We start from the raw sequence: 115,343 nt of genomic DNA on the forward strand, positions 1-115,343 counted from the left end.
TGTCAGCAGGGCGATCGGACGATCGAAGTCCAGCAGGCCCGCGACCTCGTGCGCGGCGCAGACTTCATCGACGTTGCGCAGGTCGGCTTGGAGGATCGTGGTCGTCGCGTTCTCGCGCAGCAGGTTGCGGCTGTGGGCGACGGCGACCGGTTCGCTGTCGACGTAAGCCACGCGTGCGTACGGATTGCCTCCCTGAGCCACTTCGTGGACGTTGCCGACGGTGGGAATGCCGGAGCCGAGGTCGAGGAACTGGTCGATCCCATTGGCCAGGCACCACTGCACCGAGCGGCGCAGGAAGGAGCGGTTGGCGAGGGCGGCGGCGGGCACTCCGGGAACGGCGGCGACGATCTTGTCGCCGACCTCGCGGTCCACCGCGAAGTTGTTCGCTCCGCCCAGCCAGTAGTCGTAGACCCTCGCCGCGCTGGCCTTCGACAGGTCCAGCTCCGCGAGGTCCGCGGGGTCGATCGTCGAGTCGTCCAGCGTCACAGCTCTCTCCTTCGTCCGAGCGGGTGTCGCGGCTGATCATGCGCGAGACCCCCGGCGCTGCACAACGCCCTCGCGCCGAACGTCGGAACTGGTACGGGAGCCCTCCGGTACCACCCGCGTTCGCGGGAGCGGGCTCGATGAAATCCGGGGTCCGGGGCCCTCACCGGGTGCGGCGGCGAGCTCGGTCTCCCGCGCGCAGTGGCTTCGGGGAGCACCTTCGCACCCGTCTGGAATCCCAGACGCCGAGGTCACCTCGGGCATTGCTCCGGGGTTCGTCGCGGCGACTAATGGAACGCACTGAAATCGACGGGGTGAGGAGTGGCGCATGGCCGGTGGCTTGCAGGTCGAGCGGAGATCGATCGACCCGATCCCCGAGAGCGAACGGCACGGCAGCCCGCGCAGCCTCTTCACCTTGTGGTTCGCCGGCAACATGCAGATCACCTCGGCGGTGACCGGTGCGCTGACCGTGCTCGTAGGGCTGCATCCGCTGTGGGCGCTGGTGGCCATCGCGATGGGCAACGCCGTCGGCGGGGTACCGATGGCGTTGCACGCGGCTCAGGGGCCCAAGCTGGGCATCCCGCAGATGATCCAGAGCCGCGCCCAGTTCGGCGTGTACGGCGCCGTGTTACCGCTGGTGCTCGTGGTGCTGATGTACCTCGGGTACTTCGCCAGCGGAAACGTGCTGGGCGGGCAGGCGCTCTCGGCGATCACCGACCTGCCGGTGGACCTGAGCATCGTGCTCTACGCGGCGCTGTCGGCGACGATCGCCATCGTCGGGTACCAGCTGATCCACCGCTTCGGCTGGTTGGCGTCGACGGTGTCGGTCGTGATGTTCGTGTACCTGACCTTCCGCCTGGTCACCACGCAGGACCTCGGGCCGGTGCTGGCCAACGCGGAGCTGGACGTGCCCGCGTTCCTGCTCGCGCTGTCGCTGACGGCCTCGTGGCAGCTCACGTTCGGTCCCTACGTCGCCGACACCTCGCGGTACCTGCCCTCGAACACCTCCGTGCGCGCGACGTTCTGGTGGACCTACGGCGGCACGGTGCTCGGTGCCAGCTGGGCGATGTCGTTCGGTGCGCTCGCGTACGCGGTGGCGGGCAAGGCGTTCAAGGGCCACGAGGTCGCCTACGTGGTGGGCCTCGGGGGTGAGGCGCTGGTGCTGCCGCTGCTGCTGGCCATCTCGCTGGGCAAGCTCACCATCAACGTGCTCAACATCTACGGCGGCTACATGACGGTGGCCACCACGATGAGCGCCTTCACCCGCAAGGTCGGGCTGTCCCCGGCGACACGGATCGGCTACATCGCGCTGGTCGGTGTGCTCGGCGGGGTGATCGCGGTGCTGGGGCGCGGTGACTTCCTGTCGAACTTCGTGCTGTTCCTGCACTTCCTGCTCTACTTCCTGACCCCGTGGAGCGCGATCAACCTGGTCGACTTCTACCTGCTGCGCAAGGAGAAGTACGACCTGGAGGCGATGTACGACCCCGACGGCGCCTACGGACGCTGGTGCGCGCCCGCGCTGATCGCCTACTTCCTCGGCATCGCGGTGCAGATCCCCTTCTCCCACGTGGACGGTGTTTTCACCGGTCCCCTGGTGGAGTTCATGGGCGGCGCCGACATCGCGTGGCTGCTCGGCCTGCTGATCCCGGGCGTCATCTACTGGGCCGCGATGCGCAAGCGCATCCGGGAAGCGCTCCCGACGGCTTGACGAGCACGGGGAGGCGCTGGTGCCGAAGGCCCGAGCTCTGCGCGGCGTCCCCACGTCGGAGCTGCCGGTTGTTCTGCAAGAACATCGCGGTGCCCAGGTCGGCCGTTCTGCCGCCCAGGCTTGGTCCCGGCCGTGGAGCATCCGTGGCACTGCGCAGTTCGCCAGGGGGCGCTTGCCGAGATCGGCCGCGACCTACGTAGGAATCTCGGTAGTTCTGCCGTGGTCGAGCGAAAGGCCGTAAGGGAGGTTGGAGCGCATCAGAACCGCACTCGACATCACGTCAGAAAGTTCGACCATGTCCTCGTCCCGAATCACCGGCCACGCACCGCAACAGACATCACACGTGTATCGCAACCCGTGCACCGGCACCTGGATCTGCGACTCCGTGGGCACCCGCGCCCGGCCTGGCCCCGACAGCGCTCGCACTGTCTGCCGGACCCACCTCGAGGCGGTCCGCGTGGCGGTGACCACGGCTCCCGCGCCCCGGGAAGGAACAGCGGCTCACCGGGATTGAGCCGGACGGGAATCAGGGCTGTGGTCCGCGCGGACGTAGGCGGCGATCTGAGCCCGCGACGTGTAGCCCAGCTTGGTCAGGATGTTCTCGACGTGCGCTTCGGCGGTGCGCGGCGAGATGACCAGGTGCTCGGCGATCTCCCGGTTCGTCAGTCCCTCCGCCACGAGTCGTGCGACCTGCCGCTCCCTGCGGGTCAGCGGCGATGAAGGGGCAGTGCGGGTCTGCCGAGGTGTCCCGAGCGCGTGGTCGACGGTGGCGTCCGGTGAGAGGTGGCCGCCCGCGGTGTGCTCCGCTTCGAACCGCGCATCGCCCAGCGCCTCCCGCAGGGTCGCGGTGTAGTTCTCGTGGGCCTGCAGGTAAGTGGCGAATCCGAACATGGGCTGGCCGATCGGCACCCAGAGCTCCCGGTTCGCGCCCATGAGCCGCGCTGCGCGCCGGTGCTGGCCGGATTCCGCCAGCATCCAGACCAGCACCTCCACGCAGCAGGGGATGCCGAGCCAGTCGCCGAGGTCCCGCTTGATCTCGATGGCCTCGCGCAGCGCCGCCGTGGCGAGGATGTCGTCGGACCGGGTCCAGCCGATGAGTCCCAGCACCCACAGCGCCCAGGTCGCCGCCCAGCATTCGCCGATGCCCCGGCTGAGCCGGCGGCATTCCTCAGCGATCTTCTCGGCCTCCCGGTCGTCGCCCTCGATCAGGCGCAGCCATCCGTGGGCGGCCAACCCGATCAGCGACTCCGAGTCCTCAGCTCCGAGCGACCGATACGTCGCTCGGGCACCGGACAGCAGCGCCTCCGCCTCGTCGAGTTCGTCGCCGAGCAGCTTGTTGACGCCGAGGAACAGCTCGGCTCGGGCGAGCGTCACCTGATCGCCATGTCGCCGGGCGGCGTCGATGCACTCGGTCAAGATCGCCGAGGAACCGGTCGGTTCGCCCTGGACCTGGCGAACCCACCCCGCCACCCAGAGCGCCTCGGCCCGCAGCGGCGTGTCGGCGTGGAGCGCGGCGACGGCCTTGTCGATCCATTCCCTGCCCTCGCGCCCGGCGCCCATGACCCAGAGGTGGCGCAGGTCGACCGCCGTCCGCACGGCGGCGGACGGGTCCGCGTCGTCGTCGAAGCCGAAGCGGAGCGCTTCCCGGAAGTTGACCTGCTCGCGCCGCAACATCGAGGACCACTCCCGCTGCCGCGGTCCCGACCAGTCGTGGCAGGCGTGGGCCGCCAGCTCGGCGAAGTGGTGCGCGTGCCGGCGGCTCACGTCGAGCTCGGCGTCGCTGCCGCGGAGGAGCTCCCGGCCGAACTGCCTGATGGTCTCCAGCATGTGGTACCGGGCTCCGGCGCTGTGGACCTGTCGGAGCACGACCGATTTGCTCACCAGGCCCGTCACCGCGTCGGTGGACTCCTGCGCGGTCAGGGAGTCGTACCCGATGACGGCGAGGGCCGCGTCGAGGTCGAACCCACCGGGGAAGACCGACAGCCGCGCCCACGCGGTCTGCTCGGCGGGCGAGCACAGCGCGTAGCTCCACTCCACTGCGGCGCGCAGCGTTTGGTGGCGGGCCGGTGCGCCCCGGACCACGGTGGACAGCGCCTGGAACCGGTCTTCGAGGCGATCCAGCATCTCGTTGACGCCCATCGACTGCAGCTGCACCGCGGCGAGCTCGATGGCCAGCGGCATCCCCTCGAGCCGGGCGCACAACCTGGCGATGGCCTCGTGGTTCTCGGCATCGAGGGTGAACCCGCGTACCGCGGCTGCCGCCCGTTGGACGAACAGCTCGACGGCTTCGTACTCGAGCGGGTTCCCGTCCCCTCCACCTTCGTCGGAGCTGGTGAAGCTGAGCGGTGGAACGGGGACGACGTGCTCCCCGGGGACGTGCAGCGCTTCGCGGCTGGTCGCGATGATGCGCACCCCGGGCGCCGCGCGCAGCACGGCGGCGATCACGTTCCCGCACGCGTCGAGCAGGTGCTCGCAGTTGTCGATGATCAGGAGCAGCGACTTGTCCTGCAGGTGCTCGATCAGCACCTCCTCGGAGGACTCCGCCGATCGGTCCGGGACGCCGAGGGCGTCGATGATGGCGTGATCGGTCAGCGCCGGATCGCGGAGCTCGGCGAGCTCGACGAGCCAGACGCCGTCGGCGAAAGCCCGGTGCGCGGTTTCGCCGACGCGAATTGCCAACCGGGTCTTGCCCATTCCGCCGGGGCCGAGCAGCGTCACCAGCCGGGCGGAACCGAGCAGCGCGCGGATCTCGCCGACCATCGCCCGCCGACCGACGAAGCTGGTGACGGTCTCCGAGCCGGGGAGATTGCCCAGACGCCGGGTCATGCCACCACCAGCTCACGATCAGCTCGCAGTGACGCACGTCACTGCAGCCTCAAGTGTAGTCCCCGGCCAACCGGCCACCGCGATCCGCTCCGTCCCCAGCAGCGGCCTCCATGTGTTCTTCACGCACACCCGTCGACGGTGGGCATGGGCGTTCGCGGGTGCACCGGCTGGTTCCATCGATCGAAGTTGAACTGGACCTAGCCAGCCGACGCGGTCGCAAACAATGTTGGTTACCCAGGTCACCCAACCCGTCCAAAGGAGTACCGGGCATGGTGAACAAGCGCAGCGCGGGCGATGCCTCGTACCGCAGACGCATGTCGAGGGTCGCGATGGCGAGCTTCGTCGGCACGACCATCGAGTGGTACGACTTCTTCCTGTACGGAACTATGGCTGCTCTCGTGTTCAGCCAGCTGTTCTTCACGAAGCTGGACCCAGCGACCGGAACCATCGCCTCGTTCGCCACCTTCGCCGCCGGATTCCTGGCCCGCCCGCTCGGTGGAATCGCGTTCGGTTACTTCGGAGACCGAGCGGGGAGGAAGGCATCCTTGATCGCCTCCCTCAGCCTGATGGGCATCTCGACGTTCCTCATCGGGATCCTCCCCACCTACAGCTCGATTGGCATCCTCGCGCCGATTCTTCTTTCGATCTTCCGGTTGGTGCAGGGTTTCGCGCTCGGCGGGGAATGGGCCGGAGCTGCGGCTCTCGCGACCGAACACGCCGATGAGGGCAAGCGCGGGTTCTACGGCGGATGGGTGCAGCTCGGATCTTCGGCGGGCAGTGTTCTGGCCACTGCGACGGTGCTGCTCCTGAGCGCGCTGCTGGACGAGGACTCGTTCCTCTCCTGGGGGTGGCGAGTGCCCTTCCTGCTCAGCGCGGTGCTCGTCGTCGTCGGCATGTTCATCCGGCTGAAGGTGGAGGAAACCCCGGTCTTCCAGCAGATGAAACGGGAAGGCCGTCGCGGTCGGATGCCGCTGGCGGCGGTTGTGCAGCGGCAGTGGAGAACTGTGCTGCTCGTCGTCGGAATGCATCTGGCGAACACCACGATCGCCTACCTCACCGGCGTGTTCCTGCTGTCCTACGGAACGAAGCAGATCGGTATGGAGTCCAACACCGTCCTGCTGGCGAAGCTGACCACGGGTCTGATCCTCGTGACCTTGGTGTCCATGCCGGCGGCCGCGCTCGGCGACCGCATCGGGCGGCGGCCGGTGTACCTGGCCGGAACGATCGGGTTGGTCGTCGTCGCCTTCCCGGCGCTCTGGCTGTTCGACACCGGAAACTTCGCGCTGGTGTTCATCGCGGTCCTTCTGCTCGGTCTGGCGAACGTGCTGATGTACCAGACCCAAGGCGCGTTCTTCACCGAGATCTTCGCACCAGATATCCGCTGCACCGGCGCGGCGCTCGGCGTCCAGGTCGCCACCGTGATCGGCGGGGGTACCGCCCCGATCATCGCCACCTCGTTGATCCTGTTCAGCGCCGGGAATTCCTGGCCTGTCTCCGTCTACCTGATCGTCATCGGGCTCATCTCCACCGCGTGCACCTTGTTGGTCAAGGAGAGCCGTCCCGCGCGGACGGGCACTCAGGTCGCTGCGGAGGGCGCGCTCTCCCGGTGAGGAGGTGCCGACGCATGACCGGTGGAACACCGTGCACACCGACGAAGAAGTGGAAGGGAAGTACCGTGGTTGACCAACGCACCGTCATCTATCCCGCCAAGAACGTGCGGACCATGGACCCCGCGCGGCCGGAGGCCGAAGCCGTGGCGGTGCGCGGCGAGCGCATCCGCGCGGTGGGCACCGCCGCCGAACTGCGCGAGTACTCGGGGGCGGTGGTCGACGACCGCTACGCCGACGCGGTGCTGCTGCCCGGATTCGTTGAGGCTCACAGCCATGCGGGTTCAGGCGGGATGTGGGACAAGGTCTACGTCGGTCGATTCGATCGGACCTCCCCGGACGGCCGGTTGTGGCCCGGTTGCCCCACCGTGGCCGATGTTCTCGAACGGTTGCGCGAGGCCGAACAGCGGCTCCCCGCAGATCAGTCGGTACCGCTACTGGCATGGGGTCTGGACCCGATCTACTACCCGCACGAGACCTTGACCGCGCGTGAGCTGGATGCGGTTTCCACTGGTCGGCCGGTCCACCTCTTGCACGCCAACGGCCACCTCGCGACGGTCAACTCGGCCGCGCTCGAGGTGGGCGGCATCGGCCGGGACACCCAGGTGGAGGGCGTGGTCAAGCACGCCGATGGCACGCCGACCGGGGAGCTTCAGGAGTGGGCGGCGATGTCGCTGGTGCAGCACGAGATCGGCGGCGGCATCACCGGAGGGATCACCGCTGAGGCGATCCGCTGCTTCGGCCAGGACGCGGTCAACACCGGTACCACCACGCTGACCGACCTCGGCTCGACGATGTTGATGTCGGACGAGACGATGGCGCCGTACCTGGAGGCGGTGACCGAGGAGTTCCCAGCTCGGCTCTCGGTGTTCCTCTTCGGAGCGGGAAAAGGTGGGGTGCCACCCGGAGAGGCCGCCGCGCGGTTGCGGGACCTGCGCGAGCGCAGTACCGGCAAGCTGCGCATGGGTCACGTGAAGCTGATGCTCGACGGGTCCATTCAAGGGTTCACGGCACGACTGCAGGAGCCCGGCTACCTCGGTGACCAGCCCAACGGGATCTGGGTCGTCTCACCCGTCGAGTTCGAGGCCGCGCTGAGCGCGTACCACGAGGCCGGGCTGCTGGTGCACGTGCACTGCAATGGCGATCAGGCCACCGAACTGTTCCTGAGAATCATGGAGAAGGTTCTGGTCGCACACCCGCGCCCGGATCACCGCCACACCGTCACCCACTCGCAGATGACCACGCCCGCGCAGTACAAGCGGATGGCGGCCCTCGGGATGTGCGCGAACATCTTCGCCAATCACATCTGGGCGTGGGGGGACCAGCACATCGACATCACCGTCGGCCCTGACCGCGCCGCCCGGATGAACGCCACGGCTACTGCGCTGTGCTGCGGGGTGCCGGTGTCACTGCACTGCGACACACCGGTCACGCCTTTGTCGCCGCTGAAAACGGTGCAGCACGCGGTGACACGACGCACGGTGTCAGGCCGGGTCATGGGTGAGCACGAGCAGATCACCGTCGACGAGGGCTTGCGCGCGGTGACCCTCGGCGGTGCGTACCTGCTCAAGATGGATCACGAGGTCGGATCGCTGGAACCCGGCAAGTTCGCCGACATGGCGGTGGTGGGCGCCGATCCGCTGGCGATTCCGGCCGACGAGGTCGGTGACATCGACGTGCTGGGCACCGTCGTCGGCGGCGCGCACCACGCATCGACCGTCCACCGGGCCTGACATGACCGCGCGCCTGACCGTCCTCGGCGGCTACCTCGGAGCGGGCAAGACGACCCTGCTGAACGGCCTGCTGGCCACCGCCGATGGGTCGCGGATCGCGGTGGTGGTGAACGACTTCGGGTCGGTCAACATCGACCGAAGGTTGATCACCTCGGCCACCCGAGACACCGTCGAGCTGGCCAACGGCTGCATGTGCTGCAGTCTGCAGGACGACACCAGTGCCGTGATGACGCGTTTGGCGGCGCGCGACGACCTGCGTCACGTCGTGGTGGAGACCAGTGGTGTCGGTGACCCAGCAGCGTTGCGGTCCTGGGGAAACTACCCGGGTTTTGCGCCCGGGAGCACGGTGGTCTGCCTGGACAGCACCTCGGCCGCTCCGCTGCTGCGCGACGAGTTCGTCGGTGACACCGCGACCCGGCAGCTCGCCCGCGCGGACGTCGTGGTGTTGACCAAGGTTGATTTGGCTCGGTCGGGGCAGCTCGCGGACGCCTGGCGATGCTGCCGCGAGCACGCGCCCGATGCCCAGGTGTTGGAGTCCGAGCGCGGTGACCTGCGCCTCGAGGACTTGATGCTGGGTTCCGCCGGGCCGATGAACGCGGCCGCGGGCGAACCGGATTCGCACCGGTCGGTGCACCGCAGCGCCGTCGTGACCGGTGCGCGTCCGGTGGACCGCGACGCGTTGCTGCGGGCGCTGCACGAGCTTCCGGCTTCGGTGGTCCGGGTCAAGGGTCTGGTCCGCTGCAGCGACAGCCCGTTGAGCCGGACCGTCGTCCAGTGTTCTGGTGGGCGGGTGTCGGTCACCGTCGAAGGCGCCTGGCTGGAGGCGGACTCCAGCGAATTGGTGATCATCGCCGCCGGCGAGGCGGCCGATGCCGATCTGCGGTCGGTGGCGAACCGACTCGCCGAGGTGCTGACCGTGCAAGGTTCGGCCTAGGCGCTGTTGAGGAATTGCGTTGCTTGGCGGTGACGGCAGCAGACCCTGAGCGGCTCCGCTGCGTTGTTCACGCGGCACTTGGTCGGGGCGCCGGGGCAGCAGGTACGAGTGAGAGGTTCCGAAGCGATCCGTGGAAGATCTCCTTGGCGGCATCGCGCAGGTGGGCGACGTCCGAGCGGACGCGCCCACCTGCGTCGGCGGTCAGGCGGGTACGTCCGCCTCGACGTCGGCGAGCATGCCGTCGATGCCGGAGAGCAGTTCGCCGATGACCTCATCTCCGGAGATCAGCGGTGGCGAGACCATCAGCATGGTGGCGCCGCGGTCGTCTCCTCGCAGGATCACGCCTGTGCGGGCGAAGGCCTTCGGCAAGACCTCCTGGAGCACGCGCGTGGACTGCTCGTCGGTGAGTTCGCGGCCGGTGCTGCGGTCGGCCATCAGCTCGATCGCGTAGAAGAACCCGGTTCCGCGGACGTCCTTGACGCACCGGTGCGCGCGCTGGAGCGAGTCGAGTCCGGCGCGGAGCTGCGGGCCGCGGTGCTCGACGTTGGACAGCACCGATTCCTCGCGCATCGCGTTGATCGTGGCGGCGGCGACAGCGGTGGCCACCGGGTGGCCACCCCACGTGGCGCCGTGGGTGAAGCCCGTCCGTTCGCCGTGGTCGAACAGTTGCTCGATCACCGGTTCGCGGACGATGACACCGCCGAGCGGGGCGTAGCCGGCCGTGGATCCCTTCGCGAAGGTGATCAAGTCCGGGGTGACGCCGTAGCGGGCGCTGCCGAACCAGGATCCCAGTCGTCCGAAGGAGCAGATGACCTCGTCGGAAACAAGGAGAATGCCGTTCTGGTCGCAGATGCGTCGCAGCTCGGGCCAGTAGCCATCGGGCGGGACGAGCGCGCCTCGCCCGTTCTGCACGGGTTCGGCGAAGATCGCCGCGATGGTCTCCGCACCCTCCTCGGCGATGACGCGCTCGATGCTGCGCACGCAATCCAACTCGGCGGCCGGGCCGCAGTCTCCGGTCAGCCCCAGGGTGTTCGGCACGTGCCGAACACCCTCGAGCAGCGGCTCGAACGGTGCTCGGATCTTGGGGATGCCGGTGACCGACAGGGCGCCCATGGTGGTGCCGTGGTAGGCCATGTTCCGGCTGATGATCTTCGTTCGCTGGGGTTCGCCCTTGCTGGCGTGGTACTGACGGGCGAGCTTCAGGGCGCTCTCGACCGCCTCCGAACCGGAGTTGACGAAGAACGTCGTGGTGAGATCGCCGGGGGCGAGCTCGGCGATGAGGGAGGCTGCCTCCACCGCGGGTGGATGAGCCGAGCCCCAGTTGGTCGAGTAGGGCAGCAGGTCCATCTGCTTGCTGGCTGCCGAGACGATGTCACCGCGGCTGTGGCCGAGGTTGGCGCAGAACAGCCCGGACAGCCCGTCGAGGAAGCGGCGGCCCTCGCTGTCGAAAAGGTGGCAGCCTTCGCCGCGCACGAACACGGGCATCTCCGCGGCACGCCACCGTTGTCCGCGGGTGAAGTGCGGCCCGAGATGACGGCGGGCCTTGTCCCTGAGCTCTGCGGTGTCCACGCTTCCTCCTTCGTTGGCTGCGGACGGTCACGGCGGGTCTGGTGCCTGGTGATCGGGGCGACCGCTGCCGCTACCTCCACGATGGTCAGCGCGCACTGCGCAGGGCAGGGCCAGAAAGAGGGCGTTTCGGGGGGTCCAGCCGGTCCCGTGACTGGACCTGTCGGCGTGACGCGTTCTGGTGCTTCTCGCGGGTCCAGCTCGTTCGTCAGCCTTGTCGCACCCCCAAGCACGGCGGGGCCGCTTTTCCAGCGGGGGAGCCGACGACAGGGCAAGAGGGAGTGGCAGATGAAGATCGGTGTGCCGCGAGAGCTCAAGAACCACGAGTACCGGGTGGCAGCGACACCTGCCGGTGTGTACGAGCTGGTGTCGCACGGTCACGAGGTCGTCGTCGAACGCGGGGCCGGTGTCGGCTCCTCGATCGCCGACGACGACTACTCGGCAGCCGGGGCGAAGTTGCTGGAGTCCGCCGACGACGTGTGGGCCCAGGCCGAGCTCGTGCTCAAGGTCAAGGAGCCGATCGCCGAGGAGTACGGCCGGATGCGGCGGGGTCAGGTGCTGTTCACCTACTTGCACCTGGCGGCGAGCGAGCCGTGCACGCGTGCGTTGCTGGACTCCGGAGTCACCGGCGTCGCCTACGAAACGGTGCAGCTACCGGACGGTTCGCTACCGCTGTTGTTCCCGATGAGCGAGGTCGCCGGGCGGCTGGCGCCATTCGTCGGAGCGCAGTCGCTGATGCGCGTCAACGGCGGGCGCGGAACTCTGATGGGCGGTGTGTCAGGAGTGGCTCCCGCACGCGTCGCCGTGCTGGGCGCCGGGGTCGCGGGGATGAACGCGGTCGCCGGTGCCGCCGGGGTGTGGGCCGACGTTGAGCTGCTGGACAAGAACGTCGACAAGCTGCGCGCCGCGGACCGGATGTACCAGGGCCGCATCCGCACGACGACCTCGAACAGCTACGAGATCCAGCGCGCTGTGACCGAGGCGGACCTGGTCATCGGCGCAGTGCTCGTGCCGGGGGCGAAGGCACCGAAGCTGATCTCCAACGAACTCGTGTCGCGGATGAAGTCGGGCAGCGTGCTGGTGGACATCTCGGTCGACCAAGGCGGCTGCATGGAGGACTCGCGGCCCACCACTCATGACGATCCGACCTTCCAGGTGCACGACTCGGTGTTCTACTGCGTGGCCAACATGCCCGGTTCGGTGCCCAACACCTCGACCTACGCGCTGACCAACGTCACGCTCCCGTACGTCGTGGAGATCGCGAACCGCGGCTTGAGCGATGCGGCGAGTACCAGGCCGGAGCTGTGGGGCGGGATCAACACGGTCCGCGGCCACCTCACCAACGCGAGCGTCGCCGAGGCGTTCGGGATGGGTTGCACTCCCGCTGACCAGCTGCTGATCTGAGTGTGGCGCGGCACCGAGCGGTGGCCGCGTGACCGCGACGCGGTCTGCGTCCGCCGCTCGGTACGTGCCCGGGAACGCCGGGAGGGACCGCAATGCCGCGAACGCTGATCGAAATCGACAGAACGTCCGACGAACCGCTCTACCAGCAAGTGCGCAGGGCGATCGAGCACGGAATCGCGGTGGGCACGTTCGATCCCGTGCACCGACTGCCGAGCTCCCGGGAGCTCTCCGAACAGCTGCACGTCTCGCGCAACACGATCAACTTGGCTTACCAGGAGCTGATCGCCGAAGGATTCGTGGACAGCCAGGAACGGCGCGGCCTGTTCGTCAACGCCGAGATGCGGCAGCACTGCACCGCCCAGGCGCACGACACCGTGCCGCGGATCGACTGGTCGAGTCGCATCCGGCGGCCCTTGGACTCGGGTGTGCCGCACATCCGCAAGCGCACCAATTGGCACGAGTACGACTACCCGTTCGTGGCCGGACAGGTGGACGTCAGCGCGTTCCCGTCCCGCTCCTGGTCGCGGTGCCTGCGCGACGCGCTCTTCCACCCGCACGTTTACCACAGCCTGCAGGACGGTGTCGACGCGGACGATCCGATGCTGGTGGAGATGATCCGCCGACACCTGCTGCCGTCTCGGGGAATCGAGGCGGAGCCCGAGGAAATCCTGGTCACGGTCGGTTCGCAGCAGGGATTGGACCTGCTCAGCAGGGTGCTGCTGGGGCCGGGCCAGACGGTGACCACCGAGGACCCCGGGTACCTGGACGCCCGGCACATCTTCCTGCGCAGCGGGGCGACCGTGCGCGGTGCGCCCGTGGACGGATCCGGGATGCGGCCGCCGAAGTCGTTGCGGGACACCGATCTGCTGTACGTGACGCCGAGCCATCATCATCCGACCAACGTGACGCTGGGCATCGGTCGCCGGCACGAGCTGCTGCAACGGGCTGCGGAGAGCGGGACCGTGGTCGTCGAGGACGACTACGACAGCGAGTTCCGCTACCAGGGACGTCCCACCCCTGCGCTCAAGGCGCTGGACAGCAGTGGCGACGCGGTGTACCTGGGGACGTTCTCGAAGTTCCTGTCTCCTGGTTTGCGGCTGGGGTACCTCGTCGGGCCGCCTCCGCTGGTCCGGGAATTGCGGGAGGTTCGCAGGTACGTGTGCCGGCACCCGTCCGGACACCTGCAGCGAGCTCTCGCGCTGCTGATCGATTCGGGTGAGTACCTGCGGTCGCTGCGCCGGTACCGGTCGCGGCTGATGCACAAGTGGGAAGCGGCGTGCGCGGGAGTGGCCGAGCACCTGCCGTGGCAGCAGCTGACGTTCCCCCCGGGCGGTGTGAGCCTCTGGATGACCGGGCCGACCGAACTGGACTGCCAGCGGTTGGTCGATCGCGCTGAGAAGCACGGGATCCTCATCGAACCCGGCGACCTGTTCTTCATGGATCCCGGACGCGGCCGCAACCACTTCCGGATCGGGTTCGCCGCCATCTCGCGGCGACGCATCGACGAGGGCCTGCGGCTTCTCGGCGAGGTCGTGGACAAGGAGCTCGCCGCGGCTCGGGAGCCCGACGCCGGGTAGCTGGACCCTGCTGGTCGCCGTCGTCTGGACCTACCGGTGGCGAGCGATCCGCGATTGCATCGTGTTCCGGGACGTGGCCTCCCGTGCGCTTCCGGCCTGCTGCCGATCTCAACCGGCGGTGCAAACCCGGTGCAGCACGGGCGCTTCGCGCCGCCCCGCGGGCTGACGTTCGCGCTCAATTCGGGGCCATTCGGAGAACTCATGCGGACGCAGTGGAGGCGATGTGGGAGAGGGAATCGAGCTCGTGGTGCTGGACATGGCCGGTACGACGGTGCGCGACGACGGCCTGGTCGAGCAGTCTTTCGACAGCGCGCTCAACGCGGTCGGAGTGCGGGCGGGCACCGCTGAGCACCAGCGCGCCCAGCGGTACGTCTGGGAGACCATGGGGCAGTCCAAGATCGAGGTGTTCGACGCGTTGTTCCCCGGCGAACCGGATCGTGCGCGTAGTGCCAACACGGCCTTCGAGCACCGTTACGACGAACTGATGGCGCACAGCTGCGAGCCGATCGACGGGGCGGAGAAGGCCATGAGCTCGCTGCGTGATGCGGGCGTTCGGGTCTGCTTGACGACCGGTTTCGCGCGCGAGACCCGTGATCGGTTGCTCGAACGGTTGGGGTGGCGTGACCTGGTGGATCTTGTGGTGGGGGTCGAGGACGCGGGTCGGGGACGCCCGCACCCGGACATGATCCAGACCGCCGCCCGCCACTTCGGGGTGGTCGATCCGAGGCGAGTGGCGGTCGCCGGCGACACCGGTTACGACGTGCTCGCCGGGATTCGGGCCGGTGCGGGCGTGGTCGCAGGGGTGCTCACCGGGGCGCACGACGCGCGGACCCTGGCCGAGCACGGTGCCACGCACGTTCTCGAGTCCGTCGCTGATCTCCCCGCCGTCGTTCAGGACTAGGTGTTGGTCAGGAAGCTTGTGGTGAGGCGGTAGCGGGTTTCAGCGTTCCTCCGGATCCGGGAGCCACGGCCGGCGCACGTCCAATGCGCGGGTTCGAACCCGTCTTCACCAGAGGAACGCCGAACCCTGCGGAGGTGCGGACTGGGTCTGACACCGCCTCACCCGCTCCTAGCTTCCTTTCTCGCTCGTGGAAGGAAGGTTCGTGATGGTGGAGGGCGTGTTGCGGCCCGGAGTGGCCGGTGCCGTGGACGGCAGCAGCGACCACGCGCTGTTCGAGCAGTGGCAGCGGGTCGTGCGTGGAAGTGGTGCGCGCGTCGCGCTCGCGGACGGGGAGGACCCGCGTGCGGTCGAGGCGGCGCTGGAACTGCATGCGCAGGGCCTGCTCGCGCCCCGGCTGGTGGGCCAACGCGACCTGATCGCCGCCGCGACCCGCGAGGACGTTCCCGAAGACCTGGTGCTGGACGTCCACGAGCTGGGAGCCGAGCCTTCGGTCGGCGCGGCGCTGGAGGAGGCATTCGCCGGTAAACCCGCCGAGCAGCGATTCCTCGCGGAGCGCGACCCCGTGTACCTGACCGCGGCGGCCCTGCGCGCTGGGCTGGTGGAGTGCGGTGTGGCCGGCGCCGGTCGGCCCACGGCCGATGTGCTTCGGGCCGGGATCCGGGTGGTGGGACTGCAACCCGGCGTACGCACGTTGAGCAGCAGCTTCGTCATGGTGCTCCCGGACGGGCGCGCGTTGACCTTCGCCGACTGCGCCGTGGTTCCGGACCCGGACGCGCACCAGCTCGCCGACATAGCGGTCGCCGCCGCCGAAACCCACCGGTCCTTGGTCGCCGATGAACCCGTGGTCGCGATGCTGTCGTTCAGCACGCGTGGAAGCGCCGAGCACGACGTGGTCACGACGGTGCGTTCGGCGACAGAATTGGTTCGGGACCGCCTCCCGGACCTGCTCGTGGACGGGGAGCTGCAGTTCGACGCGGCCGTCGTCGAGGCGGTCAGCGCTCACAAGGCTCCCGGCTCGCTGGTCGCGGGACGTGCGAACGTCCTCGTCTTCCCCAACCTCGGGGCGGGCAACATCGGGTACAAGATCACCGAGCGGCTCGGCGGCGCCCAGGCGCTCGGCCCCATCTTGCAGGGCCTGCGTGCGCCTCTCAACGATCTTTCCCGCGGGTGCACCGCGTCCGACATCGAAACCATGGCCCTCGTCAGCGCCGTTCAGTCGATGCGCTGAGCGATCACCGCACCCCTCGCGTGTCGGCGCGAGGGGTTTGTGCGTTCACGGTCCGCTCCTCGGTGGAGAGCGCTTGACGCTCGCCAACCCCTGATCGCCCGCTCCGCCGTGTCCGCAGGAGCATCCCCGCGCATCTGCGCAACCGCGCCGCGGCACTCGACACCCCCGGCTCGCGTCGGGAAAACCGCGGTGATGGTTGAGCGCACATCGCAGCACGCCGACGTTTCGGGACTCCGGTTGCGTTTTGCGGCACCCGGATCAGCGCCACCGTGCTGTTGTCCGGGTCGTTCCGGGGCTTTTCGCGAAACCGCGGACCGCGCACCACCCGGCAGCGGACTGGGTGATGCGCGGTCCTGGAGGGGAGCGAGATCCGGTCAGTCGGTGCGGTGCACTTCAGCGCGAGGTGTGTCGACCGCGTGGGTCCGGCGCGCGGTCTCGGACGGTGTCGTGTCACCGGCGGCCAGCGGCTGACGCGTGGAGGGCACGTCGGTGCGCGCGGACATGTCCGGGTGCGCGCGGCGCCGGATCTCGTAGCCGATGAGGATGACGGCGAGCGTGCCGAGGCTGACCCAGAACTGGGTGCGGCTGTCGGGAAGGATCGCCATGGCCGCGATGATCACGCCCATCAGGGCGATCGTGGTGTAGCTCAGCCACGGGAACAGCCACATGCGCAGCGTCAGCGCTTCCGGGTCCTCACGTTCGAGCTTGCGGCGCATGCGGACCTGGGCGACCGCGATGAGCAGGTAGACGAACAGGGCGACGGCTCCGTAGGAGTTGACGAGGAACGCGAAGACCACGTCTGGAGAGAGGTAGGCGGCGAGCACGGAGACGTACCCGACGACCGTGCCGGCGAGGATCGCCCGGCGCGGCACGCCGCCGCGACCGATCTTGGTGAGGCTGCGGGGAGCGTCGTTGTTGCGAGTCAGGGCGAACAGCATGCGCGAGGAGGTGTACAGCGCGGAGTTCAGGCACGACAGCACCGCGGTGAGCACGATCGCGTTCATCACCGTGGTCACGGCCGGAACGTCGAGCGCTGACAGGACGGCGGCGTACGGGCTGATCTCGGTGTCCGGGGAGTTCCAAGGGACCACGGCCACGACCACGAACACGGAGCCGACGTAGAAGCCGACAACGCGCAGGATGATCGACTTCATCGCCCGTGCCACGGCGCGGCGCGGTTCGGCGGACTCGGCGGCGGCGATGGTGACGATCTCGGCGCCGGTGTAGAACGCCACGCAGGGCACGACTGCGGCGAGAACCGCGCCGATGCCCATCGGAGCGAAGCCGCCGTGGGCGGTGAGGTTGGACAGCCCTCCGTTCGCGCCGGGCCAGAAGCCGAGGAGGTACAGACCGCCGACGAGCAGGAAGCAGACGATGGCGAGGACCTTGATGGAGGAGAACCAGTACTCGAACTCGCCGTAGGAGCGCGCGGAGACGAGGTTGGTCCCCGCCAGCAGCGTCAGCAGCCCGCCGCTGAGGACCCACAGGGGCACCTCGGGCAGCCACAGCTGCAGGATCTGCCCTCCGGCGACCGCCTCGACGGCGACGACGATGACGAAGAAGTACCAGTACATCCACCCGACGGAAAAGCCCGCACGGTTGCCCAGCACCTCCCGTGCGTACACGTAGAACGATCCCAACGCCGGCCGCGCGACCGTCATCTCGGCGAGCATCCGCATGATCAAGACGGTCAGCACACCGGCGAGCAGGAAGGACACCACGGCTGCCGGCCCGGTCTGGTGGATGACCACACCGCTTCCGACGAACAGCCCTGCACCGATCACGCCGCCGAGAGCGATGAGATTCATGTGACGACGTTTCAGGGTTTGTCGCAATCCCGCGTTGTTCGCATCTGTCGAGTCAGAAGCCACGCTTTCCTCCTCTTGTCGCCGCACGTTGCATTCGTGCTGAATACAAGCGTGGTCTTGCGAATTTGTGGTTGCGGTCACGTTAGGTATTGCGCTGGCCCGTGCGCAGAGCCAGATGGCGATGGTCCGCAGGAACCAGAGGGCTTCTCTGACGCGCGTGCTGTGCACATCGGACCTCGGTCGCGAATCCGGCTCGGCGGCGGTGAGCGCCAGCCGCGCTGGTCTGCGAACTCCACGCGGAGTTGATGATTCGGCCGCCGGTCGTGGCTCGGTGCTGTTGCGGTTGGGATCTCCGCAACCGCTGGTGCTCTGACGATCCCGCTGGGCCGTCCAACCGGTCGGGGCGAGCTCCCGGTGTTCCGGGCGACCCGCGCGGTGGTTATCGGTGTCGTGTCCCGGAGAGCATCCCGACGACCTCGGCGAGCACGCCGTTGCTGACCCCGCCGGACAAGTCCAACGCGTGGGAACGGCCGTAGTGGGCGCTCAGGTCGAGGCCGACTCCGAGCCCGTGGATGCGCATCGACCCCGCTCGTTCCTCGCGTCGCACCACCGCGGCGAGGTGCTGGTCGAGGTAGTGCTCGTCGTTGGTCAGGTTCGTCGCGCTGTCCATCGGGCTGCCGTCGGAGACCACCACCAGGATTCGGTTGCGCTCGCGGTGCTTCCGCGCGCGGTCGCAGGCCCACACGACGGCCTCACCGTCGGCGCCTTCCCGGTACAGATCGGTCTTGAGCAGCGCCGCGATGGTGGGGCGTGCCCGGCGCCAGGAGGTCTCCGCGTCCTTGAAGATGAGGTGGCGGCGTTCGTTGAGGCGCCCCGGATGCGGGGGACGACCAGCACGCCGCCAGTCCTGCATGGCTCGGCCCCCGTTCCACGCGCCCGTGGTGAAACCGAGGATCTCGCTGGTGGCTCCGATCCGTTCGAGCGCCCGGGAGAAGACATCGACGAGGACTGCCACGGATTCGGCGTGTTGCTTCATCGATCCGGAGCAGTCGACGAGGAAGGTCATCAGGCAGTCGGTGACCGGTTCGACTCGTTCGGTGCGGAAGAGGCGTCGCTCGGCCGGGGCGGCGACGAGCTGGGCCAGCCGACGTCCGTCCAGACGGCCTTCCTCCTGGCCGCCGTCCCAACCGTTGACGGCGGGTTCGGCGAACAGTGCCCGGAGTTCGCGAGCCAGTCGGGCGAGGTTCAACCCCTGACCGGCGATGCTGCGGTCGAGCTGTCGCCGGTACTGCGCGAGCAGCTCGGGGCGCACGAGCGAGGACGCCGCCTGCTCGCGGTCATGGGCCGTGGTGAACACCCGATACCCGGCCCCCGCGTCGAGAGTGCGGCTCGGCCCGGTCTCGGCGGTGGGCGCAGGCGCGTCGTTGTCCTCCTCGTCGTTGACGAGCGGCATCCCCGCAAGAGATCCGTTGCGGCGCCGGACGGCTGCGCCGTCTTCGTCGACCGCACCCAGCATCTCCCCGACCAGGTCGGCGATGGCGCGCGCGTGATCGGCGTAACGGGCCTGCTCTCGGCGGTGCCGGCGAAGCCCAGCCAGGCTCCCGCCGATCCTCGTGGCCAGGCCCGCCCTGGTGTGCTCGATGACGTCGCGCGATTCCGGAACGATGGGTTGCCCGGTGACGCGAGCTCGGCAGACCTGAGCCACGGTGTAGAGGAGCAGTCCGCGAGCGGTCTCGGTCAGTCCGCTGTGGTGGAACTCCAGGGACCACGAGACGTGCCGGTGTCGCAGGTTGGTGACGACGCCGGGCAGGTGTTCCGGGGCCAGCGCCTCGACCCGGAACTGCTCGAGCATGTCGAATACCAGCCGAGGGACGGGGTCGGCGGACCGGAGAGCCCGGTGCAGCTCGGCGTCGGAGTGCCGCACGCGCAACGCCAAACCGTCGGCCGCGCCCCGAAACGATCCGAGATCGTCCCCGGCGTCCGGGTGCAGGTGCGGGGCGCCGATCGGCAGGCGTGTGTGGCCGCGGTGCAACCGCCCACCGCGGAACCGAAGTTCCGGTTCGCCGGTGAGGGCGCGGATGGCTGCGGCGCAGAGTTCCTCGACGCGCTGCTGTTCTCGGGCGCCGTTCGTCGTGCTGTCCACGAAATTCCTCACCAGGTCGGAGTTCGGCGACTGAGCGGCTCGGCTTCACGCCGCAGTGCCCAGATCCGCGGAGGACGTGTCGAGCTCGAGATCGAGGCAGCGCTGGAAGTACTCGGCGATCAGCGGGCGTTCGGCCTCGTCGCACTTGTTGAGGAACGACAACCGGAACGCCAGGGCGGTGTCGCCGAAGACCTCGAGGTTCTCCGCCCAGCTGATCACGGTGCGCGGTGACATGAGGGTCGACAGGTCCCCGACTCGGAAGGCCTGGCGGGTCAGGTTGGCGACGGCCACCATCGAGGCGACGAGGTCGTGTCCGGCGCGGCCGCGCAGGTGTGGCACGCGTGCCTGCACGATGGCGATCTCGTCGTCGGCGGGGAGGTGGTCGAGCGCGGCGACGATGTCCCAGCGGTCGATCTGTGCGTGGTTGAGGCGCTGCGCCCCGTGGTAGAGACCGTTGAGGTTGCCGAGGCCGACGGTGTTGGCGGTGGCGAACATCCGGAAGCTGGGATGTGGGGTCAGAACCCGGTTCTGGTCGGTCAGGGTGAGCTTGCCGTCGCGCTCGAGCAGGCGCTGCAACACGAACATCACGTCCGGGCGACCGGCGTCGTACTCGTCGAAGATCAGCGCCACGGGTCGTTGCAGGGCCCAGGGAACGATCCCTTCCTGGAACTCGGTGACCTGCTTGCCGTCGCGCACCACGACGGCGTCGCGGCCGACGAGGTCGAGGCGGCTGATGTGGCCGTCGAGGTTGACGCGCACGCAGGGCCAGTTCAGGCGCGCGGCGACTTGTTCGACGTGGGTGGACTTCCCCGTGCCGTGCAGTCCCTGGACGAGCACCCGCCGGTTGCGGGTGAACCCGGCCAGCAGCGCCCTGGTGACGTCGGGGTTGAACCGGTAGTCGGTGTCGATGTCGGGCACGTGTTCGTCGGGTTCCCCGAATGCGGGGACCACGAGATCGGTGTCGAGACCGAAGGCTTCCCTGGCGGCGACTGTGGTGTCGGGGTGGGCGAGCGTCATGCTGGCTCCTCATCCTGTACCGGGTGGGTCAGTCTGCGGGCGAGCCCGATCCCTCGGACTCGATGCGGCCGATGGCCTCGGCGGCCTCGCGCAAGGCGGGGACGAGGTCCGGAGCTCGTTCCGCGGTCAGACGCATGACCGGTGCCTGCGCGGCCACGCACAGGTTGGACCGGCTGCTGCCGGTCGGTACGAGCACCGCCGCGCACACCAGGCCGGGGAGGAACTCCTCGTTGTCGATGGCGAAGCCGTCGTCGTGGACGCGCTCGAGCTCGTCCTCCAGGGCGTCGAGCTCGGTGATGGTCGTGCGGGTGTACTGCGTGAGCGGTGCGTGGGCGAGCAGCTTGCGGCGCTGCGCGGCGCTGAGCTGGGAGAGGATCATCTTGCCGCTGGCGGAGCAGTGGATGGGTACCCGGGATCCCGGCCTCAGGTAGAAGCGCAGCGGCTCTGGTGTTTCGACGCGATCGAGGTAGACCACCTCGCCTCCGCTCAGCGCCGTGATGTTGCAGCTCTCACCGAGCCGTTCGACGAGGTCGCGCAGCACCGCATGCCGGGCACCGTGCTGGGTGGCGTTGAGGAGCAGGTTCTCGGCCAACCGGCGCAGGCGGCTCCCCGTCCCGTAGTGGCGGCCGTCGGCTTGGCGGATCAGCAGACCTCCGCTCTCGAGCTGCTGCAGCATGCGGTGCACGGTCGGCTTGGGCATGCCGGTCTCGTCGACGAGTCCTTGCAGGGAGACGAACTCGTCCTTGGCGGCGATGAGCTCCAGCAGTGCGAACAGCCGCATGGCGGGGGTCTCGCCGCGGAGCTCGGCGGCCACCTCGATCTCACGAATCGGTTCCATCGAGCCATCATCCTACAAGGTACCGGAAATCAGTACATGGGGTTCTAATTAACGGTACATCCATTGACTCCGACAGGGCGGGACCCTACCGTCGTGTCTTGATTTAAGGGACGTGGCGTACCGAATATTCAAACTCGATCGCCAGTTCCCGATCCCGGCACGAGAGGAGTCCCAATGACCGACAACACCGACGGGGCAAGCCGGACGGTCGTCTCCGGGCAGCAGCGGATGACCCCGTCCGAGGCGTTCGTGGAGACGATGGTCGCCAATGACGTCACCGACGTCTTCGGCATCATGGGCTCGGCCTTCATGGATGCCATGGACATCTTCGCGCCTGCCGGTATCCGGCTGGTTCCGGTGGTCCACGAGCAGGGTGCTGGGCACATGGCTGACGGCTACGCCCGGGTCAGCGGTCGTCACGGCGTCGTGATCGGGCAGAACGGCCCGGGTATCAGCAACTGCGTGACGGCGATCGCGGCGGCGTACTGGGCGCACAGCCCGGTGGTGATCGTGACGCCCGAGGCGGGAACCATGGGCACCGGTCTGGGCGGTTTCCAGGAAGCCAATCAGCTGCCGATGTTCCAGGAGTTCACCAAGTACCAGGGGCACGTGAACAACCCGGCCCGGATGGCCGAGTACACCGGCCGGTGCTTCGACCGGGCCTTCTCGGAGATCGGACCGACCCAGCTCAACATCCCGCGGGACCACTTCTACGGCGAGATCACCACTGAAGTCCCGCAGCCGAGCCGGCTCGACCGCGGACCGGGTGGCGAGCGGAGCCTGTCCGAGGCCGTCGAGCTCTTGGCCGAGGCGGAGTTCCCGGTGGTGATCTCCGGCGGCGGCGTCGTCATGGCCGATGCCGTCGACGAGTGCCGGCAGCTCGCCGAACGGCTCGGTGCACCCGTGGTCAACAGCTACCTGCACAACGACTCGTTCCCCGCGAGTCACCCGCAGTGGTGCGGGCCGCTGGGGTACCAGGGGTCGAAGGCGGCCATGAAGCTGCTCTCCCAGGCCGACGTCGTCGTCGCCCTCGGGACTCGGCTCGGGCCGTTCGGCACGCTCCCGCAGCACGGGCTCGATTACTGGCCGACCAACGCGAAGATCATCCAGATTGATGCCGACCACAAGATGCTCGGCCTGGTCAAGAAGATCGCCGTCGGCATCTGCGGCGATGCGGGAGCCGCCGCGGGAGTCCTGGCCGAGCGCCTCGCCGACCGCGAGCTGGCGTGTGACGCGACGCGCGAGCAGCGCGCCGCCACGATGCGGGCGGAGAAGGACGCGTGGGAGGCCGAGCTGGACGAGTGGACCCACGAGACCGACCCCTACAGCCTCGACATGATCGCCGAGCAGGAGCAGGAGGAAGGCAACTGGCTCCACCCGCGCCAGGTGCTGCGCGAGCTGGAGAAGGCGATGCCGGAGGACGGCATGGTCTCCACCGACATCGGCAACATCAACTCGGTGGCGAACAGCTACCTGAGGTTCGAGCGGCCGCGCAGCTTCTTCGCGCCGATGAGCTTCGGCAACTGCGGATACGCGCTGCCGACGATCATCGGGGCCAAGGCAGCTGCCCCGGATCGCCCCGCGATCGCCTACGCCGGTGACGGCGCTTGGGCCATGAGCATGGGCGAGATCCTCACGGCCGTCCGCCACGACATCCCGGTCACGGCGGTGGTGTTCCACAACCGCCAGTGGGGTGCGGAGAAGAAGAACCAGGTGGACTTCTACAACCGGCGGTTCGTCGCCGAGGAGCTGGAGACCGACAGCTTCGCCAAGATCGGCCAGGCCATGGGTGCCGAGGGCGTCGTGGTGGACAAGCTCGACGAAGTGGGTCCCGCGCTGCAGAAGGCCGTGGAACGGCAGATGAACGAGGGAGTCACGACCGTCGTGGAGATCATGTGCACCCGCGAGCTGGGCGATCCGTTCCGCCGCGATGCCCTGCGCAAGCCGGTGCGTTACCTGGACAAGTACCAGGACTACGTCTGATCGGCGACGTGGACGCCGCGGTTGAGCCGGTCCCGGCATACGTGATCGAAGACGGGACCGGCTCACCCGCAGCCGGGCTTCCGGAGCGTCCGCTGCTCGCTTCTGCGCTCGTCGTGCAGTGATCTCACCACAGCGTTGCCGGCCGGTCTCGGTCCGCGTCGAGCGCACATCGCAGCTTCCGGCAACGCGTTCGAATGGACAAGTATCTGAGGGAAGAGGAGTCAGGCGTGACCGAGCGATCCGGCACCGCATGGGGCAAGAGCCACGACGTGATCGTGCATCAGAGCGAACCGTTCAACGCCGAGTCCTCGTTGGCCGTGCTGGTTCAGCAGCCGGTGACCAGCACCGAGGACTTCTACGTCCGCAACCACGGTCCGGTGCCCGAGCTGGACCCCCGGCTGTGGCGGCTGTCGGTCGACGGGATGGTGGACCGACCTCTTGAGCTGTCCTTGGAAGACCTCCAGAATCGGTTCGAGCACCACGAAGTCGTGGCGACCTTGCAGTGCGCGGGCAACCGTCGTTCCGGACTCGCCAAGGTTCACGACATCCCCGGACACCCTTGGGGCCCAGGGGCGACTTCCACCGCGACCTGGACCGGAGCGCGACTCACCGACGTGCTCGCGGCCGCCGGTGCGCAGAACTCCGCCCAGCACGTCGCCTTCGAGGCCCCTGACGTAGCTCCGGAAGCCACGCCCCCGCAGCGCTTCGGGGCCTCCATCCCGATCGCCAAAGCCATTGGAGACGAGGTGTTGCTGGCGTGGGGGATGAACGGGCGTCCCCTGCCAGCCGTCCACGGGGCTCCCGTCCGCGCGATCGTCCCCGGCTTCATCGGGGCGCGCAGCGTGAAGTGGATCGACCGCGTGAGCGTGCAGGCAGATCCATCGCAGAACTTCTTCCAGAGCATCGCCTACCGGCTTCTCCCGCCCGGTATCGATCCCTACAGCGCACCGCCCGGCGAGGGGCTCGCGCTCGGACCTCTGACGGTGAACTCCGCGATCCTGACACCGGATGACGGAGCTGTCGTCCCCGCCGGCCGCACCGCGGTCACCGGGTATGCGCTGTCCGGCGACGATCGCGGCATCGCCCGAGTGGACGTCTCGGTCGACGGAGGGCGGAGCTGGCTCCAAGCGGAGCTCGACGAGCCTCCGAGTCCGTGGGCCTGGACTCCCTGGCGGATCACACTCGAGTTGCCGCCCGGAGATGTGGAGATCACCGCTCGAGCTTGGGACACTTCGGCTGCAGTGCAGCCCGAACACGAAGCTCACCTCTGGAATCCCAAGGGGTACTTCAACAACGCGTGGTCCCGCATCCACCTGACCGCGACCGACCTGCAGGGGACGGGTGCCTGAACGTGTCCAAGAGCGGAGATCGGTGACGTGATCGAGGACGAGGAAGCGCCGCGTTGACCGCCGTGATCCTCGGTGGCCTCGGAATCGTGACCGTGGCGGCGCTCCTCGGCGGCATGACCGGCTTCGGCTTCAACATCGTGGCCACGCCGCTGTTGTTGGTGCTCGGTGTCGCGCCGTCGACGGCGGTCGCCGTCACCCTGACGATCGCGCTGGTCACCCGGATCCAGGTGGTCTACCGGCTGCGGCAGTTCATCCGGTGGCCCAGGGCGTTGCCGTTGAGCGCCGCGAGTCTGCCCGGCCTGGTGGTCGGCGCGAGCGTTGGTGCGGTGCTCGATCCGCAACACCTGCGCATCGGTACCGGCGTGCTGGCCATGATCGCGGCACCGATCATGCTGCTGTCGCGGCCTCGTGCCCGGCGCGGTTCCCTCGCGCGGTACGCGGTGTCGGGATTCGCAGGCGGAGCGCTGGCCACCACGACCTCGCTGAACGGGATTCCGCCCGCTCTGGGTCTGTCCGCGGACGCCGCCGATCAGCGCGGCTTCATCGCGGATCTTGCGGTGTACTTCGTCCTCAGCAACGTCGTGGGGCTGTCGATCCTGCTGGCCCGCGACGGCGTGGACCCGGCCACCCTGGAGTTGCTCGGGTGGTGGTTGCCGTGTGCGCTGGCGGCGAACTGGGCTGGAACGGCCCTGGCGCCGCGGATCGACCCGGCGCGGTTCCGCCTGATCACCTGCGGCTTGGTGGTCGCGGCAGGAGTCGTGACCCTCACCTCCGCATGAGCATCACGAAACCGACGCCCGCCGGCGGTGGGAGTCCCGAACCCGGCCACGGCTGGTGGGGTGCGCGCACCCCACCAGCCGTGGCCGGTGCGCAACCTGACGCGGGCTAAGAGCTCTCGGTCGGGCTGGCGTGGACGTCCCCACATGCCGCAGCAGCGCATGCAGATGATCCGCTCCGGCGATCCTGCTCGACGTCGTCATCCTCGTCCTCGGCACCGTGCTCGATGAGGTTGAGCGTTGCGGTGGTGATCGTCGTGCTCCCGCCTGGAGCCCGGGGCTCGATCCAGGATCAGACGCGACGGCGCCTCACCTCGGGGGTGGTCAATCTTGGACCAGGCCCACGCTCGTGAGTGGCTTCCGCCTGATCGACGGAAACCACTCACGAGCAGCGAACTTCATTGGCCGATCATTGAGCTGCTTCGCGCAGGGTTTGTGCTCCGGTGGCCCTCTCCTCATCTGACCAGAGGTCGCGTCGCCGGATGGCCAATGCGCACGCGGCGCTCACCGCGGTGGCGGCGACCAGGTACAGCACCACCAGCTGGTATCCGCCTCCTGCGGCGCCGACCAGCGATGACAGCACCAGGGGCGTGAACCCCGACGCGAAGATCCCGGAGAACTGGTAGACGAACGAAATTCCCGTGCAGCGCACGTGCGTGGGGAACAGTTCCGAGTAGAACGCGGCCTGTGGTCCGTACATGGCGGGATAGGCGATCCCGAGCACGGCTACGAGGGCCACGGTGATGAGCAAGGGGTCTCCCATGCCCAGGGCGGCGAAGGTGGGGAGTGCCAGCGTACCTGTTGCGACCGCACCCGAGACGAACGTCCGCCTGCGTCCGAACCGATCGGACAACCGGCCGAACAGCGGGATGAACACGATCATCACCGCGGCAGCGGCCATCACCGCGATCAGCAAGGGTTGCTCGGGCATGCCCAGAGTGCCGGTGCCGTAGGCGATGGCGAACACCGCCCACGCGTTGAAGGCGATGCCCTCGGTCAGCCTGCTGCCCATGCCCAGCAGCACGTGGCGGCGGGAGGTGCGATCACGGGCCAGCGCGACGACCGGCACGCTCGACTCCCGCTCGTGCTCCTGGAGCTTGCGGAACGCTGGAGTCTCCATGACCTTGAGCCGGATGACCATGCCGACCAGCACCAGGACGGCCGAAAGCAGGAAGGCGATGCGCCAGCCCCACGCGAGGAACGCGCTGTCGCTCATCGCCGCGCTCAGAGCGGCGAAGACGCCCGTGCCGAGCATCAGTCCCAGCGCCAGCCCGACCTGCGGGAAGCTGCCGTAGAGCCCGCGTCGACCGGGCGGTGCGTACTCCACGGCCATCAGCACCGCGCCACCCCACTCGCCGCCGATCGCGACGCCCTGGGCGAGGCGCAGCAGCACGAGCAGGACGGGCGCGAACACGCCGATGTCGGCGTAGGTCGGGACGAGTCCGATGGCGCAGGTGGCCAGGCCCATGATGAGCATCGTGGCCACGAGCGTCTTCTTCCGCCCGACCCGGTCCCCGATGTGCCCGAAGACCAGACCACCGACGGGCCGGGCGATGAATCCGAGGGCGAAAGTCGCGAACGACAGCAGGGTGCCCACGAGCGGATCACCGCTGGGGAAGTAGAGCTTGTTGAACACCAGGCCGGCGGCGGTTCCGTACAGGAAGAAGTCGTACCACTCCACGGTGGTACCGAGAACGCTGGACGCGACCACCAGTCGGACGTCTCGCTTGTCGACCGGGCCGCGGGAAGCGGTGGGTGGGGCCATGAGGCGCTCCTGACGGGCCGGGGTCAGAGGGACTGTCGGAAGATCTCTTCCGCTGCGGCGCGATCGAGCGAACGCGGTACGACGGCCAGCTGTCGTGTCTGCTTGAGCGTGCCGTCGACGAGAGTGTCCACATCGGACTCGTCGTAGCCGAAGCTCCGCAGTCCGGAGGGCATGTCGATGTCGGCCATCAGTTCCGAGAGCACGTGGGGCAGTGCCTCCCTGCCGTCGGTCGCCGTGAAAGTCCGGCCGGTGAGCAGCTCGGCGGCGCGGAGGTGCCGGGCAGGGTCAGCGGGGTAGGTCCAGCGGAAGACGGCCGCTGCGGTGGCGGAGACGGCCTGGCCGTGGGGCACCATCGGCATCTCCGGGTATCCCTCGGCCTGGTAGCTCTTCACCGCGCCCGCGACCGGGTAGGCGTTGGCATGCGGTAGGTGCGTGCCCGCGTTGCCGAATCCCGTGCCCGCGTAGGTGGACGCCAACGCCATCTGCGTCCGCGCGTGCATGTCGCGGCCGTTGTGCACCGCGCGCCGCAGGTTCTTGCCGACCAGCGACAGCGCCGTTTCGCACCAGACGTCACTGATCGGGTTGGATCCGCAGAACGCGGGGCGGCGCATCGGGTCGTCGGGGGCGGGTTTGGCGTCGTAGGGCACGCTGGTGTAGCTCTCCAGCGCGTGCGAGAGCACGTCCATCCCGCTGGCGGCCGTCACCTGCGGAGGGAGGCTGAGCGTCGTCCGCGGGTCGATCACCGCCAGCGCGGGGCGCAGCCGAGGGTGGCTCACGCCCGCTTTGAGGTGGAGCCCGAGCAGGTCGACCACGCAGATCGTGGTGGACTCCGACCCGGTGCCCGCCGTGGTCGGCACGGCGATCAGCGGTTTGAGCGGCAGCCACGGCGCTTGGCCCGCGCCGATCGGCGGCGCGACGAAGTCGAGAAGCTCTCCGGGGTGGGTGGTCAAGAGGTTGACCGCCTTGGCGGTGTCGAGGGCGGAGCCGCCCCCGACCGCGACGAAGCAGTCCCAATCTCGTTGCCTCGCGAAGGTGACCGCTTCCTCGATGCTGAGGTCGGTGGGTTCGACGCCGACGCCGTCGAAGATCTCGGTCGTGATGCCGGCGTTTCGCAGGCTCTCCGCGATGCGAGAGGGAAACCCGGTGGCCAGCACGCCAGTGTCGGTGATGACCAGGCACGAGGAGGAACCTCGTGCGGCGACCTCGGCGCCGATCTCGTCGATGGCGCCCGCGCCGAACTTCAGCGGAGGGGCCGCCCAGGTGAAGACGCTCTCGTTCTCAGGTGTGTCCGGCAGCATCATCGCTCCTCTTGTTGACACTATGTGGGTGACCTGATCACTATGTGGGGAGAAACTGTAAGTGCCGTCACACCTTTTGTGAAGCCCCAGCCACAGGAGAGGCGATGACAACGACCGAGAATTCCCTGTGGGAGGCGTTGAAAGCGGTGGTGGTGGGTGAAGTCGCCGCCGATGCCGCCACGCTGGCGACCCATTCCACCGACGCTTCCAACTACCGGCACATCCCGTTGGCCGTGGTCCGGCCGCGTTCGGCCGACGACGTTCTCGCAGCGTTGCGCGTCTGCGCCGAGAGGGGAGTGGCCGTGCTGCCGCGCGGGGCCGCGACCAGCATCGGAGGGCAGGCCACGAACGAGGCCGTCATCCTGGATTTCACCCGCCACCTCAACCGGGTCGTGCACATCGACCCCACGTCGCGCACTGCCCGCGTCGAACCCGGCGTGGTGCTCGACGCGCTGCGGGCCGAGGCCGCGCGGTACGGGCTGACCTTCGGCCCGGACCCGTCCACGCACAGCCGGTGCACCCTCGGCGGGATGATCGGCAACAACGCGTGCGGCTCACATTCGATCGCCTGGGGCAAGACGGTCGACAACGTGCGGTCGCTGGAGATCGCGTTGCACGACGGCACCCGGCTCGAGGTCGGCCGCACCTCGCCTGCGGAGCTGGAACGGTTGTGCGCGCGCACCGACGCCGTGGGAGAGCTCTACCGCGCACTGCGGTCGTTGCGCGACCGGTACTTGGCCGACATCCGGACGGGGTTTCCGGTGCTGCCCCGCCGGGTGTCCGGTTACAACCTGGAATTCCTGTTGCCGGAGAACGGGTTCGACGTCGCGAAAGCACTGGTCGGTAGCGAAGGAACCTGCGCCGTGGTGCTGAGCGCGACTGTGGATCTCGTCGCTGCCCCGGCAGCCAGAGCGCTGGCGGTGCTCGGCTTCGCAGACTGCGTCGCGGCGGCGGAAGCGGTGCCCGCACTGCTCGACCTGCCCGCCATCACCATGGAGGGCATCGACGTGCGCCTGGTCGACGCGCTGGACGCCCGACGGCCGGGACGGCGCGCTGAGCTTCCAGAAGGCACGGCATGGCTCTACCTCGAAACGGGTGGCGGCACTCCGGCTGAGGCCGAGAACGCCGCGCGTCAAGTGGTCGACCGCGCCCCCGAGCTCGGTGCCAGTGCTCGCCTGGTCGCCGAACCCGCCGACCAGCGCGCGCTGTGGCGCATCCGCGAAGAGGGGGCGGGTCTCGCCACGAGACTGGCCGATGGATCCGAAGCGTGGTCGGGGTGGGAGGACGCCGCCGTGCCGCCCGAGCAGCTCGGTTCCTACCTCCGCGAGTTCGAAACCCTGCTGGACGAGCACGGCAGGACCGGAGTCGTCTACGGGCATTTCGGTGATGGCTGCCTGCACGTGCGCATCGACTTCCCGTTCACCGCAACCGAAGCGCGCGAGAGGTACCGCGCTTTCCTCACCGAAGCTGCGGAACTCGTGGTGGCCCACGGCGGTTCGCTGTCCGGGGAGCACGGTGACGGACAGGCAAGAGCCGAGCTGCTGCCGCTGATGTTCTCCACCCGGATGATGGCGGCGTTCCGGGATTTCAAGGCCGCGTTCGACCCGGATGGGCGCATGAACCCCTCACGTCTGGTGAATCCAGCCCCGTTGGACGCTGACCTGCGGGTGGTAGTTGCACCGCCCACGCTGCCCACCCGCGCTGAACTGGCCCTCCACGCCGACAACGGCGACCTCGCAGCAGCTTCGAGGCGCTGCGTCGGCGTGGGCCAGTGCCTGTCGTCCTCGGGTGGGGTCATGTGCCCCAGCTATCGCGCCACGGGGCAGGAACAGCACTCCACGCGCGGACGTGCCAGGCTGCTGTTCGAGATGCTGGCCGGCCAGGTCGTGACCGGTGGCTGGCGGTCGCCGGAGGTCCGCGAAGCGCTCGACCTGTGCCTGGGCTGCAAGGGGTGCAAGACCGACTGCCCTGTGGGGGTCGACATGGCCAGCTACAAAGCCGAGTTCCTCAGCCGTTTCCACCGGCGCCGACTGCGCCCGGCTGCGCATTACGCGATGGGGGCGCTGCCGCGGTGGCTCAGCATCGGTTCGGCCGCTCCGCGGCTGGTCAACGCGCTCATCCGGTCCCGGGTGTCCGGCGTGCTGAAGCGCGTTGGAGGAATCGCTCCAGAGCGGGAGATCCCGGAGCTGGCCGATACCACCTTCCGGCAGTGGTTCGTCACGCGGCAGCGACGAGTCGCGAACGGCGCCCCGGTGGTCTTGTGGCCGGACACGTTCACCAACCACTTCGACCCGAAAACCGGCCGTGACGCGGTAGCCGTGCTGGAATCGTTGGGGTATTCGGTGCACCTGCCGGAAACAGGTGTCTGCTGTGGTCTGACCTGGTACAGCACCGGGCAGCTCGGCACCGCACGGCGAGTCCTGCGTCGCTCGTTGGACGTGCTGCACCCCTGGCTCCAGCAGGGCGTACCGGTGATCGGGCTCGAACCGAGCTGCACGGCGCTGCTGCGCGCGGACGCCGCCGAACTGCTGCCCGACGATGCTCGCGTCCCGCTCCTGTCCGATTCCGTGCGCACCTTCGCCGAGCAGGTGGGCCGGGTGTCGGAACTGCCCGTCATCTCCCGGGAGCGGCGGGTGCTCACCCAGGTGCACTGCCACCAGCACGCGGATCTGGGCTTCGACCCTGACCACGCCTTGCTGGCCAGGGTCGTCGAGGACATCGACGTGGTGGACGGGGGTTGTTGCGGGCTCGCGGGCAACTTCGGGTTCGAGCGGGGTCATTACGACGTGTCGGTGGCCTGTGCTGAACAGCAGCTCCTGCCCGCCGTGAGAGCGGCCCAGGACGGGACCGCTGTGAACGCCGACGGCTTCAGCTGCCGCACGCAGATCCGCCAGCTCTCCGCCAGCGAACCCGTGCACCTGGCGACGCTGACCGCCCGAGCCCTCGGCGTCAGCGGGACATGATGCGGTCGATGGGAACGAACTGGGCGATCTCCTTGGCTGCGGTCACCACGCGCTCGCCGAGCTCACGAATCCGCTTGGTGGGCATGCGCACGGTGGGCACCTGGATCACCAGGGCGGCCTGCGCACGGCCATCGGCGTCGAGGATCGGTGCGCCGACGCAGCGCACGCCTGCGACGTTCTCCTCCTCGTCGATGCTGTAACCGCGGCGCCGGATCTTGTCGAGCTGCGCGGAGAGCTCGACCGGGTCGGTCAGTGTGCGTTCGGTGAGCTGCGTCAACCGCGGAGGCAGGCCGGACACGTAGGCGTCGGCGTCCGAGGAGAACGCCAGGATCGCCTTTCCCGAAGCGGTGGTGTAAAGCGGGAATCGGGCACCGGTGTGCTGCTCGAAACGCAGTGGCAAGGTCGACTGCACTCGCAGCATCACCACCGACTCGGCGCCCTCTCGGACCGCGAGGTTGACCGACTCCTGCGTCTCGGCGTTGATCTGCTCGAGGACCGGCAGTGCTTTGTCCAGGCCGAACCCGCGCTGCGCGGCCTGTCCGAGCAGGATCGTTCCGGTGCCGAGGTAGTAGCTGTCGGTGCGCGGGTTGTGCGCGACGAGCCCCTCGGCGCTCAGCGCCCGCACGATGCGATGCGCCGTACCGGACGAGAGGTTGAGCTCACCGGCGATGGCTGAGAGGCCGAGTTCGGTTCCCTCCGCCGCCAGCAGTTTCAGCACCGCCAGCGCCCTGCCGATCGCCTGCGTTCCCGCAGGCGGCTGAACCTCTGTGCCGCGCACGCCGAACTCCTCCTCATCCACCGGAAGCCCTCCCTCGCGGGAAGTGCCCCAGCTTACCGCTGGCGGTCGCGAGCCGGTCACCTGCTCGTCAAGACCGACTCACTGGCTCGATGCGTCGTCACCCGGGGAAGAACATGCATCTGCGGTTGCCGCTGACCTCATTTGAGGGTCGTGTCGAGGAGCGGAGGACAGCCGCGGGTGCGGCACTCCCGGGTTGGGGCTCGGGAGTGCCGCGTCCGGGGTGGGCTCAGGCGAGGGCCGGGGTGTGGTCGGCGACGGGGCCGAAGACGGCTTCCGAGCGCAGTGCCGCGTAGCCGGGCTTGATGACCTCGTTGATCAGCGCCAGGCGCTGGTCGAAGGGGATGAACGCCGACTTCATCGCGTTGACGGTGAACCACTGCAGATCGTCGAGCGAGTAGCCGAAGGCGTCGACGAGGTCGCCGAACTCGTCCGACATCGAGGTCTGGCTCATCAGCCGGTTGTCGGTGTTCACGGTGACCCGGAAGTTCAGCCGCCGCAGCAGCGCGATCGGGTGCTCGGCCACCGACGGCACCGTGCCGGTGTGCACGTTCGAGCGCGGGCACATCTCCAGCGGGATGCGCCGGTCCCGGACGAACGAGGCCAGCCGGCCCAGCTGCGCGCTGCCGTCCTCGGCGAACTCGATGTCGTCGACGATGCGCACGCCGTGGCCCAGCCGGGCCGCGCCGCACCACTGGATGGACTCCCAGATCGACGGCAGCCCGAAGCCCTCACCTGCGTGGATGGTGAAGTGGCAGTTCTCCCTGCGCAGGTACTCGAACGCTTCGAGCGAGCGGGTGGGCGGGAATCCTGCTTCCGGGCCGGCGATGTCGAATCCCACGACGCCCGCGTCCCGGTACTTCACGGTGAGCTCGGCGATCTCCCTGGCCCTCAGCTCCTGGCGCATCGCGCACAGCAGGACGCCGATGCGGATGCGGTTGCCCGCCGCGCGCGCCTTCGCCGCGCCGCGGCGGAAGCCGTCGAGGACCGCCTCGACGACCTCGTCCAGCGAGAGACCTTGCAGCGTGCTCAGTTCCGGGGCGTAGCGGACCTCGGCGTAGACGACGCCGTCCGCGGCCAGGTCCTCGGCGCACTCGGCGGCGACCCTGCTGATGGCGTGCGCGGTCTGCATGACGCCCACCGTGTGGGTGAAGCGCTCCAGGTACTCCTCCAGCGAACCGGCTTCGGTCGCCGCGGCGAACCACCTGCGGATGTCGTCCGAACCCGTGGCCGGCAGCGCGTCGTAGCCCTGCTGCTCGGCCAGTTCCGCGACCGTCTCGGGCCGCAACCCTCCGTCGAGGTGGTCGTGCAGCAGCACCTTCGGGGCGCGGCGGATCTGGTCGGCGGTCGGTACGTCGGTCACGTGCTCCTCCTAGTTCTTCTCTGATTGCGGGGTCGTGATCAGCAGTGCTGTGACCAGTGCGAGGGCGACGAACCCGCCCCCGGTCCACAGCGCGGCGTGGAAGGCGTCGAAGGTGGGGGCGCCGTCGCCGCTGGTCGAGGTGACGGCGCTGGCGGCGACGGCGATGCCCAGCGAGGCGCCGATGCCGAAGCAGGCGCCGTTCAGACCGGGCAGCGAGCCGGGCTTGTCCTCCGGTGCGAGCGCCACGGCGAGGCCGTTGAGCGCGGTCAGCATGTACCCGGTGTAGGTGATGCCGAGCGCCGCGAGCGCGGCGAAGGCGACCACTCGTGACTGCGGCACCAGCACCAGCGGCACCAGTGCCGCTGCCGTGCCGACGGCACCGATCAGCACCGAGCGCCGCCAGCCGATGCGGGGACCGAAGTGTCCGACCAGCGGGGCCGCGATGACACCGAGCGCCGAAGCGGGGGTGAGGTAGAGCAGGGCCGACATGGTCGCCGAGAGCCCGTAGCCCTCTCCCGCGGTCTGGGTCAGCAGCGGGACGGTGAAGTTCAGCATCCCGAACACCCCGGCCAGGGTGAAGATCGTGGTCAGCAGCAGTGGCCAGCCGGCTCGGGAGGCCAGGACCGAGGTGTCGATGATCGCGTTCCGGTTGCCGCGTTCGGTGACGGTGAACAGCGCGAGGGTCAGCACGCCTCCGATGAGCAGCGTCAGCGTGGGCACCGATGACCAGCCCCAGCTGCTGCCTTCGTTCAGCGCGAGCAGGATGCCGGTGAGCCCGACGCCGAGCAGGGCCGCGCCGGTCCAGTCCATCCGTCCGGTGGCGGTCCCGCTGGCGGGTACCCAGAGGTGGACGGCGACCAGGGCGATCACCGTGATCAGACCGGTGATGAGGAAGATCCCGCGGAATCCGACGGAGTCGGCGACGGAACCGCCGATGACGGTGTCGATCCCGGCGATGCCGCCGTTGACCGCGGTGATGATGCCCAGGGATCGGCCGAACTTCCGCGGCGGGAGGTATTCGTGCAGCGTCAGGTAGGCCAGCGTGAACGTCGCCGCGGACACGCCCTGCAGGCTCCGGCCGATGATGAACAGCTCGATGTTCGGCGCGAGGACGCAGATCAGCTCCCCGGCCAGTGCGAGCAGCAGGGTCACCAGGAGCATCCGCCGGCGGCCGACGTAGTCGCTGAGCCGCGCCAGCGTCACCTGGCCGATCGCCGAGAACAGGAAGAACAGCGTCTGGGAGAGCCCACCGGCGCTGCTGGTGGTGTCCAGGCTGTCGATCACGTTCGGCAGCGCGGGCGAGAGCATGGTGGCGTTGATCTGGTAGCCCGCGACGGCGAGGACCAGGGCGGTGAGCAGGGCGGGGGAGCGCACCGGGGGTGCGTTGGTGGGCGATGGGGCGCCAACCGTGGTCATGGGAACCTCCGCGTTGAGGCGATTCGAGAGGGGTGGGCAGCGGCGTGGTGGACGTTCTGGTGCTGCGCACCGACATGTCGACGAGCTTGTCTGACATGTTCGAGGTGTTGGCGGAAGGGTTTACCGGCTTTGTCCCTGCGCCGTCAAGAGTTGTTTCCGCAGTTTGATCTGATCAACTGGGCCGCTCGTCGGGTTTGACGAGCGGGCCTTGCTCTTCTAACTTGTCTGACATCAACCCAACAGGGGGTGCGACGTGGCGGCCAGACGACCGCAGCGGCGACCGGTCGTGGAGCTCTACGAGCGGATCGTCGAAGCAATCCGGCAGGGGACCTACCCACCCGGCTCGACGCTGCCGTCCGAGCCCGACCTCGCCGCTGATCTCGGAGTGAGCCGACCGGCGCTGCGCGAAGCGCTCCTGCTGCTGCAGGAGGACGGCGTGATCACCGTGCGGCGCGGGGTGGGGCGGACCGTCAACGACCGCCCGGCCAGGCGCGGTTTCGAGCGGCTGCAACCGATCGAGAGCCTGTTCGGCGCGGACGCGGCCAAGATCCGGCCGCTGGCGCGCGTGCTGGAGGGACCGACCGATCTGGTCATGCAGCACCTGCCGGTCCCGGCCAGCTGCGAGGTCTGGTTCTGGGAGAGCGTCGTCGACATCGACGCCGTGCCCAGCGGTCTGGTCGAGGAGTGGAGCGTGCACGACGAAGCGCTGGCCGCCGTCGACCCGGGTCTTCCGGCGGCGCTGGCCGAAGCCGAGGCGCAGCCCAGCACGATGCTGCACGTGGTCTCGGCGCTCGACCCCTACCTGCCGTTGAGCGGGTCGAGCGCGGTCAGCGCGACGGTCCTCGGCCGGCGACGGGCCGAGGTCCTGGATCGCTCCCCGGACACCCCGGTCGTGCTGATCACCCAGGTCGTCTCCGTCGAACGCACGCCGCTGATCGCGGCGAAGTACGTGTTGCCCAGCGGTGCACCGAGCATCCCGGTGCGCCAATCCCGATGAGCGAGTCCCGGTTCCACCGCGATCGCGCGCGGAACGCGATGCAGGACCCCGAAAGCAGAAAGGCACGCAACCGATGGCGCCCAAGCGAACACTGATCGTCGACTGCGACACCGGCATCGACGACGCCCTCGCGCTGCTCTACCTGCTCGGGGACCCGGGAGTGGAGATCAGCGCGATCACCACGGTCTTCGGCAACACCGACGCCGGTACGGCGGCGCTCAACACGCTGCGGGTGCTCGAACTGGCGGGCCGCCCGGACATCCCGGTCGCCGTGGGAGCGCTGAGCAACTGGTGCGGCGAAGCGCATCTCGCGCCGTACGTCCACGGCGACGACGGTCTGGGCAACACGAACCTGCCCGCCCCGACCACGGCGCCGAGCGACGAACCCGCCGCGGAGCTCATCGTGCGGCTCGCCCGCGAGAACCCCGGCGCCACGCACCTGCTCGCCCTCGGCCCGCTGACGAACCTCGCCACCGCTCTGCTGCTCGAACCGGAACTGCCCGACCTGGTCGAGCACGTGACGATCATGGGCGGCGCGGTGCGGCACCCGGGCAATGCCACCCCGGCGTCGGAGGCCAACATCCACAACGATCCCGAAGCGGCTCGGATCGTGCTGCGGGCGGGATGGCCGGTGACCATGGTCCCGCTGGACGCCACCATGGGCGAGGTCCTCACCGAGCAGCACCAGCGGCGGCTCGACGAATGCGGTTCGCCGGTGGCGTCTTTCACCTCGTCCATCCTGGACCAGTACTTCGACTTCTACGAGCGCGACATCTTCGGCGAGCGGCGAGCGGCCTGCCACGACCCGTTGGCGGCGGCGATCGCGGCCGGTGACGTCGTGCCGGTGCTGGCTCCGGTGGTGCCCACCGACGTGGACACCGGGGACGGTCCCGGGCGCGGCGCGACCGTCGCCGACGTCCGCGGTCAGTACCGGAACTTCCCGACGCAGGAGGGCGCGAACGTGCGCGTGGTCCTCGAAACCGACCGCACGTTCCCGGAAGTGCTGATCGACCGGCTCTGCGGCGCGCCCGAACCCACGCGGCGGGTCGCGTGAGCGCGCGCAGGGGAGAGGCGGGAGGAAGAACGATGTCGCGCGAACTGGACGTCGTCGTGGTCGGGTCCCTGAACGTCGACCTCACCGCGGGAGTGCGGCGTCACCCGCAGCCCGGGGAAACGGTGCGGGCGAACGCGTTGACCACCAGCGCCGGGGGCAAGGGGGCGAACCAGGCCGTGGCCGCCGCGCGGCTGGGCGCCCGGACCGCCCTGGTGGGCCGGGTCGGCGCCGACGCGCACGGGGAGGACCTGCTGTCCGCCCTGCGCGCCGACGGCGTCGAGACGGCGCACACCCTCCGCGACGAGTCGGCGGCCACCGGCACCGCGCTGATCACCGTGGCCGCCACCGGGGAGAACAGCATCGTCGTGGCCGCGGCGGCCAACGACCGGTTGTCCCCGGGCGACATCGCCGCGGCCCGGTCGCTGATCGCCTCCGCCCGCGTCGTCTCGGTGGTTCTGGAGGTCCCGGTGGAAACCGTGTGCGCGGCGGCGCGCGCGGCGCGAGAAGCCGGGGCGCGCCTGTCGCTGAACCTGTCGCCGGTGGTCGACCTGCCCGGGGACGTGCTCGCCGCCGCCGACCCGCTGATCGTCAACGAGCACGAGGCGCGAGAAGTCCTGCGAAGCCACGGCTCCCACGTCCCCGACGACGAAGTCGCCTACGCGGAAGCGCTCCGGCAGGTCGGCGCGCGATCGGCCGTGGTCACCTTGGGCGCGCGCGGTGCGGCGGTCGCCGAACCCGGTCACGCCGAGCACGTCCCGTCAATCCCGGCCGACGCGGTCGACACCACCGGAGCCGGCGACGCCTTCGCCGCGACCGTGGCCTGGCGCATCGGGCGAGGCGATTCGCTGCCCGCAGCGGTCCGTTGGGCCACCCGCGTCGGCGCTCGCAGCGTGCAGCACCCGGGTGCGCAGCCGTCCTACCCCAAGCTCGAGCAGATGCTCAGCTGACCGGGACGTCGCGCTGGATCTCGCTGGTGCCGCCGTAGGCGGCCGAGACCACGGTGCAGTCCGAGCGCCGACATCATGGTGGGTGACGTCTGCTGCAGGCACGACCTTCATCGCGAACGGTGGTCTGCGGGTTCCAGCATGGGGACGAGGAATCGGCGCGCGAGGGCGCGCACCTGCAGGTCGTCGTCGAGGTCGATGTGACTGCTCGGGGTGACCAGGAACGATGTCGAGATGCGGACCATCATCTCGGCGACGACCTCGACGTCGACTTCCACGGCGATGGTTCCCGCGCGTTGTTCTCTGCCGAGTCGTCCGGCGACGAACCGGCTGACGGTGGTCATGGTCCTGCCGCCGTCGCTGATCATCGACGGCACGACGATCTCGGGTTCGGTGTCCATGAGGCCGCCGATGAGGGGGTTGTTCCGGATGGCTCGCAGCGAGCCGGCGAAGCCGATCTCGACTCGCTCGGCGACGGTCTCGGCGCCTCGGATGTCGAGCAGGAATCGGTCGAAGTAGCGGCGGAACTCGCGGCGGATCACCTGTTGGACCAGGGAGTCCTTGGTGCTGAACCGGCGGTAGACGGTGATCCGGGAGACCCCGGCTCGTTTGGCGACGTCCTCCATCGTCGATCGTCGGATGCCGATCCGGCGGAACTGCTCGTGCGCGGCTTCCAGCACGCGCTCGGTGGTCTCGTCGGTGGTCTCCGAACGGTCGATGGCCTCGGCGAACGCGCGCTCCAGCAACGACTCCCCGTCGTCGGTCCCAGGAGTGATCAGGCTGGACAGGATGGGGTCCACGAAGTCCTTCTTTCGACCGAGGTCTGGTGTTTCGGATCACGCTGTGTTCTCCTCTGATACAGAGAAGCACGATGCGTATCAGCATGCCAACCACGGTTCGGGAACTCGAGGAGGAGTTCGGCCATGGAAGAGCACAACAGGCGAAACGCGTTGAAGATCGGCGGAGTTCTGGGCGCGCTAGGGGCGCTGAGCGCAGCGGGTTCCGCGCATGCGCGTCCTCTGTGGACGTGGTCGCCGGGCGGGTCGGTCGCAGGTACCGGTGCGGGTGTCGACCCGAGGTGGGTGTGGGATCCCGAGGCGGACGACCTGGTCGCCTCGCTGCTCGACCGAGGTGAGGTGCCGCGGGTCAACGAACTGCTGCGGACGTGGACAACCAACAGCCAGCCACTGCCGGACGGATTGCCCTCCGACCTGCGGGATTTCCTGGAACAGGCACGCGCGCTGCCGTCATGGGCGGACCAGGCCAAGCTCGATCAAGCCTACGACTTCACCGAGCGGAGGGGTTTGTACCTCGGGCTCCTGTACGGGATGGCCAGCGGCATGATGAGCACCGTCATCCCGAAGGAGGCGCGCGCGGTCTACCACTCCTACGGCGGCGCGAACATGAAGGACCGCATCTCCAAGACCGCCAAGCTCGGCTACGACATCGGCACCCGCAACGCCTACCGCCCCGACGGCGAGATGATCGTGACCTGCGTGAAAACCCGCCTGGTGCACGCAGGCGTGCGCCACCTGCTGCCGCAGTCGCCGCACTGGAACCGGGTCGCGCCCGAGGACGTTCCGATCAGCCAGGCCGACATCATGGTCACCTGGCACAGCCTCGCCACCACCGTGCGGCAGAACCTCGTCGAGTGGCAGGTGCCGATCCCGCCGGTGGACTCCGAGGCCTACCTGCACTCCTGGCAGGTCACGGCGCACATGCTCGGAGTCGACGACGAGTACATCCCGGCCTCGTGGGACGAGGCCGACGCCCAGGCGAAGCAGGTGCTGGACCCCGTTCTGGAACCGACGCCAGAGGGCAACAACCTCGCCCAGATCCTCATGAACATCGGGCCGGACAACGGCGCGTTCAGCGAACCGCTGATCGGTGCGTTCACCCGCTACGTCCTCGGGGACCGCATCGCGGACTGGCTGCTGATCCCGCGTGAGCCCGTCTACGACCCGATGCTGCGGACGTTCTGGCCGCCGTTCATCGCCGCCCGCGAACTGGGCGTCCACTTCCCCGGAGCCCCCGAGACGTACTGGATGTTCGACGAGTTCCTTCGTCAGGCGGTCCTGCTCTACCTCTCCGAAGGCGAGCGGATCAGCATCGAGATCCCCCAGGGCAACCGACCGTCCTGAACGAGGACGACGGTTCGAGGAGGAGCGTGCAGCATGGCGGAGTTGAGCAGACGCGCGGCGTTGCTGACCGGCGGTGCGGCGGCGCTGGGAGCGCTGGTGGCGGCGTCCCCGGCGCAGGCGCGGGCGCTGGTCGGGTGGAACTGGTCGCCGAGCGATTCGGTGGCGGGGTCGGGAGCCGGGGTGGATCCGCACTGGGTGTGGGACGCCGACGGCGATCCGCTGCTGGCGTCGCTGTTCGAGCGCGGCCTGATCCCGAGGATCAACGAGCTGCTGTGGAACTGGGAGCGCAACGACCAGGCGCTGCCCGACGGCTTGCCCGCGGATCTGCGCGGCTTCCTGGAACACGCCCGTCAGCTGCCGGCGTGGGCCGATCGCGAGAAGCTCGAAGCCGCAGCCGAGTTCAACAAGGCGCGCGGGATCTACCTCAACCTGTGCAACGGGCCCGGCGGCGGCATCCTCGCGACCGCCATCCCCAAGGAAGCGCGCGCCGTCTACCACTCGGCCGGCGGTGCCGACATGGAGGACCGGGTCGCCAAGACGAGCCGGTTCGGGTTCTCCGTCGGGGCGCTCGACGCCTACCGACCTGAGGGCACGTGCGTCGTCGAGTGCGTCAAGACGCGGCTGGTGCACGCGGCCGTGCGGCATCTGCTGCCGCAGTCGCCGCACTGGCGGAACGGCGCCGCTGAGGACATCCCCATCAGCCAGGAGGACATGCTGGTCACCTGGCACACGCTGCCGACCTTCGCGATGCGCACGATGCGCGAGTGGGAGGTCGCGATCACCGATGACGAGGCCGAGGCCTACCTGCACGTCTGGCAGGTGACCGCGCACGTGCTCGGCATCTCCGACGAGTACATCCCCGCCACCTGGGCCGCGGCCCACGCCCAGTCCGACCAGGTCCTGGCCCGCAACATGGGGCCGACACCGGAAGGCGTCACGCTCACCGACATCCTGCTCGGCCAGCTGGCCGAGCAGACCAGCCCGGGCAGCGTGAGCCGCCCGATGTGCAACGCCCTCGCCCGCTACCTGGTCGGCGACCGGGCCGCCGACTGGAACGGCCTCCCGCGCGAACCCGTGTGGGACCGGGTGATTCCGGAAGCCTGGCCCGCCGTGGTCGAGTTCCGCGAGGGACTCATCACCGCGCCCCTGGTGCCCGAAGCCGCTTGGGCGCTCGACGAAGCCGCCCGCCAGTACCTCTACCTCTACCTCACCAAGTGGCAGGAGACGAAGATCGTCATCCCCACCGGGAACCGACCTGAGTGACTCAGGAGCCACGTGAGCGGGGTGGTGGGGCGATCTCTACGGGAACGAGTTGATCTCCGCGCAGCCGCGCGCGGTCGCGACGAACTCATCCACGAACATCTGGTGGACTTGGCGCGCTCGTTGCTGCGTGAGGCAGCGCCGGGCCGGCTCGGGGACTTCGGTGCACGGCGCGGCGATGGTCGTCTCGTACTCCTCTTCGCCGGTCACCGGGTCGACCCCGATCCGCGCTGTGGTGAACACCCAGGTCTGATCGCCGATGGTGACCTCGGTCCGCTGCAACATGACCACGGACCCTACGACCCGGGGCCCCGGCTACGCAGGGTCCAAATCCCCCCGAGTGCTGCCCTCCGGTCGGGGGAGAATTTCCCTTGCCGATCGCGGGACTTTTGGCACATGCGGACATCGCATCCAGCCGGTTCACTACGGAGGACACCCCGGCCACTGCGGTTGGGGCCTCACCGACGACTGAGGAGTAAGGGGGACGCTGCAATGACCACATCCCGGCACGGCGCAGAAGCCAGGACCGCGATCGACTGGACCACGCTCAGCATCGGGCTCGTCATGCTGCTGGTCCTCGGCACGGTCGCGCTGTCCTCGTTGGTCGGCGGCGTCTAGCCGCCCGCGTTCGATCCTGCGGGCGCGGACGGCTACGGGTCGTGGATCTGGGGCGTCAAGTCGATCCAGTCGTCGTCGTACACAGGGCACCGCGTCTTCAACCAGACCACGTTGCGGCGTGCTTCCTCTTCGGTGTCGAACCCGATGAACGCCTGCCGCTCGCCGAAGACCAGGTAGGTCAGGAGCCACTTCGGCGGAATCAGTTCGAGGATGATCTCGTACGGTGGGATGGGAAGCCAGTCGGAGTGCCCAGCTTGCCACCGCCCGATGATCTCGGTCATCCATTCCCCTTAGCCGCGGGTTGCCCCATGCAGTATCCGTCGCGCGGCCCGAGTTCGATCGGGCATTTCGGCCCGTGGGAACCCGGAAAATCCACAGCAGCCGGGATTCGATCATGGACAGGGCGCAGTGGGAGGCCTAGGGAGATTCGGGCGACTCGGCCGATGCGCGCAGCTTCGGGGTCAATCGCTGGTGGTCGAGGGCGGCCAGACCGGCCTGGTCGATGGTCTCGGCGGTCTCGGCGGCGAAGTCGACCAGCTCCGCCACTGCGATGGAGTGCGGAGGCCCCTGGCTGTAGGGCCTGATGTGCTCGGCCGCCCGGCGCAGCAGAGCGGTGGCTCCGGTGGCGTTGCCGCGGTGCAGGTGGGTCAGGCCGACGGCGAGTTGGGCCAGTCCCTTCCACAGGGCGCGCTGCGCTTCGGGCGCTGTTTTCCACGCCCCTTCGAGGACTTCGTGGGCGTGGAACGGGCGTCCGTCGTCGAGGAGCTGTTGGGCCTGCTCCAGGCTCTCCTGCGGGGTGAGCACGAGATCTTCATCGATGCGCTCGACGCCCGGAGCGCCGTGCGGTAGCGGGCAGCCGAGCCCATCGCGCGGACGGGCGTTGCGGGCCCGCCCCTGTTCATCCCGGTCGCGTTGAGTCATACCCCGAGTGTCCCCGGTCTCCGGGTCTCATCTCAGGGGCCGGGACGAGACTGCCGGACACCTGCTAGACATGGTGTCCATGCGCAACCCGTGGACCGTGCACATCTCGGACGCGTTGCAGGTCCGGCTGGACCGCTACCGCGACGACCGTCCTGGCCGAACCACGACGACGGTGGTGTTCGAGGCCATCGGGCACCTGCGCGCGGATCTCCCGGAGCTGGTGCGCGCAGCGCGCGCCCGTCCGGCGTCGCCGTGGGCCAAACCGCGGTGGCAGCAGCGCTACCTCGGTTCCGGGCCGGTGCAGATCCGCCTCCGCCCCGGGGTCGCCGAAGCCGACGTGCTGGCCCAGGTCTCCGCCGAACTGGGCGGTCTGCCACCCGCGACATGGATCCCACCGCTGCTCAACGCCTACCTGCCCGGCCGCAAGGAACCCGACAACATGCCCTGGCTGATCCGGGAAACCGGCCCCTAGCAGGTCCTGGGATGGGTGACAGCCGTGCGATTGCGCAGGTGAGTGCACAGGTCGAGTGCGCGGCGGTGAGTGGCGAAAAAGGCCGGTTGCTCCTCATGTGAATTGCTCGAGACTGTCGGTAATTATCCCCTGTTCGAGGCTGGGGTTGTGGAGGACGTTGGGTGGTGTCAGCCTCGCGCATCGCGCCACCCAGAACGGTCCGATCATGCACTCGTCTCAGATCGCACAGCAGCCCGCGCGTCTTTCGGCGCCTCACGTGTACCGCAACGCGTGCACCGGGACCTGGATATGCGACGTGGAAGGCACTCGCGCTCGGCCTGGGCCGGACAGCGCTCGGACCGTGTGCCGGAGTCACGCAGAGGCGGTGCTCGTGGCGTTGAGCATCGGTTCCACGCGGTGACCCGTCTGGCGGTTCGCGCAGGGATGCGCTCGACGTGGACTTCGGCCCTGCGGGTGGAGATGACGAAGCCTTCTGGTTCGGTGAATCCCGTGACGTCGACGTAGTTGTGGTCGCTTCGGCTGAGGACGTGATAAAACGGCAACCCGGTTCACGTTTCCGCGACAGCGGTGAGGAGGCGTTGGATGGCTTCGTCGACCGTCGAGCGGGGACAGCCGAGGTTCACCCGCATGTAGCCGTGTCCGTCGATCCCGAACTTCTGGCCCTTGTCGAGCCAGAGGCGGGCCGTGGTGAGCATGAAGTCGTTGAGGGTTTCGGCGTCCATTCCCATGTGCCGGCAGTCCATCCACGCCAGGTACAGGGAGTCGGCGGGGAGCACGCGCACTTTCGCGGTGGCGTCGTTGACGGAGTTGGCGAAATGCCGGTGGTTGCCGCGCAGGTAGGTGAGCAGTTCTTCCAGCCAGGGCTCACCGTGTGCGTAGGCGGCCTCGGCTGCGACCATTCCGAGGATGTTGACGATCGGGAACATGTTGCGGTCGTACTGACGCAGCAGTTCCTCGCGAAGTCCCCGGTGGGGAACGAAGACGTTCGCGCTTTGCAATCCGGGCAGGTTGAAGGTTTTGCTCGGGGCTGTGCAGGTGATGCTGTTGCGCGCGAATTCGTCTGAGAGCGAGGCGAACGGAACGTGCTTCTTCGACGGGTTCATGATCAGGTCTTGGTGGATCTCGTCGGAGACGACGAGGATTCCGCGTCGGATGCAGATCTCACCCATCGTCGTGAGCTCGTCCTCGGTCCAGACGTTCCCGGTCGGGTTGTGGGGGTGACTGAGGATGAACAGCTTGGTGTTGGGCCGGATCGCGGATTCGAAGGTGCGTGCGTCGAACCGATAGCCGTTCTCGGTGCGTTGCAGCGGGGCGAGGGCGAGGTGGCGGCCGTTGAGCAGGATGTCGTCGTGGAAGTGCCCGTAGACCGGTGGTTGGATGAGGATTGAATCGCCCGGCGCGGAGAACGCCTGCACTGCGGTCTTCAACGTGGTGATGATGCCCGGGGTCTGCAGGATCCATTCCTTGGGCACGTCCCAGCCGAATCGCCTGTGCTGCCAGTTGCTCACGGCCTCGACGTAGCTGTCGGTCGCGCCTCCCGGGTAGCCGAAGACGCCGTGATCCACGGCTTCGTGGAGTGCGTCGATCACGACCTGCGGGGCTTTGAAATCGGTGTCGGCGACCCACATCGGGAGCGGGTCGGCGGCGGCCTGCTCGGGCGTCAGCAGATCGTTCGCGCAGGCCCACTTCATGGAGTTGGATCTCTTGCGATCGACGGCTTGATCGAAGATCGAGTTCGGAACTCCACCCGAGGAGTTCGATGCCGCCTCGACCTGGTGATCAATCTCGATTGCCATGCGCCCAGCATAGGACGTTCGCCCGGCAAGTTGTTCGCTTCTCTTGCTGCGAATACGCGCTAGGTGGCAACATTTCCAGCTATGGATGCCGTCGATCGCGAAATTCTTGCCCTCCTGCAGCGGGACGGGCGCATCACGCTGACCGAGCTCGCCGAGCAGGTCCGGCTCAGCGTCTCGCGCTGCCAGCGGCGCGTCCGTGAGTTGGAGCGCACTGGTGTCATCGCCGGTTACCACGCCTCGGTCGACGCGGCATCGCTGGGATACGGGTTCGAGGTCTTGGCGTTCGCGACGCTCAGCCGACCGGATGCGGTCGCCGAATTCGACGCCGCGCTCGCCGAAGTTCCTCAGGTCATCGAAGCGCAGCGGCTCTTCGGCGAACCGGACTACCTGATCCGGCTGGTCGCTCCGGATCTCGACTACTACCAGCGGCTGTACGAGAACGTGCTCGTCCGGCTCCCCGGGTTGCAGGGCCTGAGCTCCACGATCGTGATGAAGCACGCGGTCCGGGCCCGGCCTTTGCCGGATCGGCCTCCGCACGCACTGCCGACGGAGCTCGGTGCGGAGAGCTGACCGGCCGCGATCTGGTGGCCGTTGTGCCGGGCTGGCCCATCGTCTCGCGCAGGCGAGGGCCGTAGGGCGCAACCGGGTCCCAGCGGCCGCGTGCTGAACAGGTCCGACTAGTGGACCTGGCGGGTGTGGCCCTCCCAGAAGGGTTCGCGCAGCTTGAACTTCTGCAGCTTGCCGGTGGCGGTGCGGGGGAGTTCGGTGCGGAACGCCACCGAGGTGGGTGCCTTGTAGCGGGCGATCCGGTCCTTGCACCACCTGATCAGCTCGGCTTCCATCTCGGGCGTGCCCTCGGACTCGGGAGCGAGCACCACGAGCGCCTTGATCGTCTCGCCCCACTTCTCGCTGGGCACGCCGATCACGCACACCTCCGCGACTGCGGGATGGGAGAACAGGGTGTCCTCGACCTCGATCGAGGAGACGTTCTCGCCGCCGGTGATGATGACGTCCTTCTTGCGGTCCGCGATCGTGAGGTAGCCGTCATCGGTGAGGTAACCGCCGTCGCCGGTGTGGAACCAGCCACCGTCGAGCGTCTTCTCGGTCTCCTCCGGCTGCTCCCAGTAGCCTTCCAGCACCACGTTGGAGCGTGCCAGCACCTCGCCGGCCCCCTCCTCGGACCGGTCGATGCTCAGCCGGACGCCGAGCGCCGGTGCGCCGGCTCGGGTGAGCTTCTGCGCGCGCTCCTCCGGGTCGAGGTCGTCCCACTCGGCCCGCGTGCGGTTGACCGTCAGCAGCGGTGAGGTCTCGGTGAGGCCGTAGATCTGGATGAACTCCCAGCCGAGCTCCTCCTGCACGCGCACGACCGTCCTCGTCGGCGGGGGTGCCCCGGCCATGATGATCCGCACCCGGTCCCGGCCGGGAATCTCGCCCTCCCAGTCCTGGGCGGCGTCCAGCACCGCTGCCGCGACCGCGGGAGCAGCGCACATCACCGTGACGCCGTGGTCGCGGACCCGGCGCAGGATCTCGGCTCCGTCGATCTTGCGCAGGATGATGTGCTGCCCACCGACCCCGGTCATGGCGAACGGCATGCCCCAGCCGTTGGCGTGGAACTGCGGGAGCGTGTGGAGGTAGACGTCGCGGTCGCTGATCTGGGTGTGCAGCCCGAAGGTGAGCGCGTTGACCCAGATGTTCCGGTGGGTGATCTGCACGCCCTTGGGTCGCGCCGTCGTGCCGGAGGTGTAGTTGATCGTGGCGGTCGCCGACTCGTCCGGCTCCCACGGCTGGGGTTCGGATCCCGGCGGCGCGTAGAGCGCTTCGTCGTCGCCGAGCACGAACTTGTGCTCGCAGCTGACCTCCGCCAGCGCCTCCTCGAGCTCCGGATCGATGTAGAGCACCCGTGCGCCGGAGTGCTCGACGATGTACTGCACTTCGTCCGGCTGCAGCCGGAAGTTCACCGGGACGAGCACCCGCCCCCATCCGCTGACCCCGAAGAACGAGGTGAGCAGCCGCGCACTGTTGTGGCTCACGATCGCCACCCGGTCGCCGACACCGATGCCGAGCTGGTCGAGTTTCGCGGCCTGACGACGCGCCAGCTCCCCCAACTGCGCGTACGTCAGCTCACCCTGGCTCACCGCCGGCTGCGCCGGCTCGTCGACGACGCCTACCCGGTCGCCGTAGACCTGCACCGCACGGTCGATGAAGTCGCTGACGCTGAACGGGACGAACATCGCTGGATCATCTCCTCGGGGACGTGGGCTCGGCGCAGCGGCTAGCGGAGTGGGTCGGTGCTCGAGCTCTCGGTCACGAGGACAACTACCACGGCGTGCGGCCTGATGCCCAGAGCGCAGCGACGGTTCTGCGATGCGAGCCCGTCCTGCCGGCAGTCGGCTCTGGCTCTGTTCGGCGGAGTGATCGACCGCGGCGGACGTCATCGGCAGCCGGTACCCAGGCAGTTGACGTGCAGGAACATCCTGCCGTCGAGCCGGAGGGCGTAGTCCTCGCGTTGGGCCGGGGTGCCCGCTGCGGTGACCACGCCGTGCACGGTCACCGCGGCGTCGTCCGGCGTCGAAGCCGTGCACTCGACGGTGAAGTCGGAGCCGAGGTGGGCGTTCTCGGCGCCGGTGCTGCGGCACGCCGGGCGATCTCGCAGCAGAACGCCGTGCTTCGCCAGCTCGACCCGAGCGCCCAGGGAGACGGCGTTGCGGTACCCGGCGGCCGAGATCGCCTTCGCCGGGTCTGCGCAGCCGCTGACCACCAGGGCGACCACTGCCAGTGCCAGCGCCAGTCCCGTCCTCATCTCCTGCTTTCCGTCGCGGCCTCGATGGTCTTGACGACCACGTCCGGACATTCCCACGCGACCTGGTGCCGGCTGTGGGGCAGCAGGCGGTGGCGACCTCCCAGGAGCCGTGCCAGGCGGGTGTGGCACCTCGTCCACCGCACGGCCGCGTTCGCGCGCATCCCCCCGACGGCGGTGAGGATCCAGACGGGTACGGGGGGAAACGTCGTGCGCTGCCGGAGCACGGCCAGGTCTCGCAGCATCGGCTCGAAGGCGAGGTACTCCTGCCACGCCGCGGTGATCGCGGCCGGTGAGCGGAAGCGGGCACGTCCGGCCGCTCGCACCGCCGGTGGCAGCGGTCGGGACGTCTGCGCACGCGCACCGGCCGTCCAGATGGCTGGTCCGAAGGGTGCGATGCAGGGGGCCGCGCGGCGGCCCAGCACCTCTGCGGCCTGCAGCGACCACTCCGGCTGCGGCGAAGCGCTGCCGCAACTGGGGTCCAGCAGCACGAGCGCGCGCAGCGAGCTCGGATGCCGCCGACCCATCGCCTCGGCGTGCAGCGCCGAGACCGAATGCGCGACCACCACCGCACCGCCGTGCCGGTCCGCGGCGGCGCCCAGCCGGTCGGCCTCGTCATCCAGGGTGGGCAACCCCGGTCGCGGAGCGCACCCGTCGAGGCCGGGGCGTTCCAGCCGATGCACGCGAAGCGCCGACAACGGGGTCAGGACCGGTTCCCAGTCGTAGGCGGCACCGGCCATTCCGGAGGTCAGCAGCACCGAGGGCGATTCAGGCATCGACACCACCCGCGGATGGAGTTCGACGGGCGTGGCCGACGGCCAACGCGATCAGCCACGTCGCGATGAGGCCGAGCTGCGCTCGTTGGGTCACCCCGGCTCCCACGCCCAACCACAGCGCTCCCAGCGTTGCCACCGTCGCCAGCCCGGTCAGCGAGCACCACGCCCAGCCCCAGCGTGCGCGCGGCCCGATACCGGCCGTGGCCAGCCCGCCCATGGCCACGAGCACGCCCAGCGCCGCAACGGAGCTGGTCATCTCGTGCACCGCGTGGGTGGCGGGGAGCGCTCCCACGAGCTCTCGCACCGCGCATCCCGAGTCGACGTAGCTCGCGCACGTCATCGGGGTCAGCGCTCCGTCCAGCCCGGTGGCGACGCCGAAGACCAGCAGACCGCTCCACCCCACGACCCCGCCGCCGTGGGACCGGATCCCGGCCAGGGCGGCTGCGGCGGCCAGCAACCCGGCGAGCCCGTCACCGATGCGGAAGAGCCCGCTACCAGGTTGGTCGCGGGCGGCGAATTCGCTGACGTAGCCGTTGAGCGCGTCCAGATCCGGATTGATCCACGGCCCCAGCAGCCACAGGCTGTAGAGGACAGCGGCGCCCGCGCAGCATCCTGCAACCGCACGTACCTCCCACCGGGCCGCAACCCGGGCATCGGAGTCGGCCGGCATGAACTGTCCTAGGGTCGTGAGGTCAGCAGCGATCGTCCACTGCATGCCAGCTTAAGCGGAGGAGGTACGGATGGGTCGGGCAGCATCGGTGGGCCGGTCGACGAGCGAGTGGGGGCCTGCGACCGAGCCGGACTGGACGGCTCGAGTCCCGCGGATCGTTGCCGGAACGCTCGTGTGCATCGCCGTCCTGTGCGCCCTGGCCGCCGTCGGAGCGGCGTTCCGGAGCGGGATGCAGCCGGTGCGGGAGTTCATCGACCTGGTGCTGTTCCCGGCTCCTGCCAACCTCGGCTACGCGGCCTTCCTGCTGGTGCTCGCAGGGGCGTTGGGACGTCGCAAGCGCATCGCCTACCGGATCCTGCTGCTGGTGCTGGCCTTGCAGCTGCTCCTGTCGGGGCTGGTGCTGCTGATCGTCCTCGCGGTCCCGTGGGAGCCGGGTCTCGTCGAGCAGGTGCTGCCGAGCGGTGTGCGGTGGTCGCTGGGTGCGAACGTGCTGCTCACCACGGCCGCGATGGTGGTTCTGGGGTTGGCCTCGCGGCAGTTCTACGGACGGGTGCAGCGCGCCAGCGTGCCCAAGGCGCTGGTGACCTTCGCCGGACTCGCCGCGGTGTTCATCGTGCTGGGGTACGGACTGGTCACGGTGTTCTCCGGCTCCTTGCACGATTCCGCTGACCAGTTCAGCTGGACGGTCGAACGAGTCCTGGGAGGAGCGGTGCCCCTGGACATCACCCGGGCCGGGGAAGCTCCGGGCTGGGTGAACCTCGTGCTCGGCACGTTCGGGATGGCCACGCTGTTCGCCGCGCTGGCGGTGCTCTTCCGATCCCAGCGCACCGCCTCGGTCCTGCCTGCTGCCGACGAGCGCCGGGTGAGGGCGTTGCTGGCCGATCACGGCGAGGTCGACTCGCTGGGGTACTTCGCCACGCGGCGGGACAAAGCGGTGCTCTTCTCCGACAGCGGCAAGGGCGCCATCAGCTATCGCGTGGTCGCAGGCGTCTGCTTGGCCAGCGGTGACCCGCTCGGTGACCCCGAAGCGTGGGGACCGGCGATCGAGCGATGGCTGGGGATGTGCCGGGACTACGCCTGGCGGCCGGCCGTGATCGGCGCCGGCGAGCGCGGCGCCCGCGCCTACGCGCGGGCCGGCTTGAAGATCCTTCGGCTGGGTGACGAAGCGGTTCTGGACCTGTCCACCTTCAACCTCGAAGGCCGCGAGATGCGGCCGGTGCGCCAGGCGGTGAACCGGTTGCACCGCGACGGATACCGGACGCGGATCCGCAGGCAGGAGGAGATCTCGGCGGAGGAGATGGCCGAGGTCGCCCGCCGCGCTGGGCAGTGGCGGGGAGGCGACACCGAACGCGGTTTCTCGATGGCGCTGGGCCGGTGGGGCGACCCGGCCGATGGCGGATGCGTGCTGGTCGAAGCCGTGAACGCCGACGGTGAGGTGTGCGCGATGCTGTCCTTCGTGCCGTGGGGACGCACCGGCCTGTCGTTGGAAGCCATGCGCCGAGCGCCCGAGAGCGACAACGGGCTGGTGGAGTTGATGATCAGCTCCCTGGCGCGTTCGGGAGGGCATGCGCGGGGCGCGACGCCTGCGGGCCTCCAGCGGCTCTCGCTGAACTTCGCGGTCTTCCGAGAGGCGTTCGAGGGCGGCGCCCGGTTGGGCGCAGGCCCGGTGCTGCGGACCTGGCGCGGGATCCTGCTGTTCTTCTCGCGTTGGTGGCAGTTGGAGTCGTTGTACCGCTCGAACGCCAAGTACCAGCCCGACTGGGTGCCTCGGTTCATCGGTTTCGGCGATCGGCGCGATCTGGCCCGAGTCGGGTTCGCCTCGGCGGTGGCCGAGGGGTTCGTGCCCCTGCTTGGTTCGAGTGGCACCGCCACCCCTGCCGCGGCCGCACCCGGTGAGGACCGGATGCCGGTGACCGAGCCGCACGAGCACGAGCCCGGTCGCCGATCGGTTCCCGAGCAGATGCGGGTTCGCCTGGACAGGGTCGACAAGATCCGGGCAGCCGGGGGCGACCCGTACCCGGCGCAGGTCCCGCGCACCGATTCCTGCGCGGAGATCGTCGAACGGCATGCCGGAACCGAACCGGTTACCCGCACCGGCGAACGCACCGCGGTCACCGGCCGAGTCGTGCTGATGCGTGACCACGGGCGGTTGTGCTTCGCCACCTTGCGCGATTGGTCCGGGTACCTGCAGGTCATGTTCACCACCTCCGATACCGGTGCAGCTCGGTGGCGAGCGTGGAAGAACGAGGTCGACATCGGCGACCAGGTCTCGGTGCAGGGGGAGGTCATCACCACGCGTCACGGCGAGACCACGGTGTTGGCCGATGAGTGGACCTTGGCCTCCAAGTGCCTGCGTCCCCTGCCGGACAAGCACGCCGGTCTCACCGACCCGGAGACCCGATCCCGAGCGCGCTCGGTGGACCTCATCGTCGGTACCGAGGCCCGGGACATGTTGCGGGCCCGCTCGGCCGCCTTGCAGGCGTTGCGCTCGACGCTGACCGGCCACCGGTTCCTGGAAGTCGAGACGCCGATCCTCCAACCCGTGCACGGTGGTGCCTCGGCGCAGCCGTTCCGGACTCACATCAACGCCTACGACATGCCGCTGTACCTGCGCATCGCCCCGGAGCTCTACCTGAAGCGGCTGTGCGTGGGCGGGGTGGAACGGGTCTTCGAACTCGGACGAACGTTCCGCAACGAGGGCGTCTCGGCCCGGCACAACCCGGAATTCACGATGCTGGAGGCGTATCAGGCCCACGCCGATTACGCGGTGATGCGGCAGCTGTGCGAAGAGCTCGTGCAGGCCGCGGCCACTGCCGTGCACGGAGCGCCGGTCGCTCGGCGGCAGGGCACCGGCGATCGTGCCGAGGAGATCGACCTGTCCGGGAGCTGGCCGGTGATCACCGTGCACGAGGCGTTGTCCTCGGCGCTGGGGGAGGAGATCACCCCGGAGACCCCGTCGGAACAGTTGCGGTCGTTGTGCGAGCGGACGCAGGTCTCCTTCGATCCGGACTGGCCCCGTGGCGCGTTCGTGGTCGAGCTCTACGAGCGCTTGGTCGAGCGCCGCACGACGCGACCGACGTTCTACACCGATTTTCCGGTCGATGTCTCTCCGCTGACCCGCCCGCACCGCCACGACCCGAGGCTGGCCGAACGCTGGGACCTGGTCGCTTTCGGCGTGGAGATCGGAACCGCCTACTCCGAACTCGTCGATCCGATCGAGCAGCGCCGCCGTTTGACCGAGCAGTCGCTGCAGGCGGCCGGTGGTGATCCGGAGGCGATGGAGCTGGACGAGGACTTCCTGCGCTCGCTGGAATTCGCCATGCCGCCCACCGGCGGACTCGGACTGGGCGTGGACCGCCTGCTGATGTTGCTCACCGGCCGCCCGATCCGGGACACGTTGCCGTTCCCCCTGACCCGCCCCGCAGGCCGCACCTGACACGCGGCCGGACGAAGCCTCCAGCGGCGGTGCGGCTGAAGGGAAGCTACGCACATCGACGGCCTGTTCGCCGAGTACATGCCTGCGCCGCAGGAGATCTGGTTGAGGCTGCCCGAGGGAGTCCCGGTCGGGCTCGTGCCGGCCCACCTGTCGCGGCGGATGGGCGCGGCTCACGTCGTGGTCGTCGAACCGAACCCGTTCCGCCGGGCGCGTTGGATGCTCGGGAGGGTGCGTCGTCGGGCATCTACGGAGACGCTGGGGCCCCGGGCCAGTGGAGCGGTGCGAGGTGCAGTCCTCCTCGGCCCCAGCCCGCGCTGGTGACCGAGGTGGTGCCGTCGGGTTCGGTGATGACCTCGGCGGCGTGGGCGTTGATGTGGCCCGCGGGATTGTCCACCGCGAACCGGAACGGGTTCGCGCTGCGGTACACCCGGGTGTCCTCGTACCCGGGATCACAGCAGACGAACAGGTACCAGCCCTCCGGGCGCCGCACCACGAACGGGGACTCGGTGGGTCCGCCGACGGTGCCCGATCGCGGGTGCTCGAAGGCGACGTGCTTGTCGCTCCAGTGCACGAGGTCGCGGCTGAGCCGGTAGGCCACCTGGTGATTTCCGCCCTCGGGCGTGCTTGTCGCGGTGTAGTACATGGCCCAGAGCCCGCCGACCCTGGTGACCATGGGGTCCCTGGCGTCGAATCCGTCGGTGAACAGCGGGTTGGCGTCGCTGCGGACCCAGTTCCACAGGTCGGTGGACGTCGCGAGGTGCATGCGGTAGGCGGCGTGATCAGGCGTGCCCGCGGCGTAGAACAGGTGGTACAGGCCGTCGGCGAAGACCACGTGAGGTGCCCAGATGTGGCTCTCACCGGCGGCCGGTGCGGCGGTGAGCGCGAACGGCTGCTTCGTCCAGGGACCACGGGGTGAGGGAGCGGTGGCGTGACCGAACTGCTTCTCGTCGAGCGGATCAGCCGGCTCGGGATGGGTGATGGCGTAGACGTGCCACAACCCGGTGTCCACGTCTCGGATCATCGTGTGGTCGTTGTAGTACCACTGCTCGTCCTCGCCGACCGAAGGGTCGTAGACGCGGACGAACTCCCCGGCCGACACCGGATCGGACGCCGACGCCACCCCGGATGCCGTCATCTGGACCGCGGCCAGCAATGCGATCATCGAGCGCAGCATCATCGCCCCCGTCCCGACGAGCCCGTGTCCTCCCGGTATACCGACCCAGCGGCTCCACCGACAGCGGGGGAACGGGTGAACGTGTCGACAGGGTCGCCGCGATCCTGCCCCGCCACATCGACGTCGTCCGCGACCTGCTCTTCACCCCGCTGTCCAAGAACGACGGCCCGCGAGAAAGGCACACCTGAACCGCACTGCCACTTCCGGGTGCCCCGACCGGAGCTGAGCTCTGGTCGCGGAGGCCGGAAACCCGTGGGGTAGCAGGCCGCCCGTCACGCTGCGTGGGTGATCGTTCGCTCTTGGTTCGGATACGGTGATGCCATGAACGACGGGGCCAGGGAAGTCGAGTTGGCGGCGGAGGTTTCGCACGCGGACCTCACCAGGCCGAACATCGCGCGCATGTACGACTACATCCTCGGCGGGTCCGCCAACTTCGAGGTCGACCGCGCGGCGGCCGATCAAGCGCTCGAACTCGTACCGACAGAACGGGACTACAGCTACACCAACCGCTCCTTCCTCGGCCGCGCGGTGCGCTACCTCGTGACGGAGGCCGGTATCGACCAGTTCCTCGACCTGGGATCCGGGGTTCCCACCGTCGGCAACGTGCACGAGATCGCCCGGGCGCACTGCCCGCAGGCGAAGGTGGCCTACGTCGATTGGGAAGCGATCGCCTGCCACCACGCTCGTCACCTCCTCGGCGAGGATCCGCAGGTCTCGGTCACCGAGCTCGACGTCTGCGACGCCGACGAGGTGCTGCGATCCCCGGGCGTGGCGGGGTTGTTGGACTTCTCCGAACCGGTCGCGGTCCTGGCGTTCGGGATTCTCGACCTCCTGCCCAGCCCCGACGGGGCAGCGCTGGTCAAGCGCTACCGCGACGCGTGCGTTCCGGGCAGCGCGCTGGCCGTGTCCAACAACGCGCAGATGTCGCGCACCGACGACGAGGTGGCCGCGCTGCGTTCCCTGCTGGCGGGAACATCGACCCCGAACCTGCACATCCGCACAGCCGACGAGGTCGCAGAACTGTTCCCGGGGTACGCGTTGGTCGACCCGGGAGTGGTGCCCGCAGCCCACTGGCGTCCGGACGCCCCGGTCAGTGACGAAGAAGCAGCCCGGGGCAACGTGCTCGGCGGCGTCGGCATCCTCCGCGGCTGACCACCGCGAATCGAGGCCGTACCTCGATCGACCTCGTCGAGCCGGTTGTGCGGTGCGGAACTCGGTACCAGCGGCGAGGCCCTCGACCCGATAGCCGATCGGTGGATCCGGTTAGTGTCGTCCTCGAACGACCGCAGGCTCGCGCGCGGGAGAACACGGCGGGTGGGCCCCTCGGGGAAAGGAAGTGGCGTGTTCGAGCGCATCGGGGAGTTCGTCGACGCAGTACCCGAGTTCGACCGGTTCGCGGGGGTCGACGAGCTGGTGGCGGCGATGCGGGAGATCGCGCGAGAACACCCGGAGCTGGCGGAGATGCGCCGCATCGGCACGTCGCGCGACGGGGAACCGCTGTGGTCCCTGACCATCCACGGCGGTGAGGAGCAGGTGCTGGTCGTCGGAGGGGTGCATCCCAACGAGCCGATCGGAGGGGTGTCGGCGCTGCACCTGGCTCGAAGCCTCGTCGAGGACGACGGCCTGCGCCTGGAGTGGGGCTGCACCTGGCACATCGTCACCTGCATCGACCCGGACGGAACGCGGTTGAACGAGCCGTGGTTCGAGCCCCCGCTGACCATGGCGAAGTACGGGCGCTCGTTCTACCGGCCGGCCACCGACGAGCAGGTCGAGTGGTCGTTCCCCTTCGCCCACAAGAAAACCGAGTTCGACCGCGTGATGCCCGAGACCGAAGCGCTGAGGGAGCTCATCGACGAGACCCGGCCGATCATGCTGTGCTCTCTGCACAACGGCGAGTACGGTGGCGTCTTCTACTACCTCAGCAGCACGAGTCCGCGGCTGAACGAGCAGCTCACGACCCTTCCGAGCCGGTTCGGGCTGCCTCTGCACACCGGGGAGGGCGAGGCGCCGTTCATCGAACGGCTGGCCCCGGCGGTGTTCCGGGCGTTCACCGCGGAGCAGGAGTACGACTACCTCGAAAGCCTCGGTCTCGACCCGACCGAACGCGCCGGCGGTGAGTCGAGCTACGCCTACGCGGAGCGCTACGGCACCGCGTACCTGGCGACCGAGGTGCCGTACTGGGCGAACGCCGATGCCGACGATCACATGCCGCTCGACGTGTCCTATTCGGACCTGCTGAGCGAGCGCGCGGAACTCACCAGTGAGACGTCTCGGGTGCTCACGACCGCGTTCGACGCCGTCCGGTCCGAGCTGCACGTCCGGTCTCCGCACCTGCGCGCGATGGAGTGCTTCCTGCCGTTCCTGCGGACCTCCGCCGAAGCGGACCGGGTTCGCGCCGGCGCGGAGGACAACCGGCGCCCTGCGGTCGTGGCGGAACGCTTCATGGTCACGGCCATGACCCACTCGACGCGGGTGCGGTTCGCGGGCATGCTGCTCTCGGCGCTGAGCGCGGAGATCGCCCGAGGCAACGACGCGGAGGAGCTCCGGGTCGAGCACGCCCGGCTGGCGGAGGTTTTCGACCGCTGGGCGGCGGAGGCCGACGCCGACGTGCCGCCCACCCCGATCCCGATCAGGAAGCTGGTCGGTGTCCAGTGCGGAGCGATCCTGGCCGCGGTCGCGGACCTGGTCGCTCCGTAACGCGTCCGGCTCCTCCGCGCGGGCTGCGGTTGAGCCGGGCAGCCCACACCGCACCACTCCTCGGACGATCCGTCCGTCGAGGCCACCGCCGAGCACGCGGCGGTGGCCTCAACTCCTGCACGTGGATGTGGCAGAAGAGCCCCTGGGCTCGGACGATCAGCGGGTGGCCTTGTCCAGCCCCGTCCGGAGCCGGGCCAGGGTGCCCTCGACGTCGCCGAGCTTGTCGAGTCCGAACAAGCCGATGCGGAAGGTCGAGAAGTCGGCAGGCTCGTCGCAGTGCAGCGGCACTCCGGCAGCGATCTGGACACCGGCCTTCTTGAAGCCGACGCCGCTGCGCAGCTCCGGGTCGTCGGTGTGGACGACCACCACGCTGGGGGCTGCGAACTCGTCGGTGGCGACCGAGGGGAGCCCGTACTCGGCGAGGAGCGTGCGCACGCGGCCGCCGAGGTCGATTTGCGCGGCGCGGAGGTCCTCGAACCCGCGGTCGCGGGTCGCGAGCATGAGCTCCAGGTTGTGCGCGAGGGTGTCGGTCGGCATGGTCGCGTGGTACGGGGTCTGGCCCCGCGTGTAAGCGTCCGCGATCGACAGCCACTTCTTCAGGTCAGCGGAGAAGCTCGTCGACGTGCCGGCCTCGACCGCGGCCCGGCCGGCCTCGCTGAGCATGACGTAGCTGGCGCAGGGGGATCCGCTCCAGCCCTTCTGGGGCGCGCTCAGCAGAACGTCGACGCCGAGGTCGGTCATGTCGACCCAGAGCGCTCCGGAGGCGATGCAGTCCAGGACCAGCAGGCCACCGACCTCGTGGGTGGCCTCGCCGAGGCGGCGGAGGTAGTCGTCCGGCAGCACCATGCCCGCGGCGGTCTCGACGTGCGGCGCGAAGACCACCTCGGGCCGCTGCTCGCGGATGGCGGACACGACCTCATCGATCGGTGCCGGCTGCCACGGGGCCTGATGCGACGCATCGATCGGGCGAGCCCGGCACACCGCGTGCTCCGGCGCGATCGAACCCATGTCGAGGATCTGCGACCAGCGGTAGGAGAAGAGCCCGTTGCGCACCACGAGGCAGCGTCGGCCGGTCGCGAGCTGGCGGGCGACGGCCTCCATGCCGTAGGTGCCACCTCCCGGCACCAGCGCAACGCTGTGCGCTCGGTAGGCCGTGCGCAGGACGTCGACGATGCCCTGCATCACGCCTGCGAAGCGCTGGGACATGTGATTCAGCGAGCGGTCGGTGAACACCACCGAGTACTCGAGCAGGCCACCGGGATCGATATCATCATGAGGCAGTGCCATGCCCGTAGCCTGACACATGCGGAGGAGACGCCTGCGGACAGCATCCCGGGCCGGATCTGCCGAGTCCGCCGGCCGGCTTGCCTCGGACCCCGACGTCCCACCAGCCGCACATGCGCCGTCCCCGCAGTTCAGAGGGCATGCGCGAGGTGAACGCTCCGCGTCTCCGTCCCCGTCATGCTCCCGCCGGGACATGGGCGTGATCGTGTCCGCTTTCAGCCGTGGTCGGCGGGGGCATCATCGATGATCTTGTTGAGGCGCAGCGCGAGTTGGATCTCCAGCGACGTCTCGGGTGCCTGCCAACCGTCGCCGAGGAGCGAGCCGATGCGCTCCAGGCGCTGCGAGACGGTGTTGACGTGGATCCGCAGGCGCTCCTTGGTGCGGTTGAGGTTCATGTGGGAGGCGAAGTAGGCCTCGAGCGTCTCGGTCAGCTCGGTGCCGCGAAGCGCGTCGTAGTCGAGGACGGGCCCGAGAACCGACCGGACGTAGCCGCGGGCGTCGGCTCGTTCGCCGAGCACCATCCCGATGAACCCGAGGTCGCTCATCGCCGCGCCATCGCCGTCGCGACCGAGCGCGATCAGCGCGCGCACGCACTTCCTGGCTTCGGTGTAGGTCTGCGCGAGGGCCTGCGGTCCTGAGGCCGGACCGGCGGCGCCCACGGTCACGCGAGCACCTAGGGAGTCGGTGAGTCCACGGGCGAAGGACTTGGCGGCCTCGCCGGGTTCGGTGTTCGGCAGCAGTGCGACCTGGTCCTCGAGAGCGCCGGCCACTCCTCCGGCGGCCCGGGCGTTCCAGGCGACGGCCGTGGCCAGCCGCTCCCTCGGGACCCCCTCGGCATGGGCCACCAGCACCGAATGCGGGCTCGTGAGTTCGACGCCGAGCCGGCGTGCGCGCGCGACCAGCCCTGCGGGATCTCGTTGCGGGGCGGTGAGCAGGTCGGCGACCAGTTCACCGCCGACCTTGTTCTCGGCTTCGGCGGTGGAACGCTGGAGCAGGAGCAGCAGAGCGGTGACCACACCGGCTCGTTCGAAGACGCGGCGGTCCACGTCGGAGAGCGCAGGGCATTTGGTGAGGACCAGGCTTCCCAGGAGTTCGGGTCCGGCAAGCACGGCGTGCACCCAGTTGTTCTCGTGCGCCACGGCCCGGCCGGCCTTGCGCGAGGCCGCGACCGCTTCGTGCGGCTGCGGCAGGGGACCGGTACCGACACGCGCGAGCTCGTTGCCGTCGGCATCGTGAATGGCCAGGCCACCGGCGAACATGGTCGCAACCGCTGCGGCGACCTCGGAGATGTCCTCCTCGCGGAGCACCAGGTCGGTGAGCCGGTCGTGGGCGTGCTCCGAGTGCTGCATCGCCTCGTTGTGCTTGCGGATCGTCTCGTTGGCCTCGTTGAGCTCGTCGACCGCCTTGCGCGTTTCCTCGATCAACCGGGCCGTGTCGATCGCGATCGCCGCGTGGTCGGCCAGCGAGGCCAGCAGCGCCACCTCATCTCGCGAGAAGTCGTGCGCTGTGCGGAAAGCCGCGAAGAGCACGCCGATGACCTCGTCGTTGAGCGACAGCGGTACGCCCAGGATGGCGACCAGGCCTTCTTCGTCGACGGCGGAGTCGATGGGGGTGGTGTGGTCGAACCGGGAGTCCGCGGCGTAGTCGGCGGTCGCGTACGGGCGGGCTGTTTGGGCGACGAGCCCGCCGAGGCCTTCGCCCATGCCGAGCCGGACCTGCTGGAACTTCGCCGAGATCGATCCGTCGGTCACCCGCATGTAGGTCTCCTCGCGGGTTTCGTCGTTGAGCGACAGGTAGGCGATGTCAGCAGCCAGCAGCATGCGGGCGCGGTGCACGATCGAGCGGAGCACCGCGTTCAGGTCGCGCACCCCGGCCAGGTCGCTGGCGCTGTCGAAGAGCGCCGCCAACTCCGTTTGCCTGCGTTCGTGTTCGGCGACCTTGCGGTGCACCCGGAGCGCGAGCTCGCTGGCCTTCTCGATCTCCTCGAGATCGGCCTCGGACGCTCCGGAGGTGCGGGCGGTGACGGCGACCTGCGCGACCTGCTCGCTCGGCGCGTTGTCGGCGAGCAAGGTCAGCAGGTGCCGCAGCGCCGCTGCTGCCTGATCCATGCGCCCAATTCTCCCCGGTGGGATCGGGGGCACCAGCCGGACGGGGAGCCGGCTGGTGCCCTTGGACGGAGCTAGACCGCTTGGCGGGGTTGCTCGGACACCGAACCGAGCCCGGTTGCCCGGGTCTCGCGAGACACCGCCGTGGCGATCACGGTGAGGGCGGCTCCTGCTGCGACGTAGAGGGCGACCGGAGCTGCGGTGCCGTAACCCTTGAGCAGCGCGGTGGCGATCAGCGGTGCGAGTCCACCGGCGACGACGGAAGCCAGCTGGTACCCGATGGAGGCGCCGGAGTAGCGCACCTGGGTGCCGAAGAGCTCGGAGAAGAACGCGGCCTGCGGACCGTACATCGCGCCGTGCAGGACCAGGCCGACCGTCGTGGCCAGAGTGATCACCAGAGGCGACGCGGTGTCGAGCAGCCCGAAGAACGCGAAGGCCCACGCACCGCTGCCGAGCGCACCCAGGATGATCACCGGACGTCGTCCCCAGCGGTCCGACAGCGCGCCCCACAGCGGGATCGTCGCGAAGTGCACGATCGACCCGATGAGCACGGCGTTGAGCCCCACGGACTTCGGCAGACCCACCGGGCCGGTGAGGTAGACGAGGATGAAGGCGGTGATCACGTAGTAGGTGGTGTTCTCGCCCATGCGCGCACCCATCGAGATCAGAACCTCGCGCCAGTTGTCCCGCAGCACCCGTGCGATCGGGGCGCGCACCACCGCTGAGTTGCGCTTGGCCTGCTCCGCGGCCTCCAGGAACACCGGCGACTCCGTCACCGAGAGCCGGATCCACAGGCCGATCATGACCAGCACACCGGACAGCAGGAACGGGATGCGCCACCCCCAGTCCAGGAACGCCTGGTCGGACTGGACCGCGGCCAGGATGGCCAGAACTCCTGTGGCCAGGAGGTTGCCGCCTGGAGCACCGGCTTGCGGCCACGACGCCCAGAACCCCCTGCGTTGCGGTGATCCGTGTTCGGAGACGATGAGAACCGCACCGCCCCACTCACCTCCGAGCGCGAAGCCCTGCACGAGACGCAAGGTGGTCAACAAGATGGGGGCGGCGATGCCCACGGAGGCGTAGGTGGGCAACAAGCCCATCGCGCAGGTCGCGCCGCCCATCAGGAGCAGGCTGAGCACCAGCAGGCGCTTGCGGCCGACCTTGTCGCCGAAGTGCCCGAAGACCAGGCCGCCCAGCGGCCGGGCGCCGAATCCCGCCGCGTAGGTGCCGAAGGCCAGCAACGTTCCGGTCAGCGGATCGGAGTTCGGGAAGAAGAGCTTGTTGAACACCAGCGCCGCCGCTGAGCCGTACAAGAAGAAGTCGTACCACTCGATCGTGGTGCCGACCAGGCTGGCGCCGATGATCCTGGAAATCGATGTGCGTTCAGGTGGGGGTTGCTGTGTCATGATGCACCGCTTCGTCGTTGGAGCAGGATGTCCGGCAGCAGCACGGCTAGTGCGCGGTCCACCCGCCGTCGAGGGACAGCGAGCTTCCCGTCATCGAGGCGCACTGGTCGCCGCTGAGCCACAGAACGGATTCGGCGACCTCGCTGGGTTCGATCAGCCTCTTGATGCCGGTTCGGGAGAGGAGGACGCGTTCGGTCACCTCGTCCTCGCTGATCTGGTGGGCCCGCGCTTGGTTGGTGATCTGGTCCTCCACCAGCGGGGTGCGCACGTACCCCGGGTTGATGCAGTTGCTCGTGACCCCGAACTCGGCACCTTCGAGAGCGGCGGTCTTGCTCAACCCCTCCAGAGCGTGCTTGGCCGAGACGTACGCCGACTTGTACGGACTCGCGCGCAGGCCGTGGACGCTGGAGATGTGCACCAGGCGTCCCCACCGCTGGGAGTACATGTGCGGAAGGCACTGCTGCATGAGCAGGAACGGTGCCAGGACCATCACCTTGTGGATCAGGGAGAACCGGTCGGCTGGGAACTCGTGGATCGGAGCCACGTGCTGCAACCCGGCGTTGTTGACGAGGATGTCGATCTCGCGAGGTAGTTCTGCGATCGCCTCGGAGTCCGACAGATCGACGACGTGGGAGTCCCCGTTGATCTCGGTCGCGACGGACGCAGCGCTGCGCTGGTCGACGAGGTGCACCGCGGCGCCGGCCGCGGCCAGCGCCTCAGCGCAGGCCTTGCCGATCCCACCCGCGGCGCCGGTGACGAGAGCGACCTTGCCCTCCAGCGCGCGTGCGTTCGCCGCGGTGTTGCGCGGGTCACTTGTGGCCATGACGGACAAGGTAGGACGCCTGCCCGAGCGATGGCATGTGGTGTCAACACACAAACATCACGGGCCCCATGTGCGCGTGCCACATGAACGCAGCCGCGCTCGGCCTGCCTCAGCGCTGCTCGGGTGCGGGGGCTCGCCTTCGCAGGCGAAGGCCCAGCGCCGAGGCGGCGAGGAACACCACCCCCACCAGCAGCACCACGACCGGCCCGCCGAGCGCACCACCCGTCCAGTCCCAGACCGCTTCGGGCACCGCGACCGTCACGGCGAGCACGCCCAGCGCCAGCAACACCACGGCCCGCTCGACCAGGTAGCCGCCGAAGCAGAGCAACCCGATCACCAGGGTCAACCCGTAACCCACCCACGACGGGCCCAGGCCCACTGCGTACTGCGCCCCGGCCAGAGCGATCAGCACGCCCGCCCCGAGGACCGGGCGGCGGTGACGCACCACGCCGAGAACAGCGAGTGCGGACCACACGGCGCCCAGTGCCACCAAGCCCGTCGTGTGGGCCGGTGACGAGCTGTCGAACCATTCGGCAACCGCGGCGGCCACCACGCCGACGCTGAACCCGACGGCCACCAGCAGAACGGGAAGCCCGCCCACCACGACGTATCCGAACAAGGCGACGAGCAAGCCGGTGGCCGAGGCCGCCAACGACTCGAGCACGTCAACCCCGCTTCCGACGGCGAGCGCAGCCGTGCAGGAAGCCAAGGCGATCAGGGCGGACACGATCCGGCTGCGCGCAGACGGTTCCGCATCGCCGAACGCGTGCAGCGCACGCGGCCCGCCGGCCATGACCAGTCCAGCGCCCATCAAGGCGAGGGTCGCGGCGACCAGCAGGCCAACGCGCGCGGAGACCGCCAGGTCTTCCCAGTACATCCCCACCAGCAGAACGGCACCACCGAGGACCAGCGCACCGCCGATGTAGCCGAGCACCTCCCACACAGCGGTGCGCGAGCCCCAGGCCGCACCCCGCTCGCGGTCGAGCTCGTCGAGAACGGCTTCGACCTGCTCACGGGAGAGCACACCCCGCTCGCCCAACCGCTCCAGGCGTGCGCGTTGCTCCGAGGAAAGCCGCTGCGAGTTGCTCATCGACGGCATTACAGCATCACCACAGCCACAAGTCCTTAGGTGCTTCTACTCAATTGCCCGCCCCTCGATCAACCTGAGCAACCCCGCTCCTGTCCGTTGGGGATGCTGATGCGGCCTCAAGGTGGTGATCGACGATCACCACCACGGGAACGGGACTTGGCCGATACGACGGCCGGTGCTGTCAGACGGTGTCAGCCGAACCGTGATTCCATCCATTCTCCCGGGGACAGGGTGGAGGTGCGGATCTCGTCCCAAGTGTCCGCGAACCCGCCCAGTTGGGCGCTGACTCGGCCGTGCTGTTCGTTCTCCGGCCGGACTTTGGTAACGACCTCGCCCAGCAGGTTGACGCCGTCGTCGCGGATGTCGCTAGCGGGGACGGCTCTCGCGGCGGTTGGCGAGGTGGTGATCGCCGATGGACTGCACGCGGTACGCGAGTTGCGCGGCGGGCATGGTCGTTGCGCCCGCGTGCGCGCCCTCCCCAGCCGAATCGGCCAGGGCGTAACGGCCGAAGTAGCTCTGCGGGATCCGGCAGTCGTCACCGCGCCGCTCAACGAAGAAGGCGTGACCGCGGCTGTTGATCCGGATGTTGGCGACCCCCGGCCGCGCCGCCTCAACTCGGCGACGACCTCGGTGAGGTCGTCCAGGCTGCGTTCGGCGCCGGAGTCCGGGAACGTGGTTTCGCGCAGCAGGTTGGCGGTGTCGCCGCAGGCGTTGGTGAAGTTCGCGGTGAGCCACTGGTAGACCTGCGGCGGGTTCAAGTCGCCCTGGCCCGCGTCGCGCACGCGATGCTCGCCGACGGTCTCCTCTCAAGTGAACCCAGGTTGTCTCGAGTGGCCCGTTGCCTTCATTCACCTTCTGCTGAGAGATCGGAGTGGCGCCGCAGCTCATCGGCCGCGGGCTCGTCGCCTCGTGGCTCGTTTGCGGTGGGTGAGGTGACTTCCGCCTCCTGGCCTCCCTCGGCTGGATCCGACGAATGCACCCGTGCAGGCTGGTCCTGCTGCGTCATGACATCAACCTTTCCCTGGCACCGTGCCTGGTGGAACGCGGTGCGAGGCTGGTAACCACGTGGTTCCCCGCCTCCCGGGGCCGTAAACGTCGTTCTCGTGAGGCTTCCTGCCGGGCAGGCTCCGCTCGCCCGCGCGTGGAGCCGAGTTCAGTACTGCTCAAACATGACCAGGAGAGTGGAGTGGAAGCGTTGAACGACCTGGTGCGATCATGGCCTGAAACTGAAACGTTCAGGCAGGCAGCGGAACTCCTCGGACAAGCCGACCGTACGCTTGCCGAGGTCTCTCTCACAGTCGTCGCCGAAGACGTGAACGCACCGATTCAGCAGCGATTCACTGCGGCCTCGCACTTGGTGAGCAGGCTGGACGCGGAACCTGACCTGTTGCTGTCATTGGTGATGAGCCGCGACATCGAGAGGGAAAGTAGTAGACCGACTCGAGCGCTGATCGTCGAATCGGGGAGATCGCCTCCTATACCTTGGCTGGGTTCAGTGGGGAAACATCCTGGTGGATTGATCTCGGACGCGTGTGTCAGGTGTCGCCATGGAGACGTCGCCGGTCAGCTCATCCACGGCGACGGGTGCTTCGGCCTCGCGCAGGCGACACCATCTGTGCGCGAACACCTCACCGCCACTCGTGAACGGGGAGCGACGCAGCGAGCCGATCGAAGAAGCGGAGATCCTTCCAGAGCTCTCGATTGCCGACGACGTAGAACCGTCGTTTTGCCCTGGAAACCGCTACGTTGAGCAGGTTCGGGCGTTCGGCTGCCCACAGGCGCGCGCCGGAACTTTTCGGAGCGCTCCCCAGCACGAGGACGATGACGTCGGATTCCTTGCCCTGCACGGTGTGCACGGTCCCCACGTTGCGCTTCGCGAATTCAGGGCCGACGTGCGCGCTGAGCCGGCTCTTGGCTCCTCTGACGACGTCGCGGAACGGGCTGATCACCCGGACGTCATCCAGGTCGATTTCCTGCGCCACCAGTTGTTCGAACAGATCGGTGAGCGCGTTTCCCTCATCGCCAACCCAATGGCCGGTGGAGATCTGGCTCCGGACGTCGATCCAGCGGTTCTCGTCCGGGAACCGACCAGTGTGCTGGGTTCCGTAGACCATGAGCGTTCCGCCGTAGGCGATGTCGTTCGACACTTCGAACATCGGTCGGTCGCAACGTCGGTGGACGCGCAGGGGAGCGCCCACCCAGACCTGCTCGTCGCTGTCCTGGAGGGGCAGCGCGGTCCCGTGACGGGTGAGCCTGTCGGCCACGCCCTGAGCTGAGGTCGTCTCCGGAGTCCACTGCTCGTCGACCTGGTGATGACGGCTCAGCGCGTGTTGTGCCGAGGTCGGCAGCGTCACGATCGGCTCCAGCTGCTGCGGATCTCCCACCACGACCGCCCGTTGGCAGCGCCACAGGCCGCCGACCACCTGCTGCGGGGTGGCCTGGCCTGCTTCGTCGACGAGGAGCCAGCCCAGGCTCTCGCGACCGAGACCGGTGAAAAGGCGAGGCAGTGAGGCGAACGTCGTCGAGATCATCGGCACGACCAGGAACAAGGACTGCCAGGCCGCCAACCTCGCCGCCGAGGAGGGCTTGGCGTTGCCCTGCAAGATCTCGGTCATGACGCTGAGGTTCCCGCGGATCCGGTTGCTGGAGTGCAAGATGAAGGCGCGGTGCAATCGCAGCGCCTTCAGGAACAGCCGGTTGCGGGCCGTGACGTACTCCTCGTCGGACCACGGTGCGCACTTCTGGAACTCGTCGTCGTCAGAGAAGTCGTCGGGGATCGGCACATGGCCGGGCCATCGGTCGCGCGCCTGAGTCACCTGGCCCTGAGCCACGTCGAGCTCGTACGAGGCCGCGGCGCGTGCGTCCTCCGCCTTCTGCAGCTCGGTCAGTTTCGCGCTCAGTCGCTGCTGGAGTCGTTCCTGCGTCCCTTCGGCGTCGCGGAGCTTCTTCTTCGCCGCATCCCGAGTCTCCTCGAGACGCTCGTGCTTGGCCTGCCAGTCACGCGGTGCCCGGAACCACGTGGCCAACGTGACCCATAATCCCGGCCGGTGCCGGAGGTGGCTCTCGTAGTCCTCGTCGGCATCGCGGAACACCCGGTCGGCACGCCGCACCTCGGCGTCGCTGGTGGCCAAGTCCTTTCTCACCAGGGCGCACAGAGCGTCGGCGTCGGCGAACGCCCTCTTGGCCTCATCCCACCGCCGACGGCAACTGCTCTCCGCGGTGATCGCGTCAGCGGCGTGCTGCCGCGTCTCGGCGAGGCGGTCCACTTCCTCGCGGGCACGGCGGAAGTCGGTGACCGCGGTGTCCCAGTCGTCGACCGCGTCTGGATCGTGGGCGGCTTCCTTGAGGAGCTGGTACATGCCCACGGCGCCCGATGGGGCGGCGTCCTGGGAGTCCTGGTTCTGCGAGGTCCTGTAGTTGCCCCACCAGAAGCGCTTGGCGAACGTGTTGCGGTACTGGAGATTGCCGAGCGTTGCCGCGACCAACCCCCACGCCTCGGCGTCGAGGACGTGCGAGGCCAGGTCGGTGAAGTAGTCGGCGCCGAGCGCTTCGTCGGTGTATCCGCGCACGGCGTCGATCCCGGGAACCTCAGCGGTGACGTTCTTCGCCGCGTCGTTGGTGGCAGTGGCGAGGACGATCTCGAAGCCGCTCAACGCGCAGGACACGCCGTAGACCGGCGTGGGGATCTTCTTCGGCCCCACCGGAACGAGTTCGAGGCGCTCGGTGAAGCCCTCCGACGGGGACGCGAGTTCGGCGAGGCGGCTCGCGCGCTCGAGGACGATCGCGGAGAGCACGTCGCGCAGCAACGTGGTCTTGCCGGTGCCCGGCGGACCGTTCACCGAGAACAGCCCTGCGTTGTCGCGGAGCTCGGCGACGACGCGGTTGACGGCGAACTGCTGGCTGAGCACGAGCGGCTTGGCCGGGTCGCCGGGCCACCGCGCGGCCGGGACGTGCTGCGGTTCGACACCGGCGATCACCGCGTCCGGGCGCGCCCGGACGTCGACCCGGCGCGCGGTGTCGAGCGCGCTCTCGTCGGTCAGGTAGTTCCGCAAGGCAGCGCCCACGTCGTCCCTGGCCACCGCGTCCGCGACATGGCTGAGGTCGTTGGCGATGTGGCTGTTGAGGAAGTCCTGATCGGCGGAGTCGTCGCGGATCGGTATCGCACGGCACCGGACGCGCACCCCGGTGGCGTTGAGGGAATCGCGCACGCCCAGCGCCGCGGCCATCTCGGCGACGAAATCGTGCAGTGCCGAGGCGGTGATGAGAAGGCGCGGTGCGCTCGGTTGCGCGGTGGCGGTCTCGGAACCAGTTCCGTCGTCTTCAGTGTCGCCCGGGCCGAGCACGCTCTCGGTGAACGCTCCCGCAGCGGCACCGGCGACACCGCCGAGAACCGGGCCCACGGCGGTCTCCGTCGCTGTTTTGACAGCCGTGCCCGCGGCTTCGGCTCCGGCGCTCCACGCATCGATGCCCGCGGACTTCAAGCGGTCGCCGAAGGCGCGCACGACTCGATCGAACGGGCCGGAGGTCGTCTTGCCGTCGTGTTCCTCGTCGGTGGAGGAGCGACGTTCCGGCGGCACCAGCTTGTCCATCGCCTCGGCGAACGCCCGTTCCTCCTCGTCGAACCCGTCGAGGGTGTTGGGATCCAGCCTGGAGGAGGTCAGCTTCCCCAGCGTCCAAGCGCAGGCCGACAGGGTCGCGCCGTTCTCGATCAGGCACCCGTCGGCGTCGATCGTGAGCGCGAACAGGGCGGTGCGCCCGTCGCTCGGTCGTTCCTCCCTCGTGTCCTGCCCGAACGCCTCCACCAGCGCCTCGGCCACGGCCGATCGGGAGTACAGGCCGCCGTAGACGGTGAACTGCCACGTGTACCGAGGGGGGATCGGATCGTCGAGGAGCGGGTGCCCCGACTCCCACGGGGCGAGTTCTCCCGCGTCCAGGTCGAAGATCTGCTCGGGGGCACCGCGGCGGTAGGGTTTCGTCTTCGGCACGTCTTGCGGACTGAGCATCTCGACGCTTCGCCAGAAGCGGACGATGTTCGCAGACCGGCTGTCACCCACAGAATTCCCCCAGTGCCGTCGCGCAGTGTGTTCATGTGATTACCGCTCGGAGCAAGGGGCACTGTAGAACATGATCGGCTTCCCGTGGGCGGCAAGCGCGAGATCTCGTCGTCCGCCGTCACCACACGGGGCGTGGGACGTCCTCCGGCAGAAAACCTGTCCTGAGAAATTGCGCTTCGCTCGATCTCTCGCTACCGCGGAGGTGGGGCACCGTTGTCATATCCTCTGTCGAAATGTGGCTGAGGGCCAAGCGAAAGACGCGTTCTCCACTTAGCAGGTCACGGGTACCGGGGGCGCCGGTGTCTGACTTCCGGCCGCTACCGTGCGGCGTATGGATTTCGCCGACCAGCTTGTCGTGGTGACCGGAGGCGGGCGCGGACTGGGCGCCGCGTTGGTGCGCGCGTTCACGAAGCAGGGCGCGCGCGTCGTGATCGACTATCGCCGCAGCCGTGAGCAGGCGGAAGCGCTGGCCCGCGAGCTCGGCGACCAGGTGATCGCCGTCGCGGCCGACGTCACCGACCAAGCCCAGGTCGATTCCCTGTTCGCCACGGCCCATGAGCGTTTCGGGGCTCCGGTGACGACGGTGGTCAACAACGCTCTTGCCGATTTCACCTTCAACGGCGACGCCCGCTCGCACGCCGACGCGATCACGTGGGACGAGTTCGCCGGGCAGTTCGAGGGCAGCGTCCGCGGTGCGCTGCACACCACGCAGGCGGCTCTGCCGGGCATGCGAGAGCTCGGTGCCGGCCGGATCATCAACGTCGGCACCAACCTGTTCCAGAACCCGGTCGTTCCCTACCACGACTACACGGCTGCGAAGGCGGCTCTGCTGTCGTTGACCCGCACCCTCGCTGCCGATCTCGGTCCCGATGGCATCACGGTCAACATGGTTTCGGGCGGGCTGCTGCGCACCACCGACGCGAGCGCCGCCACTCCCGAGGCGGTGTTCGACGCGATCGCCGCGAACACGCCGTTGCGTCGCGTGGTGACACCCGAGGAATTCGCCGACGCGGCCCTGTTCTTCGCCTCGCCCTGGTCGCGGGCCGTCACGGGCCAGAACCTGGTGGTCGACGGCGGCCTGGTCAACGACTGAGCAGACACCTCGGAGGTTCCGAGCCGACATCGACAAAGTTCACGAGGCGCACGATGACCGACACGACGAATCCGACGTGTCGGTCGAGGTCCTGCGTCAGGTGATGAACAGGGCACTGGACAACCTGCGGACGCGCGTCGGCGAGCGGCTGGCACTCGAAAGCGACTTCTTCTGGTCAGTGCCACCAGGACTTAGCTACGTACCCAGCCGGATCTTCGTGCGTGCGGGCTGACCGTCGGCCAGCTCTCGGAATCCTGCAGAAACCTCACGTGCTTGAGCCACCGGTGCGCTGAAGTCTTGGGCCACGATGACAGCTCCATACAACAGCTGCGCAGGGTAAACCAGACGGAACGCTAGATCGCCTGGTTGCAGACCCATCCGCCGAAGGCCCGAATCGATGGACCTCGCGAGGTGTGCCGGGTCGCCGTAGTCGCTGAGCTGAGGGCCTAGATGTTCTTCGCGGCGTGGTGAGGCCGAAGATGAGTTCGGGTATGTGCGCATCGGAAGGGATTTGCATTCCCACGGGTAAGGACAAAGGTCAGGGTGCTGAGGTGTTGAGTGCTTCACAACACGTGCATCAAAAACCCCAGGCCAAGAGCTTGACCTGGGGTTGATTCTGTGTCCGAGGGGGTTGCGCACTAACCACACGGAGTCAGCTTCCCGGCAGACGATGAAGCAGAGGGCGTTTGCTGTCAGGTGTCCCGTCGCGGGCATGCCTGGTACAGGGACTTTAGCTGTGTGAACTACGGAAACGTCGCGTAAGAAAGAGCTGGGACCGATGTTGCGGCGTGTCCCGACACGTCCCAAATAGGTCCTGGGCAGCACCGGCCGCAGCGTCCGGACTCGATCCGGAAGCCCGGGTCTGCCCAGGGATGGGGTGCGGCAGCACTATGTTCGTTCGCTTGCTCCGTACTGGCTGGTGGACCGCAAGAGCTCGGCCGGTGCGTCGGTGTCGGTGTCCCAGAGCTGGATGAGGTAGTCCTCTACGGGCTCGGGTGGGGCGCCGTCGATGTCGGTGTCACGCCCGGTGGCGTGGATGCGGGCGCGGCACCGCCCACCGGCTATCGCCAGCGGTGTGCGTAGTTCGGGAGCTGGTTCCAGCATCAGCCCCGCGACATGGAGCTCGCCGTGCGGAACTTGCAGGTCGAGTTCGATGACGTCTTCCCAGCCGTGCAGGTCTGGCGGTGGAGCGCTGTCGAAGCGCTCCACCACCAGGTTGATCTCTCCGGTATGAATTCCAGTGCTGAGGGCGAGGATCCCGGCTGCACTGGTGGCCAGCCCGTTGTCCCGCCACGACAGCCGGCCACCGTCGGTGGGATAGGTCCGTGCGTCCAGTAAAAAGAACTGGTGATGGCTCACAGGAACTGTTCCCGAGAGACGGCGCAGTGGCTGTGTCATGGCGATCAGGCTAGCCCGCGGTTTCTTCGACATGAAACGAATCTGAGCGTCAGATCCACAGGACACGGGTTTCGCTGAACTGCAACGGATTGCACCGCACCAGGGATCTATTGCTAGTTCTCGTCTGAACCATCCAGCTCGAACCGGTCGGAGGTTTCCCATGCCTCGCCTGGTCCAAGGTCGCGTGGAACAGCTTTACCCATGGCGTTCTCGACCAACTTGCTGAGGGCCTCGCGTCGCCGGGAGAAAAACGCGGTCTGGTCATCGGCACGGAGTTCAGTTGCCGGCACCAGATGACTGGCGATCAGCTGGTCCAGCTGGTACGTGCTGATCTGAGCTTTGGCTTCGATCTGTGCTAGGTACTTCGATGGGGCTTTACCGCCGATGGTGCGGTTAGTGCGCGCGCTGATCGCTGTTTTGTTGACGATCGACTCGCGCTGCTCCACGTCGACACCGTTATCGGCGCACCACTTCTGCGGGAAGATATGGTGGATGTCGACATCAAGGCTGCGGTACTGCACCTTGTCGAACTTCTTGTCTTCCATCCAGTCCCGCGCGCCCTCAGCGAGCAGTAGCGCATAGATTCCCTTGTAAGCTGCGGCATTGCGCGTCCGCAGCGAGTGGAGGCGGGACTCGACGAAGGTCGCGTCGCCGATGGTTCGTGGTACTTCGTCGGTGTCGCCGAGCGTCCATTGCGGGACCTGCTCAATGTCACGCACGAAACGACTTTCGATCGCACTGCCGTAGAGCTCGCCGAGAATTCCGCACCAGAACCACTCCACGAGCCGTTTGCGTGGTCCCAAGAGGTCGGCATCCTTGCCCATGATTACCTTGATCGCCGCGAGCGGTACCAATTGCTTGGGGTAGGGCACGAACTTCTCGTCAAAGATGTAAAGGTCCGCGAGGAAGTCGGACGCCCAGATGAAGGCCTCGCGAAGCGGCCCAACCCATTCGAGGTAGTCGGCCAACGTCAGTTTGAGGACGTCTTCGCGCTTGGCTGAGACCGCTGGTGGCCGTGCCGAGTTATCGGCCAGATTGCGCTTGCGGGTCGCGAGCAGCGTGACAGCCTGCAGGAAGTCGGTGTTCTCCAAGCCGGCGAGCACCGGGTAGGCACCGAATTTTGCTTGAGTGTCCTGCCAGTCATCGTTGAGCCGGAAGTCAGTCTCGTTTCGCTCGTAGTACTCACGGTCGCCCGCGAACGTTGCTGTTAGCAGCTCGAAGACGTTCAGCGGCAGACCACCGATGTTAACCTTCTCGAAGACGGTGGCGACCGCCGCTTTGCTGGTGTGTTTGTCGAGCTGGATCGCCGGTATGTGGTACTGGCCGGTTTGGGAGATCACGTTCTTGTGGAATGCCTTGGCGGTACCTGGGTCGTGGCATTCGAACAGCCAGTCGGTCGCCGCGCCGTCGCAAAGCAGGGCCAATGGGAAGTAACCGGCTTCACGCTGCTTCTCCCCGCTTGAGAGGTCCAAGACGATGTCGCGGTCGAAGTTCGTCCTGATCACGCCGTCAGGCGGAACCGAGATGACCGCGTCATCGGTCCGGTCTTCTCCTTCCAGCGCGGTTGCCATGTGCACGAAGTAGCGCCGTCGAAGCAGCTTTCCACGGCTGTCCTTGGTGTTGACGATGCCTTCCCCGCTGAGGGCTTGTGTCAACGAGGTGAGGCGCTGCTGACCGTCGAGCAGCAGGTAGTCGGGTTGTTCCGCGCCGTCGACGGCGTCGCCATCTAGCGGACGCGGTTTGAAGCGGACGTGGTCGTTTCCGGTGTCCAGCAACATCACAACGCCGAGCGGATGCCCTCGGAGGATTGTGATGAGCAGTTGTCGGATCCGTTCGTCCTCCCACTTGTACCCGCGCTGGAAGTCTGGCAGCTGGATTTTTCCGGAACGGCCCCACTCGAGGTACTGGCTGAGGCTGTACTGCGGCGTGTGAAAACCCATTGACTACCCCCATCGAAGCTCAGCGTGACTTGCGCGCGCACTGCCCCCGCAGTGCCGACGAACGGCTCAATTCCCAACTGGCGCCGCCCGGTATGTTTGATCAACTCTAGCGCGTGGTCGTCCTGTCATGAAGCGTGGCGGGCAGAGGGAGCTGGTTCAGCTCTCGGGTTGGGACGGGTTGCGTTGGATGTCCCGCTCGAGTCACGGACCGCCGAGTGCGGGTTTCATCAGGAGCCGCTCGTTGGGACATGTGTGCCTGTTCTGGGGGCGCGCTTCTTGGGCGGCGTTACGGCCGCTGTCGGTGTTCGGATGTGCGGTGGTTGATGTGGCGTCGCTCGCCGCATCGTCAGCCCAGCCTGGTGAAGCCGGGTCTAAGCGGCATCCTCATGTACTCCGGCTGCCTTCGCCGCTGCACGAACGGTCCTGCCCGATCCACGAGATGGACGAACCGCTCTTTCGGTTCCTTGCTTTACTTCGGACCAGCCATCGCCACCACTTCCAGTAGGTGTTGATGGCGGCTGAGGTCGGCGCCGCCGACTGTCACAGGTCGAGGACGATCCGGTCCGATTTCGCGCGGGAGACGCAGATCATCATGCTCTTGCCCGACTCGCGTTCGGCTTCGGAAAGGATCGAGTCCCGGTGGTCGGGTTCGCCGCCGAGCACCGCGACCTCGCACGATCCACAGGTTCCCTCCTGGCACGAGTAGATGACGGGGGCCCCTGCTGCTTCGGCGACATCGACGATCGATACCTCGGGCGGAACGGTCACGGTGATGCCGCTCTGGGCCAGCTCCACTTCGAAGGTCGAGTCCGTGCCACCCTCCTCGACGGTGGCGCGGGCGGCGAAGCGCTCCACGTGCAGGGAACCGGCGGGCCAATGGGCGGAGGCTGCCTGGACTGCGGCGAGCAGCGGCTCTGGTCCGCAGCAGTAGATCAGGGTATCGGGGTCGGGCTCCGACGGGAGGCCGTTGATGTCGAGAAGGCCGCACTGGTCTTGGGGCCTGAGGTGGACTCGCCGGTCGCCGATGGCGATGAGGTGGCAGGTGAAGGCCATCGATGCGGCGGTGCGGCCGCCGTACACGAGACTCCAGTCGGCTCCCGCTCGGTTCGCGGCCTCGATCATCGGCACGACTCGGCGTGATGCCGATGCCACCAGCGATGAAGAGGTAGCGGCTGGCGTCAACCTGGTCGAAGTTGTTGCGGGGGCCGCCGATGCCGACCTCGTCCTCCACGGCCAAGCAGTCGTGCACGAACGACGACCCGCCGCGACCGTGCGGCTCGCGCAGCACCGCGACCTGGTAGGTGGTGAGGTCGGCGGGCGAGGAGCACAGGGAGAACTGCCTGACCAGGGAGTAGTCCCCCAGGTGGAGATCGATGTGCGCGCCAGGCTGCCAGGCTGGCAGCTCGGCGCCTCCGATCCGGCAAGGGTCAGGAGGACCACGCCGTCGGCCATGATTTCCTTGCCGACGACGTTGGCCCGCAGGGGTGCGGTGGGGGGATGTCTTGTTCAGCTCCTCGTTCGATGCGTCTCGCCGATCTGGCGGTAGAAGTCCAGAAGTTGCGGACGGTCGACCGCGTGCTCCTGCACGGCTCCGGGGATGCCGCGGAGGATCGTCTTCACCGGGACCTCGAGCTTCTTGCCGGTGTGGGTGTGGGGAATGCCGGGTGCAGGGATCACCTCGTCGGGGACATGACGTGGAGAGACATCCAGTAGCCGCCGTCGGGTTCTTCCAGGCCGACGACGAGCGCCTCGGTGACCTCGGGGAGATCCTCGACCGCTAGGCAGATGTCGGCGCTGCCCATGCGGTTCCCGGCACGGTTGAGCGTCGCGTCGGAGCGCCCGTGCACCACCACCGAGCCGTCCCCGGTGACGGTCACCCAATCCCCGTGCCGCCACACACCGGGGAAGTGGTCGAAGTAGGCAGCGCGATAGCGGCTGCCGTCGGGGTCGTTCCAGAACCGGATCTGCATCGACGGCATGGGCGAGCTGACGATGAGCTCGCCGACCTCGTCGCTCAGGGGCTCGCGAGCTGGGGACCAGGCGTGCAGGTCCACCCCGAGGCAGCGCACTGCGATCTCGCCCGCGCGGACCGGTTCGGTGGGCACCGGCCCGGCGAAGCCGCTGACCACGTCGGTGCCGCCTGAGGTCGACCCGACCAACACGTCCGGACCGAGCTCCGAGGCCGCCCACTCGTGCAACGGCGCCGTCAGCACTGACCCGGTGCAACCCACGGAGCGCAGAGCGGACAGGTCGAAATCGACGGCGGGACGCAGACCGGAGTCCTTGGTCGCGGCGAGGAATCCCGGGCTGGCCCCGAAGTAGGTCACGCGGCCGTGCTCTGCGAGACCCCACAGATTCGCCGGGGAAGGGGCGCCGTCGAAGCAGTGCACCGTAGCGCCCTGCAGCAGCCCGGCGCTCCGCAGATTCCACATCATCCAGTTCAGCGTCGTGTACCAGAAGAAGTGGTCGCCGGGACCGATGTCCAGGTGCAGGCTCAGCGTTTTGAGGTGCTCCACGATAACGCCGGCGTGGCCGTGCACGATGCCCTTGGGTGGGCCGGTCGTGCCGGAGGTGAACAGCACCCATAGCGGATGCTCCGCCGGGACCGGCAGCGCGGAGACCGGTCCGCCAGTGGGGACCGAGGCGGCGTCCCACACCAGGGCCGGATCTCCGTCGTGGCCTTCGCCGACGAGAATGCTGGCGCGCAAGCTCGGCAGCCCCTTGCGCAGCCGCGAGACGTCCAGGACCCGGTCGACCCACCGGCCGCGATGGTGGTGGCCGGCGGCCGCGACGAGGACTGCCGGCTCCAACTGGCCGAAGCGGCTGCGGGCGGCTTCGGCGATGTCGGTACCGCAACCGGCCCAGATCGCGCCGATGCTCGCCGTGGCGAGGAACGCGATGATCGCTTCCGGGATGTCGGGAAGGTAGCCCACGACCCGGTCTCCCGCGGCGACGCCGAGGTCGGCGAGGGTTGCCGCGAGGGTGGCGACCCGGGCCTCGAGTTCCTGCCAGGTCACGGTGCGCCGGGCACCGGTCTCGTCGTGGCCGACGATCGCGACACCGTCCCGGGGTGACCGGAAGACCTGGGACGCGTAGTTGAGGCGCCCGCCCGGGAACCAGCCGACCCCGGGCATCGGTGCGTCGTCGGTCACGGCACGGGACGGCGTGTCCCAGGCGACTTCGCAGAACTCGGAGACAGCGCTCCAGAAATCGGTCAGGTCCGGACGGACCAGCGCCACAGCTCGTCGTACGACGATCCGAGCGGCGGACCGCCATGCTGGGCGGCGAAGGCGCCGCTCGCGTGCGGTCGGTGGACGGCGGGGGATCGCGAAGCTGGAGCGGACGCGTACCTCGGGAACTCGGCCCTACGTGCTGCGTGGGCGGGTGCGGTGCGGGTTCTGCGGGAGGCGAATGCACGGTGCAGTGATCCGCAAGACCGAGGTGTACTACCGATGCCTGGCCCGGACGATCGCGCCCGGGTCACCGGTCCTGGCCGACCACCCGCGCACCGTGAATCTTCGGGAAGTCGACGTGCTGGATTCGTTGAACAAATGGATCGGACATCTGTTCGCCCCGGACAACGTCGACGGAACGGTCAGGGCGCTGGTCGGATCGCAAACTGATTCTTCTCGGACCAAGAATTCACGCGAAGGCGCGAAGCAGCGTTTGGCTGATGCGCAGACTCAGGTGAGACGGCTTCAGGATGCCATCAAAGCCGGCGCCGATCCTGCGGCGCTGGTTGAGGCGATCAACGACGCACAAGCGACCCGCGCCGCTGCCCAGGCCGAGCTTGACAACAGTCCTGAACCAGCGGCCATCGGTGAAGCCGAGGTCTACGCGATGGTGGATTCGCTCGGGGACGTCGGCTCAGCGCTCAAGGAGGCCAAGCCGGAGAGCCTTGGTCGGCTCTACGAGAACTTGAGCATCGACCTCAAATACGAACCACACGCGAGGACCGTAGAAGCTACGAGCGCACCGCGTGTGGTTAGTGTGCGTGTCCGAGGACGGACTTGCACACTATTCACCCGCGTTCTACTTCCTGAAATGGGTTGAAGCAGGGGGCTTATTGCTGTCCCAGGTGTCCCATTGCGAGCCCGCGTGGGACACCGTGCTGGGACAGGTCGGGTTGTTCTGTGAACTGCGAAAACGCGGATTGATCCGGGTCGGGGACGGGTGTTGCGGGGTGTCCCGACGTGTCCCTGGCCCGGTTTTGAGGCTCCAGCGAGCGTCAGCCAGTGGGCCATAGAGGCGTGTCCCGCAGCGTTCCGCTTGGTCGTGGCGTGCTGTGCGGCCGGGCTCAGGTGGCTGGCGTGTGGTGCTGGTTGGGTAAGGGAAGCCTGGCTCTTCCGGAATGAGGTAATCCAGCCGAGCTGGTGCGGGCCGCGCTCCGGTGGGAGCACGGCCCGCTTTCGCGTCAGGGGTCAGCCTTTGCGTGTGGTGATTTCGTCGGTGAGTTGTGGTGTGACGGTGAAGAGGTCTCCGACGATGCCGTAGTCGGCGATGTCGAAGATCGGTGCTTCGGGGTCTTTGTTGATCGCGACGATGGTCTTGGAGGTTTGCATGCCCGCGCGGTGTTGGATGGCGCCGGAGATGCCGAGGGCGATGTAGAGCTGCGGTGAGACCGTCTTTCCGGTCTGGCCGACCTGGAATTGGTGCGGGTAGTAGCCGGAGTCCACAGCGGCACGCGAGGCGCCGACGGCGGCACCGAGGGTGTCGGCCAGCTTCTCGACGACTTCGAACTGCTCGGCCGAGCCGATACCGCGACCACCGGAGACCACGATGCTGGCCTCGGTGAGCTCCGGGCGATCGCCCGCCTCCGCGGGCTGCCGACCCGTGATGCGGGCGTTGGTCGCGCCGTCGTGGGAAGGCATTTCGACGGCGTGTTCCCCTGCGGCGCCAATGCACTGCTCGACTTCGATGGAGCCGGGCAGAACGGTGATCACCGGGGTGCCCTTGGTGACCTTCGCCTTGGCGTCGTAGGTGCCACCGAACAGCGAGCGCGAGGCCACGCCGTCGGCGTCGATGTCCACGGCCTCCGACAGCAGACCGGAGTCAAGCTTCACCGCGAGCCGCCCGGCGATCTCCTTGCCGTCGACCGACGCGGCAACCAGAACCGCTGCTGGCGACGTCTGAGTGGTCAGGGATGCGAGTACTTCGACCTGCGGGGTGATGAGGACGTCGTCGAGGCCGTTTCCTTCAGCGGCGTAGATCTTCTCAGCGCCGTGTGCCGCCAGCGATTCATACAGCTTGGCGGTGCTGCCGGGCTCGCCCACCACCACAGCCGACGGCGATCCGAGGCGGCGTGCGGCTGTGAGCAGTTCCAGCGTGACCTTCTTGACCTCTCCAGCGCTGTGCTCGACGAGGACGAGAACTTCAGACATGGGTTTTCTCCTTACGTCCCTCGTCGGGTGTTAGAGCAGTTTCTCGCTGGCCAGGAACTCGGCGACGCCCACGCCGCCTTCGCCCTCGTCGGTGACCTTCACACCGCCGGACTTCGGCGGCTTCGGAGCGGAGGCGACCACCTGAGAGCCGGCGCCTGCCAGGCCCACCTCGGAGGCGTCGATCCCCGCGTCGGCCAGCGACAGAGCGCTCACCGGCTTCTTCTTCGCGGCCATGATGCCCTTGAACGACGGGTACCGCGGCTCGTTGATCTTCTCCGTCACGCTGACCACGGCGGGCAGGCCGGACTCGACGGTCAGGATGCCCGCGTCGGTCTCGCGCTCGACCTTCACCGACGAACCGTCGGTGGCGACCTTGCGCGCGAAGGTCAGCTGCGGCCAGCCCAGCACCTCGGCGATCATCGCCGGCACCGCACCCGAGCGACCGTCGGTCGCCTCGTTGCCCGCGATCACCAGGTCGACACCCTCAACGGTGCCGATGACCTTCGCCAGCGCCTTGGCGGTGGCCGGCGCGTCGGTGCCGTGCAACGCCTCGCCGAACAGGTGCACCGCCTTGTCCGCACCCATCGACAGCGCCTTGCGGATGGCATCCGTGGCGCGATCCGGACCCATGCACACCACGGTCACCTCACCGCCCTGAGCCTCCTTGATCGACAGCGCCTCCTCCACCGCGCGCTCGTTGATCTCATCCAACACCGCATCCGCCGACTCGCGGTCCAACGTGTGATCCGCAGCAGACAACTTCCGTTCGGAATACGTGTCGGGCACCTGCTTAACCAACACAACAACATTCATGACCTTTGGTGGCGCTTTCTGGTGAGAGGGTTTTTCCAGTTGGGTAAAGGAGTCGTTGCGCATGGGGTATCGCGTGTCTGAGCTTTTTTCGCGATGGCGTTGCGCTGGATCTCCTTGGTGCCCTCACTGACGGTCGTCAGCGGGCGTCGCGGAAGTAGCGCTCCACTTCGAACTTTGGAGTAGCCATGGCTGCAGATGACATTGGGCGCGATCTCCACGAGGCCGCAACTTTGCGATCAGCCGTCGATGTGTTGGGGGATGCTTAGCGGGTTCCCATCATTCAACGCATCCGGCAAGAACGTGGACGGGAAGTTCTGGAAGGCAACGGGCCGTAGGAACCGGGTGATGGACGCGGTTCCCACAGATGTCGTCGTGGGTGCGGTTGTCGCAGGATATGGTCCGCCATGCTGTTGCGCATAGGTCACCGAGACCCCGGTAGGCCACTGGTTCCACAGAAGGCGACCGGCCTTTTCTGTGAGGATCGGAAGAAGATCCTGGGCAAGAGTAATGTCGCTCGCGGCGTCCGACTCCGCGATGATGGTGGCAGTGAGTTGTCCGGCCAAAGCGCGCGCGAGTTCAGGCACTTCGGCCGGGTCCGAGTACGTCACGATCAGCGCTGCCGGTCCGAATACCTCTGTTATGAGCGCTTCCGGGGCGGCTAGCACTTGGTCGAGAGTGGTGTGGAGGAGTGTCGTTCCTGGCGAAGTGTCGATGCTGTTGGCGCTTTTGAGCAATGTGCTCACCCTGCTGTGCGTCGCCAGCGCCGCCAAGTCCGCCTCGAAACCCTTCTGGATCCGGTCGTTGAGCATCGGCGTGGGGTTGGGCACGTCTGCGTCGCGCAGCATCGCCATCATGGACGACTCGGCTGGGACGAGTAGGAGACCAGGTTTGGTGCAGAGTTGTCCGCGGCTTCCCGTGATCGAGCCGAGAAAGCCATCGACAATCTCCGAGGCACGGCGGGACGCAGCGGTCGGCGCGACGAACGCTGGATTCACGCTGCCGAGCTCACCGTAGAACGGGATCGGCTCCGGGCGTGCATTGGCGATGTCGAAAAGTGCTCTCCCACCACGGATCGAACCTGTGAACGAAGCGGCTCTGATCCTTGGATCCTGGAGTGCTGTGACGCCATTCTCGGTTTCGTGGATCACGCGAAGCAGGTTCTCTGGTGCGCCCGCAGCCCGCCCTGCTGCTCGGACGACGGCCGCAGTCGCGTTCGAGAGGCGTGGATGGCCAGAGTGTGCTTTGACGAGCACCGCGTTGCCGGCGGCTAGCGCCGCAGCTGTATCACCTCCTGCGACGGAGAACGCGAACGGGAAGTTGCTCGCAGCGAACACGAGAACCGGGCCGATCGGCATCAGCATCCGGCGCAGGTCGGGTCGGGGTGCCCCCATCGGCCATTTGGCGTCTGGACGGTCGATCCGTGCGTCGAGGAATGTTCCGTCTGCGACAACATCGGCGAAAAGTCGCAGCTGGAAGGTCGTGCGCTTGAGTTCGCCGACCAAGCGGCCTTCGGGGAGGTTTGTTTCCTCTTGCGCGGTCGCGATCAGATCTTCTGCCGCAGTGTCGAGCGCGTTCGCGATCGCGTGGATGACGCGTGCGCGGCCAGAGTAGGTCACCGCGGCCCACTGCCTTGAAGCCTCGGCCACCGCCGCTACTGCTTCGCACGTCGTCGTAACGGGGGTGTCGGGCAGATCGTCCTCAGTCATGAGAGCTCCATCGTTTCCCGCACGCGGCCCTCTAACCGCGTGATGGCCTCCCATTCAAACCAGCATGTGGCATACGATCGCCAAATGCGATCCGATGAGCGGAACATGAGAACAGGCATGATCGCGCGTGTCGCCGACGTGCTCGGGGCCTTCACTGCGGAGGAGCCTGTGTTGCGCGTGTCTGAGATCGCCCGGCGCTCAGGCTTGGCCAAATCGGTCACGTCCCGCATCGTTGCTGATCTGATCGACGAGGACTTCCTTGAGCGCGCGGATCAGGGTGTGCGGGTAGGCATACGTCTCTTTGAGCTCGGTGAGTTGGCTCAGCGTTCCAAGGAACTGCGTCGGTTCGCACTTGGTGCGATGGCGGATCTACGTCAGGCGACCGGGCTTACGGTGCAGCTGAGCGTGCTCAAGGCCACCGACCAGGTTTATGTCGAGATCCTTCAGGGGCGCGGTACGCAGCTCGACATGCGCTCGCGCGTTGGCGGACGGGTTCCGGCGTATGCGACGGCAGGGGGCAAGGCGGTGTTGGCCCACTTGCCAGAGGAAGCCGTCGAGCAGGCGCTCGCTATCGACATGACCCCACTCGGGCCCCGCACCATCACGGAGCCTGCGCTGTTGCGCCGGCATCTCGCGCGCGTGCGGGTCGAGGGCGTCGCGTACGAGGACGAGGAGTCGAACGTCGGGATCACGTGCGCTGCAAGCGCTATTCTCCGCCCCGACGGTTCACCGATCGCGGCTATCTCCGTCACCGGGCCCGCAGGCCAGATTGATATGAGCCAGTTCGCGCCGGCGGTCAAGACCGCCGCCCTGGGACTCAATCGGCGCATCCGCTCGAACTCGGTCTTCAACAATCTTTGATGTTCCGATGACCGGATCAGTCCTTGGACGACCTCACGGCGTTGCTCTTAGCGTCTGCGGACCGCCCGCATTGGGGCGACGCAACGCAACTGGTCCACAACGGTGTGCCCAGTCGGACTGGAAGGGGTGGCCCGCGTGAAGGCGATGGTCATGTACGCAAGCGATGCGCCGATGGTGCTCGAGGACCTCGATCTTGACAGCCCCGGACCGTGCGAGGTTCGCGTGCGGGTCGAAGCGGCGGGCGTGTGCCACAGCGATGTGCACTACCTAACGGGGGCGCTCCCGGCTCGCACACCGATCGTTCTTGGTCACGAGGGGGCTGGCATCGTCGATGAGGTTGGCGAAGGGGTCACCTCCTGTGGCGTCGGTGACAAGGTCGTGTTCACGTGGCGGCCGCGCTGCGGCGAATGCGAGTTCTGCCTTTCCGGACGCCCGGCGCAATGCGCACTCGGCGGTGTGCACGGCAAGTTCAACGAGTTGCTGCGCGGAGGCACCCGCCTGAGCAAGAACGGTCAGCGATACCACCATTTGATGGGCGACTCGTGCTTCGCCGAGCAAGCCGTAGTGTCACAGGAATCGCTGCTCAAGATTGACGAAGACATCCCTTCGAAGATCGCCGCCATTGTCGGATGTGCGGTGATCACTGGCATGGGAACCGTGCTGAACCGCATTCCGGAAGCCGCGGGGAAGAGCATTGCCATTATCGGCGCCGGCGGCGTCGGCCTATCGGCGGTCATCGCCGCAGAGCTCGTTGGAGCCGCGCAGATCATCGTCGCGGACCTCGTTCCGGCGCGACTCGAGAAGGCCCGTGAGTTGGGGGCGACTCACACCATCGACTCCTCGAATGAAGATTTCGCAGCCCGAGTAATGGATATCACGGGAGGTGGCGCGCACTACGTGCTTGAGGCGATTGGCCGGCAGGCAACGATCCGCGCTGGCTTCGATGCACTCCGTGCAGGTGGGACTGAGATCGTCGTGGGCCTCGGCGCATTGGGCGAGGAACTTTCGGTGCCGATCAACCCGCTCGTGCAGGGCGACCGACGATTGGTCGGCGCGCTCTACGGTTCATCCAATACTCCTCTTCAGCTTCCCGAGATCCTGCGGCTCTACCGCGCAGGCCGGATCCCTCTCGACAAGCTTTTGGACCGCTCGTTCCCTCTAGGAGAGGCGAACCAGGCGATCAAGCATCTGCAGAGTTCGGCGGTCGGGCGACCGATCCTCGTCCCGTGATGGGGCTGTTCGCCCATCAGATACCGGCTTTCGCTGACTGGGTGAACCGGATGCTTGGCCTTCTTCAACCGAGACTTCTCAAAGAGTTCGCGTATTTCCTGTCGAACTTCGAAGGCGAGGCTGAAAGGAACTGCTCGGCGACAACGGGCCGGGGTCCGACGTCTGCGAAGACAGGACTTATGAGGCCGAAAGATAATGCCGGTAGCTATACCAACTCCGCCCGAACCTGTGGCCACGGCTGAATCGCACGGTTTCCAGATCCCTGTGTCGAATCGTAGAACCCTTAAGAGCGCTATTCTCCGCTGGTCGGCAGCCATCAGCGGAGAATGGCGTTTATGGCAACGCTAGGGGAGTATGTCACCCCGCGAACCCTGCGTTTTCGTCACTGGGAAAGACTTAGGGAGCTGCGCGGCGGTGAAAAAATAGCTGGAGGAATGGATGAGTTCCGGAGCGTAAGTGCGCGCAGTCTCGATTGCGGCTGTCCTGTCTGCGCAGTAAGGGTTTCGTTACGCCTCGTGGTCTCTGAGGGGCCGTCGCTCCGACTGTCGCAGCTTGCCCACCGAAAACCTCTACCTCCAGCTGGAGGTGCCAGGCCGTGACCGCCGCGACGGAGTATGGCGACATCGCGGTAAGTCCGCTACCTCAAGGAGGAGGAACGTGTTGATCGCTTTTGGGGTCTTTCCCGAGACCGCAGTAGGTGCGCGATGACCGGGCCGTTGAGCGGAGTCCGGGTCCTCGATTTGACTCGCCTAGCGCCTGGGCCCTACGGCAGCATGCTTCTCGCCGATCTGGGTGCTGAAGTGATTGTCGTCGGCGGTGGCCGCTCGGGTTTGCCGGTTCCTGCACTGTCCCGGGGCAAGGAATTCATCACGCTCGACCTGAAGACTGGGGAGGGACGCGACGCGCTGCGCCGGCTGGCCGCCGAGTCTGACGTGCTAGTCGAAGGATTCCGGCCTGGGGTGGCTGATCGACTCGGAGCGGGCTACGCCGAGCTCAATGCGATCAATCCGCGCCTGGTTTATTGCAGCCTCACCGGGTATGGCCAGACAGGCCCTTTGGCCCAGCGCTCCGGACACGACATCAACTATCTCGCTGTCGGCGGTGCGCTGGGCACGTTCGGGCCGCCGGGGGGCCCGCCCGTCCCGCCGCTGAACCTGGTCGCCGACTTCGCAGGCGGTGGCCTTCTCGCGGCGTTCGGAGTGGTGAGCGCGCTGTACGAACGTGAACGGTCCGGAGTCGGTCAGTATGTGGATGTTGCGATGGTCGACGGCGTGCTGTCCATGATGGGCATGAACTTTGCTGACTGGGGCATCCCCACGTTGTCTCGGCGAGGCGAAGGCGTGCTAACCGGGACCATGCCGGCTTACCGTTGCTATTCCTGTGCTGACGGCCGCTATGTGGCGGTGGGGGCGTTGGAGTACGCGTTTTTTGAGAACCTTTGGCGATCACTGGATCTGGCTGGCGACGTGCCCGACCACCTGGACCCAACGAACTTCGACACCATCGAGAAGGCCCTGACTGATGCCTTCCGGCTCCGCCCGATGGCGGAATGGGCGGAGCACTTTAAGGACATCGACGCCTGCGTCACTCCGGTGTTGGAGCCCGATGAGTTGGGAGATTTCCCCCAGATCGCGGCTCGCTACGAAAACTTCCGGCTGAGCACTGTTCCTGCGGTACCGGTCTATTCCAGGACTCCGGCTGAGGCCGGCCCCACCGAGACCGCCAACGCTACCGAGCGGGTGCTGGGCCGATTCGGGCTTTCATCCGACGACGCCGCCAAGGCTGCCGGGCCTCGTGACGGCGCGGCCGTTACCGGTCTGTGCTGGCCGCCGCTGCTGTGAACCGACTACACCGTTGAGGAAGAGGACGATGGAAACCGAGTACGACGATTTCCGCGCAAGCGTGCGAAGCCTTGCAGCTGACAAGATCGCACCCTATGCCGCCGACGTGGACGAGAAGGAACGCTTCCCCGAGGAAGCATGGGCCGCTCTGCGTGCGGCCGACCTTCCGGGGCTGCCCTACGATGAGAAGTTGGGTGGCTCCGGGGCAGATCTTCTGTCGCAAGTGATTGCTGTAGAGGAAGTGGCCGCGGCCTGCGGTAGTTCAGCACTGGTGCTGCTGGTGAATTGGGCCGGTACTTCCACTGTGGTCAGTCATGGCTCGGACGAGCTGAAGTCGTTGATCGTACCGAAGGTCGCCTCCGGTGAGGCCGGGGCCGCGTGGTGCATGACCGAGCCCACTGTTGGATCGGACCTGTCCGGGATCAGGACTTCTGCGACACGTCAAGGCGGCGACTGGGTCCTGAACGGCCAGAAGCGTTTCATCAGCAATGCCCCGTGGGCGGAGTGGTACGCAGTCCTCGCCCGCTCCGGTGAAAATGACTTCGGTGTGTTCATGGTTCACCGCGACGACACTGGCGTGTCCTTCGGCCCGCACGAGAAGAAGATGGGAATGCGTGGCAGTCCGACCGCGGACGTGATCCTGGACGACTGCCGGATCCCCGCAGTACGTGTGGTGGCTGACCCGATGCAGGGGTATCAGTACATCAACGGCGAGTTGAACGTCAGCCGTGCGTTGATCGCAGCCCAGGCTCTGGGTATCGCACAGGGTGCGTTCAACGCCGCTGTCGCTTACACCAGCGAGCGCGAACAGTTTGGTCAGCCGCTGTCGCGCTTCCAAATGCTGCGCGGAATGGTCGCCGACCTCGCAGTGAAGGTTTTCTCCGCTCGGGCACTGCTGTACGAGGCGGTTGCGCTGATCGTAGCGGGAGATCCGCGTGCCCGGGCTCGGATTTCGATGGCGAAGCTGCTCTGCAGTGACAACGCCATGGCGGTGACCACGGATGCGGTCCAGTTGTACGGCGGATACGGCTTCACCCGTGAGTACCCAGTGGAGCGCATGATGCGAGATGTCAAGATCACCCAGATCTACGAAGGAACCAATCAGATCCAACGGCTGGTCATCGCGAAGGACGTTTACGCTCGGCAGGTGCGGTCATGAAGCGGGCATTGGAGAGCGTACGGGTTCTCGACCTGGGTGAGGTCCTGCAGGGGCCGATCGCGGCTCAGGTGCTCGGTGACTTCGGGGCTGAGGTTATCAAGATCGAGCGCGGGATCAACGGCGACATCACACGCACTCTCGACCGCGCGGCAATCGAGGCAGGGGAACCGGCCTCCTATTTCGTTGGGGTGAACCGGAACAAGCGGAGCGTCTCACTCAATCTCAAGACGCGTGAGGGAATGGCGACCCTCCATCGTCTGCTGGAACAGGCGGACGTGCTGCTGCATAGCTATCGTCCCTCGGCGGTACGTCGCATGGGACTGTCCTATGAGGAGTTGGCTGACAAGTACCCGGGACTGGTGTACGCCTCGGCGACCGGGTTCGGGGAGAGCGGACCGTACGCGCACAAGGCGGGCCAGGACATGTTGGCGCAGTCGCTGAGCGGCATGGCTCGTACGGTCGGCGACCCCACCCTGCGTGCACACCTCATGCCCGTTCCGACTGTCGACTACGCCTCGGGCATGGCCCTGGCGCAGGGCGTACTTGCGGCGTTGTACGAGCGTGAGCGATCTGGGCTCGGACAGAAGGTCAGCGTCAACCTGCTGGACACTGCCTTGGCGCTGCAGACATTGGAGAGCGCGTCGTTGCTGATGTACGAGCGGGAAACGAATTGGGTGACCGACTGGTACAGCGGCATTTTCGAGACCCGAGATGGCATGGTCACTGTGCTGGGCCTGTTCCGGGACAACGCCCTGCGCCTGGTGTGCAAGGCCCTCGGAGTGGACGATTTGAGCCGTCGGCCAGAGTTTGCCACTGCAGATCTGCAGGCTCGCAACAAGGAGCAAGCCAACGAGGTGCTACGGGGAACCGTAGAGGAAATGACCACAGAGGACGCCATCCAGCGGTTCGACTCGGTCGACCTGTTGTCCGCGCCGCTACTGACTCTGCGCGAGGCACTGCAGCACCCTCAAGTGCTGGAGAACGGCATCATCACTGAGGTGGAAACCGGCGGGCACAGGTCCACCCGAATTCTCGGCAACCTGGTCAAGCTTTCTCGCACTCCGGCGACAGTCCGTCGCGGAGTACCTGCTTTGGGCGAGCACACGGAGTCGGTGCTGCGAGAGTCGGGATTCACCGATGTGGAGATCGCGGAGCTGCGTGCGAGCGGGGCGGTGCCGTGACAGTGACCAACGAGTTTTCGAGGGTTGTCCAGATGCGGAAGGCTTTGGTGCTCAAGAAAGTTGACACTGATCCTTTCGGACGCGAGAAACAGGGGCAGCAAGAACCTTGCTTGCGGTACACGGGGAAGCCGGAGCGGGCTAAAGGGATCGCATCATGAGGGGCAGCACCGTGCACGAGATGACCACAACGAACATGCTGTCACGTATCCGTGGCACCCTGGTTGATCCCGTCATCGGGTTTCCGCACTACGCCGACACCGGAACCGGACAGTGGACGACCACTTCGGACGGCTTCTGGACCGGCGGTTTCTGGGGCGGTCTTCTTGCCCTGGCTTCCGTGCAGAGTGGTGATCAGAAACTCATGGGCGGGGCCGAGGAAGTCGCCACGCAACTCACGGCGCGCGCTACCTCGGATACTGCATTCCGGGGGTTTCTGTTCTTCTTCGGAGCAGGGGTTGCGCACCTGGTTGGTGAGAGTGACCGTGCGCGCGAGGTGGCGTTGGCGGGGGCCGAAGGGCTGGCTGCTAGTTTCAATCACAACGCCGGGCTGATCCCGTTGGGGCTGCAAGCGGAGGAGGCCGATGCGGTCGGTTCTGGAGCCGCGAACATCGATGCGGTTCCAGGCACCGTGGCACTGCTGGCCTGGGCGGCTCGCGAGACCGGTCGGCAGAGCTTTGCCGATATGGCTCGTGCCCACGCACGTCGGCATGTCGAGTACTGCTTGCGTGAGGACGGCTCGGTGTGCCAATCGGCGGAGTTCGACCCGCGGGATGGGACGCTGGTTCGCCGTTACACCCACAAGGGCCTTTCCGATGGCAGTACGTGGGCACGTGCTCAGGCTTGGGCGATGCTTGGTTTCGCTCAGGCCGCGCACTGGGTGGACGCGGAGCTTGCTGAGCCTGCAGTCACCGCGGCGGACTGGTGGATCGAGCACCTGCCCGCGGGTCGTGTCGCGACCTGGGATTTCGACGCGGGGCCGGACGCCCCACGGGATACCTCGGCGACCGCGATCGCCGCAGCCGCGTTACTGAGGCTCGCTGACTTGGTTCCGTCACGGCCGCATTATCGTGACCATGCTGCGTCCATGGTGGCCACCCTGTGCCAGTTCGTGACTCCCACGGAAGTTGGTGACCAGCGAACTTCCGGAATGCTCACGTCGGGATGCTTCGATCCGAAGAGGGGTGTTGCGACCGATGCCGAGCTAGTCTGGGGAGACTACTTCTTGTTCGAGAGCCTGCTGTCTTTACAAGGAGTGATCATCCCTACCGCTCTGTAGTTGGACGGGCGGATTGTGTTTGCAGCTCAATGAGGAGACTGCCATGAACGGTGCACCAGACGCCGGCGTCGATGTCGTGCTCGATCAGCTGGCGCTGCAGCATGCGGAACTGCTCGTGCTGTCCGAGAACTCGGTGGCGATGAAGTCGATCGCACGCCGGATCCGGGAGCTGGGTCACTTCGACATGTCGCTGGTAGGACGACTCGAGGCGGATCGGCGCATGGTGCACCGCAGCTGGCATGGCACGCAGAGCCCGGCACTGCACAGGCTGGTCGTGCCGGAAGGGATAGGGCTAGGCGGAAAGAGTATCGAGCTGCGCAGGCCGCTGTGGGTGCGCGACTATCGGACCTCCGATTCGATCACGCACGAGTTCGACGACTTGGTGGCGCAGGAAGGCCTGCGCGCCATGGTCGCGGTCCCGATGATCTACGGCGGGAATGTTCTCGGCGCGATCTACGCCGGTGTTCGGCAGGAAGTCTCGTTCGGCGACCAGATCGTGGCCAGGCTGGAGGAGGCCGCCAAGGCGGCCTCCGTCAGCATGGTCAGCTCACAAAGGGCGAAGATTCAAACCGGAGTCGCGGTGGACGCCGAACGTCGCAGGATGGCGGCGGACCTCCATGACTCGGTAAGCCCAGTGTTGTTCCGTATCGGCGCGGAGCTGCGAAGCCTGCGCTCGATGGAAGATCTCAGCCGAATCCGGGACCGCATCGACGAGGTCGCGAGCCAGGTCGCCTCGGTGAGCGCACTGTTGCGGAACTCGCTGGCCGACCTGAGCGAGCATCCGCCGGACCGGCAGCTCGCGGTTTCCTTGCAGGAGGATTGTGAAGCGTTCCAGGAGCGTACCGGGATACCTGCCTCCTACGTGGCGCTCGCCGAGATCCCAGATTTGCGGCCCGGGCGACCGGAGGCGTTGAGCAGCGTTGTGCGCGAGGCGCTGGTCAACATCGAGAAGCACGCGCAAGCCTCCACGGTCGTAGTGAGTGTGGTGGTCGCAGGCGGACAGTTGGTCGTCGCCACTGCCGACGACGGGCGAGGGCGCTGCGGCGTTGACCCGGCCAAGCCCGGACATCTGGGCTTGGCGCTGTCGGCGCAGCGCATGGAGCGGGTCGGAGGCGGCGTGTCCATCATCGAGAACGAGGACGGTGGCACGACCGTGCGCGCCTGGGTGCCGTGCACAGATGAGAATCGGGCGGACGACTGATGACTGACGCGACACCCATCCGAGTTCTCGTGGTCGATGACCACCCGGTCATTCGTGGCGGAGTCGAGTTGCTCGCTGCCCAGGATCCCGTCATCACAGTGGTGGGCAGCGCCAGCACTGGTCACGAAGCGATCCGGTTGGTACAGGAGGTGCCGGCCGAGGTAATCCTGCTTGATCTGAGGTTGCCGGACATGCCTGCCCCCGAGCTGGTGACGGAGCTGAGGCGAATTGTTCCCAAGGCGAAGATCCTGTTGTTCACTGCGTTCGCTGACCACGGTGCAATCGACGTGTTGCTCGATGCCGGCGCGGATGGCTGCCTGGTCAAGGACATCACGGGTGTCGACTTCTCTACGGCTGTCCGTCGTGTGGCACGTGGAGTCCGTGTCATCGATCCGCGGCTGGCTGGACGACACGCCTCGGCCACACCTGAGCTGCTGTTTCACGTAGGCCTGACCAGACGCGAGTATGACGTTCTGCGACTGGCTGCGATGGGGCATAGCAATCCCGAGATCGCCGAGCGTCTCCTTCTAGCTCGTAACACGGTCAAGACCTACCTCCAAACGGCGATGCAGAAACTCAATGCACGCAACAGGGTCGAGGCCATTGCCAAGGCGCATGAGGCACGGCTTCTGTAGCTGCGGCTGAATGCATGTCCGGCGGCCCGTCGCGCACCTTGTGTGCGACAAACGCGAGGTGGATTATGTCGATTACTGCAAAGTTCCGGTCGTCCGTAGACAGGTGGCGAGATCGGACCGCCATGGTCTATTCCGGGCCAGATGGTGTCCGCTGCTTGACTTTCGGTCATTTTGCGGACCGTTCGCGGCGATTTGCCGTGACCCTGGCCGAACTCGGGATTACATCGGAGCACTCGGTTGCTATCCACCTTGCATCGATACCGGAATGGTGGGAGGTCGCAGCCGGATCAATTCGCGCTGGAGTTCCGTTTTCAACAGTGCCGCCGGGACACTCGCTGAGCGATTGGGTGAACTTCACCCGCGCCGAGGTGGTCATCGTCGAACGCGAGGCGCTTAAGGAGGCGGTAGCACTTCGTGAAGAGGGGTCGGTTCGGTTCGTAATACTTGTCGAAGAGATGCCGCAGCCTGATACATTGCGTTATCAGACCATGCTGTTCCTGGCCGATCCTGACGGGTGTGTCGATTCGGCACCCGACACTCAGGCCCAGGTGGTGCTGCTGGATGAGAACGGCACTCGTGATCCGGCGCAACTCGACCTCGATGCGTCAGTACTCGGACTCGACCAGTTCGACCGCGAAGAGGCCGATCTGCACTGGAATCTTGTACCACGTCACCAGGCAACAGGAGTTTTGCTCGGTCTGCTGGAGCCGTGGTCGGCAGGTGCGGCAGTACTGGTCGATGGTTGCGGCAGCGATGTCGAGCAGGTGCTGAGCCGATTCCCAGTGACAACGGTGTCTGCTCAGAGGTCCTTCTTCTTTGCAAGAAACTCGGTTGCCGGCAACTCGGTGCGCAACGTCTTGGTGGTCGACCCTCAGCCGTCCATCAGCACGCAGAAACCCTGACACCACCGTTCTGATCTGCGCATCCATTCTCGCTCCAAGCCTCTCGTCGGGGTTCCTCGACTTCCCTCAATTTCACGTGCGCGGTCACAGCTGGTGTTGGGGAGGGCGATTGTGGGATCAAAAACGTTCTGCTCCGGGGATTTGCCGACGATCTCACTGCGGAACCGGACGTTCCTGTAAGCACTTGAGGTGTTTCAGTATTCCGAAAGCTAAACTAACTAACCTTCGTCCACAGCCGCACCACGTTGCAAGAACGAGTGGAATCCGCGACCTCTCCAGGTGGAGGTACCGGCATCTTCTGAAGACGCAGAGGCTGTTGTCTCGAAAAGAAACTGTCGATGCTCACCTTGAGGAACAACGATGTCCTTGATCTCACGTAGCGGTAAGGTAGGTTTTGCCAGCGCCGTGGGTACCACGGTTGAGTGGTACGATTTCTTCATCTACGGCACTGCGGCCGGACTTGTGTTCAACAAGCTGTTTTTCCCGGAGTTCGACGCGCTGATTGGCACATTGCTGTCGTTCGCAACGTTTTCCGCAGCCTTCGTTGCTAGGCCTATCGGAGGCGTGATCTTCGGTCATTTCGGCGATCGGCTAGGCAGAAAGTCGATGCTCGTGCTCACGCTGAGCATCATGGGCGCGACCACGTTTGCAGTCGGCGTCCTTCCCAGCTACCAGACGATCGGGGTGGCAGCACCGCTTATTCTGGTCTCGCTCCGCTTCATCCAAGGACTTTCGCTAGGGGGTGAGTACGGTGGCGCGGTATTGATGGCGGTGGAGCACGCGCCGCCCGGGCGGCGCGGCTACTACGGCAGCTGGGTGCAGATGGGTGTTCCGACGGGCCTGATGCTCGGCAATGCCGTGTTCCTCGCCTTCGGCGCGATGGATCCCGTTGCATTCATGGCGTGGGGTTGGCGGATGCCGTTCCTCATCGGCGGTGTGTTCGTGGTGAGCGGTCTGATCGTGCGGCTGAAGCTCGGCGAGAGTCCGGAATTCGACCAGGTCAAGCACGAAAAAGATGTAGTGCGGCTCCCGATCGCGGTGGTGCTGCGGAAGTACCCGAAGGAACTGCTGCTCACTGGCGGCGCTTACCTGTCGATCGGTGTTACATTCTACTTGACTACCGTGTTTGGGCTGAGCTACGGCGCGCAACAGTTGGGGTTCAGTCGCAACGAGATGCTGTGGATCGTGCTCGGTGCGATGGCCTTGACCTTTATCATGCTCCCGCTCTTCGGTGCGCTGTCAGATCGGCTCGGGCGGAAGCTGGTCTTCGGTGGGGGCACCATCGCGATGGGACTGCTCGCGTTTCCTTGGTTCTGGCTGCTGAACACGGGATCCTTCGTCTGGGCCTTGGTCGCTTACCTGCTGATTTGCACCGGTTTCGCTGCAGCGTTCGGGCCGTTGGCCGCATTTTTCGCCGAGGCATTCGAACCCAAGATCCGCTACTCCGGGATCTCGTTCGGCTACACACTGGGAACGTTGGCCAGCAGCGCACTCGCTCCGATCATCGCCACGTGGCTGCTCGATCGCACGGGCGGTTACTCCGCTATTGCCTGGTACATGCTCGGGACCGCGGTCTTGTCGCTAGTTTGCGCTCTGGCTCTCCGGACGAGGTACACCTCAGATGCGGATGAGGCAGTTACGACCGTGACCAGGCCATTTCAGGCCGCAGAGTAAGCACCGCGGTGTTGAAGCCCGGTCGTAGCTAAACGTCGGTGTTAAGTGCCCCGTCCCAGCATCGGACCGAGGAGGTATGGCCCAGTCGTCGAGATCATCGCCACCACTAATGCGAGGGTCTCGGCGTTGGTGCCAACTATGCGCAGCAACGGCAAAGTAACGTCGGACCCGCGAGACAACACCGGCCAGAACGCTGTCGGCGATGGATGAATCCTACTCCGGATCTAGAACGGGTGCCTCTGGCAGATTCGTAGGATCTGTGCGAATAGCCAGCCGACCAGGATGGCGGCCGTCGCCGGCATCCAATGTAGAGATTTACTTCGTGGCGTGACTCGGCGAATTTCGGATGCGGTTGCCTTGCTCGTAGGACGACAGATGCTGAGGTTCTGGGCCGGTGTATCCGGGTTCTGGTAACAGCGTGCACAGGGCAGCGATACGTTTTCACTGAGGTGATCTCAGTGGATTGGGGGTGTTGAGAGTGTGAGGAGATGTGGGCGTGGGGGTCCTGGTAGAAGAAGGTCTCACCACAAGATCATCTTCACAGAGCCAGGACCCCACGTGATCACCTATCGTGCCAGCCTCGACGTCACCAACGAACTCGCCCTCTACCTCTCCGGACTCTTGAATGCCGAGCGAGCGCGTCGCGGCACCGGGCGAGGACGCCGCGCGTTGTCGACGTTCAAGCAGGCCGTGCTGGGGCTGCGGTGGTTCCGTGATCGCACCGCCATCCCCGCACTGGCCCGCGACAACGACATCTCCGGCGCCACCGGCTACCGCTACATCGACGAGGTCATCGAGGTGCTGGCCGCCCAAGCCCCCGACCTGCACCACGCACTACGGCAGGCCAAAACCGACGGCGTCGCCTACGTCATCCTCGACGGGAAACTGTTCTTCTGCGTCCGGCTCGGCGAGAAAGCCACCAGCGTCAAAGACACCACGATCGACCGGTGGTACTCCGGCAAACACCACCGCCAGGGCGGCAACATCCAAGCCGTGACCACACCAGACGGTTTCCCGATCTGGGTCTCACCCGTGGAACCCGGCTCAGTCCACGACATCACCGCCGCCGAACACCACACCCTCGGCACCCTCTACTGGGACGCCTCCCAACTCGACCTGCCCACCCTCGCCGACGGCGGCTACCAAGGCACCGCCGCGGAGTGCACACCGGGCTGATACGCCGTTCTCGACGTCGGATCCGGCGGCAGAAGCGACGGCCGCAACTCCCGCACCCCTCCTTGAACACCGCCATGCTTCGCTGCCGATCCGTTCCGCGTTCACATGCACCGACATCGTCGGCCACTCCGCCAGCAATTCACGGAGCTCCGGTTGCACGGCTCCACCACCGCGCCCTTCGTCGGCCGCTGATACCGCGACGGCCCGTCGGAAGCCAATGCTCGCCGCACCGTGTTCAGCAGGACTCCAAGGCCGGCGCGCGACCGCTGGAATCGGCATCACCTCATACCGATGCAGACTTCGGATTTCTGCCGTCCCAGGCTGATCACTCCCCGTGAGTCAGAGGGCGGGTCCATTTTCGCTCGCCCGCACTGGTTCAGGATTCATCTGTCAGCGAAACAGGGCTTTGGCGGCTTCGGGTGGTTGCGGTGGAGTAGTGAGCTCATGCATTGGTGCGCCCATCTCCGGTGTTAGTGGCAAATGTTGCGTTCGAAGGGTTCCTCGCGGGTGTCGGTCGCGTCGTCGGTAATCGAGCAGCGATGCCAGCCCCAGGGCGATGGATTTACAGCGGCGAGAGTGCGGCATCCACGAACAGCGGACGTTGGGACACCTCGACCCGCTGGCGGGTCGCAGAGCTCAGTGGGCGCGGAAACGATCGGCATGCCGAGATCGCGACCGGCTCGATGACGTCGTAAGCGGCTAGTGGGGGTAAACGGGCACTGTGCACCTGCGTCCACTGACATGTCGACCTCGGGCTCGCGGGGCACGCTAACCATGCCAAGGATGGCGGCGTCCGGAATAAGCTCGGGCAGCTCGGCATGGATGCCACCGTATCCCGCGGGTCAGCGTGAGCTCGACGACGCGGACACCCGCCCGGTAGACCAGCTCCGCGACGTCGGGAAGCTGGCTCGCGGATGTGGTCGGACCTCGCGATGACCTCGTGCTGGCCGGACAGGCGGGCACTCATGCTGTGGTAACCGCGAAGCGCTGGTAGGCGTCCGGGCTGAGGTCGACGCCGATACCGGGAGCGTCGGAGGCGGTCACGTAGCCGTCCCGCACCTTCAGCGGGTTCTGCAGCAGTCCGTCCCAGCCCGGGCCGCCGTAGGCGTCGACCTCGATGAGCGGCGCGTTCTCGCACGCCAGGATCAGGTGCAGTCCGGCCGCGAGCGCGATGCCCGTCCCGGAGGAGCACGCGATGTGGGGCACGCAGGTCAGGTTCCAGGTACTGGCCAGGTCCGCCACCCGCTTGGCTTCCGAGATACCGCCGACGCTGGTGCAGTCCGGCTGGACGACGTCGAAGGTGCGGCGGGTCAGCAGGTCGATATATTCGAAGCGGGTGAGCAGCGACTCGCCTCCGGCCAGCCGCAGTGCAACCCGGTCGGCGAGCCAGGAGTGGTCGTCCACGTACTGGGTCAGGCTGCGCGACAGGATCGGCTCTTCGAGCCAGGCGACGTCGAGGGCCTCCAGTTCGCGCGCGAGCCGCAGGGCACCGCGGCGGTCGTAGGACATGTTGGCGTCGACCATGAGATCGACGTCGGGCCCCACCGCGTCGCGCACCGAGCCCACCAACTCGACTGCCTGCCCCAGTTCCTCGGTTGCTCGCAGCTTGATCGCGCTGAACCCGTCCGCCACCGCCTTGCGGCATTCCTCGACGATCTCGGCGGTCGGTTTGAGCGAAGGCGCGAAGTAGGCGCGGACTCTGGGTTTCGAGGCGCCCAGCAGCCGGTACACCGGCTGGTTGGCGATCTTGCCGAGCAGGTCCCACAGCGCGATGTCCACGCCACTGATCGCGTAGGTCTCGATGCCGCGACGACCCCACATGTGCGTCGCGTCGAGCATCTGCTGCCACAGCGCACCGATGTCGCGGGGGTCCTTGCCGATGAGCATCGGCGCGAGCTGGGAGTTGATGATCGGCCCTACGGTGGGGAAGTACTCTGCCGAGAAGCCGGCCTCGCCGACTCCCTCGAGCCCCTCGTCGGTCGTGATCCGGACGACGATCCCGCCCTTGACGTGGACGGCCATGGCCCCCCAGCGCAGCTCCTCCTCGAGCGGAGAGCCGAGCGGCGTCGCAGAGACACCGGTGATTCGCATGTATCGAGCTCCTTGTTTCGCGTGGCGGAGACCGCCTAGCCGGGCGATGTGTCCAGGACGCGCCCCGCCCGGCGGTGGGAGGGTGCTCCCGGCGCTAGCCGGCGGACCGCTCTTTCAGCTGTGGGACGAGCACGTGCCAGTCGTACTCCGGTACGAAGTACTCGGTCGTGCTGTACGTGCCGTCCATGGTGTCCTGGAGCGACTTCGGCCCGGGGAAGCCGATCGTGCGCCAGCCCATCCGGTCCTTGTTCCCGCCGTACACCGGATCGCAGTAGAAGCCCTGCCGCACGTGCAGGCACAGCGCGTCGAAGAAGGGCAGGCCCTCGTCGAAGCACCCCTGGAGGAAGGTGCCGACCGCTTCGGTCGTGCCTAGCGTGACCGGTTTCGGTTTCGGCTCTCCGGAGAGGATTTCTAGTACACTGTCCTGTTCGGACTCGGCGAGTGCCTTGAACCGATCGCCGAACTCCCGCTCCGCGATCGTGTCCAGTTCGACGATGCCGTCGCGATAGATCTGCTGCATGTCGGTCATCCGGGCCCGCCACGCGTCGGCGAACTTGCCGGTGAGCTTGAGGAACCCGCTGCCGTCCGCGGCGGCGAAGACGTAGTCGGTGCCGGAGAGGTAGCGGTCGAGGAACACGATGACCCGGGCTTCGCGCGCACCGGGGTCGTGGTCGGTGGGAATGATCCGGGCGGCGGCTGCCTCGATGGTCTCCCAGCCGTGTTCGGTGAAGAAGAGCCGCTCGTCGGAATCGGGATCGACCGGTGCGCCGACGATCTCCCAATCGGCCTTGAGAGTCATGACCGCACTCCTTTCTCGTTCTGGGTGGAATTCAGCCGACCTTGATCCGCTCTTCGCGGCCCTTGGCGTAGACCTGGGTGATGTAGTCGCAGGCGCGCCACGCGTTGGCCATCATGGTGAGCGTCGGGTTGACCCCCGTCGAGCTGGGGAAGCCGGCGCCGTCCACCACGAAGAGGTTGTCCACGTCGTGGCTCTGGCACCATTCGTTGAGCACCGTCGTCGCCGGGTCGGTACCCATCCGCGCGGTGCCGTGCTGGTGGCAGGTGTTGCCGGTCATCCGCTGCAGGTACACCGGAATCGTCTTTCGCGCCCCAGCCGCCCGCAGGATCTCGGCGTTCTTGTCCACCTGCCACTTGCTCATCGCGACGTCGTTGGCGTGCGGCTTGTGCGTGATCCGCGCGACGGGCAGGCCCCAGGCGTCCTTGACCGTCGGATCCAGGTCGACCCGGTTCGCCTCGACCGGCATGTCGTGCAGGATCGCGCCGATCTTCATGGCGAAGCTGAAGTAGTCGCGGTCGGCGTCCTTCATCCCCTGGCCCCATGTCGGACGGCCGGGGAACACCATGTTGATCGGGTGGCAGGTCTGCGAGGCCGAGATCAGGCAGCCACCGATGTGCCCGCGGTCCTCGTCGGTCTCGTAGAACTCGAACGTGCCACCGCTGATGTAGTTACCCGTCCAGCCGTACAGCGGGTCGTCGATCTCCTGGTCGAACAGGCCCACCGCGAACACGTACTCGTGGAAGGTCGCGTTCTTGCCGACCTGGCCGCTGGAGTTGCCCAGTCCCTCGGGGAACCGAGGCGACCTCGACATCAGCATCAACCGCGCCGACTCGATCGCGCCGAGGCTCAGCACCACGATTCCGGCGTCCTGCTCCACCTCGTTGCCGTCCGGGTCGATGTAGATCACCCCCGTCGCCTTGCCGTCCTTGCCGACCTTGATCTCGCGGACGAAGGACTCCGCGCGCAGTTCGAAATTTCCTGTCGCCACCGCCTCCGGGATGAAGGTGGTCAGCGTGTTGGACCGCGCGGTGCTCGGGTCGCCGTACTGGTTCCAGAAGCTGGTGGTGTTGAAGGGATCCCGACCCTTGTGCTCGTTGGTGACCATCGCGTGCGGGATCGGGAAGCCGTTGATGCCAAGTTTGTTGCACGCCTCGTAGAACCGCTTGCCGAAGCGCGTCGGGCGCAGCGGTGCGCTCGGGTAGCCCTTGCTCCGGTACGGCTCGTACTTGTCGGCACCGGCGATGCCGGAGACGCCGAACTCCCATTCCACCTTGGTCAGGTAGGGCTCGAGGTGCTCGTAGCGGATCGGCCAGTCGGCAAGGTTCGCACCGTCGAGGTCGCCGTGCAGGGAACGCTGGAGGAAGTCCGACTCGCGTGGCCGTGGCACCCAACCCGCCCAGTGGTTGGTGCCGCCGCCGACCAGTTGTGGCGTGGGGGAGAAGGCGAACGGCTCGGCCACCGACTCCTCGTCGTGGCGCAGGGTGCGGGGGAACAGCTTCGGGTCCGGCCACAGGTAGTTGCGGTTGACGAACTTCAGCTCGTCGCCGGAGTAGTGCTCCTGCGCTCGCAGCCACGGGCCGCGGTCGAACCCGACGACCTTCATCCCCGCTTCGGACAGCACCTTGGCCGCCGTGCCGCCGGTCGCCCCCAAGCCGACAACGATCGCGTCGACGGGGTCCGGTTTCCTGGTGTGCGTCATGGTGTTCTCCTTTGCGGCCTTAGAAATCCGGCGCATCTGCGTTCGCGGGCGTCGTGGTCTGGGCGAGGATGTCGCCGTGCCGGCGGTTGATGTATTCCGCGCACCGCACGGCGACGGCCTGCAGGGTGCTGGTCGGGTTGACCGCGGCCCCCGTGGTCAGCGAGCTCGCGTCGGTGATGAACAGGTTGGGCACGTCCCAGGTTTGGTTCCATTTGTTGGTCACGGAATCCTCGGGGGTGTTGCCCATCCGGCAGGTGCCCATGATGTGCCAGCCCGGCGGCGGACCTTCGAGGCCGCCGATGCCGGTGCTCGCGGTGTCGATCACGCCACCGGCAGCGTCGGCGGCCTCGCGAGCTCGGCGCCTGCCCCACTCGATCAGCCGCCGGTCGTTCTCGTGCAGTTCGTAGTGCACGTGCGGGGCGGGAAGGCCGCTGGAATCCGTGACCTCGGGGTCGAGGGTCACCTGGTTGGTCCGCACCGGGAGGTCCTCACCCTGCACGTAGACCAGCGCGTGCCGGCCGAAGTGGTCGTTGAAGAACTTCCGGTGCCCGGCGCCCCACGGCGCGATGTTGCCGGTGTTGGTGCCCAGTGCGCTGTTCGCCGCGCCCAGCGCGGTGCCGACCTGCAGCGAGAAGCCGTTCACGAAACCGCGTGCGGGGTCGGTATCGTAGAACTGCTGGCTGTAGAGCACGGCGGGTTCCGGTCCCTTGAACCCTTCCAGGGGCTCGTCGAACCAGAAGTCCTCGAAGGACCAACTGTGGAACATCAGATGCGTGCCGACCAGCCCGTTGCGGTTGGCCAGGCCGTCCGGGTGTCCCTTCTGGGTGGACATGAGCAGCAGCCGTGGCGTGCCGATCGAGTTGGCGGCCACCACCACGATCCGCGCGCGCACCTCGTGCTGAGATCCGGTGGTCCGGTCGACGTAGGTCGCCCCGGTCGCGCGCCCGTTCTTCGCGTCGATCCGCTCAACACGGGCGTTGGTGCGCAGGTCGACACCGTTGCGCAGCGCCCTGGGCCAGTAGCTCACATCGGTCGAGGCGATCGCGTGCCGGGGACAGCCGCCTAGGCAGAAGCCGCAGTCGTTGCAGGGCAGTCGCGCGTCCTTCCGCTCGGTCAGGATCGCGTTGTCCGCGGGCCACCAGTGCCAGCCGAGCTTGTCGAAGCCCCGGCCCATCTTCTGCCCGACCTTGCCGCTGCGGTTGGCTGGGCCCCAGCCCTCGGGACGCGGCGGGTTACCGGGATCGCCGGTCCGCCGCGCGACCCCGATCTCGGCGTCGTTGATAGCGTAGAACGGCTCGAGCTCCTCGTAGCTGATCGGCCAGTCGATGGTTCCCTCGACGCCGTGCTCGGTGCCCTTGCGGAAGTCGACCGGCTTGAACCGCGGCCATGCACCGGCGTAGTGCAGCGTCGAGCCACCGACGCCGTTCATCAGCATCGGTTCGGTGTTCCCGGTGATCGGGTAGTCCTCGGGGAACATCCTGACGTTGGGGTGCCAGGACCAGGCGCGGTGGCGTTCGAGTTCCCAGCCGTCGTAGAAGTGCGGGTGATCCATCGGGTGTAGCCAGTCGCCCTGTTCCAGGCAGACGACCTTGATCCCGCGATCGGACAAACGCTTGCTCATAGCCGCGCCGCCGGCGCCCGCGCCGATCACCAGCACGTCGGTTTCGGTGCAGGCGGCCATCAGCTGGTCGCCTCCCGCAGGTGGGCAGGGACCTCGATGCGCCTAACCTCGGCGGTGCGCCGATACGAACCGCGCACCCGGGCGAGCAACTCGTCGTCCCAGTCGTCCATCACATCGGCGTAGCCGTAGGGCTGCGGGGACAGGCGGTAATCCCGGCCCGCCCGCAGTGAGCGGTTCATCGTGTGCACGACCGAGGGTCGCGAGTAGTAGGCGTAGTACACAACGTCCCGGAGGTGTCCGAAGAACTCGGGCTCGTCCCGCTCCAGTCCACTCAGGATGGCCACCCGGTCCGCCGAGGTGGCCTGGAGGAAGCCGTCACCCAGCCTTTCGAGCCGGTCCTTGAAGTCGTCCTCGCCGAGAAACGGGAACCATTTCGCGTCCTGCCCGGCGGGGGTGACGTACCTGGTGATGAACGAGAGGACATCGACGTCACTCGGCGGCGGAAAGTCGTCGCCGCCGGGGATGAACTCGTCGGCCACCGCGTTGAGCACCGCGCCTTGCCGTTCGGTCAGCCGGATCGGCGGGAGCCAGCCGCCAAGCGGTGGTTTGCCGCCGACGGCGGAAAGTTTGAGGTCCACCACGTGCCTGCTCCTTTGCATGACGTCCGTTTCCGTGGCGCGCCCGAGCCGGTCGACCCGGGCGCGCCCGTTGGTGGTGGGGAGGGCGTCGACCTGGAAGGTCAGTTCTTTTCGAGGTACTCGACGATTGCGCGGCCGAAGTCGGGCAGGTCGACCGGCGTGCGGGAAGTGATCACGTTCCCGTCGATGACTACCGGCTCGTCGACCCAGGTGCCGCCCGCGTTCTGCACGTCGTCCTTGATCGGCAGATATCCGGTGATCTTGCGACCCTTGGTAGCACCGGCGGAACAGAGCATCCAGCCGGCATGGCAGATCGCGGCGACCAGCTTGCCCGACTCGTAGGCGTCCCGGACCAGCGCGACCATCTCCGGGTGCAGGCGCATGTTGTCCGGCGCGAAGCCGCCCGGGATCACGACGGCGTCGAAGTCGTTCGTGGACACCTCGGCCGCGGCGGCGTCGACCTCCATCGGGTAGTGCTCTTTGCTGTCGTAGCTGCTCTTGGTGCCGCTGCCGATCACCTTGACCTCGGCGCCCGCTTCCTGCAGGCGCAGCCTCGGGTACCAGCCCTCGAGAATCTGGTACTCGTCTTCGATCAGCAGGGCTACGCGCTTACCGGAAAGCGACATGATTTCCCCTCTCGTCACGGGATTGGGTGTCTGCGGCGCCACTCAGGCGCCGATCATCCGCAGGAACTCGATGCTCGTGCGCACGTCGCCGTGGTTGGCGTGGATCTGGCGCAGCGCCTCCCAGTGCTGACCGAAGCCCAGCGGGTCCTCCTTGCCGGAGGGAATCGCGGCCGTGGTGTCCGCGAGCACGATCACCTTGTAGTCCTGGTTGGCGCCGTCGATCGCGGTGGCGATCTGGCAGTTACCGGTGGACAGCCCGGCCACCACCAGGGTGTCCGCTCCCGCCCGGCGCATGTACTCGTTCAGCGCGGTGCCGTAGAACGAGCTGAACCGGTGTTTGCGGAAGACCGGCTCGTCGTCGAGCGGCTTGAGGTCGTCGACCAGCTCGTCTCCGCCGTTGCCCCAGGCGCCGGGGAAGGTGGCCAGCTGGCCTTCGAGGCCCCACTTGGTGTCCGCGAACCCGGCGTCCTTGCCGTCAGGGCGCAGGCCCCACAGCGACCAGGCCACCGGGATTCCCTTGGCGCGGCAGGCTTCCAGGACGTTCTTCACAGGTTCGACGACGTCCTTGCCCTCGGGCGCGCCGCCAGTGCTCGGGATGTACATCGCACCGCCGGGCTCGGCGCAGGCCTTCTGCATGTCCAGGACGAGCAGCATCGTCTTCTTCGGGTCGATCGTCGGGGCGACCCAGTTCGACCGGTCGATCCACTCGTCGATGTGCTCGTAGGTGTACTTGAGCGACGACATTGTTGCTCCTTTTGTTTGCGACTGCAAATACCGTTCGCCGACCACTGGGTGGCAAGGGGAAATGAAACGGCGGTTGTGCTGTGTGGAAATGCGCTTCTGTGGGAGTGCCCTACCGGGCGGAATTCTCAACCGTCTCGGTGGCGGAGTCGAGGTGCTTCACGATTTCTCGCTCCACCTCACGAATGTGCTTGACCGCGGCACTCCTAGCTTCCCGGACGCTCCGGTCGAGAATGGCGGCCACGATCCTGCGGTGGCTGTTGTGTGCGGATTCGCGCCGTCCGGGTAGTTGGATGACGCGATGCGAGTAGGTGATGAACAGGGGCATGATGCTCTCGTAGACGCGTTCCCAGATCCGGTTCTTCGTGGCTTTCACGATGGCTCTGTGCAGTTCCGCGTCCAGTTTTACGAAAGCGTCGTTGGACAGGCTGGGGTTGCCGGCCTCGTCGAGTATCCGCTGCAACTCCTTCGCCTCGTCGTCGGTAATGCGCTTGGCGGCCATCCCGGCGGCATCCCGCTCGAGGGAAAGGCGTGCTTCGAACAGTTCCGGCACGGTGAAGTCGTCGAACAGCAGCAGCTCGGACAGCATGGGCACGGGTTTCGTGTTGCTGACCACGAAGACGCCGATCCCGTGGTCGGTGCGGAGCAGGCCGTTGGCCTCCACGAGGCGTAGCGCCTCCCGCATCGAGCTGCGACCGACACCGAACTGTTCGGCCAGGGTGCGTTCCGGGGGCAGCTTGTCGCCGGGCTGGTACTGGCCCTGCTCGATCAGCTGTTCCAGTTGCGCCGCCACCGAATCGGATACCTTCAGGCGCCGGACCGGCTCGATGTGCCGGTTGCCGCGGTCAGTCATCTTCGCAACCTATCTCGGGACCGAGCTCCCTGTCCCGCTTCGTGAGCGGGGGAGTGGTCAGGTGGTCTGAACAGTAGGCAGGCCCGCCGGATGCTGTCAAGCGCTCCATCAGATCCGGTACCTTCGTGTTTTCCGTTGTCGCACAAGGAATATCTCCGTGACCTGCGGGCGTGGCCCGGTCCGGCGGAGCTCGGAGGACGGCTCTCTTGACAGCTCCGGAAGCGCGATTAGAGTTCAGACCACCTGACCACTGCTGCGAAGGGATCGCGCCACATATGACCGACGGCGGACTGCTGGAGATCCGGGATGAGCGCCTGCGCGAGCTCGTGGTGGACGAGCCGCTGGTCTGCCTGGAAACCGGATTCAGGTTCATCGAAGGCCCCGTGTGGCATCAGGCCGAGCGGCATCTGGTGTTCAGCGATATCCAGGCCGACCGGATGTATCGCCGGTCCGCGGCGGGGGAGCTGACCACGTACCGGCGGCCGAGCCGGATGGCCAACGGGAACGCCTACGACGGTGCGGGCCGGCTGCTTACCTGCGAGCACGCGACCAGCAGGCTGGTGCGCGAGGAGGCCGATGGCACGCTGACCGTGCTCGCCGAAAGTTACGACGGCCGGGAGCTGAACAGCCCGAACGACGTCGTCGTGGCCAGGGACGGCACGATCCTGTTCACCGATCCGGCGTACGGGCGCGGTGCTCCCCACGGTGTGCCGCGCGACCCGGAGCTCCCGTTCCGCGGCGTCTACCGCGTCGACCCGGGCACCGGTGAACTGTCCTTGCTGGCAGAAGATTTTGACGGTCCCAACGGGCTCTGTCTCTCGGCGGACGAGCGGTACTTGTTCGTCAACGACACCGAGCGCCGGCACATCCGTCGGTTCGGCTTCGACGGCCGGAACCTCACCAGTGGTGCGGTGTGGGCCGAGGTGGCCGGCCATGGCATCGGCGTGCCCGACGGCATGAAGGTGGATTCCGCGGGAAACCTCTACTGCACCGGGCCTGGCGGGATCCACGTTTTCGATGCCGAGGCGACCTGCCTGGGCGTCATCCGGGTGCCCGAAGATCCGGCGAACTTCGCGTGGGGGGAGCGTGATCTGCGCTCGCTCTACATCTGCGCCACGACCTCGCTCTACCGGTGCCGGACGAAGTTTCCGGGACTCGCGTCGGCGACGTCATCCACCTGAGCAAGCTCGGCTCAACCGGATTCGTTGAGGAAACCGACCGCCGCACGCCGGACCACATCACCGACGCTCGACGATGCGAGGTCCGTCGCCGCCGATCAGCTGGTCTGCGCGGGCCAGCAGCTCCACCGCCACGTGGCCGCCCTATTGCGCCGTCCAGGCCAGGTCTCCCGCGTCGATATGCCCCCACCGCGCCAGCACCGGGCTTCTGCCGTCGCGCGCGGCCGCCGCACCATCGCGTGCCAGTGCTGCGCCGCCCGCGAGCGCTTCCCGGAAGACGGTACTCCCGCACCGGCACGACCGAGCGGTGAGCAGTGGACCGTGCTGGCGCGTCGCCGCGCTGACGGTGCGCGCCCGGGGGTTTCTGCCGGGTTTATCGGACGGACTGGGGCAGGTCGCGATGCTCCGCCGACGCCGCTGCTGGTCGTCGCGGCGGTGTGTTTCCGGGCGGCCGGGCGGGCTGCGTTGGCACGAGAAACAGTCATTGGCGGAAGACCTGGCCTGGCTGGTGGTTGCCGGCCGGCCAGGTACGGTCCGAGCCCACGATCACGACGCGTGGGTTGCGCAGTGCGCTGGCGTCGCGCAACGAGGCCACCGGCACTCATGGCCGGTCTGGGGTTGATCTGTCGCTCATCCTTCCCGGGTTCGCGGCGTGGAAACGCGGGTCCTCGTCGTACGGGTAGTCGCGCAGGCCTACCGCGGGGTTGTCCGGGTCGTAGGTCCAGTACTGCCGGATCTGCCGGATTCGCCCGTCCGCGAACTCGTAGTGCTCCGACCCCCGGACCGCCACGGTCTCGCCGTCGCCCGGCACGAGCATCGTCCATTCGATCGCCGCCGCGTGCTCGTCTCCCACGTACGTGTCGACGTGCCAGGTGGCGCCGCCCGAGCGGTCTCGCACCTTCGCGAAGAACGCGGCGATCGCCTCCGCGCCCCGGATCGGGCGGTGGTTTGTGTCGTAGACGACGGCATCGGGGCAGAAGGATCCTGCGACCCCTGCCACATCACCTCGGCTGCAGGCCGCGAAGTAATCGCGAACCAGCACCTCAGGGTCACTCACTGGGTCTCCCTCGCCAGGTCGGTCATCGTGCCCGCCACACCGGTTCCCGCTTCTCGACGAACGCGCGCACGCCCTCGACACGGTCCTCGCTGGTGTACGGGTTCGGGCCCACCGACAGGCGCAACGCGGCCGCCAGCGGCAACTCGGCCCCCTTTCCGATCATGGCCTTGTACCGCCGAACGGTCAGCGGGGCGTTGGCGACGATCCGGTGACAGAGGTCGAGCGCCTCGTCGGCCAACCTCTCCCCGGGGACGACGCGGTTGACCAGTCCACAGCGCCGCGCTTCTTCAGCGGAGATCAGCTCGCCCAGGTACAGCAGCTCGTAGGCGATGCCCCGCGGCACGATCCGCGGTAGCAGCTGGCAACCGAAGTTCGCGCCCATGCCCCGTTTCGCCTCCGGCAGCCCGATCCGGGCGTGCTCGGCGGCGATCCGCATGTCGCAGGCGAGCGCGATCTCGCAGCCGGCACCGGCGGCGGCGCCGTTGATCGCTGCCACCGTCGGTTTCGCGCATTCGAGCACGGTCTCGAAGACGTTGCGCGCCGTCCCGGCCATCGGCATCGCCATCGGCCGCCCTGCCTCGTCGGAGTCGCGTGCCTCCTTGAGGTCGACGCCTGCCGAGAACGCTCGGTCGCCGCTGCCGGTGAGCAGCACGGCCCAGACGTCATCGTCGGTGCTGAAGCCGTCGAACGCCGCGATTAGGTCCGCGCTCAGGCCGGTGCTGAGGGCGTTGAGCCGCTCCGGCCGATCCAACGTGACGTGGGCGATCCGGTCGGTGGTCTCGACCGACAGCCCGTTGTCTGTGCGCATTGAATCTTGTCCTCTCAGCAGTCGGCGACCAGGCCGGTGGTGATGCGCGGCCACAAGCCGTCCGCGCCGAGGGCGGCGATGCGGTGGCCCAGCCGGGAGCTCCAGTAGCGTTCGCTGCCGAACTCGTCGCGCCAGGTCCACAGCCGCCTGCTCAGCTGGCCCAGCTCGTACTCCCTTGTCATGCCGATGGCTCCGTGGGCCTGGTGAGCGAGCTTCGCCGCCGCGCTCGCGGCCTCGCTGGCCACCAGCTTCGCGGTGGCGACGTCGAAGAACGCGGGATCCGACTCGGTGTTGCGGGCCGCCACCTCGGTTGCAATCCGGGCCGACTCGGCCTGCTCGGCAGTCCGGACCACGTGGTGCTGCACCGCCTGGAACCGCGCGATCGGCCTGCCGAACTGCTCCCGCTCGTTGGTGTAGCGCACGGTCAGGTCGGTCACCCGCACCAGTGCGCCGGAGATCAGCGCGGCCCGTCCGAGCGCCCCTCGTAGCCACAGCGTTTCGTCGGTGACGTTCTCAGGCGCGGGGGCGACGGAGTCATCGGCGAGCGCCAGATCGTCGAGAGCGACGCTGTCGCGAGGCTCGCCCGCCAGGTTGTGCCCGGAGGTGATGCTCGCGGCTGCGACGGGCACGGAGAGCACGAACCTCTCGGTGCCCCGAGGTGCCAGCGCGACCACGAGCTCGGCCGCGCCCGCCCACGGCACCCGGTGCAGGCGGCCCGACACCCGCCACCGGCCGGGGCCGCCGGTCAGCTCGATCTCATCGTCCGGGCGGCCGACGGCGACGGTGGCTGGTCCCGCGGGCAGTTCGAGCCCAGCGGCCGCCAGCGCCCAGCAGGCGAGCAACCCGGTTTCGGCGATCGGGACGGGCGCGGCGTACCGGCCTGCGACCTGCAGCACCGTGCACGCGTCGGCCACGCTGCCCCCGGAACCGCCGGATTTCTCGGGCACCGACACGAGCGGGAAACCGGCCTCGGTGAGCGCCTGCCACATCTCGGCGGACCAGCCGGTCTCCTCCGCCTCCCGGACGGTCTCGGGTGGGCACAAATCCCCGAACAGGTCGGTGGCGACCTCGGTGAGCAGCGCAGCATCGTTGGTCATGACCGGTCCGCCTTCAGCTCCGACTCTCCGAGGTGCACAGTCGTTGTTGCGTTCGGCCGGATCTCGCGTTTCGAGCTTTCCGGTGGCCGTTTTACGTCATGTTCCCCTGATGTGCGGTTTCGCCGGGATGCAGGCGTCATGATCGAAGTCCTTTCGCCGCGACGGATCGGAGCACTTCGGTCGTGCCGCCTCGGAGGGTGAACGACGGCCCGGTGAGGATCGCCTGGGAGAGCAACTGCTCGAACAGCGAACCCCGCTGCGGATCGAGTTCGGTGTCGGCCGCTTTCCGCAACACCTCGATGACCTCCTGCTCAAACGTCGTCCCGATGTCCTTCACCAGCGCGGACTCGATCGCGGGGGCACCACCGCGGTCGATCGAGCGCGCCACTGACAGCGACATCTGCCGGATCGTCCAGTAGCGCGCGGTCAGCCGGCCGACCAGCTCGGCATCGGCCGGGCTGAGCTCGCCGGCGGCGCGCAGCCGTTCGCGGACGTACTCCCGGAACGGGGTGAACGGGCTCATGTAGCGGTCGGGACCGGACCGCTCGTAGGCCAGTTCGGAGGTGACCTGATTCCACCCGGACCCGACCTCGCCGAGCACCATGTCGTCCGGGACGAACACACCGTCCAGCAGGACCTCGTTGAAGTGGTGCGTCCCGTCCAGGAACGGGATGGGGGAGATCTTCACCCCGGGCGCACTCAGGTCGACGATGAGCTGGCTCAGCCCGGCGTGCCGGTCCCCGGTGTCCGCTGAGGTGCGCAGCAGCACCGCGAAGTAGTGGTTGTGGTGGGCCCCGCTGGTCCAGATCTTGGTGCCGTTGACGAACCAGCCGCCCTCGGTCTTCGTGGCCGTCGTGCGCACCGAAGCGAGGTCCGAACCGGACTCGGGCTCACTCATACCGAGGGAGAACCAGCACTCCCCGGCGCAGATCTTCGGCAGGAATCGCTGCCGCTGCTCCTCGGTGCCGAAGCGCAGCAGCGTGGGCCCGGTCTGCCGGTCCGCCACGAAGTGCGCGCCGAACGGGGCTCCTGCGGCGAGCAGCTCTTCTATGACGACGAACCGGTCGACGGCGGATCTCCCGTGACCCCCGTACTCCGGTGGGATCGCCATGCCCACCCAGCCCCGCTGGGCGAGCTTGAGGGAGAACTCCGGGTCGTGGCCGGCTGCCATGCCCAGCCCCGGCCGGTGGTCGGGCGGCAGCTCTGCGGCGAGGAACTCGCGGACCTCGGCCCGCAGCTCCTCCTCGGCGCGGGTGAGCGCGGTCGGAACGAACTCCATGTCACGTCCTCCTGGCGGGCTCGGACGGGGCGGTCCTGGCAACAACCGCGCCACCGTCGATCAGTGCGCCTACGGCCGCGGCGTCGAAACCCAGCTCGGCGAGCAGTTCGGTGGTGTGGCTGGCGAACGGCGGTGATGCGGCTCGGGTGACGACCGGGGTCTCGCTCATTCGAAACGTTGCGCCGAGCCCGCGGTAGCGGCCGATCGTCTCGTGCTCGTAGTCGGCGACGAGACCCTCTGCCTCCACGTGCGGGTCGAAGAGCATCTCGTCGAGGTGGCGAACCTCGGCGACAGGCACATCCCGCGCAAGCAGGTCCGCCACCCAGTCGGCGCTGGTCCGGGTGGCGATCAACACGGCGAGCTGCGTCCGGAACGCCTCGGCGTCGGTTTCGAGGAGCTCCTCGTCGAGCCCGGCGGCCGTGGCGAGGCGGCGGCGGGTTTGCGGGCTGCCCGCCCCGATCGCGATCACCCCGTCCGCGGTGCGGAACGTGCGGTAGTGCGCGGTGTGCAGGGGCGGGTCGGGGCGCATCGCGCGCCGGACGCCCTCGATCTCGGCGCGCTTCGCCCCGTCCCTGCGCAGCCGCGGCAGGTGCTCCGCGACGAACTCGTGGCGCCAGTCGTCCGCGCCGTGGACGTGGGCCAGCGAGTTGTTCTGCAGCGCCAACGCCCCGCCGAGCAGCGATGCCTCGACCTGCTGGCCTTTGCCGGTGCGTTCGCGGGCGAACAGCGCCGAGGCGATACCGCCGAAGAGCAGCATCGCAGTGGCGTAGTCAGCAGCCTGCACCTCGCTGTGGTGCGGCAGGCCGTCCTCCTCCGCGCCCAACGAGCGCATCAGCCCGGACCGTGCCTGCACGACCACGTCCATGCCGGGCAGCCCGGCTTCCGGTCCGGTGTGGCCGAACGCGCTGACGGCTCCGTACACGGCACGCGGGTTGCGCGCCGCGACGCTGTCGTAGTCGAGACCACGGCGGCGGACCGCCGCGGGGCTGAGGTTGACCAGCACGACGTCGGCCATCTCGATGAGCCGGTGCACGACGTCCGGCGCCTGGGGATGGGCCAGGTCGATGCCGATGCTCTGCTTGCCCCGGTTCTTGATGAGGAACTGCCGCGTCTCTCCCGATGCGAGCGGAGCAGTCCCGGAGCGGTAAGCGTCGCCCTTCGGCGGTTCCACCTTGATCACCCGCGCGCCGGCATCGGCCAGCAGCTGCGCGCAGAACGGCACGACGACGAACTGTCCGAACTCCACCACGGCTATGCCGTCGAACGGCCCTGGCTGTTCCGCCTCTCCGGGGTTTTCGGTGGTGGTCGCGCGGCGTTTCGTCGTTTCCCGTCCCTGGTGTGCGTCGCGGTCCCCCGAGGTGCGGTCGGGGAGGCCTGGGGTCGTTGTCATGACGGCACTTTCGTCGCCGAAAGCGGCTGGCCGGCGAGCCTGGGGCCACTGGTCTGAAGATGGCAGGCGGCCTCGCCTCCGCCCTCGATCGGCGTCATGGCCGGCCTCTCGCGTGAGCAGATGTCCATCGCGTGGGCGCAGCGGGTGTGGAACGGGCACCCCGGCGGCGGCGCTGAGGGATCGGGGATGTCGCCGGAGAGGAAGATGCGCTTGGTGCCTCGCAATTTCGGGTCGGGCGCCGGAATCGCCGACAACAGCGCCTGCGTGTAGGGGTGGGCGGGCTGCTCGTAGATGCGCTCGACCGGCCCCGTCTCCACGATCCTGCCCAGGTACATCACCGCGACCCGGTGCGAGATGTGCCGGACCACCGCGAGGTCGTGCGCGATGAACAGGTAGGACAGCTCGAACCGCTCCCGCAGGTCCTCCAACAGGTTGATCACCTGGTTCTGGGTGGAAACGTCGAGCGCCGAGACAGCCTCGTCGCACACGATCAGCCGCGGGTTCAGCGCGAGCGCGCGGGCGATCGCCACCCGCTGGCGCTGCCCGCCGGAGAACTCGTACGGGTAGCGGTCCGCGTGGCTGGGACGCAGACCGACCAGGTCGAGCAGCTCCACCACCCGGTCTCGCCGCTGTTGCTTCGACATCGACTCGTGCACCCGCAGCGGCTCGGCGATGCTCGCCCCGACCGTGGTCGAGGGATCGAGCGACGAGTAGGGGTCCTGGAACACCATCTGCGACTGCCGCCGCAGTCGACGCAGCTGCGCTCCCCGAGAGTGGGTGAGGTCCTGGCCGTCGATCTGGACCGCGCCCGTCTCGAGCGCAACGAGCTTCAGCACCGCGCGACCGGTCGTCGACTTGCCCGACCCGGACTCGCCGACCAGCCCCAGGGTTTCGCCCCGCTCGATGTGCAGGGAGACGTCGTCGACGGCGGTGACGCTGCGCTTGCCACGGCCGACGCCGCGACGCGAGCCGGGGAACGTTACCCGCAGACCCTCGGCCTGCAGCATCGGGGTATTCATGATCGCGCTCCTCGCAGCTCGAGTTCGTCGGTGCGCACGCAGCGGCTCTTCCGGCCGTCCGCCACGGCGCGCAAAGCCACCTCGTCCGCGGTGCATTCCGGTTTCGTGTACTGGCAACGGGGGTGGAACCGGCAGCCCTGCGGCAAGTTCCACGGCTCCGGTGTCCTCCCCGGGATCGAGGCGAGCCGCTTCTCCCGGGCGCCGAGCTGCGGCATCGCGGACAGCAGATCCTCGGTGTAGGGCATGTGCGGCCGCTCGAAGAGCGGGCCGGCGGCCGCGCTCTCGACCACCTGGCCCGCGTACATCACCACGACCCGGTCGCAGATCTCGGCGACGACGCCGAGATCGTGCGTCACGAGCAGGACGGCCATCCCGACCTGCTCCCGCAATGACAGCAGCAGCTCGAGGATCTGCGCCTGGATCGTCACGTCCAGTGCCGTCGTGGGCTCGTCCGCGATGAGCATCTTCGGTTCGCACGCGAGCGCCATCGCGATCATCGCGCGCTGCCGCATCCCACCGGAGAACTCGTGCGGGTAGGCGTGCACCCGCTGCGCAGCGTTCGGGATTCCGACCATGTCCAGCATCTCGGCCGCGCGGGCGGTGGCGGCCTTGCGTCCGGCGCCACGGTGGTGGCGCACCGTCTCCGCGATCTGGTCGCCGACCGTGAACGCGGGGTTGAGGCTGGTCATCGGCTCCTGGAAGATCATCGAGATCTCGTTGCCCCGGATGGAGCGCAGCTCCCGCTCGGGCAGCTCGGTGAGCTCGCGACCTGCGAAGCGGATGGACCCGCCGGAACGCCTGCCCGGCGGGTTAGGCACCAGGCCGAGCACCGACAGCCCGGTCACGGTCTTGCCGGAACCCGATTCGCCGACGATGCCGACGATCTCGTGTTCGTCGACGCTGAACGTCACGCCCCGCACCACGTTGGCCCAGCCGTGCTCGGTCGCGAAGTCGACGCAGAGCCCGTCGACGTGCAGCAGTGGCGTGGCAGGTGGGTCTGCTGCCTGCGGTTCGACGGCGGCCGGGTTCGGGGAGTGGTTCATGATCAGTCCCCCTTCCTGGTCTCACGACCGAGAGAGTCCTGCAGCCCGTCGCCGATGAGGTTGAAGCACAGGGTCGCGATCGCGATCGCGAGCCCGGGCCACACGACGAGCAGCGGAGTGCTGCGGATCTCGACGAAGCCTCGGCCCAGCAGGTTGCCCCAGCTGGGCGTGGGCGGTACGACGCCTAGGCCGAGCAAGGAGAGTGCGGCCTCGGCGAGCAGCGCTGCCGCGAGCATCAGCGAGATCTGCACCAGCAGCGGCGAGAGGATGTTGGGCAGTACGCGCCGGGTGATGATGCTGTGCACGGGCGTGCCGATGCTCACCGACGCCTCGACGTAGGTCTCCGCCCGCACGGCCAGCGTGGCGCTGCGCACCACCCGGAACAGGCGCGGCGAGTAGACGATGCCCAGCGCGATCATCGCGTTGATCAGCCCCGGCCCGGTGGCCGCGATGATCGCGATCGCCAGGATGATCGCGGGGAAGGTCATGAGCACGTCGGCGGCCCGCCCCAAGAGCCAGTCGATCCAGCCACCGCTGTAGCCGGCGAGCAACCCGAACGGCACTCCGATGGCCGCCGCGACGACCACCGCCAGCAAGGCGGCGAACAGGGAGATCCGGCCGGCGAGCAGCAGGCGGCTGAAGGTGTCGCGGCCCAGCCCGTCCGTGCCGAGCCAGTGCTCGGGCGTCGAGCCGGACAACCTGTTGAGCACGTCGATCGCGTCGGGCTCGTACGGGGCGAGCAGCGGCGCCGCCGCCGAGGCGACGGCCAGTACGACCAGCACGATGAGCGCGGTGAAGGCGAGTCGGTTGGTGCGGAACCTGCGCGCGAAGCGCCGCCAGCCGGGGGCGGTCACCAACGGGGACTCCGCGGACGAAATACCGCTGTTCGTGGTCGTTTTCATCGGATGTCCATTCGGCGGATAGTCAAGACTGCCGGATCCTCGGGTTGAAGTAGCCGTACGAGACGTCGACCAGGATGTTGATCAGCAGCACCATCACGGCCGCCACGAGCACGACGCCTTGCACGACCGGGAAGTCACGGCTGAACACGCCCTGGTAGGCGAGCTGGCCGATGCCGGGGAAGGCGAACAGCTGCTCGATCACGACGGTGCCGCCGATGAGCCGATTCGCCTCGATGCCGAAGACCGTCACCACAGGTAGCGCGGCGTTCTTCAGCGCATGCTTCCCGACCACCCGGACCGGGCTCAGCCCCTTGGCCGTGGCGGTGCGGACGTAGTCCTCGCTCATCACCGTCGACAGCGATGCCCTGGTCTGCCGGGCGATCACCGCGGCCGGGGCCAGTGCCAGCGCCGTGGCCGGGAGAATCAGGTGCTGCAACCAGGCGAGGGGATCCTCGGCGAGCGGGACGTACCCGACCGCCGGGAGCAGCGGGTTCTGCAGCGCGAACAGCAGAACCAGGATCATCCCGACCCAGAAGTACGGGACCGCGACACCGACGCTGGCCCCCACGGTCGCTAACCGGTCGAGCCAGGTTCCGGGGCGCAGCCCGGCGATCGAACCGACGACAACGCCGAGGACGATCGCCAGGCCCAGCGCCAGGAAGGCGAGCGACAACGTGGCGGGCAGCCGGGAGAGGATCGCCGTCCACACCGTCTGGCTGGTGAACAGCGACGTGCCGAGATCACCGTGCAGCACCGAGCTCAACCAGTTCCAGTACTGCACCAGGAACGGATCGTTGAGCCCCAGCCGCTCTCGCACCGCCTCGACCTGGGCGGGGTCGGGATTCTGACCGGCCAGCGCCACGGCGGGGTCCCCCGGCACGAGCACGATGAGACCGAACACCAGGAAACTGACCACCAGCAGCAGCGGAATGCTCACCAGCAGCCGCCGTACGAGTAATCCGAGCACGAACTCCTCCAGACGATCCGTATTACCGCTGGGGCTCGATCCCTGCGCCCCGGAACTGGCGCGAGGCGTCGGCGTAGATCTCCACGCCCCGGACCTTGCCGTTCATCGCGAACGGCGTGGTCAGATGGCACAGCGTCACGTTCGGGTAGGCCTCCTCGGCCACGGCATCGAACAGCCGGGAGTACGCCGGTTGCCGCTCCTGAGCCGTAGCGCCCTGCAGCGCCTCGAGCAGAACCACGCGGCGCTGGAGATCCGGTTGTCGGCGGACGATCTCGCCGAGCTCGACGCGCAGTTCCCAGCCCCGAACCGGGCCACACCGCTGGAAATCCTCTGACACGACGCGCCCGCGTCCGTGCCTACCGCGCGGACGGCACCGGTTCCTGATCATGATCTTGGCTTCGTGTGTAGCCGGATTCATCCGAGTTCGGCCTCTGCGGTGGCGACGCGTGGCGGTGAGGCCATCGGCCCGTTCCTGATGGTCACGTGGCGATCCAGATCGGGCCCGAACGTTTCCTCCTTCCGGTGTCAGGGGACTCCCAGAACAGCCGTTTGTCCCGATGGAGCGGGTCAGGGCTCACGGCCACAGCAACGCCGGGACGGTGCACGTCCGTTTCGGATGCTTACCACGGAGGGAAATCATGAAAGGGCTTGTCTACGAAGGTCCGCGTCAGGTGGCGGTCAAGGAAGTACCCGACGCGAAGATCGAACGCCCCACCGACGTGCTCGTTCGCGTCACCTCGACTAACATATGCGGTTCGGATCTGCACATGTACGAAGGCCGCACCGACCTGGAAGCCGGCCGCGTCCTCGGCCACGAGAACCTCGGTCAGGTCGCCGAGGTCGGCAGTGGCGTCGAGCGCATCAAGGTCGGCGACCGGGTGTGCCTGCCGTTCAACATCGGCTGCGGGTTCTGCCGCAACTGCGAGGACGGTCTGACCGCGTTCTGCCTGACCGTTCATCCGGATCCGAACATGGCCGGTGCCGCCTTCGGCTTCGCCGGCATGGGCCCGTTCGACGGTGGCCAGGCGGAGTACCTGCGAGTCCCGTTCGGGGACTTCAACTGCCTGCGCC

96 protein-coding genes (2 of these 96 running past the window's edge) are annotated in these 115,343 nt (G+C 67.6%); 40 read left to right on the plus strand and 56 right to left on the minus strand.

The genetic code is table 11. The features are described 5' to 3' along the window. Nucleotides 1-486, minus strand: the 5' portion of a protein-coding gene (locus tag KBO27_RS16265; RefSeq protein ID WP_210970835.1) for an SAM-dependent methyltransferase. Its footprint begins 333 nt before the window's first position; the window shows 486 of its 819 coding nt (coding positions 1-486); the start codon lies at nt 484-486; its stop codon lies beyond the left edge, outside the window. Nucleotides 487-811: 325 nt separating this feature from the next. Between KBO27_RS16265 and KBO27_RS16270 the strand changes: the two genes are divergently transcribed. Continuing rightward, a complete protein-coding gene (locus KBO27_RS16270) occupies nt 812-2,191 on the plus strand; it encodes a purine-cytosine permease family protein (RefSeq protein WP_210970836.1) in 1,380 nt (459 codons plus the stop codon). 501 nt (nt 2,192-2,692) lie between these two features. Here the strand turns inward: KBO27_RS16270 and KBO27_RS16275 are convergent. Further along, complete coding sequence (locus tag KBO27_RS16275; protein WP_210970837.1) at nt 2,693-5,017, minus strand: ATP-binding protein; 2,325 nt, start codon at nt 5,015-5,017, stop codon at nt 2,693-2,695. A 158-nt stretch (nt 5,018-5,175) separates the two neighbouring features. On the opposite strand from KBO27_RS16275, the gene KBO27_RS16280 reads away from it, so the two are divergent. Genes KBO27_RS16280 through KBO27_RS16290 form a run of 3 tightly spaced genes read left to right on the plus strand, consistent with a single transcriptional unit; the run spans nt 5,176 to nt 9,291 of the window. After that, a complete protein-coding gene (locus KBO27_RS16280) occupies nt 5,176-6,627 on the plus strand; it encodes an MFS transporter (RefSeq protein ID WP_210970838.1) in 1,452 nt (483 codons plus the stop codon). A 14-nt stretch (nt 6,628-6,641) separates the two neighbouring features. Beyond that, nucleotides 6,642-8,357, plus strand: a complete 1,716-nt coding sequence (locus KBO27_RS16285) for an amidohydrolase (protein WP_210970839.1) — start codon at nt 6,642-6,644, stop codon at nt 8,355-8,357. A 1-nt stretch (nt 8,358) separates the two neighbouring features. After that, the gene (locus tag KBO27_RS16290) at nt 8,359-9,291 is read left to right on the plus strand and encodes a CobW family GTP-binding protein (protein ID WP_210970840.1); all 933 of its coding nucleotides are present in this window, start codon (nt 8,359-8,361) and stop codon (nt 9,289-9,291) included. Between the two features lie 201 nt (nt 9,292-9,492). Here KBO27_RS16290 and KBO27_RS16295 read toward each other — a convergent pair whose 3' ends face one another. Then, nucleotides 9,493-10,860 (minus strand): aspartate aminotransferase family protein, encoded by a 1,368-nt coding sequence (locus KBO27_RS16295; RefSeq protein WP_210970841.1) that lies wholly within the window; start codon nt 10,858-10,860, stop codon nt 9,493-9,495. 285 nt (nt 10,861-11,145) lie between these two features. Here KBO27_RS16295 and ald point away from each other — a divergent pair, with 285 nt between their 5' ends. The 4 genes from ald (at nt 11,146) to KBO27_RS16315 (ending at nt 15,967) form a co-directional block, all read left to right on the plus strand. Beyond that, on the plus strand, nt 11,146-12,261 hold the full coding sequence (gene ald, locus KBO27_RS16300) for an alanine dehydrogenase (protein WP_132682820.1): 1,116 nt from the start codon (nt 11,146-11,148) through the stop codon (nt 12,259-12,261). Between the two features lie 92 nt (nt 12,262-12,353). Continuing rightward, on the plus strand, nt 12,354-13,838 hold the full coding sequence (gene pdxR, locus KBO27_RS16305; protein ID WP_210970842.1) for a MocR-like pyridoxine biosynthesis transcription factor PdxR: 1,485 nt from the start codon (nt 12,354-12,356) through the stop codon (nt 13,836-13,838). A 223-nt stretch (nt 13,839-14,061) separates the two neighbouring features. Next, nucleotides 14,062-14,739, plus strand: coding sequence for a phosphonatase-like hydrolase (locus KBO27_RS16310; protein ID WP_210970843.1), 678 nt, complete (start codon nt 14,062-14,064; stop codon nt 14,737-14,739). Nucleotides 14,740-14,944: 205 nt separating this feature from the next. Then, nucleotides 14,945-15,967 (plus strand): phosphotransacetylase, encoded by a 1,023-nt coding sequence (locus KBO27_RS16315; protein ID WP_210970844.1) that lies wholly within the window; start codon nt 14,945-14,947, stop codon nt 15,965-15,967. Nucleotides 15,968-16,341: 374 nt separating this feature from the next. Here KBO27_RS16315 and KBO27_RS16320 read toward each other — a convergent pair whose 3' ends face one another. The 4 genes from KBO27_RS16320 to KBO27_RS16335 all read right to left on the minus strand — a co-directional run bounded on the left by KBO27_RS16320 (nt 16,342) and on the right by KBO27_RS16335 (nt 21,773). After that, complete coding sequence (locus KBO27_RS16320; protein ID WP_210970845.1) at nt 16,342-17,775, minus strand: amino acid permease; 1,434 nt, start codon at nt 17,773-17,775, stop codon at nt 16,342-16,344. 439 nt (nt 17,776-18,214) lie between these two features. Further along, nucleotides 18,215-19,918: a cobaltochelatase CobT-related protein gene (locus tag KBO27_RS16325; RefSeq protein WP_210970846.1), complete on the minus strand. Its 1,704-nt coding sequence runs from the start codon at nt 19,916-19,918 to the stop codon at nt 18,215-18,217. Nucleotides 19,919-19,963: 45 nt separating this feature from the next. After that, nucleotides 19,964-20,935, minus strand: coding sequence for an AAA family ATPase (locus KBO27_RS16330; RefSeq protein WP_210970847.1), 972 nt, complete (start codon nt 20,933-20,935; stop codon nt 19,964-19,966). Between the two features lie 28 nt (nt 20,936-20,963). Beyond that, on the minus strand, nt 20,964-21,773 hold the full coding sequence (locus KBO27_RS16335; protein WP_210970848.1) for an IclR family transcriptional regulator: 810 nt from the start codon (nt 21,771-21,773) through the stop codon (nt 20,964-20,966). 174 nt (nt 21,774-21,947) lie between these two features. On the opposite strand from KBO27_RS16335, the gene xsc reads away from it, so the two are divergent. From xsc to KBO27_RS16350, 3 genes are all read left to right on the plus strand, one after another. Continuing rightward, on the plus strand, nt 21,948-23,756 hold the full coding sequence (gene xsc / locus KBO27_RS16340) for a sulfoacetaldehyde acetyltransferase (RefSeq protein WP_210970849.1): 1,809 nt from the start codon (nt 21,948-21,950) through the stop codon (nt 23,754-23,756). Between the two features lie 227 nt (nt 23,757-23,983). Then, nucleotides 23,984-25,105 (plus strand): sulfite oxidase, encoded by a 1,122-nt coding sequence (locus KBO27_RS16345; RefSeq protein ID WP_307870442.1) that lies wholly within the window; start codon nt 23,984-23,986, stop codon nt 25,103-25,105. Nucleotides 25,106-25,167: 62 nt separating this feature from the next. Beyond that, the gene (locus KBO27_RS16350) at nt 25,168-25,884 is read left to right on the plus strand and encodes a sulfite exporter TauE/SafE family protein (protein ID WP_307870456.1); all 717 of its coding nucleotides are present in this window, start codon (nt 25,168-25,170) and stop codon (nt 25,882-25,884) included. A 406-nt stretch (nt 25,885-26,290) separates the two neighbouring features. On the opposite strand, the gene KBO27_RS16355 is transcribed toward KBO27_RS16350, so the two are convergent. Together KBO27_RS16355 and KBO27_RS16360 are read right to left on the minus strand one after the other, a co-directional pair. Then, nucleotides 26,291-27,646 (minus strand): MFS transporter, encoded by a 1,356-nt coding sequence (locus tag KBO27_RS16355; protein WP_210970852.1) that lies wholly within the window; start codon nt 27,644-27,646, stop codon nt 26,291-26,293. A gap of 23 nt (nt 27,647-27,669) precedes the next feature. Then, on the minus strand, nt 27,670-28,944 hold the full coding sequence (locus tag KBO27_RS16360; protein ID WP_210970853.1) for a hydroxyacid-oxoacid transhydrogenase: 1,275 nt from the start codon (nt 28,942-28,944) through the stop codon (nt 27,670-27,672). Nucleotides 28,945-29,048: 104 nt separating this feature from the next. On the opposite strand from KBO27_RS16360, the gene KBO27_RS16365 reads away from it, so the two are divergent. Continuing rightward, nucleotides 29,049-31,907, plus strand: coding sequence for an FAD-binding and (Fe-S)-binding domain-containing protein (locus KBO27_RS16365; RefSeq protein ID WP_210970854.1), 2,859 nt, complete (start codon nt 29,049-29,051; stop codon nt 31,905-31,907). On the opposite strand, the gene KBO27_RS34590 is transcribed toward KBO27_RS16365, so the two are convergent. The 3 genes from KBO27_RS34590 to KBO27_RS16380 form a co-directional block, all read right to left on the minus strand. Next, complete coding sequence (locus tag KBO27_RS34590) at nt 31,894-32,706, minus strand: IclR family transcriptional regulator (RefSeq protein WP_307870443.1); 813 nt, start codon at nt 32,704-32,706, stop codon at nt 31,894-31,896. The genes KBO27_RS16365 and KBO27_RS34590 overlap by 14 nt on opposite strands. Before the next feature lie 226 nt (nt 32,707-32,932). Further along, a complete protein-coding gene (locus KBO27_RS16375; protein WP_210970855.1) occupies nt 32,933-34,066 on the minus strand; it encodes an adenosine deaminase in 1,134 nt (377 codons plus the stop codon). Nucleotides 34,067-34,075: 9 nt separating this feature from the next. Beyond that, on the minus strand, nt 34,076-35,482 hold the full coding sequence (locus KBO27_RS16380; RefSeq protein ID WP_210970856.1) for an MFS transporter: 1,407 nt from the start codon (nt 35,480-35,482) through the stop codon (nt 34,076-34,078). Between the two features lie 44 nt (nt 35,483-35,526). Here KBO27_RS16380 and KBO27_RS34290 point away from each other — a divergent pair, with 44 nt between their 5' ends. From KBO27_RS34290 to KBO27_RS16395, 4 genes are all read left to right on the plus strand, one after another. Beyond that, the gene (locus KBO27_RS34290; protein ID WP_281420792.1) at nt 35,527-35,649 is read left to right on the plus strand and encodes a hypothetical protein; all 123 of its coding nucleotides are present in this window, start codon (nt 35,527-35,529) and stop codon (nt 35,647-35,649) included. Nucleotides 35,650-35,735: 86 nt separating this feature from the next. After that, the gene (locus tag KBO27_RS16385) at nt 35,736-36,479 is read left to right on the plus strand and encodes a GntR family transcriptional regulator (protein ID WP_210970857.1); all 744 of its coding nucleotides are present in this window, start codon (nt 35,736-35,738) and stop codon (nt 36,477-36,479) included. 73 nt (nt 36,480-36,552) lie between these two features. After that, complete coding sequence (locus KBO27_RS16390) at nt 36,553-37,533, plus strand: nucleoside hydrolase (protein WP_210970858.1); 981 nt, start codon at nt 36,553-36,555, stop codon at nt 37,531-37,533. A 32-nt stretch (nt 37,534-37,565) separates the two neighbouring features. Next, a complete protein-coding gene (locus KBO27_RS16395) occupies nt 37,566-38,480 on the plus strand; it encodes a ribokinase (RefSeq protein ID WP_210970859.1) in 915 nt (304 codons plus the stop codon). 107 nt (nt 38,481-38,587) lie between these two features. Here KBO27_RS16395 and KBO27_RS16400 read toward each other — a convergent pair whose 3' ends face one another. Beyond that, nucleotides 38,588-39,277, minus strand: a complete 690-nt coding sequence (locus KBO27_RS16400) for a TetR/AcrR family transcriptional regulator (RefSeq protein WP_210970860.1) — start codon at nt 39,275-39,277, stop codon at nt 38,588-38,590. Between the two features lie 123 nt (nt 39,278-39,400). On the opposite strand from KBO27_RS16400, the gene KBO27_RS16405 reads away from it, so the two are divergent. Beyond that, nucleotides 39,401-40,618: an oxygenase MpaB family protein gene (locus KBO27_RS16405; protein WP_210970861.1), complete on the plus strand. Its 1,218-nt coding sequence runs from the start codon at nt 39,401-39,403 to the stop codon at nt 40,616-40,618. Nucleotides 40,619-40,651: 33 nt separating this feature from the next. After that, on the plus strand, nt 40,652-41,881 hold the full coding sequence (locus KBO27_RS16410; RefSeq protein WP_210970862.1) for an oxygenase MpaB family protein: 1,230 nt from the start codon (nt 40,652-40,654) through the stop codon (nt 41,879-41,881). Nucleotides 41,882-41,917: 36 nt separating this feature from the next. Here the strand turns inward: KBO27_RS16410 and KBO27_RS16415 are convergent, their stop codons facing one another. Next, nucleotides 41,918-42,163 (minus strand): hypothetical protein, encoded by a 246-nt coding sequence (locus tag KBO27_RS16415; RefSeq protein ID WP_210970863.1) that lies wholly within the window; start codon nt 42,161-42,163, stop codon nt 41,918-41,920. Nucleotides 42,164-42,370: 207 nt separating this feature from the next. Between KBO27_RS16415 and KBO27_RS34295 the strand changes: the two genes are divergently transcribed. Next, on the plus strand, nt 42,371-42,496 hold the full coding sequence (locus KBO27_RS34295; protein ID WP_281420793.1) for a hypothetical protein: 126 nt from the start codon (nt 42,371-42,373) through the stop codon (nt 42,494-42,496). A gap of 32 nt (nt 42,497-42,528) precedes the next feature. On the opposite strand, the gene KBO27_RS16420 is transcribed toward KBO27_RS34295, so the two are convergent. After that, a complete protein-coding gene (locus tag KBO27_RS16420) occupies nt 42,529-42,777 on the minus strand; it encodes a hypothetical protein (RefSeq protein ID WP_210970864.1) in 249 nt (82 codons plus the stop codon). Between the two features lie 136 nt (nt 42,778-42,913). Further along, nucleotides 42,914-43,417 (minus strand): DUF309 domain-containing protein, encoded by a 504-nt coding sequence (locus KBO27_RS16425; protein ID WP_210970865.1) that lies wholly within the window; start codon nt 43,415-43,417, stop codon nt 42,914-42,916. Nucleotides 43,418-43,496: 79 nt separating this feature from the next. Here KBO27_RS16425 and KBO27_RS16430 point away from each other — a divergent pair, with 79 nt between their 5' ends. Beyond that, nucleotides 43,497-43,889, plus strand: a complete 393-nt coding sequence (locus KBO27_RS16430) for a hypothetical protein (protein WP_210970866.1) — start codon at nt 43,497-43,499, stop codon at nt 43,887-43,889. Nucleotides 43,890-44,437: 548 nt separating this feature from the next. Here KBO27_RS16430 and KBO27_RS16435 read toward each other — a convergent pair. Continuing rightward, nucleotides 44,438-45,919: a MalY/PatB family protein gene (locus KBO27_RS16435; RefSeq protein WP_307870444.1), complete on the minus strand. Its 1,482-nt coding sequence runs from the start codon at nt 45,917-45,919 to the stop codon at nt 44,438-44,440. On the opposite strand from KBO27_RS16435, the gene KBO27_RS16440 reads away from it, so the two are divergent. Then, complete coding sequence (locus tag KBO27_RS16440; protein ID WP_307870457.1) at nt 45,824-46,255, plus strand: Lrp/AsnC family transcriptional regulator; 432 nt, start codon at nt 45,824-45,826, stop codon at nt 46,253-46,255. The two genes, KBO27_RS16435 and KBO27_RS16440, sit on opposite strands and share 96 nt — an antisense overlap. A 107-nt stretch (nt 46,256-46,362) precedes the next feature. Here KBO27_RS16440 and KBO27_RS16445 read toward each other — a convergent pair whose 3' ends face one another. The 4 genes from KBO27_RS16445 to KBO27_RS16460 all read right to left on the minus strand — a co-directional run bounded on the left by KBO27_RS16445 (nt 46,363) and on the right by KBO27_RS16460 (nt 49,928). Beyond that, complete coding sequence (locus KBO27_RS16445; protein WP_210970869.1) at nt 46,363-47,916, minus strand: AMP-binding protein; 1,554 nt, start codon at nt 47,914-47,916, stop codon at nt 46,363-46,365. Between the two features lie 200 nt (nt 47,917-48,116). Beyond that, the gene (locus tag KBO27_RS16450; RefSeq protein ID WP_210970870.1) at nt 48,117-48,485 is read right to left on the minus strand and encodes a hypothetical protein; all 369 of its coding nucleotides are present in this window, start codon (nt 48,483-48,485) and stop codon (nt 48,117-48,119) included. After that, a complete protein-coding gene (locus KBO27_RS16455; protein ID WP_210970871.1) occupies nt 48,482-49,258 on the minus strand; it encodes an alpha/beta fold hydrolase in 777 nt (258 codons plus the stop codon). Before KBO27_RS16455 ends, KBO27_RS16450 begins: the two co-directional genes overlap by 4 nt. Beyond that, nucleotides 49,251-49,928, minus strand: a complete 678-nt coding sequence (locus KBO27_RS16460) for a DUF998 domain-containing protein (RefSeq protein ID WP_210970872.1) — start codon at nt 49,926-49,928, stop codon at nt 49,251-49,253. Before KBO27_RS16460 ends, KBO27_RS16455 begins: the two co-directional genes overlap by 8 nt. A 70-nt stretch (nt 49,929-49,998) precedes the next feature. On the opposite strand from KBO27_RS16460, the gene lysX reads away from it, so the two are divergent. Beyond that, complete coding sequence (lysX, locus tag KBO27_RS16465; RefSeq protein ID WP_210970873.1) at nt 49,999-53,364, plus strand: bifunctional lysylphosphatidylglycerol synthetase/lysine--tRNA ligase LysX; 3,366 nt, start codon at nt 49,999-50,001, stop codon at nt 53,362-53,364. Nucleotides 53,365-53,608: 244 nt separating this feature from the next. On the opposite strand, the gene KBO27_RS16470 is transcribed toward lysX, so the two are convergent. Further along, nucleotides 53,609-54,526, minus strand: a complete 918-nt coding sequence (locus tag KBO27_RS16470; RefSeq protein ID WP_246537433.1) for a glycoside hydrolase family protein — start codon at nt 54,524-54,526, stop codon at nt 53,609-53,611. 333 nt (nt 54,527-54,859) lie between these two features. Between KBO27_RS16470 and KBO27_RS16475 the strand changes: the two genes are divergently transcribed. Then, nucleotides 54,860-55,690, plus strand: a complete 831-nt coding sequence (locus KBO27_RS16475; protein WP_210970874.1) for an SAM-dependent methyltransferase — start codon at nt 54,860-54,862, stop codon at nt 55,688-55,690. A gap of 189 nt (nt 55,691-55,879) precedes the next feature. Further along, the gene (locus tag KBO27_RS16480) at nt 55,880-57,235 is read left to right on the plus strand and encodes a M14 family zinc carboxypeptidase (RefSeq protein ID WP_210970875.1); all 1,356 of its coding nucleotides are present in this window, start codon (nt 55,880-55,882) and stop codon (nt 57,233-57,235) included. Nucleotides 57,236-57,391: 156 nt separating this feature from the next. Here KBO27_RS16480 and KBO27_RS16485 read toward each other — a convergent pair whose 3' ends face one another. From KBO27_RS16485 to KBO27_RS16520, 8 genes are all read right to left on the minus strand, one after another. After that, on the minus strand, nt 57,392-58,522 hold the full coding sequence (locus KBO27_RS16485) for a pyridoxal-phosphate-dependent aminotransferase family protein (protein WP_210970876.1): 1,131 nt from the start codon (nt 58,520-58,522) through the stop codon (nt 57,392-57,394). A gap of 212 nt (nt 58,523-58,734) precedes the next feature. Then, nucleotides 58,735-60,627: a helix-turn-helix domain-containing protein gene (locus tag KBO27_RS16490; RefSeq protein WP_210970877.1), complete on the minus strand. Its 1,893-nt coding sequence runs from the start codon at nt 60,625-60,627 to the stop codon at nt 58,735-58,737. Between the two features lie 71 nt (nt 60,628-60,698). Then, nucleotides 60,699-62,030: an MFS transporter gene (locus KBO27_RS16495; protein WP_210970878.1), complete on the minus strand. Its 1,332-nt coding sequence runs from the start codon at nt 62,028-62,030 to the stop codon at nt 60,699-60,701. 46 nt (nt 62,031-62,076) lie between these two features. After that, nucleotides 62,077-62,853, minus strand: coding sequence for a 3-hydroxybutyrate dehydrogenase (locus KBO27_RS16500; RefSeq protein ID WP_210970879.1), 777 nt, complete (start codon nt 62,851-62,853; stop codon nt 62,077-62,079). A gap of 109 nt (nt 62,854-62,962) precedes the next feature. Further along, on the minus strand, nt 62,963-63,943 hold the full coding sequence (locus tag KBO27_RS16505; RefSeq protein ID WP_210970880.1) for a DUF2157 domain-containing protein: 981 nt from the start codon (nt 63,941-63,943) through the stop codon (nt 62,963-62,965). A 191-nt stretch (nt 63,944-64,134) separates the two neighbouring features. Continuing rightward, nucleotides 64,135-64,725, minus strand: coding sequence for a hypothetical protein (locus KBO27_RS16510; RefSeq protein WP_210970881.1), 591 nt, complete (start codon nt 64,723-64,725; stop codon nt 64,135-64,137). Nucleotides 64,726-64,787: 62 nt separating this feature from the next. After that, a complete protein-coding gene (locus tag KBO27_RS16515) occupies nt 64,788-64,949 on the minus strand; it encodes a hypothetical protein (RefSeq protein ID WP_210970882.1) in 162 nt (53 codons plus the stop codon). Nucleotides 64,950-65,571: 622 nt separating this feature from the next. Continuing rightward, nucleotides 65,572-68,928 (minus strand): DEAD/DEAH box helicase, encoded by a 3,357-nt coding sequence (locus tag KBO27_RS16520; RefSeq protein ID WP_307870445.1) that lies wholly within the window; start codon nt 68,926-68,928, stop codon nt 65,572-65,574. Nucleotides 68,929-69,328: 400 nt separating this feature from the next. Between KBO27_RS16520 and KBO27_RS16525 the strand changes: the two genes are divergently transcribed. Together KBO27_RS16525 and KBO27_RS16530 are read left to right on the plus strand one after the other, a co-directional pair. After that, nucleotides 69,329-70,090, plus strand: coding sequence for a 3-oxoacyl-ACP reductase (locus tag KBO27_RS16525; protein WP_210970884.1), 762 nt, complete (start codon nt 69,329-69,331; stop codon nt 70,088-70,090). A 76-nt stretch (nt 70,091-70,166) separates the two neighbouring features. Beyond that, entirely contained in the window at nt 70,167-70,322 is a 156-nt protein-coding gene (locus KBO27_RS16530) for a hypothetical protein (protein WP_210970885.1), read from the plus strand. A gap of 656 nt (nt 70,323-70,978) precedes the next feature. Here KBO27_RS16530 and KBO27_RS16535 read toward each other — a convergent pair. The 5 genes from KBO27_RS16535 to KBO27_RS16550 all read right to left on the minus strand — a co-directional run bounded on the left by KBO27_RS16535 (nt 70,979) and on the right by KBO27_RS16550 (nt 76,667). After that, on the minus strand, nt 70,979-71,521 hold the full coding sequence (locus KBO27_RS16535) for a hypothetical protein (RefSeq protein WP_210970886.1): 543 nt from the start codon (nt 71,519-71,521) through the stop codon (nt 70,979-70,981). An 80-nt stretch (nt 71,522-71,601) separates the two neighbouring features. After that, entirely contained in the window at nt 71,602-73,428 is a 1,827-nt protein-coding gene (locus tag KBO27_RS16540) for a DUF262 domain-containing protein (RefSeq protein ID WP_210970887.1), read from the minus strand. Nucleotides 73,429-73,968: 540 nt separating this feature from the next. Beyond that, a complete protein-coding gene (locus KBO27_RS34595) occupies nt 73,969-74,550 on the minus strand; it encodes a flavin reductase family protein (RefSeq protein WP_307870446.1) in 582 nt (193 codons plus the stop codon). Between the two features lie 384 nt (nt 74,551-74,934). Beyond that, the gene (locus tag KBO27_RS33700) at nt 74,935-75,105 is read right to left on the minus strand and encodes a hypothetical protein (RefSeq protein WP_246537434.1); all 171 of its coding nucleotides are present in this window, start codon (nt 75,103-75,105) and stop codon (nt 74,935-74,937) included. After that, nucleotides 75,102-76,667, minus strand: coding sequence for an acetoacetate--CoA ligase (locus tag KBO27_RS16550; protein ID WP_307870447.1), 1,566 nt, complete (start codon nt 76,665-76,667; stop codon nt 75,102-75,104). The genes KBO27_RS33700 and KBO27_RS16550 overlap by 4 nt, the downstream gene beginning before the upstream one ends. Nucleotides 76,668-76,812: 145 nt before the next feature. On the opposite strand from KBO27_RS16550, the gene KBO27_RS16555 reads away from it, so the two are divergent. Beyond that, a complete protein-coding gene (locus KBO27_RS16555; protein WP_307870458.1) occupies nt 76,813-77,481 on the plus strand; it encodes a recombinase zinc ribbon domain-containing protein in 669 nt (222 codons plus the stop codon). Between the two features lie 368 nt (nt 77,482-77,849). Here the strand turns inward: KBO27_RS16555 and KBO27_RS16560 are convergent, their stop codons facing one another. From KBO27_RS16560 to KBO27_RS16570, 3 genes are all read right to left on the minus strand, one after another. After that, nucleotides 77,850-78,809, minus strand: a complete 960-nt coding sequence (locus KBO27_RS16560) for an electron transfer flavoprotein subunit alpha/FixB family protein (protein ID WP_210970888.1) — start codon at nt 78,807-78,809, stop codon at nt 77,850-77,852. 30 nt (nt 78,810-78,839) lie between these two features. Then, nucleotides 78,840-79,622, minus strand: coding sequence for an electron transfer flavoprotein subunit beta/FixA family protein (locus KBO27_RS16565; RefSeq protein ID WP_210970994.1), 783 nt, complete (start codon nt 79,620-79,622; stop codon nt 78,840-78,842). A 236-nt stretch (nt 79,623-79,858) separates the two neighbouring features. Then, entirely contained in the window at nt 79,859-81,328 is a 1,470-nt protein-coding gene (locus tag KBO27_RS16570; protein ID WP_210970889.1) for an aldehyde dehydrogenase family protein, read from the minus strand. Nucleotides 81,329-81,412: 84 nt separating this feature from the next. Between KBO27_RS16570 and KBO27_RS16575 the strand changes: the two genes are divergently transcribed. The 11 genes from KBO27_RS16575 (at nt 81,413) to KBO27_RS16625 (ending at nt 94,464) form a co-directional block, all read left to right on the plus strand. After that, nucleotides 81,413-82,189 carry an IclR family transcriptional regulator gene (locus tag KBO27_RS16575; protein ID WP_210970890.1) on the plus strand — a complete coding sequence of 259 codons (777 nt, stop codon included), beginning with the start codon at nt 81,413-81,415 and terminating at the stop codon, nt 82,187-82,189. Between the two features lie 144 nt (nt 82,190-82,333). Continuing rightward, nucleotides 82,334-83,419: a zinc-binding dehydrogenase gene (locus KBO27_RS16580; protein WP_246537484.1), complete on the plus strand. Its 1,086-nt coding sequence runs from the start codon at nt 82,334-82,336 to the stop codon at nt 83,417-83,419. Between the two features lie 704 nt (nt 83,420-84,123). Then, a complete protein-coding gene (locus KBO27_RS16585) occupies nt 84,124-85,260 on the plus strand; it encodes a CaiB/BaiF CoA transferase family protein (protein WP_210970892.1) in 1,137 nt (378 codons plus the stop codon). 28 nt (nt 85,261-85,288) lie between these two features. Further along, nucleotides 85,289-86,419 carry an acyl-CoA dehydrogenase family protein gene (locus tag KBO27_RS16590; protein WP_210970893.1) on the plus strand — a complete coding sequence of 377 codons (1,131 nt, stop codon included), beginning with the start codon at nt 85,289-85,291 and terminating at the stop codon, nt 86,417-86,419. Next, nucleotides 86,416-87,600, plus strand: a complete 1,185-nt coding sequence (locus KBO27_RS16595; protein ID WP_210970894.1) for a CaiB/BaiF CoA transferase family protein — start codon at nt 86,416-86,418, stop codon at nt 87,598-87,600. The genes KBO27_RS16590 and KBO27_RS16595 overlap by 4 nt, the downstream gene beginning before the upstream one ends. 178 nt (nt 87,601-87,778) lie before the next feature. Then, nucleotides 87,779-88,876 (plus strand): glycoside hydrolase family 88 protein, encoded by a 1,098-nt coding sequence (locus tag KBO27_RS16600; protein ID WP_246537435.1) that lies wholly within the window; start codon nt 87,779-87,781, stop codon nt 88,874-88,876. 43 nt (nt 88,877-88,919) lie between these two features. Further along, entirely contained in the window at nt 88,920-90,077 is a 1,158-nt protein-coding gene (locus tag KBO27_RS16605; RefSeq protein ID WP_210970895.1) for a GAF domain-containing sensor histidine kinase, read from the plus strand. Beyond that, nucleotides 90,077-90,712, plus strand: a complete 636-nt coding sequence (locus KBO27_RS16610) for a response regulator (protein ID WP_210970896.1) — start codon at nt 90,077-90,079, stop codon at nt 90,710-90,712. Before KBO27_RS16605 ends, KBO27_RS16610 begins: the two co-directional genes overlap by 1 nt. Before the next feature lie 65 nt (nt 90,713-90,777). Beyond that, nucleotides 90,778-91,614, plus strand: coding sequence for an AMP-binding protein (locus KBO27_RS16615; RefSeq protein ID WP_281420794.1), 837 nt, complete (start codon nt 90,778-90,780; stop codon nt 91,612-91,614). Between the two features lie 360 nt (nt 91,615-91,974). After that, entirely contained in the window at nt 91,975-93,288 is a 1,314-nt protein-coding gene (locus KBO27_RS16620) for an MFS transporter (RefSeq protein WP_210970898.1), read from the plus strand. Between the two features lie 558 nt (nt 93,289-93,846). After that, nucleotides 93,847-94,464, plus strand: coding sequence for a transposase family protein (locus tag KBO27_RS16625; RefSeq protein ID WP_307870448.1), 618 nt, complete (start codon nt 93,847-93,849; stop codon nt 94,462-94,464). A gap of 963 nt (nt 94,465-95,427) precedes the next feature. On the opposite strand, the gene KBO27_RS16630 is transcribed toward KBO27_RS16625, so the two are convergent. The 8 genes from KBO27_RS16630 to KBO27_RS16665 form a co-directional block, all read right to left on the minus strand. After that, nucleotides 95,428-96,555: a mandelate racemase/muconate lactonizing enzyme family protein gene (locus KBO27_RS16630; RefSeq protein WP_210970899.1), complete on the minus strand. Its 1,128-nt coding sequence runs from the start codon at nt 96,553-96,555 to the stop codon at nt 95,428-95,430. Nucleotides 96,556-96,649: 94 nt separating this feature from the next. Further along, nucleotides 96,650-97,354: a gluconate 2-dehydrogenase subunit 3 family protein gene (locus tag KBO27_RS16635; RefSeq protein WP_210970900.1), complete on the minus strand. Its 705-nt coding sequence runs from the start codon at nt 97,352-97,354 to the stop codon at nt 96,650-96,652. Between the two features lie 31 nt (nt 97,355-97,385). Continuing rightward, nucleotides 97,386-99,053 carry a GMC family oxidoreductase gene (locus KBO27_RS16640; protein WP_210970901.1) on the minus strand — a complete coding sequence of 556 codons (1,668 nt, stop codon included), beginning with the start codon at nt 99,051-99,053 and terminating at the stop codon, nt 97,386-97,388. 19 nt (nt 99,054-99,072) lie between these two features. Beyond that, on the minus strand, nt 99,073-100,734 hold the full coding sequence (locus KBO27_RS16645) for a GMC family oxidoreductase (RefSeq protein WP_210970902.1): 1,662 nt from the start codon (nt 100,732-100,734) through the stop codon (nt 99,073-99,075). Continuing rightward, the gene (locus tag KBO27_RS16650) at nt 100,734-101,315 is read right to left on the minus strand and encodes a gluconate 2-dehydrogenase subunit 3 family protein (protein ID WP_210970903.1); all 582 of its coding nucleotides are present in this window, start codon (nt 101,313-101,315) and stop codon (nt 100,734-100,736) included. The genes KBO27_RS16645 and KBO27_RS16650 overlap by 1 nt, the downstream gene beginning before the upstream one ends. Before the next feature lie 98 nt (nt 101,316-101,413). Continuing rightward, entirely contained in the window at nt 101,414-101,980 is a 567-nt protein-coding gene (locus KBO27_RS16655) for a type 1 glutamine amidotransferase domain-containing protein (RefSeq protein ID WP_210970904.1), read from the minus strand. Further along, nucleotides 101,981-102,682 carry a cysteine hydrolase family protein gene (locus KBO27_RS16660; protein WP_210970905.1) on the minus strand — a complete coding sequence of 234 codons (702 nt, stop codon included), beginning with the start codon at nt 102,680-102,682 and terminating at the stop codon, nt 101,981-101,983. Nucleotides 102,683-102,791: 109 nt separating this feature from the next. Next, complete coding sequence (locus KBO27_RS16665; RefSeq protein WP_210970906.1) at nt 102,792-103,532, minus strand: FadR/GntR family transcriptional regulator; 741 nt, start codon at nt 103,530-103,532, stop codon at nt 102,792-102,794. Between the two features lie 275 nt (nt 103,533-103,807). On the opposite strand from KBO27_RS16665, the gene KBO27_RS16670 reads away from it, so the two are divergent. Further along, complete coding sequence (locus KBO27_RS16670; protein ID WP_210970907.1) at nt 103,808-104,713, plus strand: SMP-30/gluconolactonase/LRE family protein; 906 nt, start codon at nt 103,808-103,810, stop codon at nt 104,711-104,713. A 598-nt stretch (nt 104,714-105,311) separates the two neighbouring features. On the opposite strand, the gene KBO27_RS16675 is transcribed toward KBO27_RS16670, so the two are convergent. The 10 genes from KBO27_RS16675 to KBO27_RS16720 all read right to left on the minus strand — a co-directional run bounded on the left by KBO27_RS16675 (nt 105,312) and on the right by KBO27_RS16720 (nt 114,609). Then, nucleotides 105,312-105,767, minus strand: coding sequence for a nuclear transport factor 2 family protein (locus KBO27_RS16675; RefSeq protein ID WP_210970908.1), 456 nt, complete (start codon nt 105,765-105,767; stop codon nt 105,312-105,314). 22 nt (nt 105,768-105,789) lie between these two features. Then, a complete protein-coding gene (locus KBO27_RS16680) occupies nt 105,790-106,575 on the minus strand; it encodes an enoyl-CoA hydratase/isomerase family protein (RefSeq protein ID WP_210970909.1) in 786 nt (261 codons plus the stop codon). Nucleotides 106,576-106,589: 14 nt separating this feature from the next. After that, nucleotides 106,590-107,672, minus strand: coding sequence for an acyl-CoA dehydrogenase family protein (locus KBO27_RS16685; protein WP_210970910.1), 1,083 nt, complete (start codon nt 107,670-107,672; stop codon nt 106,590-106,592). A gap of 136 nt (nt 107,673-107,808) precedes the next feature. Beyond that, nucleotides 107,809-108,951: an acyl-CoA dehydrogenase family protein gene (locus KBO27_RS16690; RefSeq protein WP_210970911.1), complete on the minus strand. Its 1,143-nt coding sequence runs from the start codon at nt 108,949-108,951 to the stop codon at nt 107,809-107,811. A gap of 1 nt (nt 108,952) precedes the next feature. Further along, nucleotides 108,953-110,341 carry a CaiB/BaiF CoA transferase family protein gene (locus KBO27_RS16695; RefSeq protein WP_210970912.1) on the minus strand — a complete coding sequence of 463 codons (1,389 nt, stop codon included), beginning with the start codon at nt 110,339-110,341 and terminating at the stop codon, nt 108,953-108,955. After that, on the minus strand, nt 110,338-111,360 hold the full coding sequence (locus KBO27_RS16700; RefSeq protein ID WP_210970913.1) for an ABC transporter ATP-binding protein: 1,023 nt from the start codon (nt 111,358-111,360) through the stop codon (nt 110,338-110,340). The genes KBO27_RS16695 and KBO27_RS16700 overlap by 4 nt, the downstream gene beginning before the upstream one ends. Continuing rightward, nucleotides 111,357-112,403, minus strand: a complete 1,047-nt coding sequence (locus tag KBO27_RS16705; protein WP_210970914.1) for an ABC transporter ATP-binding protein — start codon at nt 112,401-112,403, stop codon at nt 111,357-111,359. Before KBO27_RS16705 ends, KBO27_RS16700 begins: the two co-directional genes overlap by 4 nt. Before the next feature lie 2 nt (nt 112,404-112,405). Further along, nucleotides 112,406-113,305, minus strand: a complete 900-nt coding sequence (locus tag KBO27_RS16710) for an ABC transporter permease (protein ID WP_210970915.1) — start codon at nt 113,303-113,305, stop codon at nt 112,406-112,408. A 22-nt stretch (nt 113,306-113,327) separates the two neighbouring features. Next, the gene (locus KBO27_RS16715) at nt 113,328-114,272 is read right to left on the minus strand and encodes an ABC transporter permease (RefSeq protein WP_210970916.1); all 945 of its coding nucleotides are present in this window, start codon (nt 114,270-114,272) and stop codon (nt 113,328-113,330) included. A 22-nt stretch (nt 114,273-114,294) separates the two neighbouring features. Beyond that, nucleotides 114,295-114,609, minus strand: coding sequence for a hypothetical protein (locus KBO27_RS16720; RefSeq protein ID WP_210970917.1), 315 nt, complete (start codon nt 114,607-114,609; stop codon nt 114,295-114,297). A gap of 301 nt (nt 114,610-114,910) precedes the next feature. On the opposite strand from KBO27_RS16720, the gene KBO27_RS16725 reads away from it, so the two are divergent. After that, nucleotides 114,911-115,343 carry the start of a glutathione-independent formaldehyde dehydrogenase gene (locus KBO27_RS16725; protein ID WP_210970918.1) on the plus strand. It continues 716 nt past the right edge of the window, so 433 of the gene's 1,149 nt are visible here — the first part of the coding sequence; its start codon is at nt 114,911-114,913; the stop codon falls past the right edge of the window.

Origin of the sequence: Saccharopolyspora endophytica (assembly GCF_018070075.1) — a bacterium.
In the GTDB taxonomy this organism is placed as follows: Bacteria; Actinomycetota; Actinomycetes; order Mycobacteriales; family Pseudonocardiaceae; genus Saccharopolyspora; species Saccharopolyspora endophytica.

Bases quoted from the DNA above. Each gene is read 5' to 3' on its own strand.
- KBO27_RS16425 (WP_210970865.1), bottom strand. From the start codon at position 43,417: ATGACTCAACGCGACCGGGATGAACAGGGGCGGGCCCGCAACGCCCGT.
- KBO27_RS16560 (WP_210970888.1), bottom strand. From the start codon at position 78,809: ATGTCTGAAGTTCTCGTCCTCGTCGAGCACAGCGCTGGAGAGGTCAAG.
- KBO27_RS16590 (WP_210970893.1), top strand. From the start codon at position 85,289: ATGGAAACCGAGTACGACGATTTCCGCGCAAGCGTGCGAAGCCTTGCA.
- KBO27_RS16680 (WP_210970909.1), bottom strand. From the start codon at position 106,575: ATGCGCACAGACAACGGGCTGTCGGTCGAGACCACCGACCGGATCGCC.
- KBO27_RS16335 (WP_210970848.1), bottom strand. From the start codon at position 21,773: ATGGAACCGATTCGTGAGATCGAGGTGGCCGCCGAGCTCCGCGGCGAG.
- KBO27_RS16460 (WP_210970872.1), bottom strand. From the start codon at position 49,928: ATGCCGGCCGACTCCGATGCCCGGGTTGCGGCCCGGTGGGAGGTACGT.
- KBO27_RS16285 (WP_210970839.1), top strand. From the start codon at position 6,642: ATGACCGGTGGAACACCGTGCACACCGACGAAGAAGTGGAAGGGAAGT.
- KBO27_RS16685 (WP_210970910.1), bottom strand. From the start codon at position 107,672: ATGACCAACGATGCTGCGCTGCTCACCGAGGTCGCCACCGACCTGTTC.
- KBO27_RS16645 (WP_210970902.1), bottom strand. From the start codon at position 100,734: ATGGCCGCCTGCACCGAAACCGACGTGCTGGTGATCGGCGCGGGCGCC.
- KBO27_RS16540 (WP_210970887.1), bottom strand. From the start codon at position 73,428: ATGGGTTTTCACACGCCGCAGTACAGCCTCAGCCAGTACCTCGAGTGG.
- KBO27_RS34595 (WP_307870446.1), bottom strand. From the start codon at position 74,550: ATGATCGAGGCCGCGAACCGAGCGGGAGCCGACTGGAGTCTCGTGTAC.
- KBO27_RS16610 (WP_210970896.1), top strand. From the start codon at position 90,077: ATGACTGACGCGACACCCATCCGAGTTCTCGTGGTCGATGACCACCCG.
- KBO27_RS16415 (WP_210970863.1), bottom strand. From the start codon at position 42,163: ATGTTGCAGCGGACCGAGGTCACCATCGGCGATCAGACCTGGGTGTTC.
- KBO27_RS16355 (WP_210970852.1), bottom strand. From the start codon at position 27,646: ATGGCCCCACCCACCGCTTCCCGCGGCCCGGTCGACAAGCGAGACGTC.
- KBO27_RS16635 (WP_210970900.1), bottom strand. From the start codon at position 97,354: ATGACTCTCAAGGCCGATTGGGAGATCGTCGGCGCACCGGTCGATCCC.
- KBO27_RS16565 (WP_210970994.1), bottom strand. From the start codon at position 79,622: ATGAATGTTGTTGTGTTGGTTAAGCAGGTGCCCGACACGTATTCCGAA.
- KBO27_RS16515 (WP_210970882.1), bottom strand. From the start codon at position 64,949: ATGACGCAGCAGGACCAGCCTGCACGGGTGCATTCGTCGGATCCAGCC.
- KBO27_RS16605 (WP_210970895.1), top strand. From the start codon at position 88,920: ATGAACGGTGCACCAGACGCCGGCGTCGATGTCGTGCTCGATCAGCTG.
- KBO27_RS16475 (WP_210970874.1), top strand. From the start codon at position 54,860: ATGAACGACGGGGCCAGGGAAGTCGAGTTGGCGGCGGAGGTTTCGCAC.
- KBO27_RS16470 (WP_246537433.1), bottom strand. From the start codon at position 54,526: ATGATCGCATTGCTGGCCGCGGTCCAGATGACGGCATCCGGGGTGGCG.
- KBO27_RS16360 (WP_210970853.1), bottom strand. From the start codon at position 28,944: ATGCTGCCGGACACACCTGAGAACGAGAGCGTCTTCACCTGGGCGGCC.
- KBO27_RS16710 (WP_210970915.1), bottom strand. From the start codon at position 113,305: ATGAAAACGACCACGAACAGCGGTATTTCGTCCGCGGAGTCCCCGTTG.
- KBO27_RS16615 (WP_281420794.1), top strand. From the start codon at position 90,778: ATGTCGATTACTGCAAAGTTCCGGTCGTCCGTAGACAGGTGGCGAGAT.
- KBO27_RS16455 (WP_210970871.1), bottom strand. From the start codon at position 49,258: ATGCCTGAATCGCCCTCGGTGCTGCTGACCTCCGGAATGGCCGGTGCC.
- KBO27_RS16665 (WP_210970906.1), bottom strand. From the start codon at position 103,532: ATGACTGACCGCGGCAACCGGCACATCGAGCCGGTCCGGCGCCTGAAG.
- KBO27_RS16630 (WP_210970899.1), bottom strand. From the start codon at position 96,555: ATGCGAATCACCGGTGTCTCTGCGACGCCGCTCGGCTCTCCGCTCGAG.
- KBO27_RS16490 (WP_210970877.1), bottom strand. From the start codon at position 60,627: ATGGATCAGGCAGCAGCGGCGCTGCGGCACCTGCTGACCTTGCTCGCC.
- KBO27_RS16390 (WP_210970858.1), top strand. From the start codon at position 36,553: ATGGCGCCCAAGCGAACACTGATCGTCGACTGCGACACCGGCATCGAC.
- KBO27_RS16620 (WP_210970898.1), top strand. From the start codon at position 91,975: ATGTCCTTGATCTCACGTAGCGGTAAGGTAGGTTTTGCCAGCGCCGTG.
- KBO27_RS16395 (WP_210970859.1), top strand. From the start codon at position 37,566: ATGTCGCGCGAACTGGACGTCGTCGTGGTCGGGTCCCTGAACGTCGAC.
- KBO27_RS16535 (WP_210970886.1), bottom strand. From the start codon at position 71,521: ATGTCGAAGAAACCGCGGGCTAGCCTGATCGCCATGACACAGCCACTG.
- KBO27_RS16505 (WP_210970880.1), bottom strand. From the start codon at position 63,943: ATGAGCAACTCGCAGCGGCTTTCCTCGGAGCAACGCGCACGCCTGGAG.
- KBO27_RS16700 (WP_210970913.1), bottom strand. From the start codon at position 111,360: ATGAATACCCCGATGCTGCAGGCCGAGGGTCTGCGGGTAACGTTCCCC.
- KBO27_RS16525 (WP_210970884.1), top strand. From the start codon at position 69,329: ATGGATTTCGCCGACCAGCTTGTCGTGGTGACCGGAGGCGGGCGCGGA.
- KBO27_RS16485 (WP_210970876.1), bottom strand. From the start codon at position 58,522: ATGGCACTGCCTCATGATGATATCGATCCCGGTGGCCTGCTCGAGTAC.
- KBO27_RS16500 (WP_210970879.1), bottom strand. From the start codon at position 62,853: ATGGCCACAAGTGACCCGCGCAACACCGCGGCGAACGCACGCGCGCTG.
- xsc (WP_210970849.1), top strand. From the start codon at position 21,948: ATGACCGACAACACCGACGGGGCAAGCCGGACGGTCGTCTCCGGGCAG.
- KBO27_RS16450 (WP_210970870.1), bottom strand. From the start codon at position 48,485: ATGAGGACGGGACTGGCGCTGGCACTGGCAGTGGTCGCCCTGGTGGTC.
- KBO27_RS16695 (WP_210970912.1), bottom strand. From the start codon at position 110,341: ATGACAACGACCCCAGGCCTCCCCGACCGCACCTCGGGGGACCGCGAC.
- pdxR (WP_210970842.1), top strand. From the start codon at position 12,354: ATGCCGCGAACGCTGATCGAAATCGACAGAACGTCCGACGAACCGCTC.
- KBO27_RS16270 (WP_210970836.1), top strand. From the start codon at position 812: ATGGCCGGTGGCTTGCAGGTCGAGCGGAGATCGATCGACCCGATCCCC.
- KBO27_RS16585 (WP_210970892.1), top strand. From the start codon at position 84,124: ATGACCGGGCCGTTGAGCGGAGTCCGGGTCCTCGATTTGACTCGCCTA.
- KBO27_RS16705 (WP_210970914.1), bottom strand. From the start codon at position 112,403: ATGAACCACTCCCCGAACCCGGCCGCCGTCGAACCGCAGGCAGCAGAC.
- KBO27_RS16365 (WP_210970854.1), top strand. From the start codon at position 29,049: ATGACAACGACCGAGAATTCCCTGTGGGAGGCGTTGAAAGCGGTGGTG.
- KBO27_RS16330 (WP_210970847.1), bottom strand. From the start codon at position 20,935: ATGACGCTCGCCCACCCCGACACCACAGTCGCCGCCAGGGAAGCCTTC.
- KBO27_RS16290 (WP_210970840.1), top strand. From the start codon at position 8,359: ATGACCGCGCGCCTGACCGTCCTCGGCGGCTACCTCGGAGCGGGCAAG.
- KBO27_RS16690 (WP_210970911.1), bottom strand. From the start codon at position 108,951: ATGGAGTTCGTTCCGACCGCGCTCACCCGCGCCGAGGAGGAGCTGCGG.
- KBO27_RS16445 (WP_210970869.1), bottom strand. From the start codon at position 47,916: ATGTTCGTCCCGTTCAGCGTCAGCGACTTCATCGACCGTGCGGTGCAG.
- KBO27_RS16380 (WP_210970856.1), bottom strand. From the start codon at position 35,482: ATGACCACGGTTGGCGCCCCATCGCCCACCAACGCACCCCCGGTGCGC.
- lysX (WP_210970873.1), top strand. From the start codon at position 49,999: ATGGGTCGGGCAGCATCGGTGGGCCGGTCGACGAGCGAGTGGGGGCCT.
- KBO27_RS16640 (WP_210970901.1), bottom strand. From the start codon at position 99,053: ATGACGCACACCAGGAAACCGGACCCCGTCGACGCGATCGTTGTCGGC.
- KBO27_RS16580 (WP_246537484.1), top strand. From the start codon at position 82,334: ATGGTCATGTACGCAAGCGATGCGCCGATGGTGCTCGAGGACCTCGAT.
- KBO27_RS16595 (WP_210970894.1), top strand. From the start codon at position 86,416: ATGAAGCGGGCATTGGAGAGCGTACGGGTTCTCGACCTGGGTGAGGTC.
- KBO27_RS16320 (WP_210970845.1), bottom strand. From the start codon at position 17,775: ATGAATCTCATCGCTCTCGGCGGCGTGATCGGTGCAGGGCTGTTCGTC.
- KBO27_RS16570 (WP_210970889.1), bottom strand. From the start codon at position 81,328: ATGACTGAGGACGATCTGCCCGACACCCCCGTTACGACGACGTGCGAA.
- KBO27_RS16575 (WP_210970890.1), top strand. From the start codon at position 81,413: ATGCGATCCGATGAGCGGAACATGAGAACAGGCATGATCGCGCGTGTC.
- KBO27_RS16430 (WP_210970866.1), top strand. From the start codon at position 43,497: ATGCGCAACCCGTGGACCGTGCACATCTCGGACGCGTTGCAGGTCCGG.
- ald (WP_132682820.1), top strand. From the start codon at position 11,146: ATGAAGATCGGTGTGCCGCGAGAGCTCAAGAACCACGAGTACCGGGTG.
- KBO27_RS34295 (WP_281420793.1), top strand. From the start codon at position 42,371: ATGACCACATCCCGGCACGGCGCAGAAGCCAGGACCGCGATCGACTGG.
- KBO27_RS16420 (WP_210970864.1), bottom strand. From the start codon at position 42,777: ATGACCGAGATCATCGGGCGGTGGCAAGCTGGGCACTCCGACTGGCTT.
- KBO27_RS16660 (WP_210970905.1), bottom strand. From the start codon at position 102,682: ATGTCGTCGCTCAAGTACACCTACGAGCACATCGACGAGTGGATCGAC.
- KBO27_RS16670 (WP_210970907.1), top strand. From the start codon at position 103,808: ATGACCGACGGCGGACTGCTGGAGATCCGGGATGAGCGCCTGCGCGAG.
- KBO27_RS16495 (WP_210970878.1), bottom strand. From the start codon at position 62,030: ATGACACAGCAACCCCCACCTGAACGCACATCGATTTCCAGGATCATC.
- KBO27_RS16315 (WP_210970844.1), top strand. From the start codon at position 14,945: ATGGTGGAGGGCGTGTTGCGGCCCGGAGTGGCCGGTGCCGTGGACGGC.
- KBO27_RS16405 (WP_210970861.1), top strand. From the start codon at position 39,401: ATGGAAGAGCACAACAGGCGAAACGCGTTGAAGATCGGCGGAGTTCTG.
- KBO27_RS16410 (WP_210970862.1), top strand. From the start codon at position 40,652: ATGGCGGAGTTGAGCAGACGCGCGGCGTTGCTGACCGGCGGTGCGGCG.
- KBO27_RS16275 (WP_210970837.1), bottom strand. From the start codon at position 5,017: ATGACCCGGCGTCTGGGCAATCTCCCCGGCTCGGAGACCGTCACCAGC.
- KBO27_RS16600 (WP_246537435.1), top strand. From the start codon at position 87,779: ATGACCACAACGAACATGCTGTCACGTATCCGTGGCACCCTGGTTGAT.